The sequence below is a fragment of the Streptomyces sp. NPDC001889 genome (assembly GCF_053594535.1).
On sequence record NZ_JBSFER010000020.1, the window covers coordinates 1 to 111,886 of the forward strand.

The following is a 111,886-nucleotide window of genomic DNA, read 5'->3' on the forward strand; positions in this document are numbered from 1 at the left end:
CGGTGCCGACCACGGGCCCTTCCGCGGACACCGCGGCGAAGTAGTGGAACTCCCGCTCCGGGATGCGGTTCACGGCCGGTCACCGCCGTCCGCCAAGTCGCGGAGCAGAGCCTCAAGCGCCCGTTCGAACCGGACCTGCCGCCAACCCTCGGCGAGTTCAGCACGCCACTGGTCCGCGTAGTCGGGATCAGTCTCCAGCCGGCGCAGCTCGGCGCGGAGCCGACGGTGCTCACGACCCCGCGGAGTCAGTGCCCACACCAGCCGGGGGAAGCAGACCCGTAACCAGACTTCTACGGCCCCGACCGCCAGGGCGAGCCGCTCACACACATAGTTCACGGCAACCGCCGGTGCGAGTGTTTCTCGTTGACCTCACGCACCCGTTCTCGCAGGGCTCGGAGTACGGAAGAGTCCCCCTCCTTCGCACACTGCGGCGGCTCTTCATTCGGCTTTCGCAAGGCTGGAGTATCGGACGGGTCGCGATCTTTTGGCACGTCGCCTCACTTGCCCATTGTTTGGCTAAGTGACGAAGAGCCTACGCAGAGGAACTCTGCCCGTCTGTGGCACTCCTGTCATCGTGTACGACGAAGTGCCCCACAGCGTCAACTACAGAGGTAGCCGGACCACGTCCGCCATCGTTCGCATCTCGTCAGTCAGGGTTCGGCGACCCTTGATGATCTTTCCGAGAATGTCGCGTGCGTACCGCTGGTTGGGCAGCCATTCCGGGCTGCCGCCCCTGATCTCTTCGAGTTTCTCGAACGCCTCGGGGAAGCGCCGAGTTCCCGCGTAGGCGTTTGCCACATCGAGCATGTGGCGATTGCGGTTGCTAGTCGTGACAGATCTGAGCAAGAGGGGAGGAACGCCCTCCGCGAGGCGCAGAACTGTATCCGGCCGGCCGGCCACGCTCGCGTTCTCGGCAGCCTTCAGTTTGACCGTGAGCGGGCCGAAGGACCGCAAATTCTCGTTCTCCGGGGTGTGCTCGCGCCCCAGCGCCACGGCTGCTGCACGGGCGAGCCTGAGCGCATCGGTGGCCTGCCCGGTTTGGCCGTTCCGTACGGCTGCCGCAGATACCCGGAGCAGCAGCAAACCCCAGGTGCTCAGTTCCGTGGGCGTCGCACGGGACACGCGGGGCTCGACCTCGTCCGCCCACTTCACGGCCAGGTCGTACGCCGTATCAAGCCGCCCCTGCCGAAGCCGAAGCCAGCACAGCGTATTGACCGTGGCTGCGCCTTCCAAGCGGTCCCCCGCATCGTTCAGAGCGCGGAGAAGTGCTGTCTCTGCCGCATCGAACTGCCGCGTGTGGACCATGGCACCGCCCGCAAGCTGCAACAGGCGAACACGGGTTGTGCGCCCGTCATCCCCCAATGCCTCGGCATCCCGAAGCATGGGGCCCAACACCTTTGAGAGCGCGCTGAATTCGTGAGCGGCATAGAGGGGAAGCGCCTCTACCGCCAGGCTCGTGCGCACGCCTTCAACGGTCGGCTGTTCATCGTCTGAACCTGGAGTGGCGGGGGGCTGTTCGAGTGCGGCGCGTACAGCCTCCCAGCGCTGCTCGGTGCCTTCCCCGGGGCCCTCTTCAGCCGCATCACCCGCCAAGCGCATGGTGGGCACCCGCAGCGCCGTTGCGAGCTTGCGCAGTGTCTCCATTCTGGCGGTCTCGCGCTCGCCCTGTTCGAGCTTCCGAATGATCGACAGTGACACTCCTGATGCGGCAGAAAGACCCCGCTGTGTGAGACCCCGACGCTTCCGAACTTCCTTAATGTGCTTGCCTGAGTCGCTCATATCACGAGAGTACGCCCGGAGTTGGCGTCCCGTCCGCCTCCATCCCCGTGGGTGAGACGTTCGGGGCTCACTGCTTCAGGCAGCGGGGTTGAGGGACAGCACGGCGCGGGCCCGTGCGTCCGGGGCCCCCTCGGCGGGTGTGCGGTCGATCAGGACCACGGCCCAACTCCGCGATGCTCGGGGCCGTTCCACGGCGGGCCCGTAACCGGTGCACGGCTCCGCGGCGGACCAGGACCCGGGCGGGCTGGTGCAGGTCGCGGTCGCGTCCCGCTCGGTCCGGTGGGCAGCGAGGATGGTGTGCTGGACGTCGGCTCGCCCGCTCATGCGGCTGCCCTCGGGGCGCCGGACCGGTCGCTCGTGGCGTACACCGAATCCGCCCAGCGGGGACAGCTGAACGCGACGGTGCCACGGTCCTCCCCCTGCTCAGCACCTGCCATCTGCCACAGGCTGAAGCTCTCTCCCAAGCCGCTTCCGTAGCGATGATCACTGAGGCACGAGAGGGCACCCCGTGACGATTGCCGAAGCCCCCGACCGGTACACCTCCTCGTACAGCGACAACGGCGGCGCCCGCGTCGAAGTCGCCCTCAACCTCGCCGGACCGTCCGGCACCGTCCCCGTCCGGGACAGCAAGCGGGCGAACAGCCCGATGCTCGCCCGGTCCGCCGCGCTGTAGAACCGCTCAGCACTCCGAAGCCCCGCCCGGCAGAGCCTGGGCGGGGCTCTGTGGCCATGTCACCGGGCCGCCACAGCGCCGTCCTGGAGCGGAGACTCCGGGAGCCCCTCGGCGCGCAGCCGCCTGGCACTTCTCCCCGGCGGACGCCGTCCTCTCCCGGTGAACCCCGGGCCGCCGGTGGGCCGCACGGGGCGGGGCTCAGGCGGGGCCCGGCGGGAGCAGGCGTTCCACCAGGGTGGTGATCAGCTCGGCCGCGGTCTCCTGCGGGAACACGTCGGGCAGCGTCAGCCGCTCCACCACCAGCCAGTTCACGGCCAGATGGATCAGACGGACCGTGTCCGCGTCCCCGGGGAGGCCGGCGGCGAGGTGGCCCTCGGCGTTCGCGTCGAGGTCCGCCCGGACCCGGTCGGTCAGCAGTGCCCGCAGCGCCGGGCGGCGCGTGGCCTCCAGGCGGAGTTCCAGGAGGGCCAGATAGCCGGTGCGGAAGGTGGTCACCCGCTCCAGCACCTCCCGTACCATCCGCGCGGTCCGCTCCCGTCCGGCCGGGCCGCGCGACATCGCGGCGATGGTGTCGTCGTCCGGGCGCAGCCGTGCGTAGATGCGGGCGCCTGCCTGGTTGAGGAGGTCGTCGCGGTTGGCGAAGTAGTTGGACGCGGTGCCGTTCGGTACGGCGGCCTCCGTGTCCACGGCCCGGAAGGTCAGCCCTCGCGCGCCGTCGCGGGCGAGTACTTCGATGGCCGCGTCGACGAGCGCGGCGCGGCGGGCGAGGTTCTGCCGCATCGGACGGTCACCATCTCTCCGGGGGCGGCCACCCGTTCGGGCGGCCCGGAAACCACTATAGGCGGAGCACTACAGGGTGAGTGGTGTTGACTGGGGGCATGGACAACGACGGCCGGGACCCCTTCCACGCCCAGGACGCCTTCCGCGTGCTGCTGCACGCCCAGCGCGTCTGGGACATCGACCTCCCCTCCTTCGACCCGGACACCGCGCCGGCCACCCCGCTGCCCCTCTTCCACCAGTGGTTCGCGGAGGCCGTCGCCGCGGGGCAGCCCGAGCCGCACACGATGACGCTGGCCACCGCGGACGACACCGGCCACCCGGACGTACGCACCCTGATGCTGCACGACGCCGACCCCTGGGGCTGGCACTTCGCCTCCCACTCCACCAGCGCCAAGGGACGCCAGCTCCGGGCCCGCCCCGAGGCGGCCCTCGGCTTCTACTGGGCGGCGCAGGGCCGGCAGGTGCGGGTGCGGGGCGGGGTCGTCCTGCCGGGGCCGGCGGAGAGCAGCGCGGATCTGCACGCCCGCTCCACGGGGGCGCTGGCAGCGGCGCTCACCGGGCGGCAGAGCGAGGTCCTGGCCTCGCGGGAGGAGCTGGCGCACGCCTCGGCCGCCGCCTGGGAGCGGGCCGGACGGGACCCGGAGGCGCCCGTGCCGTCCTGGACGCGGTACGTGGTGGTGCCCCGGGAGGTCGAGTTCTTCCAGGGCGACGCCTGGCGCCGGCACATCCGGCTGCGCTACCGGCGCGAGGGGCCGGCCGAGGGGCCCGACGGGGGCTGGGCGCGGGAGCTGCTCTGGCCCTGAGCCGGGCGGAAGTACGGGATCGCGGGGCCGGCCGGGTCCTCCCGCCGGAAGGTCACCTCCAGGGCCATCCCGATCGCGAGCCCGGCCCCGCGGCCCGTGGTCCCGGCCCCGCACTCCGTGATCCCGGTCGTCATCCGCGGCCCCTCCGCGAGATCGACGACCGCCGCGACATACGGCACCCGATCCCCGAACGGGGGCACGTCGTTGCGGTGCACCACGGACCAGGTGTAGAGCGTGGCCCGGCCGCTCGCCGTCTCCCAGCCCACGTCCTCGCTCCAGCAGTACGGGCAGAACTCGCGCGGGTGGTGGTGGGCCCGCCCGCACCCCCGGCAGCGGCGCAGCAGCAGCCGCCCCTCCCCGGCCGCGTCCCAGAACGGGCGGGTGAAGTCGTCGATCTCGGGGCGGGAGGGGTCCGGGCGGGAGGGGTCCGGGCGGGCGGGGTCCGGGCGGGCGGGGTCCGGGGCCATCAGAAGAGCCCGAGCGCGCTGTCGAGCGACCAGGTCTGCCAGGACAGGGCGAAGAGCGCGACCAGGGAGATCAGCGCCATCATCGCGTTCTGCCCCTGCTCGGCCCAGTCGTGGATCATGAGGATGAAGTAGAGGAGGTTGAGGACCAGTCCGCAGACGAGGGCCACGGGGGTGAGAACGCCCAGGACCAGACCGAGGCCCAGGGCGAGTTCGGCGTGGACGACGAGGTACGCCATCGCCCTCGGGCGGGGCTCCACCACCTTCCGGAAGCCGCCGCGGACCGCTGCCCAACGGTGCTTGCCGGCCACATCCGCCGCCCAGGCGATGCCGGTGCCGCGCTCGAACCAGCCCTTCCTGTCCTTGTGCCGCCAGCTCTCCAGCCACCACAGCCCGAGCCCGATACGGAGAACGGCGAGCCACTCGGCGCCGGTGAGCCAGACACTGCCCATCCTGACCTCCCATGTTCACGCTGGGGCTATCTTTCTGACGGTACGTCAGTTCAGCGGATGCGCCACCACCGCGCAAGAGGTGGGGAGTTCCGGTCGGGAACTATCGGCAAGCGGTCAGGTGTGATCAATTCGGTACCGGTTTCCGCCTTGACCGAGCCTCATCAAGAGTTGGGGCCAGTACGCTCACGGCCCATGGACACAACAGACGACAGGCCCGTCCATGTCATCGGCGGCGGACCTGGCGGCCTGGCCGTGGCCGCCGCGCTCGGCAAGCTCGGGGTACGGGCCGTGGTGCTGGAGAAGTCCGACGCCGTGGGCGCCTCCTGGCGCGGCCACTACGACCGGCTCCGGCTGCACACCCCCCGGGGACTGTCGGGGCTGCCCGGTCTCGCGATGCCGCGATCCTTCGGGCGGTGGGTCGCGCGGGACGACGTGGTCCGCTATCTGGAGAAGTACGCCGAGTACCACGAGCTGGAGATCGTCACCGGCGTCGAGGTCACACGGATCGAACCGGCGGGCTCGGGGGACGACTGGCTGCTGCACGCCACGGGCGGGCGCCGGCTGACCGCGCGGGCGGTGGTGGTGGCGACCGGGTACAACCACACCCCGCGCGTACCGGAGTGGCCGGGGCGCGACACGTACCCGGGGGAGCTGCTGCACGCGCGCGACTACCGCGCCCCCGCGCCGTACCGGGACCGGGACGTCCTGGTGGTGGGCGCCGGGAACACGGGGGCGGAGATCGCGGTCGACCTGACGGAGGGCGGGGCGGCCCGGGTGCGGCTGGCGGTGCGCACACCGCCGCACATCCTCCGCCCGTCCACGGCCGGCTGGCCCTCCCAGCGCACCGGCATCCTGGTCCGCCGGCTGCCCGTGCCCCTGGTGGACCGGGCGAGCGGGCTGCTCACCAGGATGGTGATGCCGGATCTGACGGAGTACGGGCTGCCGCGCCCCGAGCGGGGTCTCTACACGGGCCACAAGGCCGGGGCCACGCCGGTGCAGGACGTGGGTCTGATCGCCGCCGTGCGGGCGGGGAGGGTGGAGCCGGTGGCGGCGCTGGAGGCGTTCGAGGCGGGGGAGGCGGTGCTGGCGGACGGGAGCCGGATCGCTCCGGACGCGGTGATCGCGGCGACGGGGTACCGGCAGGGGTTGGAGGGGCTGGTGGGGGAGCTGGGGGTGCTGGATGGGAGGGGGAGGCCGGTGGTGCGGGGTGGGAGGGCTGTGGCGGGGGCGCCCGGGCTGTACTTCACCGGGTTCACCAATCCGATCAGCGGGATGCTGAGGGAGCTGGCCCTGGACGCCCCCCGGATCGCCCGCGCGATCGCCCGCACCACCCGCAGCCCCTCCCCCTGACTCCGCCGCTCCCTGCGCGATGCGTGGCTCGGCCGCCCCGGGGCGCGGGTCCGTCCTCAATCGCCGGACGGGCTGAGATCGCTCGGGCCACCTGTGCCCCGGGGTCCGTCCTCAATCGCCGGACGGGCTGACACGCACCGGCTCGGGCACCCCTGGCACAGGGTCCGCCCTCAAACGCCGGACCGGCTGAACCACCCGGCCCCGCTGCGGTTTGAGCCACACCCCTCCGGCCGGGCCGCACCACCCTCAGCCCCGCTGGGGGCACCTCCCAGAGGCAGCTCTGGGGGAGATTGAGGCGCGGGGGTTCGGGGGCCGGCCCCCGACCATGGCCCGCACGATGCGGGAACCCGTCGCACAGGGTCCGCCCTCAAACGCCGGACCGGCTGAACCACCCGGCCCCGCCGGGGTTTGAGCCGCGCCCCTCCGGCCGGGCCGCACCACCCTCAGCCCCGCTGGGGGCACCTCCCAGAGGCAGCTCTGGGGGAGATTGAGGAGCGGCCCCGGGGCACGGGCGGTCCGCGTCCCCGTCGGGGGGCGGGGGGTGCGGGGGCTCCGCGGGGAAATCGGGCGGGAGGCGTGGGGCATCTTCCTGACTGGGAGTCAGCTCGCTAATCTGACTATGCGTCAGCTACGTCGCAGCGAGCAGGAGCGGGGCTCAGCAATGCTTGGATCGACCCACGGCACCCTCACCTCCGACCTCCGCGCACGCATCGTCGCCTGCGGAGAACACCCCCGTGACGCCATCCACGACACCGCATCGGTCACCGCGACCGACGGCGACCTGGACGTCAGCGGACGGCCCCTGTACGCCCCCGTCCCCGATCTCGACCGGTTCTTCCGGCCCCGGTCCGTCGCCGTCGTCGGGGCTTCCGACACCGCCGGGCGGCCCGGCACCGGCATCACCCGGCAGCTCGTCGACTGGGCCGAGCGCGTCGGCGCGCGGCTGCACCCCGTGCACCCCACCCGGGGCGAGGTCTTCGGGCGCCCGTGCGCGCGCTCCCTGGCCGAGCTTCCCGAGCGGGTGGATCTCGCGGTGCTGCTGGTCGGCGACCCGCTCCCGCTGATCGGCGAACTCGCCGAGGCGAAGATCGCCTTCGCGGTCGCCTTCGCCTCCGGGTACGCCGAGACCGGCCCGGCCGGTGCCGAGGCGCAGGCCCGGCTGGCCGCCGCCGTCGCGGAGTCCGGGGTGCGGCTGCTGGGCCCCAACACCAACCTCAACGCCTTCGAGCGGTTCCGCGAGGACCTCGAAGGACCCGCCATCGCGCTGATCACCCAGTCCGGGCACCAGGGCCGCCCGGTCCTCGCCCTCCAGGAGCTGGGCATCCGCCTCTCCCACTGGGCGCCCACCGGCAACGAGGCGGATCTGGAGACCGCCGACTTCATCGCGTACTTCTCCGAACGGCCCGAGGTCGGGGCCATCGCCTGCTACGTCGAGGGGCTCAAGGACGGACGCGCCTTTCTGCTCGCCGCCGACCGCGCGGCCCGGCGCGGCGTGCCGGTGGTCGCGGTCAAGGTCGGCCGCACCGAGACCGGCGCGCGGACCGCCGCCTCCCACACCGGGAAGCTCACCGGCGCCGATCAGGTCGTGGACGCGGCGATGCGGCAGTACGGGGTGATCCGCGTGGACGGCCTCGACGAACTCCAGGACACCTCCGCCCTGCTGGCCCGCGCCCGCAGGCCGCGGGCGGACGGCGTCGTCGTCTACTCCATCTCCGGCGGCACCGGCGCCCACTTCGCCGATCTCGCCAGCGCCGCCGGGCTGACGCTGCCACCGCTCTCGCAGGCCCGGCAGGACGAGCTGCACCAGTGGATACCGGAGTATCTGAGCGTCGCCAACCCCGTCGACAACGGCGGCCACCCGGTGGGCGACTGGCGCGGCCGGAAGATCATCGACGCGATCCTGGCGGACCCCGGCGTGGGCGTGCTGATCTGCCCCATCACCGGCCCCTTCCCGCCGATGAGCGACCGGCTCGCCCAGGACCTCGTCGACGCGGCCGAGGCCACCGACAAGCTGGTGTGCGTGGTGTGGGGATCGCCCGTCGGCACCGAGGCGGCGTACCGCGAGACGCTGCTCGGCTCCTCCCGGGTCGCCACCTTCCGCACCTTCGCCAACTGCGTCACCGCCGTGCGCTCCTTCCTCGGACACCACCGCTTCACCCGGGCGTACCGGTCGCCCTTCGACGAGGCGCCGCGCACCCTCTCGCCCTCCTTCCGCAAGGCGGAGGCCCTGCTCCAGCCCGGGGTGCGGCTCAGCGAGCACGCCGCCAAGCAGCTGCTGCGCGCGTACGGCATCCGGGTGCCGCGCGAGCAGTTGGTGACCAGCGCGGCGGCGGCGGTGCGCGCCGCCGCGCTGATCGGCTACCCCGTGGTGATGAAGGCGTCCGGGGCCCAACTCGCCCACAAGTCCGAACTCGGCCTGGTGCGGATCGGTCTCACCTCCGCCAGCCAGGTCCGGGACGCCTACCGCGAGCTGACCGCGACCGCCCGCCACGAGGGCATCGAGCTGGACGGCATCCTGGTCTGCCAGCTCGTGGGGCGCGGGGTGGAGATGGTGGTGGGCGTCACCCAGGACCCGCTGTTCGGTCCGACGGTGACGGCCGGGTTCGGCGGGGTGCTCGTGGAGGTGCTCCGGGACTCGGCGGTACGCGTTCCCCCGTTCGGCGAGGGGCAGGCGCGGGCGATGCTGGACGAGCTGCGCGGCCGGGCCCTGCTGGACGGGGTGCGGGGCGGCCCGCCGATGGATGTGGACGCCCTGGTGGAGGTGGTGCTGCGGGTCCAGCGGATGGCGCTGGAACTGGGCGGCAGCCTCAGCGAGCTGGACATCAACCCGCTGGTGGTGCTGGAGCGCGGACAGGGCGCGGTGGCGCTGGACGCGCTGGCGGTGTGCCGGTGAGCGCGGACGGCTCCGGCTGCGGGGTGGTGGAGCGTACCGAGAACGCCGTTCTCTGGATCACCCTCGACCGGCCGGAGGTGATGAACGCCGTCACCGGTGAACAGCGGGAGCGGATCATCTCGCTGCTCGACGGCGCGTCGGGCGACCCGGATGTCCGGGCGGTGGTGCTCACCGCCACCGGCCGGGGCTTCTGCGCGGGCGCCGATCTGCGCGGGGCCTCCGCCGCGCCGCCCGGGGAGCGGATCGCGGGCGGGGTGGCACGAGTGATCCGGCGCGGGGCGCAGCGGCTGATCGCGGCCGTACTGGACTGTGAGAAGCCGGTGATCGCGGCGGTCAACGGGACGGCGGCGGGGATCGGGGCGCATCTCGCCCTGGCCTGCGATCTGGTGATCGCGGCGGAGGAGGCCCGGTTCATCGAGGTGTTCGTGCGGCGGGGGCTGGTGCCGGACGGCGGCGGGGCGTATCTGCTGCCCCGGCTGATCGGGCCGCAGCGGGCCAAGGAGCTGATGTTCTTCGGCGACTCCCTCCCGGCCGCCGACGCCGAGCGGCTGGGTCTGGTGAACCGGGTGGTGCCCGGGGACGCGCTGGAGCGGACGGCCCGGGAGTGGGCGGAGCGGCTCGCCCGGGGGCCGACGCGGACGCTGGCGCTGACCAAGCAGTTGGTCAACGCGTCGCTGGAGACGGACCGGGCGGGGGCGTTCGCCGCGGAGGCGGCGGCGCAGGAGATCACGATGACGACGGCGGACGCGGCGGAGGGCGTGACGAGCTTCCTGGAGCGCCGCCCCCCGGTCTACCGGGGCCGCTAGGGAGTTTCTTTCGGATCAGGCCGGATCGGTGAGCGGGGTCCGGTGCCGTGGATCGCGAGCCCGGCACGATCCGAAAGAGACGACCCAGCGGGCCCCGGGCCCCGGCGGGGGTCGTCCCGGCGCCGCAAGGCACCACAAGACGCCACAGACACCGCACCCCGAGCCACCCCGAGCCACCCCGAGGCACCGCACCGCACCCCGAGCCACCCCGAGGCACCGCGCCGCGCCGCCCGGCCGGGTCCGCGACCGCCGCGGCGGGACTCCCGCGGCCCCTGGGGCCGAGAGTGCGCCCCGGACGGTTTACGGACTGGCGGAGGGGTTCCCATCTGACGAACCGTCAGCTCCAATGGAGGGGTGATGGGACACGCGGCCATGGCCGCCACCGCCGTCCGCCATCTCCGGTCCGCCGGAGCCGCCACCACCGCCGCCGCGCCCCACGAGGCGCCGCCCCGGCCCGCCCTGCGCGCCGTCGGGGAGAGCGAGCGGCCACCGGTCGACCCGGCGGAGTTCCGCCGGGTCCTCGGGTCGTTCCCCACCGGGGTCACCGTCATCACCGCGCACGACGGCGCGGGCCCGGCCGGCTTCGCCTGCCAGTCCTTCTCGTCGCTCTCGCTCGACCCGCCCCTGGTGGTCTTCATGGTCGCCCGCACCTCGACCACCTGGCCGCGCATCGCCCGCGCCGGGAGCTTCTGCGCCCATGTGCTCGGCGAGGAGCAGGGCGCGCTGTGCCGGGCCTTCGCGGTGAGCGGCGGCGACAAGTTCGCCGGTGTCGCGCACACCCCGGGCCCGGTCACGGGCGCGCCCCGGCTCGGCTCCGTACCGGCGTGGGTGGAGTGCACGGTCCAGGCCGTGCACACCGGCGGCGACCATCTGATCGTCGTCGGGCGGATCGAGGCGCTGGGCGCGGACGACGACCGGCCCCCGCTGGTCTTCCACCGGGGCCGGTTCCGGCGGCTCGTCCCCTGATCAGCGGTGGCCGTCCACCCGGGCGAGCACCTCGTCGGCCAGCGCGGCCGTGGGGCGGGCGCCGTCGAGGACGACCGTCTCCGGGGGGAGGACCGCGAGCGCCGCCGTACTGCGCGGGATCTGCGCCTTGGTCCACTCCGTCACCCTGGCCTCGCGCTCCGGATCACCGGGGTGGTGGACACGGGCGTCGAGCCGGCGGACCAGCTCGTCGGGCTCGACCCGGAGGAAGAAGTGGTGCACCGCCACCCCCTCGGCCCGCAGACCGCCGTGGATCTCCGCCAGACAGCCGGGGTCGAGCAGCGTCATCGGCGCGATGACGGGCCGCTGGAAGTCCTGGACGAGGCCGAGCGCCAGCGAGACCACCTGGCGGCGCCAGAGCGGCAGGTCCTGGAAGTCGCCGGTGGGCGGCTTCACGATCTCCGACAGCAGATAGCCCACCTGCTCGGGATCGAAGAACAGGGACTCGGGCCGGCGCCGGTGGAGCTCCTCCGCCAGGGTGGTCTTGCCGCCCCCGAAGGCGCCGTTCAGCCAGACGATCACGGAACTCTCCTCATGTTCGGGTGACTTCACCCTCGCACAGCGGGCGCGCCTCCCCGGCCCGGCCCGGTGCGGCCGGCACCGGGCGGGTGATCACCAGGGCCATCAGCGCCGCCATCGCGCAGAGCGCCCCGGAGGCGTACCAGACCACGTCGTACGAGCCGAACACATCGCGCGCCACCCCGCCCGCGAAGGCCACCACGGCCGCGCCGACCTGGTGCGACGCGAGGACCCAGCCGAAGACGATGGCGCTGTCGTCGCCGTAGTGCTCACGGCAGAGGGCGATCGTCGGCGGGACGGTGGCGACCCAGTCCAGTCCGTAGAAGACGATGAAGAAGACCATCGGGAGCTGGACAGTGGGCGCGAGGAGCATCGGGAGGAAGAGCAGGCTCACCCCGCGCAGGGCGTAGTACACGGCGAGGAGTCTGCGGGCGTCGAACCGGTCGGTGAACCAGCCCGACGCGATGGTGCCGACGATGTCGAAGACACCGATCACCGCGAGCAGCGAGGCCGCCGCCGTGACCGGCATGCCGTGGTCGTGGGCGGCGGGCACGAAGTGGGTCTTCACCAGGCCGTTGGTGGAGGCGCCGCAGATCGCGAAGGTGCCCGCGAGCAGCCAGAACGGACCGGTGCGCGCGGCCCGGAAGAGGACCGTCACCGCGCGGCGGGCCGCGCCCGGGACCGGCGGGGGCCTGGGAGTGAACTCCTTCGCGCCATAGGCCGCGAGACCGGTGTCGGCGGGGTGGTCGCGCAGCAGCAGCCAGACGAAGGGGACCACCGCCAGCGCGGCGAGCGCGACCGTGATCGCGGCGGGGCGCCAGCCGTGCCGCTCCACCAGCCAGGAGAGCAGGGGCAGGAAGACGAGCTGGCCGGAGGCGCCGGCGGCGGTGAGGATGCCGGTGACCAGGCCGCGCCGCTTCACGAACCAGCGGTTGGTGACGGTCGCGGCGAAGGCCAGCGCCATGGAGCCGCTGCCGAGCCCGACGAGGACCCCCCAGTACAGAACCATCTGCCAGGGCGCGGTCATGACCGTGGTCAGCACCGAGCCGGCCGCGATGACCAGCAGGGCGGCGGCGACGACCCGGCGGATGCCGAAGCGGTCCATCAGGGCGGCGGCGAACGGCGCGGTCAGCCCGTACAGCGCGAGATTGACCGAGACGGCGAAGCCGATCGTGCCGCGCGACCAGTCGAACTTGTGGTGGATGTTTGGGGCACCGCGCACGCAGGAACAAGGGGGGCCACCACAGATGGATGTCACCGTCTACGTACGACTCAGCCTCGATCAGCACGGCGACGAGCTGGGCGTGAAGCGGCAGGAGGAAGAGTGTCGGGTGTTCGCCGCCGCCCGTGGCTGGACCGTACGGGAAGTGATCGCGGACAACGACGTCAGCGCCACCTCGGGCAAGGTACGCCCGGGGTTCGAGCGGCTCTTGGTGTCCAAGCCCGATGCGATCCTCTGCTGGCACACTGACAGGCTCGTACGCAAGACCGAAGACCTGTTGCGGGTGATCGCGCTCGGCGTGAACGTCCACGCCATCCACGCCGGACACCTGGACCTCGCGACTCCGGCCGGTCGGGCCACGGCCAAGACGGTCACGGCGTGGGCGGAGTACGAGGGCGAGCAGAAGGCGCTGCGGCAGAAGGCGTCGAACCTTCAGGCGGCCAAGAACGGCACTCCGCACAAAACAGGCTTGCGGCCGTTCGGATACGCCGACGACTACGTGACCGTGGTCGAGGCCGAGGCGGAAGCGATCCGCAAGGGTGCCGAGATGGTTCTTCAGGGCGAGACCCTGTCGGCTGTCGCTCGCTTCTGGACCGACCTCGGCCTACTCGCTCCCCGCTCGTCGTCCGGCACGGCGAAGGGCGAGGCGAAGGGGTGGGGTGTGGGCGGGGTGAAGAAGGTGCTCATCTCCCCTCGGTACATCGCTCAGGCCACTTACCACGGCGAAGTGGTGGGCGTGGGCCAGTGGCCCGCGATCCTGGACGAGGCGACTCACTACGGCCTCGTGTCGGCGCTGACGAACCCCAAGCGGTTCACGGGCGGTGCACGTACCGGCTCGGTCCCTCAGACCCTGCTCGCCGGACTGGCTACCTGTGGGCGATGCGGGGAGACGGTACGAGGCGGCATGTACCGGGGCACCCCGGTCTACCGCTGTGGACAGAAGCACGTACGCGTGCCGCGAGAGTTGGCCGACAAGCGAGCCGGTAGTGCCGTCCTGGCGCGGATCATCTTCCCCGACTTCCTGCCCTGGGTTCTCGCCGCTCGACAGGAGGAGGGAGACGACTCGGTCCACCTTCACCAGGAGGCGCAGGCCCTGCGTGAACGGCTCGACGGGTTGGCCGTGGCCTACGCCTCGGGGTCCATCTCCCTGTCGCAGATGACGGCCGGTACCGAGGCGATCCGGGCCAGGCTCAGCGAGATCGACGAGAAGCTGTCGGGTGTCACTGGCCTGCCCCCGATCGACCCTGTGTCGGGCATCGCCGGTCTGATTCAGGACTGGCCGGACACTCCGCTCCCCGTCCGTCGAGCGTGGGTCAAGTTCGTCACCACGATCACGATGCACCCCAACGGCTTCAGGAAGGCGGCGAAGATGACCGCGGACGACTACATGACCGTGGAGTGGAACCACACCGCCGACGAGCCCGACGAGTAGCCTGCCTCGTTCGACCAGCCCCGCTCTCACATGAGGGCGGGGCTTCGTCATGCCCCATCAGAAGGGCGGTGGCTCCTGCCATCCCGGATCGCGCTTGTCGGCCGAGCCGTCGTAGTCGAAGCCAACCGGCACGGGAGCTGCATACGCATCTCCGAACCAGCGTCGGCGCCGTTCCTCTTGCCTGACCTTGCCGAGGTCTACCAAGGACAGAGAAGGGGCCGAAGGCCCACCAAGGGAGCCTGTCCCTTCGTCTTGCTTCTGGGAGCCGCTTACGCGGCTCACCTGCGCCGGCTGCTTGTGTTCTTCGTCTTCGACCTGTCGGCCCCCTCCGGGGGGCCGCACATCGCCTACCGGCTTGCTCTTCGCCGCTGGCTCCTTGCTCTTACCGCCGTCGCTCTTGGAGGTATGTAGGTTGTATGGCTCCTCAGCCACACCCCCCTGCGTCGGCAAGGTGAGCCGGTAGATCACCGGACCATCCGGAACCTTGCCCGTCTTCGTGAGCCAGCCAGCCCTGCGCAGCTTGCCAACGATCTTGTTGACCGTCTGCTCCGGGGCCTTCCCTCCGTAGCCGAGTTCCCTGGCGATCGTCCCGTTCGAGGGGCAGACGTTCTCGCCCGTCTCGTAATCCGCGTACAACGCCATGGCGACGCCGACCAACTTCTCTGCGTGCTTCATGTCGGAGCGCACCAGCGCACGCCGCCATACGTGTTCCTGGATCTCGGTCGCCCCTTCTCCGACTCAAGGCGGAACTGACCGTGAAGACTCCGGCCGACCGCAACCCCGGTAAGGCATGGACACAGGGCGCTCCCGTCATGCAGGTGCCCGACGCGATACGGGGCGCAGCGATCCGACTGGGCTACGCACGGTGCAGCACCGTTGGACAGGAACTTCAGTCCCAGTTGGACATGCTTGCCCGTGCCGACTGCACCCGCGTGTTCTCGGAGAAGATCAGTACCCGCGTGAAGGAGCGGCCGGAGCTTGAGAAGGCGCTCACGCTGGCACGGGAGATCAAGGCGGCCGCACCGAATCAGCCCGTCATCCTGACCGTGGTCGAGATGAAGCGTCTTGCCCGCAGCGCGGCAGAGCTGATGACGTTGTCCTCCACCCTTCAGGCGGACGGCATCCAACTGGAACTCCTGTCCGGTCCCCTTCAGGGCGTGTACGACCCGAACGGGGCGGGTGCCATCGTGTTCGCCGTGCTCGCCGTCAGTGCAGAGGTGGAGCGGGAAGGCATACGGGAGAAGACGTTGGAAGGGCTGGAGGCTGCGGCCCGCAAGGGCAACATGGGTGGGCGGCCGTCGGTAGTGGATGACGACAAGCTCGCCGTAGCCCGTGCCCGGCACGCCAAGGGAGACAGCGTCACAGCCATCGCCAAGGCCATGGGAATCGGCCGCGCCACGTTGTACCGCCACCTTGGAGAGAGCGCCTGAGACAGGCGCACACGGACGCGACTGGCCCTCGGCATTCGCCGGGGGCCGCTGTCGTGTGCGGACCTACCTGGCGGGACAGGGCAGGTCGGGAGCAGCGCGGTTCGGCGTGCACGTCACAAGGGCGACAGAGTGGAAGACAGTGCCCTTGAGGTAGTGGCCGAGGGCCACGTCTCCTCCCCACGCCAGCCGCTCGACTGCACCCTTCACCAGGAGGGCCAGTCTGGTCACCCCCCGATCCTGCTCGGAGGAGAACCGGGGAGCGAACTCTGCGAGCTGAAGGCCCAGCCATTCGCCGGCTTCCTTGGGTTCCTCCCATGTCCCTCGGATCATCGAGGGCGGTTTCATGAGCCAGTGCGCCGTCTGGATCGGGGGCACGTCGGTGGTCGGGAACACGGCCACGGCTTCTCGGTACCGGTCATGTACCTCCATCTCGCTGCTCGCGGTCGGGGCCTGTCCGGCCGGTCTGCGGATGCTCTCCTTGTCGAACGTCTTCTTCTCCCCCACCCATGCGTAACCGTGGTGGTGCACCGCTGCTCCGTTCCGAGAGATGACGACGGCCCCGCCCGTCGGCGTGAGGGCGGGGCCGTCAGTTCAGGTGGTGCTGTGGATCAGGCGGAGAGGTCGAAGCGGGCGGGGTTGATGCCCGCCGCGTCCAGCTCGGCCGTGGTGAAGCGCAGCGGCTCGGCGTCTGGGCGCTTGCTGTCGCCCATGGCCCACGCGTCCGGCCCGATCTTCGCGAGGGTCACGCACGCCTCGCCGTCCGGGTGGGCATTGCCGCCGCACGCCTTCGAGAACTCGGCTCCCTCGATGGGGAGCCCGTACAGGTCGGTCATCGTCGTGCCCTTCCTGATCTGCCGACGGCCCAGAGAGAGCCGTCCTCCGCCGGTAGTGGACGGAAGTCCTGAATGGGGCTCAGGGAGCGGAGGGCGCCCGCAGCGCCTCTGAGATCTGCTCGACCGCATCAGCCCGGATCATCCCGAGGTGGACGTATGCCTGCCCGCTGTGCGTCACCACGGGTCGGACGCTGCTCCACGCGGACTCAGGAACTCCGAGTGCAGCCAGTGCCGCACGTATGGACTCCGTCGCGTCCGTCGCCTGAGCCCTGGCGTCCCTCCACGTCTGCATGTCCATCAGTGGCCGTCCCGTGCATCCGGAGCAGGATGTTGCAGTCGGCGACCGTGGTGCTGTCGTGCTGCATCCCGGCTGCCTTCCGGAGCTGGCCGAGCCGCGCGCACTCGGGGCATCCGGGTACCGGACGGGGCGCAGGGCGCTCCTCCCGGAGCGGCAGCTCAACCGGTACTTCCTGCCATCGCGTGGGTTCTGTCCTCGTCACCGTCGCGCCCTCCCTGTCGCTTCCGAGGTCGATGAACAGACCGTAGGGAGCGGGGTTGTGAGGGGTCCACGCTGTTGCACGCGGTTGCACGGATTCACCCGAGGGCGGCGAGAGCCTTCGTGATCAGGGCGCGGGCTTCGGCTCCGCGCACGGCGGATCGGGACAGCTCGGAGAAGGCGCGAAGGTACGTACGGATCTCGCCGGGCGTGGTCAGGTTGATTTCTGCGGTGAGGGTCTCCACTGCCACCTGCTGATCGTCGAAGGCGTAGAAGGCTTCGAGCGGCCAGACGGTACGGCGGGCCCTTGCCGGGATGATGCCGAGGGATACGTTCTGCTGTCCCATCACCGAGAGCACGTGCTCAAGCTGGGCCGCCATCGCGGCGTCGTCGCTCACCCGGTAGTAGAGAACCGTCTCTTCGAGCACCAGGGCGAACCGATGGTCCCCTTCCCGGATCACGCGGGACCGCTGGGTCCGAGCCCGCACGGCGTCGGCCACGTCGTCGGGGGTTCCCTGGAAGGCCGTGATGGACCGTAGAAGTCCTGTCGCGTAGCCGGGAGTCTGGAGCATCCCCGGCATGACGTTCGACGCGTACACACGAAACGAGCGGGTGCGCTGGTACAGCGGGACGGTCTGCTCATGGACGCGCCGCATCCCGTCACGGTGGATCTGTCGCCACTCGACGTACATCGACTCCGCGTTGCGGGACGCAGCGATCAGATCGGCCGCGTGATCGTCGGCCCCGCAGGCAGCGCACCAGGCGCGGATGTCAGCGTCCGAGGGTGGTGTTTTGCCCCGCGCGATCCGGGACGACTTCGACTTGTGCCAGCCGCACCGAGCGGCCAGCTCATGCCCTGTCAGGCCAGCGTCTTGCATGAGCCCCTGCAAGCGGGCAGCCACAGCGGCTCGCACCGCTTGGGCGCTGGAGAGCGGAGAGGAAGGCATGAGCTGACCGGTCAGGAATCAGACGGCGTACTTCTCGTGCGGGATGGCTCGCTCCCACACCGCTTCGAACGCCGACGCGCACAGCTCAACTGTGGCGGGCTCTTCCGTCTGGTCGGTGTGGACCCATCGGCCGACCCCATCGAAGACGTTGAACTGGACAAGGCGGCCGTCGAACAACCAGAAGTCGTTGCCAGGCAGGGTGAGGTCCGAGGCGCTGCGACGGGGAAGCCAACGGATCTGCTCTCCGGCCGCCACGTTCGTGAAGGTGCCCGAGTGCTCGAAGGCGATGTACTCGCTGATGGGCTCCGAGACGATACGGGCACGGCGGATGACAACGCCCTTGGCGGTGACCTCTTGAACGAGGTCGAGCCAGGGGCGCCACCACGAAGCCCGGTCCTCCGGGTCGAGCCGGCGCCCTTGCTTCCATGCGGCGAAGCCTTCGATCTCGTTCTCGACGCCGTACGTGTCACGCATCTCAAGGTGCACGGCTGACTCCTGCACTGACCTGATGAGGTCAGAGAAGTCAGTCAGACTCTGCGACACGGAGCGCCTCCCTGAGAAGCGGGATCATCCGCTTCGGAACCCTGATCACCGACTCGTGCCCGGGGATCGGCACATCCCGCGAGCTCTCGCCCGTGGTCCGCTCGTCTGCCGTCCACCCCTGAATCACAAGATCCTTCGAATCCTGGTCCACCCACACAGCGGGTGATCCGTGATCTCCGGACTCGGGATCTTTACCGACGAACCGTAAGGCCGTGGTGTCCCTCCCTGTCGAGCGCGTTGCGCCGGGTTGCACGTCCTCCACTCTGCCGGACCGCGCTGGTCAAGGGGGCCGGAACTGGAGTGTTCGGCAGGGGCGGAGCGTTACCGTCCAAACGGCGGTGCGGGAGTCGCCGAGATCTGATCAGCGGCTCTCGATGATCGTTCCCCCAAGCGTCACTACGCGAACTCGTCGTGCAGCGGGTCGATCAGCAGCCCGGGGAGGGAGGCGAAGCCGGCGGCGCCGATGATCGTCACAAAGGTGACGGCTGCGACGGACCAGGCCCGGTGCATCCGCAATCGGGGGGTACGCGGGCGGGGTGCGGGGCGTGTCTCGGTCACGGGATTCAGCATCCGCCGGGCCGGCCCGTCCAACGACTGGCCCGGTGGACACCTTTCGATAGGATCGGGCCATGGCCGTCCCTCCCCTCCACCGGGTCGTCGTGCTGGCGCTCCCCGGGGTGATCACCTTTGAGCTGTCGATGCCCCACCGGCTCTTCGGCCGGGCGCGCTCCCCGGCGGGCGATCCCCTCTACACGGTCACCACCTGCACACCCACCCCCGGACGGGTCCCCACGGAGGAGGACTTCGCGCTGTGTGTGGAGCGGGGGCCCGAGGCGCTGGCCGACGCGGACACGGTGATCGTCCCGGCCTCGTACCGGCCCTCGGTCCTCTTCGACGAGGGCCGGCTCCCCGACGGGCTCGCCGAGGTGTTCGGGAGGGTGCGGCCCGGCGCGCGGCTGGCGTCCATCTGCACCGGCGGTTTCTTCCTCGCGGCGGCCGGGTATCTGGACGGCCGCCGCGCCACCACCCACTGGGGCTGGGCCGAGCGCTTCCAGCGGCTCTTCCCGGCCGTGCGGGTCGATCCCGATGTGCTGTACGTCGACGACGGCGCGGTGCTGACCTCGGCGGGGGTCGCGGCCGGGATCGACCTCTGCCTCCATCTGATCCGCCGGGACCACGGCTCGGCCGTCGCCAACGACGTGGCCCGGCGCTGTCTCGTACCACCGCACCGGGAGGGCGGTCAGGCGCAGTTCATCCGCCGGCCCGTGCCCGAGGAGCAGTACCACACCACCTCCGCCGCCCGGGGCTGGGCGCTGGGGCGGCTGCACGAGCCGCTGCGGCTGCGGGATCTGGCGGAGCGGGAGTCGATGAGCGTACGGACCTTCACCCGCCGTTTCCGGGAGGAGGTGGGGGTGAGCCCGGGGCAGTGGCTCACCCAGCAGCGGGTGGAGCGGGCCCGGCAGCTCCTGGAGTCGACGGAGCTGTCGGTGGACCAGGTGGCGCGGGACGCCGGGTTCGGTACGGCGCAGTCGATGCGGCTCCACCTCCAGTCGGCGCTGGGGGTCCCGCCGACGGTCTACCGGCGCACCTTCCGGGCCGCCTCCCCCTGAGGCCCCGCTCCCCGGGGGCGGCTCCGCCGGAGGCCGGCGCCCCGCTAGAAGGTGAGCACCGCGCGCGCGACCCGGCCGCGGCGGGCGCCGTCGGCGGCCTTCGCGAAGTCCTCGACGGGGTGGACGGCGGTGACCAGTTCGTCCAGCAGCAGCTCGCCCCGCCGGTAGAGGTCCGCGTAGAGCGGGATGTCGTGCTGGGGGCGGGATGTGCCGTACCGGCAGCCGAGGATCGACTTGTCGAGGAACATCGCGGCGGGCGCGAAGGCCGCCTCCGCCGTGGGCGCGGTCATCCCCAGCAGGACCGCCTGGCCGCCCCGGTCGAGGAGGTCGACCGCCTGCCGGATGAGCGCGGTGCTCCCGACGCACTCGAAGACATGGTCCGCGCCGGCCGGCAGCGTCTCGCGCACCCCGCGCGCCGAGGTGAGGAACGCGGTCGCCCCGAAACGCCGGGCGGCCTCCTCCTTCGCCGGGTTGGAGTCGACGGCGACGATCACGGAGGCGCCCGCGATCCGGGCGCCCTGGAGCACATTGAGCCCGATGCCGCCGGCGCCGATGACGACGACGCTCTCGCCCCGGCCGACCCGCGCCCGGTTCAGCACCGCGCCCACGCCGGTGAGCACCCCGCACCCCATCACCGCCGCCGACGAGAGCGGGATGTCCGGCGGAATCCGTACCGCCTGGACCGCCCGGACGAGGGTGCGCTCCGCGAACGCGGAGCTGGCGGCGAACTGGAAGACCGGTTCACCGCCCCGGCTGAACGGGCGGCCGGGGCGGCCGATCGCCTCGCGGCACAGGGTCGGGCGGCCCCGGTCGCAGTCCGCGCAGGCACCGCAGTTGGCCAGGGTGGAGAGCACCACATGGTCGCCCGGCGCGACGTGCCCCACCCCCGGACCGACCGCCTCCACCACGCCCGCGCCCTCGTGCCCGAGCACCACCGGGACCGGGAACGGAATCGTGCCGTCGATCACCGAGAGATCGCTGTGACAGAGCCCTGCGGCGGCGATCGCGACCAGGACCTCGCCGGGGCCCGGGGCCCGTATCCCCAGATCGCCGACGACCCGGGCCCGTGTGCCGTCGAAGACAACACCTCTCATCGTGGCTCCCTCGGTAGGCCGAGTACCCGCTCGGCGATGATGGTGCGCTGGATCTCGTCCGAGCCGCCGTAGATGGTGTCGGCCCGGGTGAAGAGGAACAGCCGCTGGTCGGGGGAGAGTTCATAGGGCCGCTCACCGCTCCAGTCGTACGGCCCGGTGGCGGCGGCCGGTCCGCGCACGGCCACCGCCAGCTCCCCCAGCCGCTGGTGCCAGCCGCCCCAGAGGAGCTTGGCGACGCTGGGGGCGCCGGGGTCGCCCTCGGTGCCGAGGGTGCGCAGGGCGTTCCAGCGCATGGTGCGCAGCTCGGCCCACTGGCGCACCAGGCGCTCCCTGATCACCGGGTCGGCCGCGGCGCCGGTGGCGACGGCGGTGCGGACGACCTCGGCCAGCTCCTCCTCGAAACCGATCTGCTGGACGAGGGTGGAGACGCCGCGCTCCAGGGCGAGCAGGCCCATGGCGACGCGCCAGCCGTTGCCCTCGCCGCCCACGAGATGGGTCGCGAGGGCTCCGGCGCCGTCGAAGAAGACCTCGTTGAACTCGCTGGTGCCGGTGAGCTGGCGGATGGGGCGGACCTCGATCCTGCCGGGCTGGTCCATGGGGACGAGAAGGAAGGAGAGGCCGTGGTGGCGGGTGGAGCCGGGGTCGGTGCGGGCGAGGACGAAGCACCAGTCGGCGTCGTGGGCGAGGGAGGTCCAGGTCTTCTGGCCGCTGACGCGGTAGCCGGCGCGGTCGCGGACGGCGCGGGTGGTGAGGGCGGCGAGGTCGGAGCCGGCGCCGGGTTCGCTGTAGCCCTGGCACCAGAGTTCCTCGCCGCGGGCGACGGGAGGGAGGAAGCGGGACTTCTGGGCGGGGGTGCCGAAGCGGATGAGGGTGGGGGCGAGGAGGTGTTCGCCGATGTGGCCGAGGCGGGTGGGGGCGCGGCTGCGGGAGTACTCCTCGGCCCAGGTGATCTGTTGGGGGAGGGTGGCGGTGCGGTTGCCCCAGCCGGACTCGGGCCAGCCGAGGCCGATCCATCCGTCGCGCCCGAGCGCCCGCTCCCACGCGCGCCCGCCGGCCCGCGCCCCCTGCTGATGGCTTCGCAGCCACTGCCGCGCTTCCGCCCGGAAGGTGTCTTCCCCCATCTCCCCCATCTCCCCCTCCTCCACCATGCCCCACCACGTGAGACCGGCCCGCCGTCCGCCGCGTGAGACCGGCCCCCACACCACGGGCAGCCCGAGCAAACCCAGCCCGCCCGCCGCGTGAGGACGCACCCCGCACCACGGGACACCCGCACAAACCCAGCCCGCCCGCCGCTTGAGGACGGCCCCCGCGCCACAGGCAACCCGCACAAACCCAGCCCGTCCGGCGATTGAGGACGCACCCCGCGCCACAGGCAACCCGCACAAACCCAGCCCGCCCGGCGCTTGAGGACGCACCCCGCACCACAGGCAACCCGCACAAACCCAGCCCGTCCGGCGATTGAGGACGGACCCCGCGCCACGGGACACCCGCACCATGCGGCCCCCCGTCGGGGACCAACCCCCGAACCCCCGCGCCTCAAACGCCGGAGAAGGCTGGAGTTCCCCAGCCCGTCCGCCGCGTGAGGACGCACCCTGTGCCACGGGACACCCGCACAAACCCAGCCCGTCCGGCGCTTGAGGACGGACCCCGCACCACAGGCAACCCGCACAAACCCAGCCCGTCCGGCGCTTGAGGACGGACCCCGTGCCACAGGCAACCCGCACCATGCGGCCCCCCGTCGGGGACCAACCCCCGAACCCCCGCGCCTCAAACGCCGGCGAGGCTGGGGTTGCTCAGGTCGCCGGTGGGGGCGGGGGGCGCCGCGCCGGGGGCCGCGGGGCCGCGGGGCGGCGCGCCGGGGTCAGGGGGGCGGCGGGGCGAGGAGCGGCAGGGGATCGACCCCCACCGTCCCCGGAAGAAACTCCGCGATCCGCTCCGGCGTCCACCCCCCTTCCGCATACCCCGCCCTCACCTCCCTCGGCTGCGCCCACACCGCGATCTTCGGCCCCGCCACCGTGTACACCTGCCCCGTGATCTCCCGCGCCCGCTCGGAGAGCAGATACACCACCAGCGCCGCCACATCCTCCGGCTCCCCGATCTCCGCCGGCTCCACCGGCACCTTCGCCGACATCCGGGTCCGCGCCACCGGCGCCACCGCGTTCGCCGTCACGCCGTATCTGTGCAGACCGAGCGCCGCACTCCGCACCAGCGAGATCACCCCGCCCTTGGCGGCGGAGTAGTTCGCCTGCGCCACCGACCCCTGATGGCTCCCGCTGGTGAACCCGATCAGCGTCCCCGCCCGCTGTCTCCGCATCACCTCCGACGCCGCCCGGAAGAGCGTGAACGCCCCCTTCAGATGCGTCGCCACCACCGAGTCCCACTCCTCCTCGGTCATGTTGAAGAGCATCCGCTCCCGCAGAATCCCCGCCACCCCCACGACCCCGTCGAGCCGCCCGTACTCCGCGAGCGCGACCTCCACCACCCGCCGGCCGCCCGCCATCGTCGCGATGTCGTCCGCGACGGCGACCGCCGTCCCCCCGGCGGCGACGATCTCCCCGGCGACGGCCTCGGCGACCTCCGACGAGGGCTCGCCGCCCGCGATCGAGACCCCGTAGTCGTTGACGACGACCCTCGCCCCCTCGGCCGCCGCCGCGATCGCGACCGCGCGCCCGATCCCCCGCCCGGCTCCGGTCACGGCGACGACCCTGCCTGCCAAGAAGTTCCCCACGCCCGGCCCCTTCCCGCGGTTTCTGACGGTCCGTTAGATTCTTCGCCAGCCGGACGCCGGAGCACAACCCCCAGGAGGGTTCCCGATGCCAATGCCGCCGGAGTTCCACGAGATCGCCCAGCGCGTCAACAACTGGGGCCGCTGGGGCGAGGCCGACGAGACCGGCACCCTCAATCTGATCACCGGCGAGGCCGTCCGCGCCGCCGCCGCCGGCGTCCGCACCGGCAGACGGGTCGCCCTCGCGCTCCCGCTCCACCGGGACGGCATCCAGACCGGCGCCATCCCGGGCCGGGTCAACCCCCTGCACACCATGACGCAGATCAACGCCGAGATCTTCGGCCCCGGCACCGTCGCCGTCAGCGACGACGCGGTGACGATGGGCCTCCAGGCGGCCACCCACTGGGACGCGCTGACCCATGTCTCCCACTCGGGCGTGCTCTACAACGGCCGCCCCGCCGGCACCATCACCGCCCACGGCCGCTCCCGGTACAGCGGCATCGGCTCCGTCCCCTATGTGATCTCCCGGGGCGTACTGCTCGACGTGGCGCGCGCGAAGGGCGTGGAGCGGCTCCCCGGCGACCACCCCGTCTCCCCGGAGGACCTGGACGAGGCCGCCGAGTTCGGCCGGGTCACCGTCACCGCCGGGGACATCGTCCTGGTGCGGACCGGCCAGATGGCGCTGGCGCTGGCCGGGGACAGGCTGGGCTACGGCTCCCCGGCGCCCGGTCTCTCCCTCCGTACGCCCGAGTGGTTCCACGCCCGCGATGTCGCCGCCGTCGCGACCGACACCCTCCCCTTCGAGATCATCCCGCCGGAGATCGACAACCTCTGGCTGCCCGTGCACGCCCTGGACCTGGTGGAGATGGGCATGCTCCAGGGCCAGAACTGGAACCTGGAGGGGCTCTCCACCGCCTGCGCGGAGGAGCGCCGCCACACCTTTCTGCTCTCCGCCATGCCGGAGCCCTTCACCGGCGGAACCGGGACCCCCGTGGCCCCCGTCGCCGTGTTCTGAGCGACGGCCGGCCGGGTCCGGCTACAGCGGCAGGGCCGCCTGCCGGGGAGCGGACCTCCTGCGGGCCACCACCCTCTCGTACGCGACCTCGGGCACCCCGCGGTCCACCTCGCACCAGATGGACTTCCCGGAGCCCTCCTCCTGCCAGCCCCACCGGTCCGCGAGCCCGTCCACCAGCTCCAGACCGCGTCCGTTGGTGTCCTCGCCGTCGGCGTGGCGCTGACGGGGCGGGCGGGCCCCGCACGTGTCGGCGACCTCGACCCGGACCGTCCCGGCCTCCACCGCGCCCGCGCCGAAGAGCATCCGCAGCACCGCCGGACAGCCGGTGTGCACCACCGCGTTGGTGACCAGCTCGGAGATCAGCAGGACCAGGGTGTCGGCCAGCGGCTCATCGCCCCTTATCCCGGACCCCACCAGCCGGGACCTGGCCCATCTGCGCGCCCGCCCCACCTCCGCGGGATCGGGACCGACCTCCAACTGAACCTGGAGCACCTGCACCGCTCACACCATCCGAACCGGCGGACACATCGCCTCGCGCCTCGACTGGGCCATCGTCCTCGACCAGGTCACTGAACGTGACACCCTTACGGGACAGCATGGTTGACGTACAGTCACCGCAACAAGCGCTTCGGGCATATTCCAGCGCGAAGGATTAACCGTGGCGCCAGCTGTGCGACGCGCGTCGCGGGGAGTCGAACAGAGGCTCGTGGACCGCCTGGCCAGGGGACTCGATACAACTCGCATCCCACGGAGAGTACCGGAGCCGGGCCCCGGGAGCGGCCCGTGTCGCCCGGCCGAAGGACACAACCCGATATCGACGCTCAGTGACACTCCCGTCCCCTCCGTCCCGCGTCAGCCCGCCCCGACACCACCCAGAGTTTCCGCCTGAAGCTCCGCCGCCTCCTCCGCGGTGGGCCGCATCCGGCCCCGTACCCAGGCCCTCTTCAGATGCAGATGGACCTCGGACTCCCAGGTGAACCCCATTCCGCCGTGCACCTGGAGGCAGTCCCGGGCATTGCGCACGGCCGCCTCGTCGGCCAGCAGCTTGGCCCCGGCGATCTCCACCGGGTCCCCGGTGACCGCCGCCGCGTACACAGCGGCCCGCGCGATCTCCGCCCGTACGAGCATCCCCGCACACCGGTGCTTGACGGCCTGGAAGGCCCCCACGGGCCGCCCGAACTGCTCGCGCCCGCGGGCGTGGCGGACCGCCGTCTCGGTGGTGCGGGCGGCGCTCCCGAGCTGCTCGGCCGCGGTGAGCAGGGCCGCGAGCGGATCGTACGGAGCAGGGCGCCCCGGTACGCGGTGCAGCGGGGTCAACGGGTCAACAGACCGCAGCTCCACGGCCCCCCGGACCTCCCCCGTCACCTCGTCGGCCTCCGCCAGCCACGCAACCAGCCCCCCGTCCACCCGCGTCACCATCCGCTCACCGGTGGCCGCGCCCGCCGCCACTCCGGCGGCGAGATGGGTGGCGACCAGCGGGCCCGGCAGCAGCACCCGCCCGGCCTCCTCGAAGACGAGCACGGCCTCCGCCGCGCCCAGCCCCACTCCCCCCGCCGCCTCCGGCAGCCGCAGCGCGAACACCCCCGCGCCGCCGAGCGCCCGCCACAGCGCGCGCATCCGCGCGCCGTCCACCGGCTCCCGGAGCGCTCCGGGCGGCCAGATCCGGGCCAGCAGCTCCCGGGTGCCGTCCCGCAGCGCCCGCTGGTCGTCGGTCAGCCGGAAGTCCATCCCGGTCAGCCCCCCTTCGGCAGGCCGAGAATCCGCTCGGCGATGATGTTCCGCTGGATCTCGGAGGTGCCGGCGGCGATGGTGTACGAGAGGGAGGAGAGCCGGTCCGCCGTCCACTCCCGGTCCAGATCGAGCGCGCCGTCCCCCAGGACCCCGGCAGCCGTCTCGTACAGCTCCTGACGGGCGTGGGAGTAGCGCAGCTTGAAGACGGAGCCGCCGGTGCCGGGGACCCCGCCGGTGTGCCGGGCCTCGCTCACATTCCACTGGATCAGCCGCCACAGCGCCCGGAATTCGGCGTTCAGCCGGCCGAGGGCGCGCCGCACGGCGGGGTCGTCCCAGCGCCCGTTCTCCCGGGCGGCGGCGGCCAGCAGCCCGAGGGTGCGGCGGCAGGCGACGACCTCGCCGACGAAGGCGGTGCCCCGCTCGAAGGAGAGCGTCACCATCGTCACCCGCCAGCCGTCGTTCTCCGCGCCGATCCGGTTCGCCACCGGGACGCGCACCTCGTCGAGGAAGACCTCGGCGAACTCGGTGGAGCCGGCCAGCGTCCGCAGCGGCCGGACGGTGACACCGGGGGCGTCCATGGGCAGGGCGAGCCAGGAGATCCCCCGGTGCCCCGGCTCGGCCGGGCCGGTGCGGACGAGGAGTTCGCACCAGTCGGCGACCTCCGCGTGCGAGGTCCAGAGCTTGGAGCCGGTGACGGTGTACATGTCGCCGTCGCGCACCGCCCGGGTCCGCAGGGACGCGAGGTCCGAGCCCGCGTCCGGCTCGGAGAAGCCCTGGCACCAGAGGGACTCGCCGCGCAGGATGGGCCCGAGCCAGCGCTCGCGCTGCCCGGGGGTGCCCTCGGCGGCGATGGTCGGCCCGGCGTGCAGCAGCCCGACGAAGTTGGCCCCGACATAGGGGGCGCCCGCGCGCTCGGTCTCCTCCAGGAAGATCAGCCGCTGGGTGGGGGGCGCGTCCCAGTGCACACCTCCGTATCCGGCCTCGTACAGCCTGCGCTGCCAGCCGGTGTCGTACGCGCGGCGGCCCGGCCAGTCGCCGGGCGCGGGCGGGCCGGGGAGCGCGGGGAGGGTGCGGGCGAGCCAGGCGCGCAGCCGGGACCTGAACTCCTCTTCCTCCCGCGTGTACGTCAGGTCCACCGCGGGTCCGGCCCCCGGTCCAGATCGAGGCCGAGCATGCGGATGGCGTTCCCGCGCATGAGTTTGTAGACGGTCTCGTCGTCCAGCCCCCGCACATGGTCGAGCGCCACCTGCTTGGTGTCCGGGAAGGTGGAGTCCACATGCGGATAGTCGGTCTCGAAGGTGGCGTTGTCGCGGCCGACGGCGTCGAGGGCGGCGATGCCGTGCTTGTCGCGGAAGAAGCAGCAGAACATCTGCCGGTAGTAGTAGACCGACGGCGGCTCGGGGACGGTCTCCCGGACCCCGCCCCAGGCCCGGTGCTCGCGCCACACGTCGTCGGCGCGTTCCAGGGCGTACGGAATCCAGCCCATCTGGCCCTCGCTGTAGGCGAGCTTGAGCCGGGGGAACCTCACCAGGACGCCGCTGAAGAGGAAGTCCATCATCGAGGCCATGGCGTTGTTGAAGCTGAGCGCGGCCTGCACGGCGGGCGGGGCGTCCGGGGAGGCGGCGGGCATCTGGGAGGAGGAGCCGATGTGCATGTTGACCACGGTTCCGGTCTCCTGGCAGACGGCGAAGAAGGGGTCCCAGTGGCCGGAGTGGATCGAGGGCAGCCCGAGGTGGGTGGGGATCTCGGAGAAGGTCACCGCCCGCACCCCGCGCGCCGCGTTCCGTTCGACCTCGGCGACGGCGAGGCCGATGTCCCAGAGCGGGATGATGCAGAGCGGGATGAGCCGGCCGCCGCTGTCGCCGCACCACTCCTCGACCATCCAGTCGTTGTAGGCGCGGACGCAGGCGAGGGCGACCTCCTTGTCCTGGGCCTCGGCGAAGGTCTGGCCGCAGAACCGGGGGAAGGTGGGGAAGCAGAGGGAGGCTTCCACATGGTTGAGGTCCATGTCCTTCAGCCGGGCGGCCGGGTCCCAGCAGCCGGGGCGCATCTCGGCGCGGGTGATGCCCTCCAGGGTCATGTCGTCGCGGTCGAAGCCGACGGCGGCGATGTTCCGTTTGTAGGGGAAGCGGAGGTCCTCGTAGATCCACCAGTCGGCGGGCGGGCCCTCGGGGTCCATGGTGACGCGGTACTTGCCGCCGATGTAGGCGAGTTCGCCGATGCCCGCGGTGAGCGGCTGGGGTCCCCTCTCCCGGTACTTCGCCGGGAGCCAGGTCGCGAAGAGGTGCGCCGGTTCGATGACATGGTCGTCGACGCTGACGATCCGAGGTAGTTCGGCCATGGTGTTCCCCTCCGCCGTGCCCGCGACCCAACCGATCTGATGGCCCGTCAGATAGCAGGCTAGCCCCGCACCCCTGGACCGACAAGCGCCGGAGCCCTACGCTCTCGCCATCATCTGACGCATCGTCACATACGCTGGCGACCGGGGAGGCGGCCCGTGAACGCGACCGCGCACGCACTGGGAGAGGCGCCGACGCTCTGGGAGCTGCTGCGCCGCCGGGCCCGCCGCACGCCCGGCCGGCCCGCGCTCCTCCAGGACAACCGGGTCCTCACCTTCGGGGAGCTGCACGACCGGGCCGAGCGGGTGGCCGCCGGACTGTGCGCGCGGGGGGTGCGCCCCGGGACCGTCGTCGCCTGGCAGCTGCCGACCCGGATCGAGACGGTCCTGCTCTCCCTCGCGCTGGCCCGCATCGGCGCGGTGCAGTCCCCCGTCATCCCCCACTGCCGCGACCGGGACGTGGCCTTCGCCCTGCGCGCCTCGGCCGCCGGGCACTTCGCCGTGCCCGGCACCTGGCGCGGCCACGACCACACCGCGATGGCCGGGCGCGTCGGAGCGCCCGGTGTCTTCGAGGCGTACGGCACCCTGCCCGACGGCGATCCCGCGACGCTCCCCGGCCCCCCGGACTCGGGCACGGACGTCCGCTGGATCTACTGGACCTCCGGCACCACGGCCGATCCCAAGGGCGTGCGCCACACCGACCGCTCACTGATCGCCGGCGGCTCGTGCCTCGCCCACGCCCTGCGGCTCGCCGAGGACGACATCGGCTCCATCGCCTTCCCGTACGCCCATATCGGCGGCGCGGACTATCTGGTGATGCTGCTGCTGTACGGGATACCCGCGGTCCTCTTCGAGCACTTCGCGCTCCCGGGCGCGCTGGACGCCTACCGCGCGCACGGGGTGACCGTGGCGGGCGGCTCCACCGCGTTCTACTCGATGTTCCTCGCCGAGCAGCGCAGACAGCCGGGCCGCAGGCTGATCCCCTCGCTGCGGCTGCTCGCGGGCGGGGGCGCCCCGAAGCCGCCGGAGCTGTACCACGACGTCGTGCGCGAGATGGGGTGCGCGCTCACCCACGGGTACGGCATGACCGAGGTGCCCATGATCACCATGGGCTCCCCGGACGACACCCCCGAGAACCTCGCCGGGACGGAGGGGCGTCCGCCGGCCGGGATGGAGATCCGGATCGTGGACGGGGAGGTGCGGCTGCGGGGGGAGGCGGTCTGCCAGGGGTATCTGGACCCGGAGCAGACGGCGGCGGCCTTCGACGAGGAGGGGTTCCTGCGGACCGGGGACCTCGGACGGCTCACGCCCGAGGGGCATCTGGTGCTCACCGGGCGCCTCAAGGACATCATCATCCGCAAGGGCGAGAACATCTCGGCCCAGGAGATCGAGGCGCTGCTGCACACGCACCCGGGGATCGCCGAGGCGGCGGTGATCGGACTGCCGGACGCGGAGCGGGGGGAGCGGGTCTGCGCGGTGGTGGAGCGGGCGCCGGGGGCGGGGGTGCTGGTGCTGGCGGATGTGACGGCGCATTTGCTGGCGCGGGGGCTGTCGGTGCACAAGCTGCCGGAGCAGCTGGAGGTGGTGGAGGAGCTGCCGCGCGGGGAGACGCTCCGCAAGGTCCGGAAACACCACCTCCGCACCCTCTTCACCTGACCACCCCACCCCCCGGGACCCGCCCCGGCCCGCCCGGGTCCACCTCCGGGCAAGCTTGAGGACGGCCCCCGCGCCACAGGAGACCCGCACCAACCCAGCCCGTCCGGCGTTTGAGGACGGACCCCGCACCACAGGACACCCGCACCAACCCAGCCCGTCCGGCGTTTGAGGACGGACCCTGTGCCACAGGACCCCGCACCCCGCGGGCCACCGTCGGGGACCAGCCCCCGAACCCCCGCTCCTCAAACGCCGGAGAGGCTGGATTTCGCACCTCAGCTCGCCGGAGAGGCCGAGCAACCCCAGCCCCGCTGGGCGCACCTCCCAGAGGCAGCTGAGCCTGAGGACGGCCCCCGCGCCACAGGACCCCGCACCCCGCACCCCCCCTTGACCTCAAGCGCGGTTGACCTCCTAGCCTCACCACCACCACCATCCACCCCACCCCACCGCGAGGCCCCCATGCCCTCCTCCCCCGTCACCCCCGTCATCCCCGTCACCCCCTCCCCCGCCGATCCCTTCGCCCCCGACGACGCCCTCACCACCCAGCCCGTCGGCTACTGGACCGGGCGGGCGCACCGGGCCGTCACCACGCGGCTCCGGGCCGCGCTCGCCCGGGTCGATGTCACCCAGCCCCAGTGGCAGACGATGAACCGCGTGGACGCCCCCGGCGGCCTCCCGACCCGCGACCAGGTCATCGCCCAGCTCACCCCCACCGCCGACGGCCCGCACGAGATCTCCCGCGTCATCGACCAGCTCCTCCACCGGGGGTGGCTCACCGCCGGCCCCGGCCCCGGCGACCGCCTCGGCCTCACCGATGCGGGCCGGGCGGCCAAGGCCCGGATCAGGGAGCTGGTGACCGAGGTGCGGGCCGAAGTCCACGAGGGCGTCACGGACGAGGAGTACGTCGCCGCCCTCCGGGTCCTCCGCCGGATGATCACCAACGCGGAGGGCTCCGGGCCGCCCGTACAGAACTGATACACGACCTCAACGCGACGGATGGGTGTCTGCCCCACAGTGAGCCCGTCCGGCCCGGCAGGGCAGTATGAGTGAGCAGTATGAGTAATCGGTGACATGCGTCGAATGTGGGGAAGGCCCGAAGTGACCGCAGAACCGGATGGGTCCGAGCAGCCCCCCGCCATCCTCCTGGTCGAGGACGACGAGGTGATCCGCACCGCCGTCTCCATGGCCCTGGAGCGCTACGGCTACCGGATGCGGTCCGCCGCCGACGGCCTCACCGGGCTGGAGCTGTTCCGCGAGCACGCCCCCGACCTGCTGCTGCTGGATGTGATGCTCCCGGAGCTGGACGGCGTCGGCCTGTGCCGCAAGGTCCGGGAGACCAGCCAGACCCCCGTCCTGATGATGTCCGCCCGGGGCGACTCCCTGGACGTCGTGCTGGGCCTGGAGGCGGGCGCCGACGACTACGTGGTGAAGCCCGTCGACACCCCGGTGCTGGTGGCCCGTATCCGCGCCCTGCTCCGGCGCGCCACCTTCACCCCCGCCCCGGCCCCCTCCGGCCCCGGGCGGCCGGCCCCCGGCACCGGCCCGGACCGGCTCGTCTTCGGCGATCTGACCGTGGACACCCGCGGTCTGGAGGTGTTCCGGGGCGGGGAGCCCGTCGCCCTCGCCCCGACCGAGCTGCGGCTGCTGCTGGAGTTCGCCGCGCACCCCGGGGTCGTCCTGGAGCGGCAGACGCTGCTGCGCAATGTCTGGGACTACGGCTGGGACGGTGACAGCCGGGTCGTCGACCTGTGTGTGCAGCGGCTCCGCCGGAAGATCGGCGCGGACCGCGTCGAGACGGTCCGCGGCTTCGGCTACAAGCTGCGGCGCTGACCCGTGGACGCGAGAAGCACGGCGGCCGGCGCCCTGCGGAGCCTGTGGAACTGGAGATCGCTGCGGTGGAAGATCGCCGCCCTGGTGGTCACGGCGTCCTGCGGCGTGGCCCTGGCCGTGGGCGTCCTCGTCCACCGGGCCACCGCCGACCGCTTCCAGCGGGAGGGAATCGGCAGGGCCCTGGAGGAGCTGGAGACCGGGGTGAGGGAGTACGAGCGGGGCTCCGGAGCGGACTCGTCGGAGTATCTGACCGACCCGGCGGAGCTGCCGCCCGAGCTGCTCGCCCGGGTGGACTCCTCCGGCCGGCCCGCCACCTGGTACGACACGGAGAGCCGCACGGGCCCGTGGATGTGGGCCGCGCAGACCGTGGACGGCCAGGTGATCTCCGTCGCGATGAGCATGAGCACCGAGGAGCTGGAGCTGGCCGCCCTGGACCGCACCAGCGTGAAGGTCTCGGCGGCGACCCTCGCCGTGATCGTCCCGCTCTCCCTGGTCCTCACCGAGCTGCTCAACCGCCGGCTGCGGCGGGTGGCACGGACCGCCCGGCGCATCGCGGACGGCGAACTGGGCGCCCGTACCGGAGCGGGCGGACGGCGCGGCGACGAGGTCACCGAGATCGCGGAGGCGGTCGACTCCATGGCCCACTCCCTCCAGGAGCGCCTCCGCACCGAGCAGCGGTTCACCGCCGATGTCGCCCATGAGCTGCGCACCCCGCTGATGGGCCTGGTCACCTCCACCGAGCTGTTGCCCGACGGCAGGGCGACCGAGCTGGTACGGGACCGGGTGCGGGTGCTGCGGGGGCTGGTCGAGGACCTGCTGGAGATCTCCCGGCTGGACGCGGGGGCGGAGGCGCCGGACGCCCGTCCGGTGCCGGTGGGCCGTGTCGTCGAGGCGTCGGTGCTCCGGACCGGCCATGAGACCCGGACGGTGATCGTCAGCGATGAGCAGATCTCGACCGACCCGCGCCGGCTGGACCGCATCATCACCAATCTGGTCCTCAACGCGCACCGCCACGGCAGCGCGCCCGTCGAGGTCCGGGTGGACGGCCGGAACGTGGTGGTGCGCGACCACGGCCCGGGTTTCCCCGCGTCCCTGCTGGCGGACGGGCCCCAGCGGTTCCGCACCGGGGCCTCGGAACGCGGCCACGGCCACGGACTGGGGCTGACGATCGCGCTGGGCCAGGCCGGGGTCATCGGGGCGACGCTCCACTTCGCCAACGCGGAGGGCGGCGGCGCCGAGGCCGTACTCCGCCTCTGACGCACGGCGGCACACGGCGATACACGGCGATACACGGCGGCACACGGCGATACACGGCGGACACACGGCCGAGCAGTAACGGACGGACGGGCTCCGGAAGGCGGAGACACCCCGCGCGGAGAGTGGCGGACGTGCGCACTTCCGCGCGCCAGTCCTCCGGAGGCAGCCATGAACGACCGCACCGAGGCGGACCGTCCCGCGATCGACTGGCGCAGGGGGCGCCGCACGGCGGTCCTCTGCGTGCTGTACGCGGCGGCCCTGCTCGCCCACCCCCTGCTGCCCAACGGCGCCGGGAACTCCGGCAGTCTCGTGGAGACCTTTCTGCCCTGGTCCGCGCTGGCGGCCGGGCCGCTGCTCCTGCTGGCGCTCGTCCGCCGCGCCCCGCTCGCCGCCGGCGCGGCCCTGCTTCCGGCGCTGGCCTGGCTCGCCCTGTTCGGCGAGGAGCTGACCGACAAGCGGGAGCGGGGCGGGGAGCTGACCGTCGTCAGCCACAACGTCGGCGCCTCCAACCCGGACCCGGCCGCCACCGCCCGCGCCCTCGCGGCGACCGGCGCCCAGGTGATCGCGGTCCAGGAGCTGTCGGACGCCGCCCGGGAGCCGTTCCGCCGGGCCCTGCCGTCCCGCTACCGCCACCACACGGTCCAGGGCGGGGTGGGCCTGTGGAGCACCTACGGGATGACCTCGTCCGCCCCCGTCGACATCATGCCCTGGCCCCGCGCCCTGCGCGCCACCCTCACCACCCCGAAGGGCCCGGTCACCGTGTTCGTGGCGCATCTCGCCTCGGTCCGCGTCACCCCGGAGTCCGGCTTCACCACCGACCGCCGCGACACCGCCGCCGCCCTCCTCACCGAGGCCGTCGCCCGCGGCGCCACGGAACGGACCCTTCTGCTCGGCGACTTCAACGGCACCCCGCACGACCGCGCCCTGGCCCCGCTGCGGCGGGGCTGGACCTCCGCCCAGGAGAGCGCCGGCGACGGCTTCGGCTTCACCTGGCCCGCCCGCTTCCCGATGGCCCGCATCGATCACATCCTCGCCCGCGGAATCGCCCCGGTCTCCGCCCGGACCCTCCCGAAGACGGGGAGCGACCATCTGCCGGTGAGCGCGTCCTTCGCCCTCTGACGCCCTCTGAGGGGCCGGGCACGGCGCGGACGGGGGCCGCGCCGTGCCGTATTCCCCTCGCCCGCGCGGGCGGCTCTCCCGTACGTTCGGACGCATGACCGTGCTCCAGGGTGACGCCGTCGCCCTCCGCCCCACCGTCCCGGACGACATCCCCGCCCTCGCCGCGATCCGGGCGAAACCCGAGGTGCGGGCCGTGTGGCAGGGCGGGGAGGATCTGGCGGCGGAGATCGCCGAGGACCTCCGCGACCCGGACACCCACCATCTGACCGTCGAGCACGAGGGGCGGATCGCGGGGATGATCCAGTGGCACGCGGAGGAGGAGCCGGACTACCGGCACGCGGGGATGGATCTCTTCCTCGACCCGGCCGTGCACGGCCGGGGGCTCGGCACCGACACCGTGCGCACGCTCGCCGCGCATCTCGTCGACGACCACGGCCACCACCGCCTCACCATCGACCCGGCGGCCGACAACGCGGTGGCGATCCGCTGTTACGAGAAGGCGGGCTTCCGGGCCGTCGGCGTCATGCGGCGGTACGAGCGCCGCGCGGACGGCACCTGGCACGACGGGCTGCTGATGGATCTGCTCGCGGACGAACTGGTGCGCTGAGCGTGCCCGGGCGGGCGGAACGGCCCCCCGGGCACGGCAGCCGGTCCGGGTCCGTCAGGGGTGTTCGGGGGTCACGTAGTACGCGGCGAACGCCGACAGGACCTCCTCCTCGCTGATCCGGCCGTCCCCGTCCGTGTCCAGCGACCGCGCGATGGCCGACGCCGGGGACGCCTCCACGCCCAGCACCCGCAGCACCCGCTCCACCGCCGACGGGGTCGCCCCGGAGCCGTCCTCGTCCGCGATGGCGATCACCGCGTGCAGGAAGGGACGGGCGATCTCGGCGAATCTCTGGGGGTTGTCCCGGAGCCGCTTCACCGCGCCGGTGATGAACTCCTGGCGGGAGACCCGCTGATCGCCGTCCACATCGGCGATCCCCGCCATGCCCTGCCAGAACGCCTCGGCGCCGATGTACAGCGCCTGGCCCTTCTCGCAGCGCGCGGTGGTGGAGAACTCGTTGAGCAGTGCGGCGGCGGCGCCGCTGAAGTCCTGCCGGTCGATATAGCCATTGCCGTCCTGGTCAAAGGCGGCGAAGCGAGACGCGATCTTGCGCTCGTACTCTGCGCTGTCCATGCGGGGAGCGTACGGCCCCCGACCGCTGACGCGTGCAAGTACCCGCCAATTCACCGGAACGATCGGGTCCGGGGCGGCTCACGCCGGGAGCGCCTCCGATCCCTCGGCCGTCGCCGCGCCCGCGTCCGCGTACACCTCGAAGAGCCGGCGGACGCCGAGGGCGCCGAGGACCCGGTTCACATGGGAGCCCTCCACCGCGCCGCGCGCGGGCAGGATCAGCCGGAGTCTGCCGCCGCAGGACTGGAGCAGCCGGCGGGCGGCTATCAGCACACCCACTCCGCTGGAGTCGCAGAACCGCACCCCGGACAGGTCCAGCACCACGTCCCGGTGCCCCTCGGCCACCGCCGCGTGCACCTGGCGGCGGACCTCCGGTGAGGACACCAGGTCCAGCTCACCCCTGATGTGCAGCACGGTCCAGCCGCCCCGCCGGACCTCGTTCACGGTGAGCGTCACCACCAAACCTCCTCATTAGGCGCACTTTCCCCACTAGTCATGCATAAAACCCCATGGCTGTGGCAGATTCCTCCGGGGGTACCGCTCCCCTACCATGTCGGCCTTCCCCTGGGGGCGCACTTGAAGCAAAGGGGCGTGCACGGGTCCCCTCGCGCATTACATTCGGCGGGAGGGAACATCCACGCAGAGGCACAGGAGCACTACGCAGGGCACGGGTTCGGGGTTGGGGGCCGTATGGCAAAGGAAACACCGCCGCGCTGGGACCGCAGGATGCAGCAGCGCCTGGCGCGCGGAGAGGCAGCGGCCCTCGGGGAGCTGTACGACCGATTCGCCTCGCTCGTGCACATGCTGGCCCACCGGGTGCTCGACGACGACGAGGCGGCGGACCAGGTGACCCGCGAGGTCTTCGGCTACATCTGGGAGAACCCCGACGCCTACGACCCCAAGCAGGGCTCGATGCGCTCCTGGGTCGCCAAGCTCACCAACAGCCAGGCCGTGCACCGGCTGCGCCAGAGCGAGTCGGCCGGCGGCGACGGCGGGAGCGGCGGTTCGCCGGAGGAGCTGGAGCAGAAGGTGCGCCGGGCCGCCGTCGCGGCGCGGGCCGACTACATCGTCACCTCGATGCCCGCGCCCCTGCGGGCCGCGCTGGAACTGGCGTACCACGGCCGCCGGGACTACCGGCAGACCGCCGAGGACCTCGGGGTGAGCGAGGACGAGGCCCGGCGCCGGCTGCGGCTCGGCCTCCAGCTGCTCTCCACCGCGCACACCCGGCCGCTGGAGGGCTCCGCGCCACCCGGTTGCGGACGCTCGCTGTGAGCGGGGACGAGCCCCCGGGCGAGAGCCACGACGGCGGCCGGCACCGCCCCGAGGGCGGCGGCCGGCAGGGCGCGCCGCGCATACCGGGGCCGCGCGCGGCGGCCGACGACCTCGAACCGCGCGGCCGGACGGACCCGCCGCGGCAGTACCCCGCGACCACCCCGCACGAGGCCGATATGCCCGTACCACCCGGCGGTGACGCCGGGACCCCGTCCCCGGCCCCGTCCCACAGCGTCCTCAAGTCCCTGCTCGGGGCGTGGGCGCTGTCCGCCTGTTCCACCGAGGAGACGGCCCAGGTCGAGCTGCACCTCGGGGAGTGCGCGCCCTGCGCGGACGAGGCCCTGCGGCTGCGGGACGCGGTCGCGCTGCTGCACACCGAGCGCGATCTCGACCTCGATCCGCTGCTGCGCTTCCGGGTGCTGGAGAACTGCCTCGGCCGCCGGCCCGCCCGTATCCCGGTGCCGGAGTGGGCGGCTCCCTATGACGCGGAGACCGCCCGGCTCGATGCCCTGCTGCGGGACATCGGCGCGTCGGAGTGGCGGCGGCCGGTGCGGCTGAAGTGGTTCGACGGCCGCGACCCGGTCTCCCGCGAGACCTCCGTCGCCGGTGTCATCGGCCATCTGACCAGCGTGGACGGACTGGTCGCCGGCGCGCTCGGACTCGACGACCCACTCGGCCGGGACGCCCCGGCCACCCCGGAGGAGCGCACGGAGCGGTACTGGCGGACCGAGGTCCGCACGGCGGCGGGGCACGAGGTCCACGAACCGTGGCGGGACCAGAGCCACGCCCTGATCCGCACGGTGTCCTTCGCGGGCCGGGGCGTCGCCGAGCTGTCCGTCTCCTACGGGGACTTCTCGCTGCCGCTGCGCGACGCGCTGCTGGACCGGGCCTTCGAGTGCTGGATGCACGCGGACGACATCGCGGACGCGGTGGACTATCCGTACGATCCACCGCGCGGCTCCCATCTGCACCGGATGGTCGACCTGTCGGCCCGGCTGCTGCCCGCGGCCCTCGCCGGGCGCCGCCGCGCGGGGCTCGCGGGACCGGCGAAGCACCTGGTCACGGCCGGTTCCCCGGGCCGTTCGCTGCATCTGGAGATCGAGGGCGCGGGCGGCGGGGACTGGTACATCCCGCTCGACTCCCCGGCGGCGCTGGGCTCGCCCGATCTCACGGTGGCGCAAGTCGCGCTGGACCGGGTGGAGTTCTGCCAGCTGGTGGCGGGGCATGTTCCGCCGGAGGAGGCCGCGGCCGGACAGGACGGCGACCGGGAGGCGATCAGGGATGTGCTCTTCGCCGCCGCTTCCCTGAGCCGGGTGTAGCCCGGCGGCACACGAGGAGCGGGGACGGAAGCCGTGCGGCGGGGGCCCGCACGCCCCCGCCGCACGGCGGTCCCGGCCACGGCCGGCGCCCGCCGGCCGTGGCCCCGACCGTACCGCCGTTCGAGGTCCGCGTCAGTCGAAGACGACCGTACGGCGCCCATTGAGCAGAATCCGGTGCTCGGCGTGCCACTTCACCGCGCGCGCCAGCGCCTGGCACTCCACATCGCGGCCCACCGCCACCAGCTGCTCCGGCGTCACCCCGTGGCCCACCCGCTCGACCTCCTGCTCGATGATCGGGCCCTCGTCGAGGTCGGCCGTCACATAGTGCGCCGTCGCGCCGATCAGCTTCACCCCGCGCGCGTGCGCCTGGTGGTAGGGCTTGGCACCCTTGAAGCTCGGCAGGAAGGAGTGGTGGATATTGATGATCCGGCCGCTCAGCTCCCGGCAGAGACCGTCCGAGAGCACCTGCATGTAGCGGGCGAGCACCACCAGCTCCACCCGCTCCGCGCGCACCAGCTCCAGCAGCTCGGCCTCGGCCTGCGGCTTGTTCTCACGGGTGACCGGAATATGGCGGAAGGGGATGTTGTACGAGGAGACCAGCTCGGCGAAGTCGGTGTGGTTGGAGACGACGGCGGCGATCTCGACCGGCAGGGCGCCGATGGAGGAGCGGAAGAGCAGATCGTTGAGGCAGTGGCCGAATCTGCTGACCATCAGGACGATCCGCATCGGCTCCTCGGCGAGATGGATCTGCCAGTCCATCTGGAAGGAGTCGCCCACGGCGGCGAAGCTGGCCCGCAGCTTGTCGACGGTCACCGGGGCCTCGGCGGAGAAGTGGACACGCATGAAGAACAGACCCGTGTCCTGGTCCCCGAACTGCTGACTGTCCTCGATGTTGCAGCCGGTGATGAAGAGATAGCTCGACACGGCGTGGACGATGCCCTGTTTGTCCGGGCAGGCGAGGGTCAGGACGTACTGGTCGGTCATCCTCGTAGGGTGCCATATCCGGCGCGCCGGGCCGGGCGGCGTCCACGACGCGGTCGTGCCGTACGGACCCGGGGCCTCAGGCCGTACGGGTCATGATCCGCAGCACATCGAGCGAGCGCGGCGGCGCGTCCGGGTCGTCGCCGTCGCCGGCCGCCAGCCGTATATGGGCGTCGCGGCAGGCCCGGACCGCCTCCGGCCAGCCGTGGTGTGCCATATAGGCCGAGACATGGGCGTCCGCCCCGACCTGGTGCATGATCCGCAGCACCCGGAGCACGGCGACATCGACCAGCGCCGCCTCGCCCGAGTCGCGGAAGATCGTGCCGACGTACTTCTCGGCGGACCAGTTGTCCAGCCAGGTGTCCTCGACCAGCCGGTAGACGGCGTCGGTCACATCTCCGTACCCCTCCAGGCCGGTGAGCCAGGCCTCCTGCTGGAACGCGGGGTCGGAGAGCATGTGAAGCGCGGAGCGCACCTGCGCGCGCCAGCGCCACCACGGCATGTCGTTGAGTGGCATACCGCCCATGGTGGATGAGCGACGCCCACGACGGGAAGAGGGGACCGGTCCTTGCTGGTGCACGCCGTCGATCGTACGTTCCTCGGCGGCGCGGTCCGCGGGCCCCCCGCAATTCACCTGTCCGTCACCCGGTGTTGACGGCCGCACACTCCGCCGTTACCCGGTGGCGGAAGGGTGACGGGTCATGACCCGCAGCCGACGCACGACCTTCCCCCGCTCCCTCCGCCCCTCGGGGAACGGACCCCGGGCCCGGGCCCCGCGCGGTGTGCCGGGGGCCGTCCTCGCGGCCTCGGTGGCCGGGGCACTGGCGGTCTCGGGCTGCGGGGTGGTCCCCGGGGTGGGCGGGGGCGGCCCCGGGCCGCTGAAGGTGATGACCTTCGCGCCGGAGAAGACCCAGGCGACCAATATGCCGGGAATGCCCGCGATGGCGCATGCGTACGCCCGCTGGGTGAACTCCCGGGGCGGACTCGACGGGCGGCGGCTCCAGGTCATCACCTGCAATGAGCGGAACACCGCCAAGGGGGCGTCCGACTGCGCCCGGCAGGCGGTCAGGGAGGAGGCGGTGGCGGTCGTCGGCTCGTACAGCCAGCACGGCGACGCCTTCCTGCCGCCGCTGGAGGCCGCGGGAATCCCCTTCATCGGCGGGTTCGGGATCTCGGACGAGGAGTTCGACAGCTATCTCTCCTACCCGGTCAACGGCGGCCAGCCGGCCCTGCTCGCCGGGCACGGCATCCAGCTCGCGGACGTCTGCCGGCGGGTCGCGCTGGTACGGCCCGACTCCATCACCGGGGACCGGCTGCCCCGGCTGCTGAACGCGGGCCTCGCCGAGGGGGACACCCCGACCACCGATGTGCTCGCCCCCGAGGACGCGACCGACTACACCGAGGCCGCACGGCGGGCCCGCGCCGAGGCGGGCGCCCCGCCCGGGGGTCCCGCGGGGCCGGGCTCCGGGGCGGGGCCGGGCTCCGGGGAGGAGGAGCGGCCCGGCTGTGTCACCGCCGCGCTCGGCGACCGCACCGAGACCTTCTTCGACTCCTTCCGCCGGCTGCCCGACGACGAGGCGCGGGTCAGGGTCTCCTCCGTGCTCGGCAGCGTCGGCCAGCCGCTGATCAACCGCACGGGCGGCCGGAACGGCCCCTTCGAGGGCGCCTTCGTCACCGGCTGGTACCCCGACTCCGGGGACGAGCGCTGGGCCGGGATGAAGCGGGTGATCGACGAGCACGCCTTCGGGGACAACCGGGTCGACCCGGCCGATCCGGGGGTGCAGACCACCTGGATCGCGTACACCGTCCTCCGTACCGTCGTGGAGTCGCTGGACGGCGACGAGATCACCGCGCGCCGGGTCGCCGACGCCCTGGACGACGGGGTCCGGGTGACGACCGGCGGGCTCACCCCCGAACTGCGCTGGGAGTACCGGGACATGCTGGGCATCCCCGGCTTCCCCCGGATCGTCAATCCGCGCGTGACCTTCCAGGAGGTCCGCGACGGCCGGCTGGTGGCGCAGCGCGAGGGGTTCGTCGACGTCAGCGAGACACTGACCGATTCGGTGTCCCTGGTGAACTGAGGGAGCCGCCGGGGTCAGAGCTGGTGGCTGCGGCGCTGGGGGAGGCCGTGGGCGGTGGCGATCGGGTTCCAGAGCTCCGACGCCTCCTGCTTGGCCTCGGTGGCCTCGCCGCTGGCGGCGTTGCCCTGGGCCGCGCGCTTGGTGGTACGGGCCTTGCCGCCCTTGCAGCCCTTCTTGCCGCCCACCTGGTCGGCCCAGGCCGCGTAGTGGTCGTCCGCCGCCGCCGACGCCCGCCAGGCGTCGGTGAGCGACTCGGAGAGATCCTCGTGCTCGGGGAGCTTGCCGACGTCCAGCCCCGACAGCCGGGTGACCAGGGAGCGGCGCTGCTCGGCCGCGTCCCGCAGATCCGCCGCCGCCTGGCCGAGGTTCGCGCACCGGCGGATGTTCGCCACCGAGCGGATCACCGCGTCACGGCTGTTGTTGCTGTCGGCGAGGAGCTTGTCGAGGGCCTTCGCCTGGGTCTTCACCGGGTCGTCGGCGGGCGGCGCCGGGGCGGGGGCGCTGGCGCTGGGGCTGGGCGCGGCGGAGGTGGCCGCCGCGTTCGCCCCCGTACCGGGGTCCTTCTTCCCGCCGTCGCCGCCCCCGAACACCAGGGCGCCGACGCCGAGGCCGAGGACCGCGCAGCCGACCACCACGGCGGCGATCAGCGGCATCCCGGAGGACTTCCGGCGGCGGGGCGCGCCGGGGCTCTGCGGCTGCTGCTGCGGGGCACGGCGGTGGGAGCCCCCGCCCCCGCCGCCGCTGCCCGGCTGCGGGGCGGGCGGGAAGTGGGGCGGCTGCTGGTGCTGGGGCTGCTGGGGGTGCTGCTGATACGGCTGCTGTCCGCCGGGCGGGGGGCCCGCCGCCGGAGCGGCGGCGGAGCGGAAGAGGTTGTCGAACTCGGCGGGCGGCTGCCGGTCACCGGGTGCCCCGGGACGGATGCCGTACGGCGCTCCCGGAGGCGGCGGCGGGACCGGCGGGGTCTCCTGGCTCCGGTGGCCGGGCGGGCCGTCCTGGCGGCGGTGGGCGCCGCGGTGCGCCGGCGGCCCGGCCACGCTCTCGGGCGGCAGCGCCCCGGCGCCGACGGGAGGGATGACCTGCGTCGCGTCCGAGGGCTCCGGCGGGACGGGCGGGATCACCCGGGTCGCGTCCTGGACCGGCGGCAGGTACTGCGTGCTGTCGGCGGCTCCCCGCACCGGCGGCGGGTACGGGGCGCTCTCCGCCGCGCCCTGGACCGGCGGCGGGTACTGCGTGCTCTCCGCCGCGCCCTGGGCCGGCGGCGGGTAGTGCGTGCTGTCGGCGGCTCCCTGCACCGGCGGCAGCGGGCCCGGTCCGACCGGCGGTATCACCTGGGTCGCGTCCGGGAAGCCGTGGCCGGCCGGGTACCGCGCCGCGTCCGAGGGCTCCGGCGGGACGGGCGGGATCACCTGGGTCGCGTCCTGGACCGGCGGCAGGTACTGCGTGCTGTCGGCGGCTCCCTGCACCGGCGGCGGGTACTGCGTGCTCTCCGCCGCGCCCTGGACCGGCGGCAGGTACTGCGTACGGTCCGACGCGCCCCCGGCGGGCATCCCCGGCGGCGCCTGCGGGGGCAGCGGCTGGGACCGCACGCCGTACCAGTCGGGCGCTCCCTGGGGCGGCTGCGGCACGGAGGGCTGCGGCGGCTCCGGCACGGGGGCCTGCGGCGGCGCGGCGGCCCACGGCGCGCCGGGCGCCGGGGCCGGGCGCTCGCCCGGGGCCCGGGGCGGCCACGGCTCGGAGCCGTCGGACGGCAGTACGACACCCTCGTGCGCCGGCCGGGCGGCGGGGAGCCGGTCGTCACCCTGTCCGCTGTGCGTCACCAGGACTCCTCCATGTGGACCTACGGGAACGTCGGTTCACGCTACCGGGTACCTCGGGTCCCGCCGCACACCCGCCTCGGACCAGGGCGGACAAGCCCCCACAAGCCGCTGTTGGGAGCAGGTCTGTGACGGTCCTCACGCCCGACCGGCGACGCTCAGGCGGCCTGGAGCTCCACCCGGGCGGCGAACTCGCGGACCGCCGGCTCGTCCGCGTACGGCTCCAGGCGCTGCTGGAACTCCTCCAGATACTCCGCGCCCCGGCTGGAGCGCAGCCGGGCCAGCAGCTCCACGGCGCGCGTGCCCGTGTGGCAGGCCTGCTCCACCTCGCGCTGCTGCACCTGGGCCGTGGCCAGCAGCACGAGCCCGATCGCCCGCCGCCGGGCGCGGGACTCCGGATGCCCGTCGAGCGCCTGTGCCGCGTGGTGCGCCGAGGCCTCCGCCTGGCCCAGGTCGCGGTAGCAGTGCGCCAGTTCGTCCGCGAGGTAGGCGTGGTCGAAGTGGGTGATCCAGGCCGGGTCGTCGCCCGTCTCCGGCTCGGCCCGCTCCAGGGCGGCGATCGCCCGGCCCGCGACGGCGTGGCAGGTGCGGGAGTCCCCGAGGAGGGCGTGCCCGCGCGCCTCGGCGGCCAGGAACATCGACTCCGCGCGCGGGGTCACCTGCCCCCGGGCCCCTTCCTGGGCGGCGCGGGCCAGTTGGGCGATCTCCCGCGGATTGCCGAGCTGGGCCGCGAGATGGCTCATGGAGGCGGCCAGCACATATCCGCCGTAACCGCGGTCGCCGGCGGCCTGCGCCAGCCGCAGCGCCTGGATGTAGTAGCGCTGGGCGAGCCCCGGCTGTCCCGTGTCGACGGCCATGTACCCCGCCAGCTCGGTGAGCCGGGCGACGGCCGCGAACAGCTCCCGGCCGACGTGCTCCCGGTAGGAGCCCGAGAGCAGCCCGGAGACCACCGAGTTCAGATAGTGGACGACGACCGGGCGGACGTGTCCGCTGCCGAAGCGGTGGTCCAGATCGGTGAGCGCCGCGGTCATCGCCCGGACCGCCTCGACGTCGCAGACGCCGACCCGGGAGCCCGCCGTCCGCGCCACCTGGGAGTCCGCTCCGGTGATCAGCCAGTCGCGGCTGGGCTCCACGAGCGCGGAGGCCGCGACCGAGGTGCCCGACAGGAAGTCGCGGCGGCCCACATCGCTCCGCCACAACTCGCAGACCTGCTCGATCGCGCCGAGGACGGTCGGCGAGAACTGGAGCCCGACGCCCGACGCGAGGTTCTTGCCGTTGGCCATCCCGATCTCGTCGATCGTGACGGTACGGCCGAGTTTGCGGCCCAGCGCCTCGGCGATGATGCCGGGCGCCCGCCCGCGCGGCTGCTGTCCGCGCAGCCAGCGGGCCACCGATGTCTTGTCGTAGCGCAGGTCCAAACCGCGCTCCGCGCCGACCATGTTGACGCGACGGGCGAGGCCGGCGTTGGAACACCCGGCTTCCTGGATGAGCGCCTGCAACCGTTCGTTCGGCTGTCGGGCGACGAGAGGCCTGGCTGCCATGAATACCCCCTGAGGCCGCGGTGATCCACGCAGGGATCATTGCCCGGCTGTATGCGGAGAATGCAGAATTGACGGACTTGGTCTGTTTTTTCCAAAGCGCTGCCGGCGTCGGCCGCTCACGGAGGTTCTCGCCCAGCCCTCGTACCGTCTTCGCATGTGCTCCGGCGCAGGCGACATCCCGTCCCTCTTGTACACGTAGCTACCCGCCACGGGGGCCCGTCCCCGTGCGCGCCCCCATCCGTGCATCGATGCGCCCCATATGCGGGATCATGATCGCGGGGCGGGCCGTAGGGTGCCCGTAACTCAAGGTGACGGTGGGAGTTGAGTGGTCGTGGAAGAGACCATCGGAGTCAGAGAATCCGCGGAGATCCCCCAGCAGAGAGGTGAACAACTGCTGGACCATGCGGTGCGATACGCGGAGGAGCGGCACTGGGACGTGTTCCCCGGCACCTGGCTGGAGGCTGCCGACGGCAGGGAGCACTGCTCCTGCGGCGACACCGCCTGCGCGGCACCGGGCGCCCACGCGGCGAAGCCGGACTGGGCGAGCCAGGCGACGGGCAGCGCCACCGCCGCCCGCCGGCAGTGGGGCAGGAACCCCACGGCGTCGATCCTGCTGCCGACGGGCCGCACGTTCGACGTCCTCGATGTCGCCGAGTCGGCGGGCTTTCTGGCGCTGGCCCGGCTGGAGCGGATGGAGCTGCCGCTCGGCCCGGTGGCCTGCACCCCGGACCGGCGGATGCTGTTCTTCGTGCTGCCGGGCGCGGTGGCCAAGGCGCCGGATCTGATCCGCGGTCTGGGCTGGGCGCCCAGCGCGCTGGATCTGACCGCCCGGGGCGAGGGGCAGTACGTCGCGGCCCCGCCGACCCGGGTCGGCGGCCGGGGGGCGGTGCAGTGGGCGCGCAAGCCCACCAGCGCCAACCGGTGGCTGCCGGACGCGGAGGAGCTGATCAGCCCCTTGGCGTACGCCTGCGGACGGGACGCGGTGGCGGCCCGCACCCGGGGCGCTTAGCCGGTGCCTCCATAAGGTGGACCGTACACAGACGCGTACATACCAAGATGGCGCGGGATGAACGGGACACCGAAAGGCAGGCATCACCATGCCGGACAACCGGGCGACAGAGGCCGGGGGCACAGGTGCGGGCGGGGCAGAGACTGCGCCGCCCGCCGTTCGCGTGGAGGGCCTGTGGAAGCGGTTCGGCGACCAGATCGCCGTCTCCGGGGTCGATCTCACGCTGCCCGCGGGCAGATTCATCGGACTGGTCGGGCCGAACGGCGCGGGCAAGACGACGACCCTCTCGATGGTGACGGGTCTGCTCCGCCCGGACCAGGGCCGGGTGGAGGTCGCCGGGCACGACGTCTGGCGGGACCCGGTCGGGGTGAAGTCCAGGATCGGCGTGCTGCCGGAGGGACTGCGGCTCTTCGAGCGGCTCTCGGGGCGGGAACTGCTCGCCTACAGCGGGCGGCTGCGCGGGCTGCCGGGCGCCGAGGTCGACAAGCGGGCCGCTCAGCTTCTGGACGTACTGGATCTCGCGGGCTCGCAGCACAAGCTGGTCGTGGACTACTCGACCGGGATGCGGAAGAAGATCGGGCTGGCGTCGGCGCTGCTGCACAATCCGGAAGTGCTCTTCCTGGACGAGCCGTTCGAGGGAGTCGACCCGGTCTCGGCGCAGACGATCCGGGGTGTGCTGGAGCGGTACACCGCGTCGGGGGCGACCGTGGTCTTCTCCAGTCATGTGATGGAGCTGGTGGAGTCGCTGTGCGACTGGGTCGCCGTGATGGCGGCGGGCCGCATCCGGGCCCAGGGGCCGCTCGCCGAGGTGCGGGGCGGCGCGCCCTCGCTCCAGAGCGCGTTCCTGGAGCTGGTCGGCGCGAGCGGCCGGGCGGACCATGAGGCGCTGGACTGGCTCGGCGTGGGCTCCCCCTCCACGTCGGGTCCGGGCTCCGGCGCGGGTTCCGTCGCGGGTCCGGCCGGGGGTTCTGTTCCGGGTCCGGCCGCAGGCTCCGCTTCGGGTCCGGCCGCAGATTCCGTTTCGGGTCCGGCCGCAGATTCCGTTTCGGATTCCGCTTCCGGTCCGGCCCCGGGCTCTGCTTCGGGTCCGGCTCCCGGTTCCGCTTCCGGTGGTGTGCGGTGAGCGTGGCCGCCGGGGCGGACCGCGCCTCCTCGCCCCCGTACCCCGTGTCCGGTGCCGGCGCGGCGGGCGGTGGGCCCGGCGCCGTGAGCACGGGACGGCTGACCGTGATCTTCCTGCGGCTCAAGCTGTCGCTGCTCCGCAACGGACTGCGCCAGTCCGCCACCCGCACCACCGTCTTCGTGATCTCCCTGGTGCTCACCCTGCTGGTCGCCGCCCTCCAGCTCCTCGGGCTCGTCCTGCTGCGCGGCAGCGACCAGGCGGCGACCGTCGCCGTGCTGCTGGCCGGGGTGCTGGCGCTCGGCTGGGCCGTGATGCCGCTGTTCTTCCCGGGCGGGGACGAGACGCTGGACCCGACCCGGCTGGTGATGCTGCCGCTGCGCCCGCGCCCGCTGGTCTCGGCGCTGCTGACGGCGTCCCTGGCCGGCATCGGGCCGCTGTTCGCGCTCTGCCTGCTGACCGGCTCGGCCCTCGCCCTCGCGCACGGCACGGCCGCCGTGCTGGTGTCGCTGATCGCCGTGCCGCTGGCGCTGCTGGTGTGCGTGGCCCTGGCGCGGGCCGTCGCGGCGGGCAACATCCGGCTGCTCACCTCCCGCAAGGGCCGCGATCTGGCGCTGCTGAGCGGTCTGGTGGTCGCGATCGGGTTCCAGTTGGTGAACTTCGGCGCCCAGCGGCTCGGCCGGGCGGGCGGGGTGTCCGCGCTGGAGCCCGCGGCCGAGGTCGTGCGGTGGCTGCCGCCGGCCGCCGCGATCGGCGCGATCGACTCCGTGAGCGAGGGCGCGCACGCCATGGCCCTCGCCCAGCTCGCGCTCTCGGCCGGGGCCCTGTACGCCCTGCTGTGGTCCTGGCGGCGGAGCCTGACCACCCTGATGACCACCCCCGACGGCTCGACGCTCGGCGCCGCCGGGAAGCCGTCCGCCCGCGGGAGGTTCCCGGGCGGGCCGCACCGGCTGCTGCCCGAGGGGCGCACCGGCACCGTGGCTCGGCGCACCCTGCTCTATGTGTGGCGGGACCCGAAGACCAGGGCCGCCTGGGTCTCCGGTCTCGTGATCGGGCTGCTCGTACCGCTGTTCAACGCCTACCAGGGGATGGGCTCGGTCTACTTCGCGAGCTTCGCCGCCGGGATGATGGGCATCCAGATGTACAACCAGTTCGGGCAGGACACCTCCGCCTTCTGGATGGTCGCGCAGACCATCTCCTCGACCGGGGACGCCCTCGCGGAGCTGCGGGGGCGGGCGCTGGCGCTGCTGGCCATCACCCTCCCGTACACCGTCCTCGTCAATGTCGTCGTCGCGGCCGTGGTGGACGACTGGCGGGGGCTGGCGCCCGCGCTGGGGATCTCGCTGGCGCTGCTGGGCGCGATGCTGGGGACGGGGGCGGTGGCCTCGGCCCGGTTCGCGTACTCGATCCCGCAGGACAGCGCGTACAAGAACGTCGTGCCGGGGCAGGCGGGGCTCGCCTGGATGTCGATCCTCGGCGGGATGGTGATCGCGGCGGTGCTCTGCGCCCCGCTGATCGCCGCGGCGGTCTGGATGCATCTGACGGACGCGCACGCGGGCCTGTGGCTGCTGCTGCCGGCCGGCGCGGTGTACGGGCCGCTGATCGGCTGGGCCGGTCTGCGGATCGCCGCTCCGCAGACGGCGAACCGGCTGCCGGAGATCCTGGCGGCGGTCAGCAAGGGATGATCCGGGGCTCGCTGTGAGTGGTTTCCCGTCGATGCCGGGTGGCTGAAGAAACGTACCGCTGGATCGTCTTCCCAGCTCAACCGGTTGTTTCGAAGTGAACCACTCAAGATTGTCCATATGCCGGACGCCTCTCGGGGGCGTCCGGCACCCGGGCCGAACAGCCCAAACGACCATTCGGTCACCCCTGTTTCCGTGGACACGGCCGGAAAGCGGCGATCGACGTGCGCTCACCGTGCGCTTACGCAAGACTCCCCAGCGCAATCACCCTCAGAGCGAAGGAGTTCCACCGATGCGTTCCGTACGCAGCACGATCGCCGTCGCGGCGGCCCTGGCCCTCGGCGGGGCCGTGGCGGCCTCGGCGCGGGCCGCCGAGCCCACCGAGCGGCCCGCCTCCCACGCCGGGCTGTACGCGCCCTCCGCGCTGGTCCTCGGCATCGGCAAGGGCACATCGGCGGCCGAGTCGACCGTCCAGCGGGCGGTCACCCTCAGCTGCGCCCCGCGCGCCGAGGGCACCCACCCCTCGCCCGCCGACGCCTGCGGCGAACTCCGCGCCGTGAACGGCGACTTCGCCGCCCTGCCGTCGACACAGCCGCAGGCCCTCTGTACGCGCGAGTGGGACCCGGTCACCGTCACCGCCGACGGCGTGTGGCGCGGCGAGCGCGTCGTCTGGTCGGCCACGTACAACAACGGCTGCGAGAGGGAAGCGAGCCTGGGCGGGGCGCTCTTCTCCTTCTGAGGCGGCTCCCGCCGGTGCCGGTGCCGCCGGTGCGGCTTGGCGCCGGTGCCGCCTCGGCCGATGCGCTCACGGGCGCGGCTTCCGCCGGTGCGGCTTGGCGCCGGTGCGCCGGGCAGGGCTCACGGGGCCGGGCAGGGCCCCGGGGGTCCGGTGGGGGCGGGCGGCGGATGACGGCGTGCGGGCCACCGGTGGGTCAGGGGCCGGTGGCCCGCACGCCGTCGCTGTCGCGGGCCAGATCCCGGGGGAGGGCGGCGAGGAAGGGCTCGATCGCCGCGCACCACTCCTCCGGCCGGTCGCAGTGCGCCAGATGACCGCCCTCCGCCAGCTCCGCGTACTGGCCGAGGGGGAGGACTCTGACCATCTCCTGGGCCTCCGCGCGGCCCAGCTCGCCATCCGGCCCCCGGACCACCAGGGCGGGGCAGGGGACCTGGGCCAGCTGGTCCCAGTGGGCGTCGTGCACCCAGGGGGCGCGGGAGCTGAGCATCTGGCGGCGGGAGAAGACCGGGCGCCAGCCGTCCTCGCCCTCGGCCATCACCCGGGCGAAGAACTCCCCGCGCGCGGGGGTGGGCCGCTCGGCCCACGGGTCGTCCGCGCCGAACCAGCGGTGGACCTCGGCGACCGAGGCGAAGGGCAGCGGCCAGGAACGGAACCACGCCTCCCACTCCCGCTGCGACGCGGCCCCCAGCGCGGCGGCCCGCATATCGGAGATGATCAGCGCTCCGACCAGGTCGGGGCGGCGGGCGGCGAGCTGCCAGGCGGTGAGCGCGCCCATCGAGTGGCCGACCAGGGTCACCGGGGCGAGGTCCAGCTGTTCGATCGCGGCGACGGCGTCGGCGATGTACGCCTCCCGGGTGAAGGGACCCTCGGGCGGCTTCTCGCTGGCGCCGTGGCCGCGCTGGTCGAGGGCGACCACCCGGTGGCGGCCGGCCAGCCGGGCCGCCACGGGGGCCCAGTGCTCCGCGCATCCCATGAGGCCGTGGAGCAGCAGCATCCCCGGGGCGGGCCCGGGCCCGCCCCGCTCGCCGGAGGCCGCTCCGGGCCCGCCCTGCCCGCACCCCGCCGGCGCCGCCGGCGGCCCGCCCGGCGCTCCGTCCGCCGGGGGGCAGCCGGGATCGGCCCGGGGCTCACGGCTGCCCTTCAGCGGATCGGCGAATTCCCAGGCGGCCAGGTGCACGCCGTCGGCTCCGGTCACATCGATGCGCCGCGCCATGTGGCCGGCACCCCCTTCTCTCCCCCGGTCGACCCACTCAGCCTATCGAACTCTCATTCGAATACACGGTTCTGGCGTACAACACCCCTCGTTTGAGTGACCGCTCATCAGGAATGACTCCTGCCGGTGGGGGGAGATCTCCTGCGGGAGGCGGGCCGCTCGGGGAAGACGGTCCGTGGGGAATGACCCTGGGAGCTCGGGGCTCCGGGTCAGTGCAGGGGAGGGCAGGCCCCGGCGCCCTAGGGCGCCGGGGCATTCCTGTCGCGGGCGGAGGCGCGGAAGGACGCACCGGCCGGGCCGCCGCACGGGGAGGGCCGCACCGCGCGAGGGCGGTGCCGGCCGAGTCCGAGGGGGACGCGCCCCGGAGGAACGCGCCCCGGAGGCGGCTCCGGAGCGGACGGGGGACGGACCCCGCGTCCCTTCCGGGAACCCGCACGGCGCGGGGCCGGCCCCCGGGCCACGGAGTCTCCCGCGCCGGCGAGGCCGGGCGGGTGTGCCCCCATCACCGGCGGGGCCGAGTGACGGGCGGTCCAGGCGGACGGGTTCGCGTATCGGGGGCACCGCTGAGCACAGAGGGGCGCACGACGGGCGCATCACCCTGATCCCTCCCCGGCCGAGTGTCATATGCCTCGGCAACAGCGTCGCACGCGAGGCACCCCGGGCGCTTCCCTTCCGGTGCGAACCGGCCGGGAAGGCCGGTGATAGCCGGTGATGGGGCGGAATTTCGCGGCAGAGGGCCCCCGGGAGGGCAGGGGGCGCACAGTGGGGAGACAGAGGGCGCACAGTGACAACCGGGGCCGGGCCGGACGGCCGGGGCTCCCGGCCGGGCACCTCCGAGGGCCCGGCCCGGGCGCGGGCTGCGAACCCGCGCCCCTTCTTCTCCCGCTTCCGGTGTTTCCGGTTCTTCTTCCTGTGTTCCCTGTACTTCTTGTGCTGCTTGTACTTCTTGTACTGCTCGTACTGCTCGTACTGCTCGTACTGCTCGTACTGCTCGTGCTGCTCGTGCTGCTCGTGCTGCTCGTGCTGCTCGGGAAGGTGTCAGCGCTTGGCGACGAAGACATGCGAGGCGACATCCGCCTCCAGCTCGGCCGCCTCTCCGCTGCTGCCGACCAGCACCCCGCCGGCCGACTCGGTCACGCTCACCACCGAGCCGGGCTGCACCCCCGCGCGGCGCAGGGTGTACATCAGCTGGGCGTCGGTCTGGATCGGCTCGCCGATCCGGCGGACGACCACGGTCTTGCCGTCCACCCCCGGGTCCAGATCGGCCAGCGAGACCATGCCCTCGTCGAGGAAGGGATCGGCCTCGGCCTTCTCGCCCAGCTCCTCCAGGCCCGGGATCGGGTTCCCGTAGGGCGACTCGGTGGGGTGGCGCAGCAGCTCCAGCACCCGCCGCTCCACCGCCTCGCTCATGACGTGCTCCCAGCGACACGCCTCGGCGTGGACCTGCTCCCACTCCAGGCCGATCACATCGACGAGGAGACACTCGGCGAGCCGGTGCTTGCGCATCACGCGCGTCGCCAGCCGCCTGCCCTCGTCGGTCAGCTCCAGATGGCGGTCCCCGGCGACCGTCACCAAGCCGTCCCGCTCCATACGGGCCACGGTCTGGCTGACCGTGGGACCGCTCTGGTCCAGCCGCTCGGCGATGCGGGCTCGCATGGGAACCACACCTTCCTCTTCCAGTTCGAGGATGGTGCGGAGGTACATCTCCGTGGTGTCGATCAGTCCGGACATACGTGCCCCTCGATGAAATCGTGCGCTGCGGCCCCGGAGTCAATTCTTACGCATCCCAGTGACAACCGTGCTGACGCCGGGAGAAGCCGGCGGGCGGAGCCGGTGTCAGAGACTCTAGGGACAGTATTGACAGGGCAATGGTCCAGACCGCAACGTGATCGGCGGCACGGGTATTCCCGAAACTGCGTTCCGCATCCGGAAAGGGCTCAATGATGAGCGAGAGCAAGCTGGCCGGTCAATTCTTCGACGCCGCGATCGGTCTGCTGCAGCGTGTACGGGACGAGGAGGCGGGGAGCATCGCCGCCGCCGGGGAGGCCATCGCGGACACCATCGCCGCGGAGGGCAAACTCTTCGCCTTCGGCGCCGGGCACTCCTCTCTCGCGGCGCAGGACGTGGTCTACCGGGCGGGCGGTCTCGCCCTGATGAATCTGCTCGCCGTCCCCGGCACCCTCGGTGTCGATGTCATGCCGGCGACGCTCGGCTCCGCGCTGGAGCGGGTGGACGGGCTGGCGGCGGCCGTGCTGGACACCAGCCCGCTGACCCGCGGCGATCTGCTGGTGATCATCTCGCTCTCCGGGCGGAACGCGCTGCCCGTGGAGATGGCGATGAACGCCCGGGCGCTCGGTATCACGGTCATCGGCGTGACCTCGGTGGCGTACACGGAGCAGACCAGGTCCCGGCACAGCTCCGGCACCTTCCTCAAGGACCACTGCGATGTGGTCCTCGACTCCAAGATCGCGGTCGGGGACGCGGAGCTGACGCACGAGGGCATCGAGGCGCCGTTCGCACCCGCGTCGACCGTGGTCACCAGCGCGCTGATGCAGGCGACGCTGGCGGCGGCGGCCGAGCGGCTGGCGGAGCGGGGCGTCGAGCCGCCGATGCTGCGGTCCGGGAACGTGGACGGCGGCTACGAGTGGAACGACCGGGTGATGCGGGAGTACGGGGACCGCATCTTCTACCGCCGCTGAACCGTCCGCCCGCCGGGGCCGCCGGGGCGCGGTGAGCGGGGGCACGGAGCGGTCCCGGCCCGGCGGGCGGGGGCGGCCACGGGCGGGGGGGCACAGGTCGCGGCGGTGCGCCGGCGGGACGGTGGCCGCCACCGCGACAGGCCGTGTGCATCGGGTCGATCGCCGCCCGCCGCCACCATGGGGACGCGTAAAAGCTCAGCAGATCCACATCGGACCGGGCGGAGTTGGCGCGGATGCCGGTGATCACCAGCGCTCCGGCGATCAGCGAGCCCTGGACCGAGCGCAGGGAGCGCAGCTCGATCCATTCGGCGGCGGGAAGACCGGAGAACCGGGCGTCCCCGGGCCGGCGGCGGGTCGTCGTCATCGGCGCTCCCCCGAGAGACGGCCGGTGTGGCCGGCGGTCAGCTCCGGGGAGGCCCCTTCGAGGGAGGTCGTCCGGGGGGTCAGCTCGTGGAGCATCACACGGTGCTCGAAGGCCAGTTCGGCCGGTCGGGGCGCGTCGAGCCCGGTCACCGTGTACGAGCCGTCCGGTGCGCGCTCCAGCGAGCCCGTGGCGGTGGCGGTCACCAGCGCGGTGAGCGCGACGGGGTCCGGTGCCCGGACGGTCACCCCGCGCCGGCCGCCCCGGGCGGCGGACTCCGCCGGCGGTCCGGAGGCGATCAGCTCTCCGCGCCCGGTCACCGGGATGTCGTCGGCGGTGTGCTCCGTCTCGGACATCAGATGGCTGGAGACCGGGACCGTGCGGCCCTCGGCGGCCGGCCGGCGGGACCAGACCCCGCAGCCACAGCACCCCTTCCGGGTCCAGGCCGTTGAGCGGCCCGTCGAAGAGCAGCACCGGCGGGTCGCCGAGGAGCGCGGCGGCCATCCCGGGCCGCTGTCCCGTCCCCAGCGAGAACCCGCCGACCCGCCGGCGCACCGGGACCGTGCGGCCCTCGGCGGCCGGCCGGTGACGCCCGACGCCATCGCTCCGGGCCGGCACGGCCCGCCCGGGTGGTCGCGGAACGGACGGCCGCCGGCCTGTCCAACACGGAGGTCCCCGGGCGGCTCTTCATCAGTGTGGCGACCGTGAAGGCGTGCATGACCCGTCCGCCGGCCAGGCTCGGCGCCCGGGACCGGGCGCAGTTGGTGTTCATCGCGCAGGAGCGGGGGCTGGTGTCACCGGGCGGCTGAGCGGTGCCGCACCGGCGCACGGGGGCTCAGTCGGGGGGCGGCGGGGCGGCGAGGTCGAGGGAGGCGGCGACCATCGCCGACATGCTCTCCGCGTACACCGCGTCGGCCCGGTCGAAGGCGGGGCGCGGGCGGGCGCGGAGGAAGGTGGCCACGCCCAGGGTGCGGCCACGGCTGCGGAGGACCGTGCAGAGGGAGTGGTTCATATCGGCGGGCCAGAGGCGGTCCTCGGACCAGGTGGCCCACGCGGAGGCGGACACCGGCACGGGCGCGCTCGCACGGACCGAGCCCGTGCGGTCGACCGCCTGGAGCGCGGGGTGGCCGGGCGGATAGCGCACGGGAATACCGCCGCCCGCGACCGGGACACAGGGGCCCGGCGCCGCCCCGGGGGTGGACGCGGTCCGGATCAGCCGGCCGCGCTCCCCCGGCTCCCGCAGATCGACCAGCACATGGTCGGCGAAGCCCGCGAGCGCGAAGTCCAGATACGCCATGGCCGCCTCCACCGGGTCCTCGCACTCCGCCGCCGCGCGGGCAGCCCGGTGGAGCTGGCTGGCGCGGAACCGGAGCCGGTCCGACTCCTGCTCGGCGAGCTTGGCCTCCGTCACATCGTGGAAGATCCAGCCGACGCCCAGCGGCACCGGCTGCTCCGCCAGCGGGGACGACAGCCGCAGGAACCCGCTCCGCCAGCAGCGGCGCCGCTCCGGCTCCCCCTCGGCACCCGCCAGGGTCACCCACATCTCGTTGATCCCGCGCGGCGCCCCCTCCGAGAGGACATGGTGGAGCGCGCCCTCCAGCTCGTCCACGCCCTGGGCCACCAGCTCACCGAGCGGCCGGCCCAGCGGGGAGGCGCTGCCGGCCCCCAGGGCCCGCGCCGCGTAGGTGTTGACCACGGTCGGCCGCAGATCGACGTCGACGAGGACCACCCCCCAGGAGGCGGTGTCGAAGAGCGCCTCGCTGAGCGCGATCGACCGCTCCAGATCGATCTGCGCGTGCACCTCGCTGAACGCGCAGTACGCCCCGGCCGGTTCACCGTCCGCGCCCAGGACCCGGGCGCACTGGGCCCGGACGAGAATCCGCCCGCCGTCCTTGCGGAGCAGCGCGAACTCGTGGACGGTGCGCCCGGGGCCGTCCATCGCGGCCATCAGCCGCCGCCGCACCTCCGGGGCGTCGGCGGGTCTCACCGCCCACCCGGCGAAGCCGCGCCGCCCGACGGCCTCCTGGGGCGCCCAGCCGAGAATCCGCTCGGCCTCACGGTTCCAGTGGGTGATCGTGCCGTCCGCGCCGAAGGCGCAGAGCGCCGCGTCCATCCCGTCGAGCAGGGCGGTCAGCAGCTCCGCCCCCGCTGTCGCCGTCGCCGTCAGCGCCGGTTCACTTTTCGAAGCACTCATCCCGGGCTCCCTCCGGACCCATTCAACTCGAACGTGACACAGGACACACCAGGTTCCGGCTGTTCGTTGTCCGTCGGAGGGGTGCAGAAAGGCTCATTTAATTCGGTTGAGCCCACGGCGGAGAGGCTTCTAGGCTGTGGAGCACACGATGAAAGGAGGTGATCCGGAAGTGATTTCTTTTCGGATGCGTGAGGTGACTGCGGGCTAGAGGCCTGCCGTCGCACCTTTGCCGGCAGGCCTCCTGCCGCAATCCCAAGCAGTCACCCGACCCGTGGGCTGCCGGTGATCCGACCGGCTTCCGACCGTTGCGTACCGACGGAAGGAAACAGGCCCACGGGTCGTCCGCGTCTCCGGCCAGGACGGGAATCCGGTCCCGGCCCCGGCCCCTCAGGGGGCGAGGCGCTCGACCCGCCACCCCTCCCCCGCGCGGACGTACCGCAGCCGGTCGTGGAGCCGGTTCTCGTGCCCCTGCCAGAACTCCACGCTCTCCGGGACGACCCGGAATCCGCCCCACTCCGGTGGCGCGGGCACCCGCTCACCCTCCGGGTAGCGGGCCGCCAGCTCCTCGTACCGGCGCAGCAGCTCCTGCCGGGAGCCGATCACCGAGGACTGCTCGCTGGCCCACGCGCCGAGCTGGGAGCCGTGCGGGCGGCTGCGGAAGTACGCCGCCGTCTCGTCCCTGCCGACCCGGGACGCGGTGCCGGTGACCTGGATCTGGCGGGCCAGCGGATGCCAGGGGAAGAGCAGCGCGGTCCACGGGTTGGCGGCCAGCTCGGAGCCCTTGCGGGAGGCGTAGTTGGTGTAGAAGACGAACCCCCGGGAGTCGTACTGCTTCAGCAGCACGGTGCGCGAGGAGGGCCGGCCGTCGGGGGTGGCCGTGGAGACCACCATGGCGTTGGGCTCGTGCAGCCCCGCCGAGACGGCCTGGCGGAACCAGTGGGCGAACTGCTCCATCGGGTCCGGGGCCAGCTCGCTCTCCAGGAGCGGGGCGGAGTGGTAGCGCCTGCGCATGACGGCGGGGTCCGGCGGGGCGCTCCCGGCGGTGGCGGGGTCGGTCATGGGGTTCATCCTGCCGCAGCGGCCGGGCGGGCGCCGTACGGGGCGGCCCGCTTCCCCGCGCCGCCCGCAGGGACCAGAATCCTCTTCCCGTCGCCTTAGCCGTACGTCCGATGAGGAGCCGCCGTATGTCCGAGTTCGTACCGGGTCTTGAGGGAGTCGTCGCGTTCGAGACGGAGATCGCCGAACCCGACAAGGAAGGGGGTGCGCTCCGCTACCGGGGGGTGGACATCGAGGATCTCGTCGGGCACGTCTCCTTCGGGAAGGTGTGGGGGCTGCTGGTGGACGGGGCGTTCGAGCCGGGGCTGCCGGCGGCCGAGCCGTTCCCCATCCCGGTGCACTCCGGGGACATCCGGGTGGATGTGCAGTCGGCGCTGGCGATGCTCGCGCCGGTGTGGGGGCTGAAGCCGCTCCTCGACATCGACGCGGAGTGCGCCCGCGACGATCTGGCGCGGGCGGCCGTGATGGCGCTGTCGTACGTGGCGCAGAGCGCGCGGGGGCAGGGGCTGCCGATGGTGCCGCAGCGGGAGATCGACAAGGCGCGGTCGGTGGTGGAGCGGTTCATGGTGCGCTGGCGCGGGGAGCCCGATCCGCGCCATGTGCGGGCCGTCGACGCGTACTGGACCTCGGCGGCGGAGCACGGGATGAACGCCTCGACCTTCACCGCGCGGGTCATCGCCTCCACGGGGGCGGATGTGGCGGCGGCGCTCTCGGGGGCGGTGGGGGCGATGTCGGGGCCGCTGCACGGCGGGGCGCCGTCGCGGGTGCTCGGGATGATCGAGGAGATCGAGCGGAGCGGGGACGCGGAGGGGTATGTGCGCGGGGCGCTGGACCGGGGGGAGCGGCTGATGGGGTTCGGGCACCGGGTGTACCGGGCGGAGGACCCCCGGGCGAGGGTGCTGCGGCGCACCGCGAAGGAGTTGGGCGCGCCGCGGTTCGAGGTGGCGGAGGCGCTGGAGCGGGCGGCGCTGGGGGAGTTGAGGGAGCGGCGGCCGGAGAGGGTGCTGGCGACCAATGTGGAGTTCTGGGCGGCGATCGTGCTGGATTTCGCGGAGGTGCCGGCGCACATGTTCACGTCGATGTTCACGTGTGCGCGGACGGCGGGGTGGTCGGCGCACATTCTGGAGCAGAAGCGGACGGGGAGGCTGGTGCGGCCGTCGGCCCGTTACGTGGGGCCGGCTGCGCGGGGGGCGGGGCAGTTGCCGGGGTACGGTGCGGCCGGCTGAGCCGTCGATGCCGGGGCCTGTGGCCCGGGGGCCGGCCCCCGACCCGGGCCCGCAGGGTGCGGGGTCCCGGGGTGCGGGGTCCGTCCTCAAACGCCGGACAGGCTGGGGTGGGTCGGCTTCGCTGGAAGGCCGAGGCCCGAGTTCCCTTCCTGTTGGCGCTTGAGCCGCGCCCACTCAGCCCCTCCGGCGATTGAGGAGCGGGGGTTCGGGGGCAGGCCCCCGACCCGGGCCCGCAGAATGCGGGGCCCCGGGGTGCGGGGTCCGTCCTCAAGCGCCGGACGGGCTGAGGGTAGCCGGGTCGGCTGGGGTGTCCGGGCGGGCTGGGGGTGCCGGACCGGCTGGGGGTGTCGGGGTCGCTGGGGCTGCCGGGGTCGCTGGGGCTGCCGGGCGGGTGGAGTCGGGTGGGCCGCACGGGGGAGAGGGGGGTCGGGGGTGTCTCAGGGGGGTGGGGGGAGAGTCGGGGTCAGGAGGGTGGTCCAGTGGTGGACCACCCTCGCGCGGCGCGGCGCGTCATCCGTGAGGAGGTTGGCCAGGCCCAGGCCCCTGGCCATGTCCAGAAGCCCCTGGACGGTCTCCCGCACCCCCGGCACCGACTCGTCCACCGCCAGCAACCGCACCGCCATCCGGTGCGTCTCCCTCCCCACCTTCCCCTCCAGCTCCGCCACCCTCGCGTGCAGCTGCGGCTCATTCGCCGCCGCCACCCACAACTGGAGCGCCGCCCGGAACAGCGGCCCGGTGTACAGATCCACCAGAGCCCCCACCACGGCCGCGCGGTCCTCGCAGGACAGCCCGCGCAGCGCCGTCGACCGCTGTTCGGCGACATACTCCACCGCCGCCGTGAACAGGTCCTCCCGGGTCGGGAAGTGGTGCTGTGCCGCCCCCCGCGACACCCCCGCCCGCTCGGCGACCACCGCCACCGTCGACCCCGCCCACCCGACCTCGGCCAGGCAGGCGACGGCGGCCTCCAGCAGCCGCTGTCTGGTGGCGCGGCTGCGGTCCTGCTTGGGGGTGGTGGCTACAGCTCCCATGCGGGTTCCCGTCGTTCGAGGAAGGCCGTCATCCCCTCGCGCGCCTCGGCCGACGCGAACAGCGTCGCCGACCGCTGCACCAGGTCCTCGGCGTCCCGGTCGAAGGTCTCCCGCACCCTAGCCGTGGCCAGCCGCTTGGCGGCGGCCAGCCCGTGCGGGGATGCCTTGCGCAGCCCGGCCAGGATCGGTTCGAGCGCCCGGTCCACCCCGCCGGCCCCGTCCGCCCCGTCCCCCTCCTCCGCCGCGAGGGTCAGCAGCCCCATCCGTACCGCCTCCGCCGCGCCGAAGGTCTCCCCGGTGAGGTAGTACCGCCCGGCCGCCCGGGGGTCGAGCCGGGGCAGCAGCGGCAGCGAGATCACCGCCGGGGCGACCCCTATCCGTACCTCCGTGAAGGCGAAGTCCGTGCCCGCGCCGGCCACCGCGATGTCGCAGGCCCCCAGCAGGCCGAGCCCGCCCGCGCGCGCCCGGCCCGTCACCCGGGCGACCACCGGCTTGGGGAGTTCGACGATCGCGCGGAGCAGTTCGACGAAGGTGTACGGGCCGGGCGGTGCCTTGAGGTCGGCCCCGGCGCTGAACACCGGGCCGGTGTGGGTCAGCAGCACCGCCCGTACGCCGGGGTCGGCCCCGCACTCCTCCAGGGCCCGCGCCAGCTCCCCCACCAGCCGCGCGGAGAGCGCGTTGCGGCTTCCGGGCGAGTCCAGGGTGAGGGTGGCGATGCCCCGCTCACGGGCGGTGGTGACCAGTGTGCTCACAGGGGGTCCTCCCGGTCTCTCAGCTGTCGCCTGAGCACCTTCCCCGTGGACGCGCGCGGCACCCCGCTGATGAAGGAGACCCTGCGGATCTTCTTGTACGGGGCGACCCGCGCGGCGACGAACTCCATCACCTCCTCGGCGGTGAGCGGGAAGGCGCCCGGCTGCCGCACCACCCAGGCCTTGGGGAGTTCGGTGCCGTCCTCGTCGAGCACCCCGGTCACCGCGGCGTCCGCGATGGACTCGTGGGTGAGCAGCAGCGCCTCCAGCTCGGCGGGCGCGACCTGGTACCCCTTGTACTTGATCAGCTCCTTCACCCGGTCGACGACGAACATCCAGTCGTCCTCGTCGACCCGGCCCACGTCCCCCGTGCGCAGCCAGCCGTCCTCGTCGATCATCTCGGCGGTGGCGTCGGGCCGGCCGAGGTATCCCTTCATCACCTGGGGCCCCCGGACCACGATCTCGCCGTCCTCGCCGGGCCCGACGCTCCTCCCGGAGCCGTCGAGGGCCAGCAGCCGCATCTCGGTCGACGGGACGAGCCGCCCGACGGTGCCGGGCGGCGCGTCCCGTGCCTCCAGCGGTACGAGGTGGCAGGCGGGCGAGAGTTCCGTCATGCCGTACCCCTGGAGGATCGGCGGCAGCCCGAGCCGCTCCGTGCAGGCCGTGGCGAGCGCGGCGTCCAGGGGCGCGGCCGAGCAGATCAGATACTCCAGCGAGGAGAGGTCGTACCGGGACACCAGCGGGTGCTTGGCGAGCGCGACCACGACCGGCGGGGCCACGAACAGCCCGGTCACACGGTGCTTCTCGATCGCCCGCAGAAAGGTGTCGAGTTCGAAGCGGGGCAGGACGACGACGGTGGCGCCCTGCCGGAGCGGGGCGTTCATCAGCGCGGTGAGTCCATAGATGTGGAAGAACGGCAGAATGGCGAGAATCCGCTCCCCCGCCCGCATCGGCAGCGGCCGGCCGAGCTGTTCCAGATTGGTGGCGATGGAGCGGTGGGTGAGCATGACGCCCTTGGGGACACCGGTGGTGCCCGAGGAGTACGGCAGGGCCGCGATGTCCTCGTCCGGATCGAAGTCGATCAGCGGCTCGGGCGCGGTGGAGCCGAGCATGTCGAGGACGCTGACATGGCCGTCGGCGCGGTCGCAGACGAATATCTCGCCGATCCCCGGGGAGAGTTCGGCGGCCCGGCGGGCGGTCTCCAGCAGCGGTGAGGCGGTGACGATCCAGCGCGCGGAGGCGTCCCTGAGCTGCACGGCCAGCTCCTCCGCCGTGGACAGCGGATGGACGGTGGTCACGGTGGCGCCGGCCCGGGTCGCGCCGTGGAAGACGCTGGGGTAGACCACGGTGTTGGGGCTGTGCAGCGCGAGCACATCCCCCTTGCGCACCCCGGCGGCGGCGAGCGCGGCGGCGATCCGGCGGTGGAATCGGTCCAGCTCCGCGTAGGTGACGGTGGTCCCGCTCGCGCCGTCGATCAGGGCGACCGTGTCGCCGTACCGGGCGGCGTCGCCGAGGACCGCGTCGTGGATGGGTCTGCTCACGGGCGGGACATCGGCGTACCGGCTGCGGAAGATGTGCTCGTGATCGGCCATCGGAGCCTCCTCGCGGTTGGGACGGCCAGAATCGCGGCTGTCAGTACGACTTGGGGAGACCCAGGGACCGATGGGATACGTAGTTCAGGATCATCTCCCGGCTGATCGGCGCGATCCGGGCCACCCGGGAGGCGGCCAGCAGCGGGGCGAGTCCGTACTCCCGGGTGAGGCCGTTTCCGCCGAGGGTGTGCACGGCCCGGTCGACGGCGTCCGCGCAGGCCTCGGCGGCGGCGTACTTCGCCATGTTCGCCGCCTCGCCCGCCGCCGTGTCGTCGCCCGCGTCGTGGAGCAGGGCCGCCCTGCGCGTCATCAGCCGGGCGAGTTCCAGTTCGATGTGGGACCGGGCCAGCGGGTGGGCGATCGCCTGGTGGGCGCCGATCGGGGTCCGCCAGACCTGGCGCTCCTTCGCGTACGCGACGGCCCGGCCGAGCGCGTACCGGCCCATGCCGACGGCGAAGGCGGCGGTCATGACGCGCTCGGGGTTGAGTCCGGCGAAGAGCTGGAGCAGCCCGGCGTCCTCGTCGCCGACGAGCGCGGCGGACGGGAGCCGCACCTCGTCCAGGGTCAGTTCGAACTGCTGCTCCTGGGCCCGGAGTTCCATGTCGATCCGGGTACGGGTGAAGCCGTCGGCGTCCCGGGGGACGATGAAGAGGCAGGGCTTGAGCCGGCCGGCGCGGGCGTCCTCGGCGCGGCCGGCGATCAGCGTCGCGTCGGCGATGTCGACGCCGGAGACAAAGACCTTCCGGCCGGTGAGAATCCAGCCGTCGCCGTCCCGGCGGGCGGTGGTGGTGATGCGGTGGACGTTGGAGCCCGCGTCGGGTTCGGTGATCCCGAACGCCATGGTGCGGGAGCCGTCGGCCAGTCCGGGCAGCCAGGCGGCCCGCTGCTCGGCGGTGCCGAAGCGGGCGATGACGGTGCCGCAGATCGCGGGGGAGACGATCATCATCAGCAGCGGGCAGCCGGCCGCGCCCAGCTCCTCCAGGACGAGGGAGAGCTGGACGAGCCCGCCGCCCCCGCCGCCGTACTCCTCGGGGAGGCTCACCCCGAGCCAGCCCAGCGCCGCGGCCTCCGTCCACAGGGCCGCCCGGTCGTACTCCCGGCCGTGGCGCCGGCCGAGGGCGGCGACGGCCGCGCGCAGGGCCCGGTCCTCGGGGCTCTCCAGCTCGGACGGGGTCATGGGGTGCCCTCCTCGGCGTGGGTGTGCTCGTGGGGGTGGCCGGGCGGGCGGTGCCGCCGCCGTACGTCCTCCTGCTCCTGTGCCGGGTCCGCAGGGGCTGCCCGGTCCGCCCCGGCCTCCCGGTCCGCTCTGGCCTCCCGGTCCGCTCTGGCCTCCGCTGCCGGCCTGTCCTCCGGGTCCGCAGGGGCCGCCCGGTCCGCTCTGTCCTCCGGTGCCGCCCGGGCCGCCGGGGTGTCCTCCCGGATCACGGCCAGCAGGGCTCCCGCCTCCACCCGGCGGCCCGGGACGGCGCGCAGGGCGGTGAGGACGCCGTCCACGGGGGCGTCCACGCGGTGCTCCATCTTCATGGCCTCCAGCCACACCAGCGGCCGGCCCCGGACCACCCGCGCCCCTTCGGTGAGCCCCTCCCCGATCCGTACGACCGTCCCCGGCACGGGCGCGAGCAGCGAGCCGGGCGCGGGCCCGGCGGCGGCCGGATCCGGGAAGCGGGGCAGGGCCGTCAGAGCGGTGTTCCCCGCGTACACCCGCACCCCCCGCCCCTCGCCCGGAGCGCGGTCCCCGTAGACCGCGATGTCGTACGTCCGCAGCACCCCCTCCACCTCCAGCGCCACCCGGTCCGGGCCGACCGCCACCACCCGTACGCCCTCGGCGGTGAGCCCGGTGCGGGTGTGGCGGTACGCGACCTCGTGCTCGGCGCCGTCCGCCTCCGTGCGGTAGCGCTTGAGCCGGGGACCCGAGGGCAGGTTGCGCCAGCCGCCGAAACGGGAGCGGCCGTGGGCGTCGGCGAGGGCCGCCGCCAGGGGGGCGTACGGGTCGGGGGCGGGCGTGAGCGAGGCGGGCGGGTGGCGGGTCCAGAAGCCGGTGTCCACACGGGCGGCGGTGAACTCGGGGTGCCGCAGGGACGCCACCAGCAGCGGGAGGTTGGTGGCGGGGCCGTGCACCCGGGACCGCTCCAGGGCTCCGGCGAGTCCGCGCACCGCCTGCGCCCGGGTGGGCGCCCAGGCGATGACCTTCGCCAGCAGCGCGTCGTAGTGCACCCCGATCCGGTCGCCGTCCGCGTACCCGGTGTCCAGCCGCACCCCGGGCCCGTGCGGGACGGCCAGCCGGTGCACCACCCCGGCGCGCGGGGCCCAGTCGCGGGCCGGGTCCTCCGCGTAGAGCCGGGCCTGCACCGCGTGGCCCCGGGCGGGCGGCGGCCCGGCGGGCAGCGGCTCGCCCTCGGCGACACGGAACTGCCAGGCCACCAGGTCGAGACCGAACACGGCCTCCGTCACCGGGTGCTCGACCTGGAGCCGGGTGTTCATCTCCAGGAAGCGGGCCCGGCCGGAGGCATCGAGCAGAAACTCCACCGTGCCCGCGCCCGTGTAGCCCACCGCCCGGGCCGCCGCCACCGACGAGCGGCGCAGCTCCGCCGCGGTCCCGGGGTCCAGGCCCGGCGCCGGGCACTCCTCGATCACCTTCTGGTGGCGGCGCTGGAGCGAGCAGTCGCGGGTGCCGAGCGCCCACACCGTGCCGTGGGTGTCGGCGAGGATCTGCACCTCCACATGGCGGGCGTTCCCGATGTACGGCTCGATGAACACCTCGCCGTCGCCGAAGGCCGCCAGCGCCTCCGCGCGGGCCGCCGCGAGCTGCTCCGGCAGCTCCCGGAGGGTGCGGACGATCCGCATGCCCCGCCCGCCGCCGCCCGCCGCCGCCTTCACCAGCACGGGCAGGGCGTCCGCCGTGAGCCGCTCCGGGTCGGGCGGCGCGGGCAGTCCCAGCACCTGCCGGGCCCGGGTCTTCGAGGCCATCGCCGCCACGGCGGCCGGGGGCGGTCCCACCCACACCAGGCCCGCGCCGATGACCTCGCGGGCGAACTCCGCGCTCTCCGAGAGGAATCCGTACCCCGGGTGCACCGCGTCGGCGCCCGCCGCCAGCGCGGCCCGCACGATCGTCCCGCCGCGCAGATAGGTGTCGGCGGGGGCGGTCCCCGGCAGCCGTACGGCCCGGTCGGCCGTGCGGACATGGAGCGCCGACGCGTCCGCGTCCGAGTACACCGCGACCGTGGCGATGCCCAGTTCGCGGCAGGTGCGGAAGATCCGGCAGGCGATCTCCCCCCGGTTCGCCACCAGAACGGATGTGATCATCGTTCCCTCCCCACCGGAGATCCCCGGCCCACCCGGGGACCCCTGCCCGCCCGGAGATCCCCGCCTGCCCGGAGATCCCCGCCCGCCCGTTCACATGCGGAAGACACCGAAGCCACCGCGCGCTCCCTCCACCGGGGCGGTGTGGATCGCGGAGAGACAGAGCCCGAGGACCGTGCGGGTGTCCCTCGGGTCGATCACCCCGTCGTCGTACAGCCGCCCGGAGAGGAACGCGGGCAGCGACTCCGCCTCGATCTGCCGCTCCACCACGGCCCGCAGGGCGGCGTCCGCGTCCTCGTCGTACGGACGTCCCCCGGCCCGTGCCGAGGCGCGGGCCACGATCGACAGCACGCCCGCGAGCTGCTGCGGGCCCATGACGGCGGCTCTGGCGCTGGGCCAGGAGAAGAGGAAGCGGGGGTCGTAGGCGCGCCCGCACATGCCGTAGTGGCCCGCTCCGTAGGAGGCGCCCATCAGCACGGAGAGGTGCGGGACACGGGAGTTGGCGACCGCGTTGATCATCATCGCGCCGTGCTTGATGATGCCGCCCTGCTCGTAGCGGCTGCCGACCATGTAGCCGGTGGTGTTGTGGAGGAAGACCAGCGGGATGTCGCGCTGGTTGGCGAGCTGGACGAAGTGCGCGGCCTTCTGCGACTCGGCGCTGAACAGCACCCCCCGGGCGTTGGCGAGGACGCCGACCGGATAGCCGTGCAGCCCGGCCCAGCAGGTGACCAGGCTCGTCCCGTACAGCGGCTTGAACTCGTCGAACTCCGAGCCGTCCACGACTCTGGCGATGACCTCGCGCGGGTCGAAGGGGGTGCGGAGGTCCTCGGGCACGATCCCGAGCAGCTCCTCGGGGTCGTACAGCGGCGGCTCGGCCGGGGGCGGGTCCGGGTGCGCCTTGCGCCAGTTGAGCCGGGCGATCACCCGGCGGGCCCGCCGCAGCGCGTCCGGCTCGTCGTGCGCGAGATGGTCGGCGAGGCCGGAGGTCCGGGCGTGCATCCCGGCGCCGCCGAGGGACTCCTCGTCGCTCTCCTCGCCGGTGGCCATCCGCACCAGGGGCGGGCCGCCGAGGAAGACCTTCGAACGCTTCTCGATCATGATCGTGTGGTCGGACATGCCGGGGACGTAGGCGCCCCCGGCGGTGGAGTTGCCGAACACCACCGCGACCGTGGGGATTCCGGCGGCGGAGAGCCGGGTGAGGTCGCGGAAGAGCGCCCCGCCGGGGATGAAGGTCTCCTTCTGGGAGGGGAGGTCGGCGCCGCCCGACTCCACCAGGGAGATGGAGGGGAGCCGGTTGGTGTACGCGATCTCCTGGAGGCGCAGGGCCTTCTTCAGGGTCCAGGGGTTGAAGGCGCCGCCGCGCACGGTCGGGTCGTTGGCGGTGATCGCGCACTCGACGCCCGACACCACTCCGATGCCGGTGACCAGCGACGCGCCGACCGGGTGGTCGCTGCCCCAGGCGGCGAGCGGGGACAGCTCCAGGAAGGGGGTGTCCGGGTCGAGCAGCAGCTCGACCCGCTCCCGGGCGAGGAGCCCGCCGCGCGCGCGGTGGCGCGCGGTGTACTTCTCGCCGCCGCCGGCGAGGGCCTTGGCGTGCTCGGTGTCCAGCTCGGCGAGCCGGCGGAGCATGGCGGCCCGGCGGGCGGCCGGGGAGCCGCCGGGGGGTTCGGGAGGGTCGGGGGGCGCGGGGGGTGCGGGAGGGTCGGGGGGCGCGGGGGCTCCGGGAGGGTCGGGGGGCGCGGGGGCTCCGGGAGGGTCGGACGGGGTCACAGCAGTACCTCCGGGATGTCCGCGTACCGGGCCCGCAGCCACTCCCCCAGGGCCTTCCCCTGCGGGTCGAACCGCGCCTGCGCGGCCACCCCCTCGCCGAGGATGCCCCGCACGGTGAAGTTCAGCGCCCGCAGGTTCGGCAGCACATGGCGTACGACGGTCAGCTCCGCCGCCTCCGGGAGCAGGCAGCGGAAGCGCTCCACAGTCAGCTCGTGGGCGAGCCAGCGCCAGGCGTCGGCGGAGCGGGCCCAGACGCCGACATTGGCGTCGCCGCCCTTGTCCCCGCTGCGGGCGCCCGCGATCAGCCCGAGGGGTACGCGCCGGGTGGGTCCGGGCGGGAGGCGCTCGGGGAGCGGGGGCGGACCCGGCGCGGAGGGCTCCTGGAGCGGGCGCGGCGCGGAAGGCTCCGGGGCCGGGGCCGAGGGCGCCGGACGCGGACCCCGCGCGGACGGCTCCGGGGGCGGGCCGTCACCGGCGGCCGGGGCGGGGAGACGTATCCGGCGGCCGTCCGGGAGCACGGCCGTGTGGGGCACGGCCGACGCCTCGACGCAGCGGGCCTCGAAGACCCCGTACGGCGCCCCCCGCCCCGGCGGCGCGGTGAGATGGAAGCCCGGATAGCTGCCGAGGGCCAGCTCGACGGCGGCGCCGCTGATCACCCGGCCCACCTTGGCGGGATCGCTGTCGCGGACCACGAGCCGCAGATAGGCGCTGGCCCGCTCCTCGGTGTCGCCGTCGCGGTGGTCGGTGCGGGCCAGCTCCCACCGCACCTCCGCCGGGCGCCCCCGCCCCTCCCGGGCGAGTGCGGCCTCCAGCTGGTGCCGTAACAGGGCCGCCTTGGCATCGATGTCGAGGCCCGTGAGGACGAAGACGACCTCGTTGCGCCAGCCGCCGACGCGGTTGAGTCCGACCTTGAGCGTGGCGGGCGGCGCCTCGCCGCGCACGCCGGAGATACGGACCCGGTCGGGGCCGTCCTGGTCCAGTCGTACGGTGTCGAGCCGGGCGGTGACGTCCGGTCCGGCGTACCGGGCGCCCCCGGTCTCGTACAGCAGTTGCGCGGTAACGGTGCCGACGTCCACCAGCCCGCCCGTGCCCGGGTGCTTGGTGATCACGGAGGTGCCGTCGGGGTGGATCTCGGCCAGCGGGAAGCCGGGCCGGCAGAGGATCTGGGTGTCGATCCCGGCGAAGAAGGCGTAGTTGCCGCCGGTGGCCTGGGTGCCGCACTCCAGGACATGGCCGGCGACGACCGCGCCCGCGAGCGCGTCCAGATCGTCCCGGCCCCAGCCGAAACGGGCGGCGGCGGGGCCGGTGACGAGCGCGGCGTCGGTGACCCGCCCGGTGACGACGACATCCGCGCCCGCGCGCAGACAGGCGGCGATGCCCGCGCCGCCGAGATAGGCGTTGGCGGTGAGGACCTCCGGCCCCCAGGAGCGGTCCAGCAGGTCGTCGCCCTCGACATGGGCGACCTCGCAGGGGACTCCCAGGCGCGCGGCGAGCGCGCGGACGGCGTCGGCGAGGGCGGCAGGGTTGAGGCCACCGGCATTGGCGACGATCTTCACGCCCCGGTCGCGGGCGAGGCCGAGGCACTCCTCCAGCTGGCGCAGAAAGGTCCTGGCGTAGCCGAGGCCGGGGTCCTTGAGTCGGTCGCGGCCGAGGATGAGCATGGTGAGTTCGGCGAGATAGTCGCCGGTGAGGATGTCCAGCGGGCCGTCGGTGAGCATGTCGCGCATGGCGTCGAAGCGGTCGCCGTAGAAGCCGGACGCGTTGCCGATCCGGAGCACATCGGCTCCGCCGCCGCTCACCGGGGGCCCCTCGGCCGGGCGGCCCGGGCGCCGGGGGCGGTCCTGGTCCCCCACCGCTCGGCGGGCAGAGGGGCGGCCGGCCGGCCGGGTTCCGCGCTCTCCTCGCGCGGATCGCCGGGGACGGCGGCGGTGACGGTGAGGTCGGACACGGTGCGCTCCCTCGGGGACACGGCGTTGTGTGCCCCGGAGCATGACAGCGCCGCCAGAAACAAGCAAGCATGCTTGCTTTACTCCGCGTTGACCCGTGGCTCCACGGGCCCGTGGGCCTTCCTCGCCTGGGTCCGCACCGCGCCCATGCTCGCCGCGATGACCAGGGCGATGGCCAGGGCGTCGGTGGTGGACAGGGCCTGGTGCAGCACCAGGAAACCGGCCGCCGCCGCTATCGCGGGCTCCAGGCTCATCAGCACCGCGAAGGTCTGCGCCGGCAGCCGGCGCAGGGCGAGCAGCTCCAGGGTGTACGGCAGCACCGACGACAGCACCGCGACCCCGAGCCCGAGCAGCAGGATCTCGGGGTCGATCAGCCGGGACCCGGACTCGGCGATGCCCAGCGGAAGGCTGATCAGCGCGCCCACCACCATCGCCAGCGCGAGGCCGTCGGCCTGCGGGAAACGGCGGCCGGTGCGGGCGCTGAAGACGATGTACGCGGCCCACATCGCCCCCGCCGCGAGCGCGAACGCCGCGCCCACCGGATCGAGCCGGTCGAAGCCGCCACCGCTGAGGAGGACCACACCGGCGAGGGCGAGACCGGCCCAGACCAGGTTCACCAGGCGCCGGGAGACGATCACGGAGAGCGCCAGCGGGCCGAGGACCTCCAGGGTGACGGCGGCGCCGAGGGGGATGCGGTCGGCGGCCTGGTAGAAGAGGATGTTCATCGCCGCCATGACCGAGCCGAAGGCGACGACCGTGCCCCAGTCGGCGCGGGAGTGCCCGCGCAGCCGGGGGCGGCAGATGATGAGCAGGACGAGGGCGGCGAGCACCAGGCGCAGGGTGACCACGCCCAGGGCGCCGGCGCGCGGCATCAGCATGATGGCGACGGCCGCGCCGAACTGGACGGACAGGCCGCCGGCGACGACCAGCCCGACCGGGCCGAGACTGCGGCGGCCCCGGGGGGCCGCACCGGGGGCGGCGGCTTCGAGCGCGACCGCCGCTCCGGGTTCGGCGGCGCCCACGACCGGGCTGCGGACCTCGTCCACCAGGCACTCCCTCTCGTCATCACACGGACCCTCCACGCTACGGGTCGCCGCGCGTCGCGTGAAATGCCGACTGCGCTGCGGTTATGCTCCGGGCGCATGAGCATCGAGCTGCGCCATCTCCGCTGCTTCCTCGCGATCGCCGAGGAGTCCAGCGTGACGCGGGCCGCGCGGCGGCTGCATCTGACCCAGCCGGCGGTCTCCAGGTCGCTGGCGGCGCTGGAGAAGTACGTGGGTACGCGGCTGGTGGACCGCTCCACGCACCATCTCGCGCTCACCGCCGAGGGGAGGGTGTTCCGCGACAAGGCGGCAGCGGCGGTCGCGGCCTTCGACGACGCGCTCGACCCGTCCGGGCTGCGCCGCCGGCCGCTGCGGCTGGGGCACGCCTGGTCGGCGCTCGGCCCCTACACCACCCCGCTGCTGCGGCGCTGGGAGCGGGAGCACCCGGAGACACCGCTGGAACTGCTGCGGATCGACGACCGCACGGCGGGGCTGGCGCGGGGAGAGGTGGACGCGGCGGTGCTGCGGGGGCCGGTGGAGGTGGCGGGGCTGGTGACGGAGCCGCTCTTCACGGAGGCGCGGGTGGCGGCGGTCACCTCCGACGGACCGCTGGCCGCGCTCCCCCGGGTGACCCTGGCGGATCTGGCGTCCGGGCCGGTGCTGGTGAACGAGGTGTCCGGGGTGACCACCCTGGACCTGTGGCCGGAGGGGGCCCGGCCGGTGGGGACGGTGACCGTGACCAACACGGACGACTGGCTGGCGGCGATCGCGGCGGGGCGGGGGGCGGGGGTGTCGGTCGCCTCCACGGCGGAGCTCCACCCGCACCCGGGCGTCACCTTCCGCCCCCTCCCGGACGCACCCCCCGTCCCGGTCCTCCTGGCCCACCGCCCGGCCCTCGCCCACCCGGCGCTCCCTCACTTGATCGCCCTGGCAAGGGAGTTGACGCGGGGGGTGTGAGTGTGCGGGGGGGTCTGGTGCGGGTGCCCTGTGGCCCGGGGGGCCGTCCGGTGCGGCGCCCCGGGGCGCCGGGTCCGTCCCCCATCTCCCCAGAGCTGCCTCGGGGAGGTCCCCCCGGACGGGCTGAAGGCGGGCCCCGCCCCGGACGGGCTGACGCACCCGGCCCCGCCGAGCCGGCCAGGGCACGAAACCCACCCCCTCCAAGCCGGCGGAAGCACGAAATCCAGCCCCGCCGGCGATTGAGGCGCGGGGGTTCGGGGGCAGGCCCCCGACCATGGCCCGCAAGGCGCGGGAACCTGTCGCACAAGGTCCGTCCTCAAACGCCCCCAGAGCTGCCTCCGGGAGGTGCCCCCGGACGGGCTGGGAGTGGCCGCCCCTGTTGTGGGGCGGGAGGGCGCGGCCTCCCGGCTCCCGCGCGCTCGCCCCGGGCCGTACCGTGGCCCCGCAGTGCGCGGTTCAGGGGAGGAGCACGGTGAGAAAGACGTTCAGCACCACGGTCAACGGGCGGAAGGTCGAACTGCCCGGCACCATTCACTCGATCCGGGAGGTGCTGCCGCCCGGCATGGTCGAGCAGTTCATCGGGGAGATCGAGCACGCGGGCGCGGATGAGATCCCGGGGGTGCTCGCGCGGTGGGCGCTGCGGACGCCGCAGGCGCAGGACCTCGCGGAGGAGGAGCAGATCGCCCGGATTCGGGCCGGGGATCTCTCCGGGCTGCACTTCGACGACTCCGGCGACGACTCGTACCGGAGCCGGGGATGAGTCTGCGGCTCGCCTACACCGATGACGCCCGCGCGGAGCGGCGCAGTCTGAGTCCGGAGCGGCGCAAGCGGTTCGAGGAGGGGATGGCGGTGGTCGCGCGGGACCCGTACGGGTGCGGGTCGAGCCCGGTGCGGGACGACCGGGACCGGCGGGACGCGACCGTGGCGCGGGTCGCGTTCATCACGTATCTGGTCAGCGAGTCGGTGGTGACCGTGACCGTGGTGCGGCTCGTGCCGCTGCCGTGAACCGGGAACCGGGAACCGTTCCGTTGAAACGTAAAATCACCGTCATGACGAGGACGTACTCCCCACGCCGGCCCCAGGGCGGGGCGCGTGGGGAAGGAAGAGATGGCTCATTCACCGCACCGCCGCCGCAAGGGCTGCGGGGTGTGCCGGCCGCACAAGCTCAGGGGGTACGGACGGTCCGTGCGCGACCCCTGGCCGGTGCTGCGGAAGCTGGGGCGCAGGCGCCGCTTCGGGCGGGGTGACCTCGGCGACCAGAGCTGAGACCGATGGCGCCACGGCCGCCCTCACGGGGCGGCCGTGGCATATCTGGAGCAGTCGGGCTCCATGGCGCACCGGGGGTGGAAACCCGTCCACTGGCCGGGCGTTCCGTAGGTGCCCCGGGCGAACCACGCCACCGCGTCCCCGCGCCGGAACATCAGCCCGCCCTGGCTCTGCACGGGACGGGTCTCCAGCACCCGGGCGAGGTCGGTGCCCCGGAAGCCGAACTCCTCCCGCCACATCGCGACGATCTCGGACGAGGTGCAGCCCGAGCACACCGTGGTGCCGAAGTACTCCGGTGACCCCTTGAACTCCAGCAGCCGGGCGAGGCGCCCGTAGTCCTCGGCGCAGGCGGCCCGGTACGCCGGGCCGATGACGCCCCGCCAGAACTTCAGCACGCCCGCTCGGTCCGCGCCGGCGACCGTCGGCCCGACACCGTCCAGGTTGACCCCCGTACAGGGCGCGGGGGACGGCGGGCTGGAGGAGGGCGGCGGGCGGGTCGCGGTCCCGCCGTCCCCGCCGCCGTCCTCGCGGAACAGCAGCAGGGCGCCGGCGGCGACCGCCAGCAGCACGGGGACCAGCCACCGGAGCCGGCGGGCGGTCGTGGCCCCGCTCATGCGCAGGGCGAGTTGGTGGCCGGGACAGCCTGGCAGAGCGAGAAGTCGCCCTGGAGCATGAAGACACGGCGGTACTTCAGATCCTCCAGCCGGTCCGAGCCGCCGCTGACCGCGGTGACCTGGAAGGGCTTGCCGCGGTCGTCGACGGTGACGCTCTTCGTCCTGCTGCCCAGCATGTAGGTGACCTTGAGCCGGAAGGACACATGGTGGCGGGCGGTGACCGCCCGCACCAGGACCACCTGCTGCTTCGTGTCCTTGAGGGTGATCGTCCGCTCACCGAAGAAGGGCCTGCCCGGCTCGATCCGGCCCTTCTCGCCGTCGAACCTCGCCTCCCGGGCGACCGGGCGCGGGCGGTCCAGGTCGAACATCATGTTCATGGTGGGGCTGCCCGCCTGGGACGGGGCGCCGAAGAGCGTTCCCGACCACGGCGCACCGCGTCGCACGATCTCCGGTTCGATATTGACGATATTGACCGTCTGGTTCCGGTGGCCGGTGAAGACGACCCGGAGCGTGAGCTTCTCCAGGTTCACCGCCCCTACCGCGCGGAGGCGCTCGTCGTACTCCGGTGAGCCCACCGCGCCCGGCGCGGAGAGGAAGTTCCGCAACGACGCGTTCGGACGGTGGTCCTCCCGGGTCACCCGGCTCAACCCCTCGTCGTCGAGCTGTGCCTTCGCCACCACCGCCGAGACATCGGGGCCCGAGCGGATGTCGTCCTTGACCGAGGGGACGTTGACCAGCTGGCCCGGGAGCGCCATGATCCCGCCCGTGATCATCAGCGCCAGCGCCGCCCCGATGAGCGCCGCCAGCCAGCTCCGCATCTGCAGCAGGCGCCCCACGAAACCCACCGGGGCGGGGTCGGTCTCGTTCCGTATCACCCGGAGCCGCGCGGCCCGGGTGGTCGGCCGGCCCCGCCTCCGCCGCGACAAGGGGTCGCGCCGGCCGGTTCCGGTTCTCCGAGGCATCGCGCCTCCCTCCCCGCCACAGAGCCGCCGGCGTCCCCGTTGATCGCCAACTCGCCCTGGAACATGAGGCATTGTAGGGTCGGCGGCCCCGGAGCACGCGGGGTCGGGCCGGGATCAGCGCAGCAGTCCCAGGGTGAAGAGGAGCAGGAAGCCCGCCACCAGGATCTGGGAGACTCCGGAGACCGGCATCCGGGCCCGGAGGAAGCCCAGGGCGGCCAGGACGGCCGACGCCGTGGCGACGGAGAAGGCGATCACGAGCAGCGTCCCCGTGGCGGCCGGGCCCGAGGACGCGGCCGGGGAGGAAGTGGCCGAGGTCAGAGCCCAGGCCCAGAGAGCCAGCAGGCAGACGCACTCCAGCGCCAGCACGGAGACCGCCGCCAGCAGATCCGGGAACCAGTGGATCTTCCGGGCGGGGGCAGGGGTTGTGTCGTCCATGGGAGCAGCCTCGCCGCCCGGGAGCGCCGGGGCATGAGTACCCGTACTCAGCGGTCACCGGGTTCCGGGAGGGCATCCGCCAGGACCTCCGCCAGGTGGCGGGCCCGGACGCCGGCCGTCTGCTCCAGCTGGGTGCGGCAGGAGAAGCCGTCCGCCAGGATCTCCGCGCCCGGGGGCGCCGACCGGACCGCCGGGAGGAGCTGTTCCTCCGCGCAGGCCACCGAGATGCCGTAGTGGCCCCGCTCGAAGCCGAAGTTGCCGGCGAGGCCGCAGCAGCCCCCGCTCAGCGGGCCGGTGAGACCCGCGCGCCCGCGCAGCCGGCGCTCCGGGGCGTCACCGAGGACGGCGTGCTGGTGGCAGTGGGTCTGACCGGCCACCGGGCGGTCCAGCCGGGGCGGGGTCCAGTGCGGCGCGTACTCCTCCAGGGTGGCGGCGAAGGTGCGCACCCGGGCGGCGAGCCGGGCCGCGCGCGGGTCGTCGCCCAGCAGGGCCGGGAGGTCGGTGCGCAGGGTCGCCGCGCAGCTCGGCTCCAGGACGGTCACCGGGACGTCCCGGTCCAGCAGGGGTTCCACGGTGTCCAGGGTCCGGCGCAGCACGGCCTTGGCGCGGGTGAGCTGGCCCGTGGAGACATGGGTGAGGCCGCAGCAGACACGGTTCCGCGGGAGTACGACGCCCAGACCGGCCGCGCGCAGGACCCTCGCCGCCGCCAGGCCCACCTCCGGGGTGAGGTGCTCGGTGAAGGTGTCCGGCCAGAGGACCGCCGTGGCGCCGGCGGGGAGGGCCTCCGCGCGGTCGCCCGGCAGCTCCCTCAGCAGCCGGCGGAACCCCACCGGCGCGAGGACCGGCAGCGTGCGCTCCGGGGCGATCCCGGCCGCCCGTTTGGCCAGGGCCGCGAGCGGGGGGACCCGGGCGGCGGCGTTCACCAGCGGCGCGAGCGGCGCGGCGGCCCGCAGCCACGACGGGAGCCGGCCCATGGCGTAGTGGGAGAGCGGGCGGAGCCGCCCCGCGTAGTGGTGGTGCAGGAACTCGGCCTTGTAGGTGGCCATGTCGACGCCCACCGGGCAGTCGCCGAGGCACCCCTTGCAGCCGAGGCAGAGGTCGAGCGCGTCGCGCACCTCCGGGGAGCGCCAGCCGCCGCGCACGACCTCACCGGCGAGCATCTCGTGGAGCAGCCGGGCCCGGCCCCGGGTGGAGTGGGTCTCCTCGCCGGTCACCCGGTACGAGGGGCACATCACCGAGGCGCCGGACGGCTCCGTCGTACGGCACTTGGCGACGCCGACGCACCGCCGCACCGCCCCGGTGAAGTCCCCGCCGTCCTCGGGGTAGCCGAAGACGACGTCCACGGGCTCGCGCGGCAGCGCCGCGAACCGCAGATGCGCGTCGAGGGGGTCGGGGCGCACCAGGACGCCGGGGTTGAGGCCGCCGTCCGGGTCCCACAGGTCCTTGAAGCGGGCGAAGAGGCCGACCAGTTCGTCCCCGTACATCCTCGGCAGCAGCTCGGCGCGGGCCCGGCCGTCGCCGTGCTCGCCGGAGAGGGAGCCGCCGTGGGCGACGACGAGATCGGCCGCCTCCTCGGAGAAGCGCCGGAAGGCGCGCACGCCCACCTCGCTGATCAGGTCGAAGTCGATCCGGACATGGACGCAGCCGTCGCCGAAGTGGCCGTAGGGCGTGCCGCGCAGGCCGTGGGCGGTGAGCAGGGCGCGGAAGTCGCGCAGATACGCGCCGAGCCGGGCGGGCGGTACGGCGGTGTCCTCCCAGCCGGGCCAGGCCTCGGCGCCGTCGGGGGTACGGGTGGCGGTGCCGGCGGCGTCCTCGCGCAGCCGCCACAGGGTGCGCATCGCGGCGGGTTCGGTGACGACGGCGGCGTCGAGGGCGTCCGAGGCCCGCACGAGCGCCCCGGCGGCGGCCCGGGCGGCGGCCGGGGTCTCGCCGCCGGTCTCGGCGAAGATCCAGGCGCCGCCCCGGGGCAGCCCGTGACCGGCCGGGACCAGGTCGTGGGCCATGCCCTCGACGGTCAGCGGGCCGTACGGGAGGAGTCCGGGCGCGGCGTCGGCCGCCGCGCTCTCGTCGGGGTAGCCGAGGACGGCGAGCGCCCGGGCGGGCGGGGCGAGGACGAGCCGCACGGTGGCCTCGGTCAGCACGGCGAGGGTGCCCTCGCTGCCGCAGTGGGCGCGGGCCAGGTCGGCGCCGTTCTCGGGGAGCAGGGCGTCCAGGGCGTAGCCGGAGATGCGGCGGGGCAGCCCGGCGGGGTAGCCGGTCCGCAGCGGGGCGAGATGGGCGCCGACGAGCGCGGCGAGGCCGGGCGGGCCGGTGAGGGGTCCGCCCCGGCCGAGGCGGTGGGCGGTGCCGTCGTAGGTGAGGACGGAGAGGGTCCGGACGTTGTCGGCGGTGGTGCCCCAGGCCACCGAGTGGGCGCCGCAGGCGTTGTTGCCGATCATTCCGCCGAGGGTGCAGCGGGAGTGGGTGGAGGGGTCGGGTCCGAAGGTGAGCCCGAGGGGGCGTACCGCATCGCGCAGTGTGTCCAGGACGAGTCCGGGCTGTACGACGGCCGTAGCCGAATCGGCGTCCACGTCAACAAGGGCGTTCATATGGCGGGTGAAGTCGAGCACGACTCCGGTACCGGTCGCCTGACCGGCGATCGACGTACCGCCTCCGCGCGGGACCACCGGGACGCCGGCGCTGCGGCAGACCTCCAGGGCCGCCGCCACGTCGTCGGCGTCGCGCGGAGCCACCACTCCGGCGGGGACGCGGCGGTAGTTGGAGGCGTCCATGGTCATCAGCGCGCGGGCGCCGGCGGAGAAGTCGACCTCTCCGCGCACCGCGCGCCGTAGCTCGGATGCCAGTTCCCGGGTCGGTCGCTCGTCGGCCATGTGTGTCAGGATGCCCGGCCCATGACCTCCTTACGGGCAGGAAACATGCCGGTTGCGACCATTGCGTCCGTACGGCCCTTGGCAAAGCCCGGGGGCAGAGCCCAAAGTGATCGCCAACCCTCCTATAGTGACGACAACTTGATCAGGAACAAGCGGCTCCAGTTATGCCCCCGCCACCCCTCGGAAGGCAACACTCGATGACCGGCACCGTCCAGAAGCGATGACCCGCGGCACCCGAACGGTCCACCCCCACCCGGCAGAGCTGGACGCGATGCTCCCCGGGCCGGCCGACAACGCCCTGAAGATCGCCGTGGTCGGCGGTTTCGGGGTCGGCAAGACGACAATGGTCCGCTCCGTGAGCGAGATCCGCCCGCTCCACACCGAAGAGGTGATGAGCCGCGCGGGCCGCACCATCGACGACACCAGCCGGGTGTCGGCGAAGAACGCCACGACGGTGGCCTTCGACTTCGGGCGGATCACGATCGACGACCGGAGCGTGCTGTATCTCTTCGGCGCCCCGGGGCAGGAACGGTTCTGGTTCCTGTGGGAGCGGCTGCTGTCGGGGACGATGGGCGCGGTGGTCCTGGTGGACACCCGCCGGCCGACCGATGCCTGGTATGCCCTGGACCGTCTGGAACACCACGGTATGCCGTACATCGTCGCCGTCAACGACTTCGGCGGTCCGCTCCACAGCGATGAGCACATCCGGCAGGCGCTGGCCCTGGAGAAGGACGTCCCGCTGGTGGAGTTCGACGCCCGGGACCACTCCTCCAGCAAGTTCGTGCTGATCGCGCTGGTCGAGCATCTGCACGCGCTCTCGGTGCACCAGAAGGGCTGAGGCACCCGGCGCGCCCGGCGGCGGGGCCGGGCGCCCCGGGTGTCTCAGCCGACGGACCGCGCGTCCCGCGCCACCGGCGAACCGATACCCTCCCCTGTTGTGGCTGATATCCAGATTCCCGCTGACATCAAGCCCGCCGATGGCCGTTTCGGCGCGGGCCCCTCCAAGGTGCGTACGGAGGCGCTCGACGCGCTCGCCGCCACCGGCTCCTCTCTTCTCGGCACGTCCCACCGCCAGGCCCCGGTCAAGAATCTGGTCGGTGAGGTGCGTACCGGCGTACGCGACCTCTTCCGGCTCCCCGAGGGTTACGAGGTCGTCCTCGGCAATGGCGGTTCCACCGCGTTCTGGGACATCGCGACGCACGGTCTGATCGAGAACAAGTCCCAGCACCTCTCCTTCGGCGAGTTCTCCTCGAAGTTCGCGAAGGCGGCGAAGCTGGCCCCGTGGCTGGCCGAGCCGACCGTCATCTCCTCCGACCCGGGCACCCACCCGGACCCGGTGGCGGAGGCGGGCACCGATGTGTACGCCCTCACCCACAACGAGACCTCAACCGGTGTGGCCGCGCCCGTCCGGCGGGTCGCGGGCGCGGACGACGGCGCGCTGGTGCTGGTCGACGCGACCTCCGGGGCGGGCGGGCTGCCCGTCGACATCACCGAGACCGATGTCTACTACTTCGCCCCGCAGAAGTCCTTCGCCGCCGACGGCGGACTGTGGATCGCGGCGTTCTCCCCCGCCGCCCTGGAGCGCGCGGCGCGCGTCCACGGCTCGGGGCGCCATGTCCCGGAGTTCTTCAGCCTGCCGACCGCGATCGACAACTCGCTGAAGAACCAGACGTACAACACCCCCGCCCTCGCGACCCTCTTCCTGCTCAACGAGCAGCTGAAGTGGATCAACGGCCAGGGCGGTCTGGACTGGGCGGTGGCGCGCACGGCGGCCTCCTCGCAGGCGCTGTACGGCTGGGCCGAGAGCTCCAAGCACGCGACCCCCTTCGTCACCGACCCGTCGAAGCGCTCGCAGGTGATCGGCACGATCAACTTCGAGGACGACATCGACGCGGCGGCGATCGCCAAGGTCCTGCGGGCGAACGGGATCGTGGACACGGAGCCGTACCGCAAGCTCGGGAAGAACCAGTTGCGGGTGGCGATGTTCCCGGCGGTCGAGCCCTCGGACGTGGCCGCGCTGACCGCGTGCATCGACTATGTGATCGAGAATCTCTGATCCGAACCGCATGGCCCGGACCGGCCCGAGCACCCCTGTGGCGTGCGCGGATGGGGCCCCGGCGGGATCACTCCCGCCGGGGCCTCACCCGTCCGGGTGAGGGATCGGTACGGGACACGGACGCCGCGCTCTGCCCACCATGATGTTCTCGACATCAGTCATCAGGAGGCCGATGTGTCTGCCGCAGCAGTCGGGCACCCCGGGGAAGGCGACCCGCGGACCCTGCGCCATGAGGCCGAGGCCCTCATGGCGCGGAACCCCGGGCAGCGCGTCGAGATCATCGGTGGCGCGATCACCGCGTCCACGCCCCCGGCGAGCTGGTGACCCTCCCCGGGGCGATCGGGGCCGAGGCCAAGCTCGATGTGGAGGCCCTGCTCCAGGCCGCGGGCCGGCACGGCTGACCGGACCGCGGCCGGCGGCGGCTCATCGCACAGCGGCTGACGACACAGCGGCTCACGACGGCGGCTCGGCTCAGCGGCTCAGGCGCCGGAAGCGGCGGACCGCCAGGGGGAGGAAGACCGCGGTCACGATCAGCGGCCAGACCACCGCCATCAGCAGGGCGTTCTCCTGAATCCAGGTGCCGTCGGCCGCCACCGGGTTGCCGAAGAGCTCGCGGGTGGCCGCCGCCGTGGAGGAGATCGGGTTCCAGGCCGCCACGACACCGAGCCAGTCGGGCATGGTGGAGGGCGGGGCGAAGATGCTGGAGATCATCGTGATCGGGAGCACCGCCGCGTAGAGCCCGCCCGCCGCCTCCGGGTTGGGGACCAGCAGGCCCAGCCAGATGCCGACCCAGATCAGCGAGAAGCGCAGCAGCACCAGCAGCGCGAAGGCGGCGAGCGTGCCGCCGAAGCCGGCGTGGGAGCGCCAGCCGGTCGCGAGGGCGGTGGCCGCGAGGATCGTCAGCTCGGCGACCGCGACCAGCAGATCGTTGAGCCCCCGGCCCGTGACCACCGCCGATGAGGCCATCGGCATGGAGCGGAAGCGGTCGATGACCCCCTGGGTGGCATCGTTGACCACCATGATCGCGGTGCTCATGAAACCCATGGCCATCGTCATCACGAACATGCCGGGCATCAGGTAGTCGCGGTAGTCGCCACCGTCGGGGGCCTTCATCGCGCCGCCGAGCACATAGGCGTAGAGCAGGACCGACAGCACCGGGAAGCCGAGCTGCCAGACGATGTTGACCGGCTGGTGGCGGTAGTGGAGCAGTCCGCGCCGTGTGACGCTCCAGCAGTCGGCGACCGCCCAGTACATCCGGCGCTCACCCGCCGCCGGGACGGTCAGGGGAACCGTCTCCCCGGTGCGAGGGGTGCTCCGGTTCAGTACGTCGCTCATGCCGCCGCCTCCGCAGGGCTCTCGGTGGACCCGGTGGACCCGGTGGATTCCGCGGACTCGGCGGGGCGGCCGGTCAGCCGCAGAAAGACATCGTCCAGGCTGGGTCTGCGCAGCCCGATGTCCTCCACCCCGATCCGCTGGTCCTGGAGGGTGCGCGCCACCTCGGTGAGGGCGGCGACCCGGTCGGAGACCGGGGCGTGGACCCGGCGCCCGGTCTCGTCGCACTCCGGGACGGTGTCCGCGACCCGGGCGACCGCGGCGAGGGCGGCCGGGAGATCGGCCGGGTCCCCCACGACGACCTCGACACGGTCCCGGCCGACCCGGTTCTTCAGCCCGTCGGGGGTGTCGTCGGCGATGGCCCGGCCCCGGTCGATGACGGTGATCCGGGAGGCGAGCCGGTCGGCCTCCTCCAGGTACTGGGTGGTCAGCAGGACGGTGGTGCCGCCCGCCACCAGCGCCCTGACCGCCTCCCACACCTCGCCGCGCCCGCGCGGGTCGAGCCCGGTGGTCGGCTCGTCGAGGAAGAGCACATCGGGGGCGAGGATCATGGACGAGGCCAGATCGAGCCGGCGCCGCATCCCGCCGCTGTAGCCGCCGACGCCCCGGTCGGCCGCCTCCACCAGGTCGAACCGCTCCAGGAGTTCGGCGGCCCGCCGCCGGGCCCGCCGGCGGTCGAGGTGGAAGAGCCGGGCGAACATCTCCAGGTTCTGGCGGCCGGTCAGCACCTGGTCCACGGCCGCGTACTGGCCCGCGAGCCCGATCCGGCCGCGCACCCGGGCGGGCTCGCGGGCCACGTCGACGCCCGCCACCCGGGCCCGGCCCCCGTCGAACCGCAGCAGGGTGGAGAGCACCCGGACCGCGGTGGTCTTGCCCGCGCCGTTCGGCCCGAGCAGGCCGTGCACGGTTCCCCGGCGGGCGGCGAGGTCGAAACCGGCGAGCGCGCGCTTCTCCCCGTACCGCTTCTCCAGCCCCTCGGCCCGCACGGCGAACTCGTCCTCGATCTCTTCCACAGGTCCCTCCCACAAGTACTGAGTACGGTGTACCCAGCAGAGAGTACACCGTACTCAATTTCTGTCCAGCGGGTTCGGCGGAGGGACATAAGGTGTGGCCATGACGACCGAAACCAGTGGCAGCGGCGATATCAACCGCAGCCTGGAGCTCCTGTGGGGCACGGCCGAGCGGCCGAGCCGAGGGCCCAAGCCGGGGCTGACCCTCGACCGGGTCGTGAACACCGCCGTCGGGATCGCCGACGCGGAGGGCCTGGGCGCGGTCTCGATGCGCCGGATCGCCACGGAGCTGGGCACCGGCACGATGAGCCTGTACCGGTACGTCCCCGGGAAGGCCGAGCTGCTCGATCTGATGCTGGACCGGGTCGGCGACACCTGCCCCTGGAAGCCGCCCGCCGACGCGGAGCACGACTGGCGCGGCGCCATCGAGGTCATGGCCCACGGCTATCTCGCCCTCTACCGGGCCCACCCCTGGCTGCACAAGGTCAACCAGGCCAGGACCGTACTGGGGCCCAGCGCGCTGGACAGCATGGAGGCCGCTCTCGCGGTGCTGCGGGGGACGCGTCTGCGCGACCCCGAGCTGATCTCGGTGATCATCACGGTGCAGAGCATCGCCTCGGGGGTCGCCCGGATGGAGGCCGAGGCGGCGGAGGCGGCGGAGGCCACCGGGCTCAGCCACGAGGAGTTCTGGGAGCGCCAGCGGCCCTTCCTCGACCGGGCGATGGAGAGCGGGAGATATCCGCTGATGGGGCAGCTCGGGGAGGACACCTTCAGCGAGGGCTTCGACCACTTCGCCTTCGGGCTGCGGCGGTTCGTCGACGGGCTGGAGGTGCTGGTGCGACAGCGCACCGAGGAGGCCCGCGCCGAGGAGGAGCGCGCCGGGCGGGAGCGCGCCGGGGAGGGCCGCGCCGGGTGCGCGGGCCCCGGCTAGAGAGACGACCCGGCCGCGCCGCCCCTCGGCCCGGCGCGGGCGCGGTCGGGGGCGCGGCGCCCGGCGGGTGTCAGGAGCGGCGGGAGCGGCGCTTGAAGGCGAAGGCCAGGACCAGGGCCGCCGCGAGGGCCAGGGCGCCGTAGGTCGTCCTCCGGTCGCCGTCGCCCTCCTCGTCGGCGGCGGCCGAACCCGCCTCCTTCGACGAGGGCTTGCCGGTGCCGCCCTTGCCGAGGGCGACCCGTTCCACCCCGCTCCGCTCGCCCTCCGAGCCGAACATCAGCGCGTCGCCGTCGAGCGTGTAGCTCACCGACTCGGACTGGCCCTGGATCGGGGCGCGCACGCGGTGGTCGGCGCCGAGGCGGCCGTCCTTCCAGGCGTAGCCGCGGGCGCTGAAGTAGGAGCGCAGCACCAGTTCCGTACCGTCCGGGGAGAACGCGCCGTCCGTCACCCACGGCACATCGCCGATCCGGCGGAAGGTGTTCGTCCCCGAGGGGGCGAGCGAGGCCGGGCCCTCGTAGAGCCGGCCGCCGTCCTCGTTCTTGGAGGCGATGTAGACCCGGCCGGTCCGGGGGTGCACCATCATCGCCTCGGCGTTGCGCGGGCCGTCCGCGTACTTCACGGTGTACTGGGTCGCGCGGACCGTGGTGTCCCGGAGCCGCTCCGGCTCGGGGAACGCGTAGATCCAGACGTGCGGCCAGGAGCCGTCGAGGTTGTCCCCGATGTCGCCGACATGGACCCGGCCGTCCGGGCCCACCGAGATCGCCTCCATGTCACGGGGCTTGCCGACACCGGTCAGGGTGACCGTCGCGACCGTCTTCCCGGTCCTTGAGTCGACCGCGAAGACCCGGGGCTCGTCCTGGTCGTTGTGGGTCCAGTAGACGCCCGGATGCGCCCGGCTGGCGGCGAGGCCGCTGGACTCCTTGATCCTGGGGTCCTCGATGGTGAAGCCGGGGTCGCCGGCGGCGGACGCGGGCACGGACGCGGCGGAGAGCACGAGCAGGGCGGCGGCGGCCGTGACGGCGGTGGCGCCGGTGGCGCGCGGGAGCGAACGCATGCCCCCAGCCTGCCATCCCGGCCCCGGCCCCGGCGCCGCCCGCGCGTCCGTTGCCGGCACGCGACAGGACCGGTACGGGAACAGAAGCGGGGGCGGCGCCGGGATCGGTCATCATGGCGTCCATGCGTTTTCTCTTCGTCGGCGACAGCATGACCATCGGACGCGCCGGCGACTACACCTGGCGCTACCGGATGTGGCAGCACCTCGGCTCGGTCCCGGGCGGCCCGTACGAGATCACCGGCCCGCGCACCGGTCTGTACGGCACCGAGGACCCCTCGGCCCACGCCGCGCCCTTTCCGGCGGCGGCCCGGGGCCATCTCGCGGGCTGGGGCGAGGGCTGGTTCCATCTGGCGCCGCTGATCGGCGAGACGGTGGCGGAGCACCGGCCGGACGTGCTGCTGGTCTCCCTGGGACTGATCGATCTCGGCTTCTACACGGACAGCGACCAGACCCTGGTGAATGTGCGCGCCTTCATCGCGGCGGCGCGGGCCGCCGCGCCCCGGGTGCGGATGGTGCTGCTGCCGGTCATCCCCAATGTGCGGGCGCTGACGGACGCGCCGTTCGCCGCCGAGTGCGCGCGCTTCAATGTGCTGCTCGCGAAGGCGGTCGCCGATCTGGACACGCCGTCGGCACCGCTGCTGCTGGCCTCCGTCCCCGAGTCGTACGACATCGGCACGGACACCTACGACGGCACCCACCCGGGGCCCTCGGGCGAGCACAAACTCGCGGAGGCGTTCGCGACGGCGATGCATCAGGCGTGGGGGCTCGGCGGGCCCTACCGGCCCCGGGAGGACGGGGGCCGCTGACACCGGGCCCCCGCCCTCCCCGGGTGGCTCAGCGCTCCGGCGGCGCGTACGTCACCCGCTCCAGGCCGTAGAAGTCGGCCACGCACCCGGCGGGCCAGTACCCCTTCCCGTCGCGGGAGAACGGCTCCAGCATCTTCCCCACCCGCGTCGGGGTGTACGGCATCACCGTCTCCCCCGCCGCGGCCCCCGCGCGCAGCCGGCTGTCCTGGCGGTCCCACTGCTGGGCGCGGACCGACATGCGGTCGCCGAGGGCCTCCAGCGGGACGGCGAGCCCGGCGACGGCCAGGGCGCACAGCGCCCCGGCGCCCAGAGCGGCGGCGCCCGCCGGAGCCGGGCCCCGGTCGCGCAGCCGGCGGCCGATGAGGACACCGGCGGCGGCCAGCAGGAGCACGTACAGCAGCAGATAGTCGTTCCAGGTGCGCTCGGTGGTCACCACGCGCGCGCCGAAGACCGGATAGGTGATGACGGTGCAGAGATAGCCGGAGACCAGGAACGCCGCCGCCCCCAGGGCCAGCGGCAGAGAGGGGCGGACCGGCCGGAAGACGGCGCGCGCCCGGCCGGCCGCCGCCCCCGGCGCCCGGCGCGCGAGCAGGCCGAGCACGGCGCCCGCGGCGACGGCACCCACGTACTGCCAGGTCGTCAGGACCGTCCCGAGGATCTCCGCGAACCCCCGCAGGGACCCCCACAGCGACTCGGGCGCCAGCATCGAGACGCTCTCCGCGTCGAAGCGGCTGCGGCGGTTGCGCGAGCCGGGCGAGCTGATCAGCAGCAGGGTGCCGGCGCCGACGCCCGCGATGCCGGTGAGCGACCAGACGCGCACGGCGCGGGCCGCGTCCGGGACGAGGAGCCGACCGGCGGCGAGGACCGCGCCGCCGAGCACCACCAGCGAGACGACCGACGCCTCCTCGGAGAGCGTGCCCATGAACACCCCGGCCACGGCGACCACGGCGAGCGCCGCGATCCGGCCCGCCCGTCCGCGCGCCCGCAGCAGCGGGATCGCCGCGGCGGCGCAGAGCACCGGGGCCAGCGTGTGGGAGACGGATGCGGCGGGCCAGTAGAACGTCTTGTACGTGTTGGGGGTGGCGAACAGGAACACCGCGGTGATCATCGCGGCGGCCAGCAGCGGCACCCCGCGCGGGGCCCGGGTCCCGGTGCGGCGCAGCAGCGCCGCCGTCAGGGCCCAGAGCAGCCCCAGCATCAGGGCCCCGCTGACCGGGCCGTACCACTGGTGGCCGGCGACCGGGAACTCGGCGTAGAGGCCGACCAGCAGCCCGTTGCCCACGCGTCCGTTGTCCGTGGACCAGAACTTGTCCGCCAGGCCCCAGATCCCGTCGTCCCGGACGACCGGCAGAAAGCACCATTCGTCGGCGCTGGGCCGCACATGGCGCCCGTACCAGAAGGAGACGGTGAGCAGACCCAGCGGCAGCAGCGCCAGGGCGGGCGGCCAGATCTCCTTCCACCGCGCGGCCCAGGGGCCCGCGGGGGCGGCCGGGGCGGACCGGGAGGACCGGGAGGACCGGGCCGGGGTGTCGACGGCCACGGTCACCACCGTCCTTCGCCGAGCCGGGGGCCGGCGGCGCGGGCCGCACCGGCGGCGTGTGCGGCCGGGGCGGCGCGGGCGGCGGTGCGTGCGGCCGGGGCGGCGAGCGCGGCACCGGGGGCCGGCAGCCGCTCGCCGGAGCCGTCGGTCTCCCGGACCACATAGTGGGGTCTGCGCTTGGACTCGTGGTAGATCCGCCCCACGTACTCCCCGATGACGCCCATGGTCGCGATCTGGACCCCGCTCATCCCCACGATGACGGTGATCAGCGTCGCGTAACCGGGCGTGTCGACGCCGTCGACGACGACATTGGCCACGATCCACAGCGCGTACGCCAGAGCCGAGAGAAAGAGCCACAGCCCGCCGTGGACCGCCATCCGCAGCGGGCGGCTGTTGAAGGAGAGCAGCCCGTCGATGCCGTAGTTGAGCAGCCGGCGCCCGCCCCACTTGGACTGGCCGGCGGCCCGCTCCACGTTCTGATAGGTGAAGCTGACGGTGTCGAACCCGATCCAGGAGAAGAGCCCCTTGGAGAAGCGGTTGCTCTCCGGGAGCGCGAGGAGCGCGTCGACCGCGCGCCGCGACAGCAGCCGGAAGTCCCCGGCGCCGTCGATGACCTCGACCTCCATGAAGCGGCGCACCAGCCGGTAGTACGCCTGGCTGAGCCGGGTCCGCACCATCCCCTCGCCGGCGCGGTCGCGCTGGGCCACGACCTGGTCGTAGCCGTGCTCGCGGAGTTCCAGCATCCGGGGGATCAGTCCCGGCGGGTGCTGGAGGTCGGCGTCCATCAGGACGACCTGCTCGCCCCGGGCCATGCGCAGGCCGGCCAGCATGGCCGATTCCTTGCCGAAATTACGGCTGAATGACGTATAGCGGGTGCGGTGGTCGGCGGAGGCGAGTTCCTGGAGATGGGCACGTGTGTGGTCGCCGCTCCCGTCGTCCACGTAACAGATTTCGAAGCTCCTGCCCGTCGGTTCCAGAACACCGACGAGCGTGGTGTGAAAGGCCTCGATCACCTCACTCTCGTTGAAGCACGGTACGACAATCGAAATCTCTGGCATCGCTGCTTTCCTAGCTCAGGGCCAACCGCGTCCGGACAGGTCCGGATGGAATCGCTCGATGTGACATGAGCTACATAGTGCGCAGGCAACCCGGCATGAACCGGGAATTCTGTGCCCCCGTGGCGCGGCTTCCCCCGTGGTTATGGCGTCTGGCCCTCTGCGTCCACGACCGCTGCGTCTGTGCGGGCCTCGCTGTAGAGGACGTCACCTTTGGCATATCGGTGGCTCGGCTGGTTCATATGCGTGGGCGGATCGGTCCGGTGATCGCGCGAGGCCACGGTCCGGCTGCCCAGATAGTGATAGTCGTTCGGGTCGATCAGCACTTCGGTACGGGTGCCGGGAGCGAGGCCGTCGCCGGTGAGGCCGACCGCGATGGCCGGCCGCCTCGCGGCGTCCTCGACCAGCCGGTCGCCGACCGTGATCCCGGGGACGGCGGCCAGGGCCCGGAAGAGCTTGGACCGGGCCCTGGAGGAGAGCGGATAGGACTCGATCAGCCGCCACAGCGCGCGGAAGCTGTGCTCGGAGACGGTCTCGGCGCGGCCCTCGCGGTCATCGGCCGCCGGGTAGAGACGGCGGGCCTCGGCGGCGGCCCGCGCCGGGTCGTCGGGCAGCGCCTCCGCGATCCGGTAGATCTCCCGGGCCGAGCGGTCCCCGTCCGACGCGTCCTTCTCGGCGGCGGGTTCGGCGTAGCGGACCCAGCCCTCCGGGTCCCCCTCGACGCTGTCCGGCCGGCCGGCCGAGGACAGCACCGGCTGGTCCACCAGCACCTGCTTGGTGTAGATCCACTGGTCGGGGGCGGGCTCGGGGGCCGCGGGCTGGTCCCGGACCACCGCGGCGGCCCGGTTGAGCAGGGCGACCGGGTCCCGCAGATCGGGGCCGGCGGCCTGCTGGGAACCGTCCCGTTCCGCCGGATCGGTGCCGATGTGGCTGGCGAGCAGCGCCGCGGCGGTGATGGCGGCGGCGGCGCCGAGCGAGGCGAGCCGCCAGTCGGAGCCGAGACCGCGCAGCCGGCCGCCGAACCGGCCCCGGACGGGCGCGGTCCGGCGGCCGTCGTCCGCGATGGCCTCGGTGAGTCTGCGGCGGCCCGCGGTGAGCACGGCACGGCCGGGAGCCGGGGTGTGGGCGCGCAGCTCGCGCACGCGGGTCATCTCATCCATGACGGGGTCAGCTCCGTGTCATCGGGGGTGAACGCGGGATCGGCGATCAGGGCCTCGCGCACTTTGCGACGGGCGCGGTTGAGACGGGACCGCACGGTGCCGAGGGGAATCCCGAGGGCCTCGGCGACCTCCTGGTATCCGAGGTCGGCCCAGGCGATGAGCAGCAGGACGTGCCGGTCGCCCGGCGACAGCGCGGCGAGCGCGCCGGCGAGCGGGGCCTGTGCGGCGAGACGGTCGTCGGAACGGTCGCTCCAGGCGTCGGCGAGCGGGTCCTCCCCGCTTCTCGCCATCGCCCGCAACGCCCGTTCCTCACTGCGCCGGTGGCCCCCGATGAGCTTCGCGGCGATCCCGTAGAGCCAGGGGCGGGCGCTGCCGCGGGCGGTGTCGTACCGGCGGCGGCTGCGGAAGGCGATGAGGAAGGTCTCCGCCATGATGTCCTCCGCGGCGCCCTCCCCGAGGCGGCGGGCGGCGTAGCGGTGGATGTCGGACGCGTGCCGGTCGTAGAGCAGGGCGAAGACGTCGGGGTGCGCCAGCGATTGGGCGACGACCTCGGCGTCATCGGGGGCGGCCGGCGGTCCGGTCACATCAGCTCCACGGGTCAAGCGGTCAGCCTGTCATCCCGTTGTTGTCCGCAGCGGCCCGAAAGGTTCACGGAAGCAGGGGCCAGTTTCGGTCAGGCTGTAGCGGGGTGTTCACCGTGCGGGACGGCATTCCGGTGACGCTCCGTGGCCGCCGGCGCGGTCCCGTCCGCGCCGCTCCCCCGCCGCCCGGCGCGCCGGCCCGGCCGCCGGCCGCGACGAGGCTCCGGTCCGCTCTTGCTTCGAGCGCGCTCCAAGGCGTTGGCTTGGTGTTCATGAAGTACACACAGCTCGGACGCACCGGACTCAAAGTCAGCCGTCTCGTCCTCGGCACGATGAACTTCGGTCCGCACACCACCGAGGCGGACAGCCATTCGATCATGGACGCCGCTCTCGGCGCCGGGGTGAATTTCTTCGACACGGCCAACGCCTACGGCTGGGGCGAGAACAAGGGCAACACCGAGAGGATCATCGGAAGCTGGTTCGCCAAGGGCGGCGACCGCCGGGACAAGGTCGTGCTCGCCACCAAGGTGTACGCCGATATGAGCCCCGACGGAAATCCCTGGCCCAATCACCACAAGCTCTCCGCGTTCAATATCCGCCGGTCCGTGGAGGCGAGTCTCCAGCGGCTCGGCACCGACCACATCGATCTCTACCAGTTCCACCACATCGACCGGGACACCCCGGTGGAGGAGATCTGGCAGGCCGTCGACACACTGATCCAGCAGGGCAAGATCCTTTATGCGGGATCGTCCAACTTCCCCGGCTGGAAGATCGCCCAGACCAATGAGAACGCCGCGCGGAAGGGGTCGTACGGGCTGGTCAGCGAGCAGTGCCTGTACAACCTCTACGAGCGCCGCGCGGAGATGGAGATCATCCCCGCCGCGCGGGAGTACGGCCTCGGGGTCATCCCCTGGTCGCCGCTGCACGGCGGGCTGCTCGGCGGAGTGCTCAAGAAGGAGTCGCAAGGACCCCGGCGGACCGCGGGTCTGGCGGCGGACTCGCTGAGCCGGCCCGGGGTGCGGGAGCAGGTCCAGGCGTACGAGGACCTGCTCGACAAGCACGGTCTGGCGCCGGGTGAGACCGCGCTGGCCTGGCTGCTGACCCGGCCGGGGGTGACCGGGCCCATCGTCGGGCCGCGCACCGCCGAACAGCTGGAGAGCGCGCTGCGCGCGGTGGAGCTGGAGCTGGGCGAGGAGCTGCTGACGGCGCTGGAGGAGATCTTCCCGGGGACGGGACCGTCGCCGGAGGCCTTCGCCTGGTAGACGGGTGCGGCGCAGGTGCGGCGCCTGGCCGGGTGCCGGTGCCGTGCCGGTGGGTACGGAGTGGTGGGGGCCGGGTGGCGGCGGTGCGGCCGCCCGGCCGGGGTGGGGTGGGTGTCAGACGCCGGCCACGGCCGCCACCGCGATGATCGCGAACATCAGCACGAGGACGCCCGCCATGATCTTGTTTCTGGTCTTGGAGTTCACCCCACGAGGTTAACCCGCGTCCCCCTCGTCCCTCGCGCCCAGGGGCCGGCCGCCGACCGTCTCGTGCCGGGGACCAGCCCCCGAACCCCCGCGCCTCAATCGCCGGCGGGGCTGGAATTCGTGCCGGAGGCCCGGGCTGCGGGGGATCGTGCGGGGTGGGTCAGGCCGGGGTGGATACGCGGGGGTTGGGGCGGGGGCGCGGGACCACCGTCAGGTGCTTGTGGCCCCGGCGGAAGTCCACCTTGAGCCGCAACCCGCCCGCACGCGCCAGCATCACCCCCACCCCCAGCGCCGCCGCCAGCGAGATCGCCCCGCCCGCCGCCAGCCCCACCCGGGGCCCATACGCGTCGGTGATCCAGCCGAAGAGCGGCCCGCCCAGCGGCGTACCCCCCACGAAGACCATCATGAACAGACTCATCACCCGGCCGCGCACCGCCGGGTCCGTCGCCATCTGGATGCTGGAGTTGGCGGTGACATTGACCGTGAGGCCGAACATCCCCACCAGCACCATCACCAGGGCGAAGATCCAGAAAGTGGGGGCGACGGCGGCCACGATCTCCAGCGCCCCGAAGAGCACCGCCGCGCCCACCAGTATGCGGAGCCGCGAGGTGGCCCGCCGGGCCGCGAGCAGGGCGCCGGCCAGGGAGCCGACCGCCATCAGGGTGTTCAGCAGGCCGTAGGTGCTCGCGCCCGAGTCGTAGACGTCGTGGACGAAGGCGGTGAGCCAGATCGGGAAGTTGAAGCCGAAGGTGCCGATGAAACCGACGAGGACGATGGGCCAGATCAGCTCGGGGTGCGAGGAGACATACCTCAGCCCCTCCCGCAGCTGGCCCTTCCCGCGCGGGGCGCGGTCGACCCGGTGCAGATCGGCGGTGCGCATCAGCAGCAGCGCGGCGATGGGCGCGATGAAGGAGAGCCCGTTGAAGAGGAAGGCGTAACCGCTGCCGACAGCGGTGATCAGCACACCGGCGACGGCGGGTCCGACCAGCCGGGCGGACTGGAAGTTCGCGGAGTTCAGGCTGACCGCGTTGGCCAGTTGGTCCGGGCCGACGAGTTCGGCGACGAAGGTCTGCCGCGCCGGGTTGTCCACCACGGTGACCAGCCCGAGCAGGAAGGCCGTCAGATAGACGTGCCAGACCTGGACCTCTCCGGTGAGGGTGAGGACGGCGAGCGCGATTCCGGTGAGCCCCATCGCGGACTGGGTGCCCAGCAGCAGGGGGCGCTTGGGGAGGCGGTCGGCGAGCACCCCGCCGTACAGCCCGAAGAGCAGCATCGGCAGAAACTGCAGAGCGATCGTGATACCGACGGCGGACGCCGATCCGGTCAGGGTCAGAACCAGCCAGTCCTGGGCGATGCGCTGCATCCAGGTACCGGTGTTGGAGACCACCTGGCCGATGGCGAAGAGCCGGTAGTTCCGGATTCTCAGTGAGCTGAACATGGTCGCAGGGGAAGGTGCGGGTGCGGAGTCTGCTCCGGGTCCCGTACGCAAAAGTGTCGCCTCCTCGTTGTGTTTCCTACAGGTGCGCGAGCTTCTCCAGAACAGGGGCGGCGGCACGCAGCCTGGCCCATTCGTCCTCGTCCAGTCCCTCGGCGAGCTCCGCCAGCCAGGCGTTCCGCTTGCGGCGGCTCTCGTCGAGCATGGCCTCGGCCTGCTCGGTCTGGCTGACGACCTTCTGCCGGCGGTCGTCGGGGTGCGGCTCCAGCCGGACCAGTCCCTTGGCCTCCAGCAGCGCCACGATGCGGGTCATGGACGGCGGCTGGACATGCTCCTTGCGGGCCAGCTCGCCGGGGGTGGCGCTGCCGCAGCGGGCGAGGGTGCCGAGCACCGACATCTCGGTGGGGCTCAGCGACTCGTCGACGCGCTGGTGCTTCAGCCGCCGGCCCAGCCGCATCACGGCGGAGCGCAGAGCGCTGATGGCGGCGGCGTCGTCGGGGGGTACCGCGCCGGCGGCCACCTCGGCCACCTCGCGAGCGGGGTCGCGGGCGGCGCCGCCAGGGGACAGGTCAGACATGTTTGTTAGCATAACTCATTACCCTTCCTAAAGACCACCGGGTTCACGCGGATGCCCGCGAACACCGGCCGGCACGCCGGCACCCGCCGGACGCGCGCGGGCGGCCCGGAACGGCTCCGGACGCGCGTGGGCGGCCCGGAACGGCTCCGGACGCGCGTGAGCGCCCGGACCGGCCGGTCCGGGCGCTCACCTCCGGGTGCCGCCGTGCGTCAGGTCAGCCCCAGCGCGGGCATCGCGTAGTAGAAGACGAAGACCGCCGAGACCGCGTACATCGCGACCGGCACCTCCCGGCCTCGGCCCGAGGCCAGGCGCAGCACGCTGAAGGCGATGAAGCCGATACCGATGCCGTTGGTGATCGAGTAGGTGAAGGGCATCATCACCATGGCCAGGAAGGCGGGCACCGCGAGGGTGAAGTCGCTCCAGTCGATGTCCCGGATCGAGCCGGCCAGGATCAGGAAGCCGACCGCCAGCAGGGCGGGGGTCGCCGCCTGGGAGGGGACCATGGTGGCGAGCGGGGTGAGGAAGAGCGCCACCGAGAAGAGGGCGCCGGTGACCACGGACGCCAGACCGGTGCGGGCGCCCTCGCCGACACCGGCCGTGGACTCGACGAAGCAGGTGGTGGCCGAGGACGAGGTCGCGCCGCCGGAGGCGACCGCGATGCCGTCCACGATGAGCACCTTGTTGATGCCGGGGAAGTTGCCGTCCTTGTCCATCAGCTTCGCCTCGTCGCCGACGCCCAGGATGGTGCCCATCGCGTCGAAGAAGCAGGACAGCAGCACGGTGAAGACGAAGAGCGCGCCGGTGAGGATGCCGACCTTCTCGAAGCCGCCGAACAGGCTCACCTCGCCGACCAGGCCGAAGTCCGGGGTGCTGAGCGGATTGCCCGGCCACTTCGGGGTGGTCAGACCCCAGCTCGGGACCTCGGCGAGCGCCTCGATGACCATCGCCACCACCGTCATGGCCACAATGGAGATCAGAATCGCGCCCGGCACCTTGCGGATGATCAGCACCAGGGTGAGCAGCGCGCCGAGGACGAAGACCAGGACCGGCCAGCCCAGCAGATGACCGCCGCTGCCCAGGGTGAGCGGCACGGTCGTCTGGGCCACGTCCGGAATGCGGGAGACGAAGCCCGCGTCCACCAGCCCGATGAGCATGATGAAGAGGCCGATACCGATCGCGATGCCCTTGCGCAGACTGCGCGGGACGGCGTTCATCACCCGTTCCCGCAGGCCCGAGGCGACCAGCAGCATCACCACGAAGCCCGCGAGCACCACCATGCCCATGGCGTCCGCCCAGGACATCCTGGGCGCGAGCTGGAGGGCGACGACGGTGTTCACGCCGAGACCGGCCGCCAGCGCGATCGGGACATTGCCGATGACACCCATGAGGAGGGTGGAGAAGGCGGCGGTCAGCACGGTGGCGGTGACGAGCTGGCCGTTGTCGAGCTGGTGCCCGTACATGTCCTTGGCGCTGCCGAGGATGATCGGGTTCAGCACGATGATGTACGCCATCGCGAAGAAGGTGGCGAAGCCTCCGCGCACCTCGCGGGCGACGGTGGAGCCGCGCTCGGAGATCTTGAAGTAGCGGTCCAGGCCGCTGGGGGTGCCCTTCGGCGAGTGCTCGGGGGCGGCGGCGTCGGCCGACGGGGTCATTCCGTCCTCATCACTGGCTTGGCTTGGATATTCCTACGAATGAATCAGGTCAGGGGCAAACCGTTTCAGTATGAACATATGAACGGATGATCGCCATCTTCGCGCGTAGACCCGTGCGGCGCCCGGCCCGACCGGCCCCCGACCGGCCCCCGGAAGGCCCCTGGAAGGCCACCCCTGCCGGCCGACCGGGTGGGCCTACACTCCAGACATGGCGAAGTGGACTCCCCGGCACGAGGCACCCGAACCCCTGGAGGGGCCCGTGGTCGCCACCATCACCGGTGGCACGATCATCTGGTTCGTCCTCTTCCTGGTGCAGATCCCCTTCTACGGCTGGTTCGCCGACCGCGATCTGATGTGGTGGGTGTGGACCTGTCTGGCCGGCGCCGGGCTGGGCCTGATCGGCATCTGGTACGTCCGCGGGCGCGACGCCGCCATCAAGCGCGCGGAGGCCGCGCGGCGCTCGGCGGAGAACTCCGCGGCGGAGTAGACCGGGCGGCCCGTACGGCCGGGACACGGCCCGTTTCCCGACGGGTGGAGCCGCCGCTCCTTCCGTACCGTACGGACCATGACGCAGCGTGCGGGGATCGACACGGAAGACCCTGAGCCGGACGGCGGGGCCCGCGCCCGGCGGGACCACCGGACCGGGCCGCTCATCGACGCGGGCTCCGAACTCGACCCCGTCCACCCCGTCCGGCTGCCCGAGGCGCGCGCCCGGGCCACCGGGCTGACCTCCGCCGAGGTCGCGGAACGGATCGCGCGGGGCGAGGTCAACGACGTACCCGTGCGCTCCTCCCGCTCCATCGGGGAGATCGTCCGGGCCAATGTCCTCACCCGCTTCAACGCCCTCATCGGTGTGCTCTGGGCGGTCATGCTGGTGGTCGCGCCGATCCAGGACAGCCTCTTCGGCTTTGTGATCGTCGCCAACACCGGGATCGGCATCGTCCAGGAGCTGCGGGCCAAACGGACCCTCGACGGGCTCGCGGTCATCGGCGAGGCGAAGCCGACCGTACGGCGCGACGGACGGGCCGCCGAGGTCTCCACCTCCGCGATCGTCCTCGGGGACCTGGTGGAGCTGGGCCCCGGCGACAAGGTCGTCGTGGACGGCGAGGTGGTGGAGTCGGAGAGCCTGGAGATCGACGAGTCGCTGCTCACCGGCGAGGCCGACCCCGTGCTCAAGCGGCCCGGGGACCGGGTGATGTCGGGGAGCTTCGTCGTCGCGGGCGGCGGCTCCTTCACCGCCACCCGGGTGGGCCGCGAGGCCTACGCCGCGCAGCTCGCCGAGGAGGCGTCCCGCTTCACCCTCGTCCACTCCGAGCTGCGCAGCGGCATCAGCACCATCCTCAAGTACGTGACCTGGATGATGATCCCGACCGCGACCGGGCTCGTCATCAGCCAGCTGATCGTCAAACAGAGCAACCTCAAGGACTCCATCGCCCGGACCGTGGGCGGGATCGTGCCGATGATCCCCGAGGGGCTGGTGCTGCTCACCTCCGTCGCCTTCGCCATCGGGGTGATCCGGCTCGGCCGCCGGCAGTGCCTGGTGCAGGAGCTGCCCGCGATCGAGGGGCTCGCCCGGGTGGATGTGGTCTGTCTCGACAAGACCGGCACCCTCACCGAGGGCGGGATGGACGTGACGGAGGTGCGGACCCTCGGCGGGGCGGACGAGGACCGCGTACGGAAGGTGCTCGGCGCCCTCGGCACCGCCGACCCGCATCCCAACGCCTCCCTCCGGGCGATCGCCGACGCCCACCCCGACCACGGCGGACTGCTCGCCACCGACACCCTTCCCTTCTCGTCGGCCCGCAAATACAGCGGTGCGAGCCTCACCGGGGGCGAGGGCGGGGGCTCCTCCGTCTGGCTCCTGGGCGCGCCCGATGTGCTGCTGCCCGGCGGCGCGCCGGAGCTGTCCGGGATCGACGCGCTCAACGAGCAGGGGCTGCGGGTGCTGCTGCTGGCCGAGTCGGACGTCCCGCTGGACTCCCCGGCGGTCGCCGACGGCGTCCGGCCCGCCGCGCTCGTGGTGCTGGAGCAGCGGCTGCGGCCCGACGCGGCGGACACCCTGCGGTACTTCGCCGAGCAGGACGTCAGCGCCAAGGTGATCTCCGGGGACAACGCGGTCTCCGTGGGCGCGGTGGCGGCGAAGCTCGGGCTCCCGGGCGCCGAGCACACCGTCGACGCGCGCGCCCTGCCCGCCGAACGCGACGCCATGGCGGCGGAGCTGGAGGCGCGCACCGTCTTCGGCCGGGTCACCCCGCAGCAGAAGCGGGACATGGTGGGGGCGCTCCAGTCCCGGGGGCACACGGTCGCCATGACCGGGGACGGGGTCAACGACGTCCTCGCCCTCAAGGACGCGGACATCGGGGTCGCGATGGGCTCGGGGTCCGAGGCGACCCGGGCGGTGGCCCAGATCGTGCTGCTGAACAACAGCTTCGCCACGCTGCCGTCGGTGGTGGCGGAGGGGCGGCGGGTGATCGGGAACATCACCCGGGTGGCCACGCTCTTCCTGACGAAGACGGTGTACTCGGTGCTGCTGGCGGTGCTGGTGGTGTGCAGCCAGGTGGAGTACCCGTTCCTGCCCCGGCATCTGACGCTGATCTCGACGCTGACGATCGGGGTGCCGGCCTTCTTCCTGGCGCTGGCCCCCAACAGGGAGCGGGCGCAGCCGCACTTCGTGCGCCGGGTGATGCGGTACGCGATCCCGGCGGGGGTGGTGGTGGCGGCGGCCACCTTCACCACGTATCTGCTGGCCCGCGCGCACTACAGCGGCCCGGGCGCGCTCCAGGCGGAGACCAGCGCGGCGACGCTGACGCTGTTCCTGGTGTCGATGTGGGTGCTGGGGATCGTGGCGCGGCCGTACACATGGTGGCGGGTGTGTTTGGTGGGGGCGATGGGGGCGGGGTTTGTGGTGGTGTTGGCGGTGCCGTGGTTGCAGGAGTTTTTCGCGTTGCGGTTGGTGGGGGTGGAGGTGCCTTGGGGGGCGGTGGGGGTGGGGGTGGTGGGGGCGGGGTTGCTGGAGGTGGGGTGGCGCTGGGCTGCCCGGGGGGTGTCCGCCTCGCGGTGACCCGATGGCCGGGTCCGGGGGCGCCGCCCCTGCCGCTGCCCGCCATCCGCGGCGCACCCGCGCAGCCCCTCCGGGGGCGAGCCGCGCCGGCCTCGCGGGGGCGGGCCGAGGCACAAGATCCGCCTCGCCGGGCGGGCCGAGGCACGCGTTCCAGCCTCGCTGGGAGGTGCCCCCAGACCGGCTGGGTGTGCCGGACCGGCTGGGATTGCCCGGGGCGCCCGGGGCGCGGGGGCCGTCGTCGAATGGTGGGCGGGCTCACATGGTTCAGGCGGGTGGCCCGGTGCTCAGCGGGTCATCGGCTCACCCATCCGGAGTCGAACCAGCGGTCCCGCGCCAGCTCCTCCGTACGGGACGGGTCCTCCAGCAGCGCCGCGACCTCGAACCGCCGGGACCACTGGCCCGCCGCCCAGGCGAGTCCGGCGGCGACGCCCTCCAGGGTCGCGGCATGGAGCACACCGTCGGGGGTGCGGTGCCAGTCCAGCGCGGCACCGCCCGCGATCAGCTCGTCGTGCTCGATGTACGCGGCGGGGGTCGCGGGACCGAGCAGGACCCGGACCGGGTCCGGGACCCGGTGCTCCTCCCCCTCGGTCGTCACCTCGGCGGTGACCGTCTCGCTCAGCCTGCGGACCTGGAGCAGCTCACCCAGCTCCCCGGCCCGCTCCGGGGCGACGGGCAGCAGCGGCAGACCATCGGCGAGGGGCAGCAGATCGGGGGCGTCGGCGATCACCGCGTCCCGCGCGTCCACCACCCGCACCTCGCCGTCGACGACCGCCCGCAGCTCGTCGGGGAGGGTCACCTGCTCCGGGTCCAGCTCGGCGAGGGCGCTGTAGAGGCCGTGGAGCTGCGCGGGTCGCACCGGGAGATCCGGGTCGGCGAGCCGGCCCAGCAGTTCGGCGGCGCCGCCCGGCTCGTCGAGGAGGTCGGCGGCAGAGGTCCGTACCCCCAGCGCGCGCAGCACCTGGGCGTCGTCGAACCCGGTGGCGTCCACCGCCTCGTACAACCCCTCCAGCAGGGGATCGCCCCCGGCGGCACGGAGCCCGGCGGGGCGGCGGCCGTCGAGGACGGGGTGGTCGCGCAGCCACCACGCGGTGTAGGGGCGGACGGTCTCGGTGGTGCCGTCCGGGAGCAGGACGCGCACGGGCTGGGTGAGCGCGTCCCGCAGCGGCGGCCGGGCGAGCAGTGCGAGGGCCTGCGGCCAGCAGTCGTCGTCCACGAGGTCCAGATCGCGCACGGCGACGATCTCGGTGGCGACGGGCGGGACGGGGGTGTCGGGCAGCCGGTCGAGGACGTCCTCGCACCAGACGTCGACGGCGTCGAGGAGGCCGGCGTCGTCCGGTTCGGCCCAGTCGCCGTCGCGGGGCTCCAGCTCGTCGGGGTCCAGGACGACGTCCGTGGCGCGTACGAGGGTGAAGTCGGCCAGCACTCCGCAGGCGGCCAGCGGCCGCTGTCCCCAGCGGGCGGCGAGGCCGGCGTCGCAGAGCGCGAGTTCGTCCTCGCGCATGACCAGGGCGAAGGGGCTGCCGGGCAGCACCAGCTCGCCGGCGGGGGCCGGTTCGCCCTCGTCGTCGGGGAGGGCGAGAGCGCCGAGCCAGGGCTCGTCGCCGGGTTCGAGGTCGGCGTCCCGGACGAGGCCGAGGACCGTGTCGGCGAGTTCCTCGGCGTCGGGGGCGTCCTCGTCCCAGATCTCGCCCGCGTCGAGGGAGGCGGCGACGGCGGCACGGACCTGAGGAGTGGTCAGAACGGCGCGGGGGGTGGCGGGGAGGGCGCCCAGCTTCTCCAGGAGGGGGTGGGCGGCGTCCGGGTGGACGACCTTGAGGCCGAGCCGGGCGAGGCTCGCGGGGGTGTCCGGCAGCGGGAGGAGGGTCTGGCGGGGCCCGATGGTGGTGCGGCCGTCCGCGAGCGGGACGGGGAGGCCGGTCAGGCGCTCCGGGTCGACACCCGCGAGGCTGTCGTAGAGCCGCCGCCACCAGGAGGGTTCGCGCTCCAGACCGGCCAGGCGGTCGACGGCCTCGGTCAGCGGGACCCGGGCGACGCCGAGGGTGCGCAGCTCCGCCCGGCGCTCCAGACCGGCGGGGAGCAGGGACGGCAGCACCTCGGCGAGGACCCGCACCGTGTCGGCGCCGGCGCCCTCCAGGACCTCGGCCTCGATGGGGCGCAGGGCTGCGGGGGCGGCGCGGTCCGGCAGCCCGGTGTCCTCGCCGGAGGTGTCCCGGGGGGCGGCGGCGGGCTCCAGGAACGCCGTGCGCGGCAGCAGTCCGAGGACGGCCGCGCGCAGCGCCCCGTCCAGCTCGCCCTTGCCGAGCGGGCCCGGGACCAGGTCGATGGTGCCGGTGGTGACGGGCCGCCAGTCGCCGAGGAGTCCGGTGTACGCCCGGGCCGCGCGCTCCACGAGGAAGTCGGTGAGGGGGCCGGGGGCGGGGTGGCGCCGGGTGGTGTCCAGCGGGAAGGAGGCGATCAGCAGGGCCGGGATGCCGAGGGGCTCGTCGGTGGGGGTGGGGGCGTGGACGACGGGGGCCGTGCGCGGGTGGGCGGGGGTGCCGTCCCCGTCCACGGGGACGGCCCAGGTGACGGACCAGTGGGGGCGCAGCCGCTCCTCGATCGGGCGGTCGCGGAGGAGTTCCGGGGCGATGGGGCCGCCGTCGGTGACGGCCCGCCAGCGGCGGTCGCCGTGGGCGCTGTCGCGGATGTGGACGTAGGGGCCGTCGGTGGAGCGGTGGAGTTCGCGGGTGGAGCCGGGGGTCTCGACGACGATCTCGGAGAGGCCGGGGAGGGTGAGGAGGAGGGCGTCGTCGATGGAGGCGAGGAGGCGTTCGACGAGGTCGACGGCGGCGCCGTCGCGCAGGGGCAGCACGACGACCGTGTCGTAGCCGTCCGGGGCGGGGCCCTCGGCGGGGAGCGGGAGCCGCAGCAGGGGGACCTGGCCGTCACGGCGGCGGAGTTCGTCGCCGAGGCCGGGGCTGGTGGCGGCGGCGTCCTCGGTGAGGGCGCGGGCCTCGGCGAGGGACCAGCGGACGCCGCCGTGGTGGCTGAGGACGGCGGGGTCGTCGCTGACCGCGAGGACGGAGGCGAAGCCGACGCCGAAGCGGCCGACGGTGTCGCCGTCGTCGCGCTTGGCGGAGGCGCGGAGGGTGCTGAGGGATTCGACGCCGGCGGCGTCGAGGGGGGCGCCGGTGTTGGCCGCGGCGAGGACGGCGGGGGTGTCGCCCGCGGCGGGCCGGAGGGTGAGGCGGAGGCGGCCGGGGGTGCCGGCGCGGGCGGCGGCGTCGGCGGCGTTCTGGGCGAGCTCGACGACGAGGCGGTCGCGGTAGCCGCCGAGGACGAGGTCCTCTTCGGCGTTGGCGTCCTCGCGGAAGCGGGCGGGGGTGGTGCGCCATGCGTCGAGCACCCCGCGCCGCAGGTCGGCGGTCCCGAAGGGGTCTGCCCACTCGGTGGTCGTGAGGGTCACGGGGGTGCTCCGCTCTGTGGGGATGGGCTTCGGCTGAAGGTACAGCTTCCCCTCGTCCCCCCGGGCCACGGTCCGCCCACCGACCCGCTTTGCCCCCAATCCGTCCACCCCGCACCACCAGTCTCGCTTGCGAGCCGAGGCACGAAATCCCGTGGCCCGCAGCGTGCGGGGCCCTGTGGCGCGGGGGCCGCCCTCAATCTCCCCCAGAGCTGCCTCCGGGAGGTGCCCCCAGCCAGGCTGAGATTCCCAGCCCCGCCGGCGACCTGAGCCGCACCACCCCAGCCCCGCCGACAACCTGAGCAACTCAAGCCCCTCCGGCAACCTGAGCAACTCAAGCCCCCTCAGGTGACCTGAGCATCCCAAGCCCCCTCAGGTGACCTGAGCATCCCAAGCCCCTCCGGCGACCTGAGCAACCCAAGCCCCCTCGGGTGACCTGAGCAACTCCAGCCCCGCTGGCGACCTGAGAAACCCAAGCCCCGCTGGCGACCTGAGCAACTCCAGCCCCCTCGGGTGACCTGAGCAACCCCAGCCCCGCTGGCGACCTGAGAAACCCCAGCCCCCCTCGGATGACCTGAGCAACTCCAGCCCCTCCGGCGATTGAGGAGCGGGGGTTCGGGGGCTGGCCCCCGACCGTGGCCCGCGGGATGCGAGGTCCTGTGGCACAGGGTCCGTCCTCAAACTCCCCCAGAGCTGCCTCTGGGAGGTGCCCCCAGACGGGCTGGGTTTGCTCGGGCCACCCGTAGCGCGGGGTCCGTCCTCAAACTCCCCCGGAGCTGCCTCCGGGAGGCGCCCCAGACCGGCCGGGGGCGCCGGACAGGCTGGGATTGCTCGGGCTCCCCGTGGCGCGGGAGCGGGGCTAGGTCGTCTCTTTCGGATCTTGCCGGGCTCGCGAGCCCCGGCACCGATCCGGCCCGATCCGAAAGAAACTCCCTAGGAGTGGCCCAGGTCGTCATCGGGGGTGGGGGTCAAGGGGAAGGCATCGGTCGCCACCGAGTCGAAGACGGGGGCGGGGGGCTGGGGGGTCTTCGGCATGACCGCCGCCTCGGAGTGCCCACCACACCCGTACGCCAGCGACACCACCCTCCCGTCCGCCGGCGAGTACTCATTCGCGCACACCCCGAACGCCTGCCCCAACGACCCCGCGATCGGCATCAGAAACCCGCACGTCACACACGCCGCAGGCGCCGCCTGCGCCATCGGCGTCTTCGCCCCGAACGACTCCTCCCAGCGGTCAGCCGCGATGTGCAGGCCGTAGCGCGACAGCACCCGCGCCCGCCGCATCCCCAGCTCCTCCGCCACCGCGGCGATCTGCCCGCGCGCGTTGGTGACCGTGTCCGCGGGGGCGCGGTCGGTCAGCTCGGCGTCCTCCGCCTCGACGCGTTCGGCCAGGTCGTGGGAGGTCTGGGCGATCACCGAGTTCGGCGGCGGCGCGTCCTCCCCGGTGAAGCCGGGCTCCAGCCGGAGATCCTCCGCCTCGGTGGGCAGCAGGTCCCCGGGGCCCAGGTCACCCGGGCGCAGCCGCTCGCTCCAGGGCACCCACTCGGGGGCGAGGAGCGCGTCGGGCCCCGGCAGCAGGACGGTCTCGTCCAGCGTGACGTTCTTCGCGCGGGAGGCCCGCGCCACAGTCACCGCCCAGCGCCAGCCCCGGTACCCGGGCTCCTTGCACTCGAAGAAGTGTGTGACGACACGATCCCCCTCCGAGACAAGGGACACATGCTCCCCGACCACCCCGGGGGCGGCGGCCTCCTCGGCAGCCGACCGGGCGAGGTCTACCGCCTCGGCGCACAGGCGGTCAGGGGTTCGGCTTCGCGTCGTCGCAGCACTCACAGGTCTCGCTTCTCTCCTACGCCGTCTCACGGGTGCGCCTGCCGAGTCGTGAGGAACGGGCCGCAGGCGGAGCGGACCAGGGGGCCGCATCGACGTCCGCGCCCGGACCAACCCGTCCCGGGCACACCTACCGCCATCCATTCTGCGGGATGCCGAAGAGGCGCGCGGCCGGGAACAATCGCCGGTGGCGCGCTACGCACGCTACCCCTTCCGCAGCCCCGCGCCCACCTGCGCGCTCCAACAAGGGGTCAACCAGTGACCCCGCTCCGGCGCATCGCGCGTGTTCTCAGCGGTCCTTGGGGCACTATGACGAGGTGGCAGCCGCCAGGTCGTCCCAGGGGCCCGGAGCGCTCGGCAGAGCGTGCCGGGCGGTCGGGCGTGCCCTGCGGATGCCGTTCACGGGCACCGGCCGCCGGATCAGACGGGCCACCCACGCGCACGGCGCGGGCGAGTCGGGCCTCGGCCGGCTGATCGAGCTGCACGCCGTGAACGGCGCGGGCGATGTCATGATCACCGTCGCCCTGGCGTCCACGGTCTTCTTCTCCGTCCCCACCGACGAGGCACGCGGCCGGGTCACCCTCTACCTGGCGATCACCCTCGCCCCCTTCGCCCTGCTGGCGCCCGTGATCGGCCCGCTGCTCGACCGGATTCCGCACGGCCGCCGCGCGGCGATGGCGGGCGCGATGGGCACCCGGGCGCTGCTGGCGCTGGGGCTCTCGGGCGCGGTCGCCACCGGGGGCCTTGAGCTGTATCCGGCGGCGCTGGGGGTGCTGGTCGCGTCGAAGGCGTACGGGGTGGTCCGCAGCGCGGTCGTGCCCCGGCTGCTGCCGGCGGGGTTCTCGCTGGTCAAGGCGAACTCCCGGGTCACCCTCGCGGGCCTGCTGGCGACGGGCGCCGCCGCGCCGATCGGGGCGGGGCTGCACCGGATCGGCCCGGAGTGGACGCTGTACGGAGCGTGTGCGCTCTTCGTCCTCGGGACGTACTGGGCGCTGAAGCTGCCGCCGAAGGTGGATTCGGCGAAGGGCGAGCGGAAGGCGCGGATTCTGCCGCTGGGGCAGCGGAAGCCGGGGCTGCGGACGGTCGGCCCGTCGGTGCTGCACGGGCTCCAGGCCAATGCCTCCTTCCGGATGCTCTCCGGGTTCCTCATCTTCTTCCTGGCGTTTCTGCTGCGGGAGCATCCGCTGGCCGGGCAGAGCGCGGCGGTGTCGCTGGGGCTCGTGGGGGTCGCCGCCGGTCTCGGCAACGCGCTGGGGACGGCGGTGGGGGCCTGGCTGAAGGCCCGGGGCCCGGAGCTGATCATCGCCACGGTGCTGGCGGTGCTGCCGGCGGCGGCGGTGCTGGCGGCGGTCTTCTTCGGCGCGGGGATGGTCGCGGTGCTCGCGGCGACGGCGGGGCTCTGCCAGGCGCTGGCGAAGCTGTCCCTGGACGCGCTGATCCAGCGGGATGTGCCGGAGGAGGTGCGGACCTCGGCGTTCGCCCGCTCCGAGACGGTGCTCCAGATGTCGTGGGTGGTGGGCGGGGGCATCGGGATGCTGCTGCCGCTCAACGGGGTCCTGGGGATGGGTGTGGCGGCGGGGATCGTCTGCACGGGGGCGGCGCTGGCGGGGCGCGGGCTGCTGGTCGCGGGTCGCCCAGGCCACCGCCCGCGCCCGAGGGTCGCCTGAGCCCCACCGGGGTACGTGAGCCCTGCCGGGGTACGTGAGCCCCACCGGGGTACGTGAGCCCTGCCGGGGTACGTGAGCCCCACCGGGGTACGTGAGCCCCACCGGGAGCCACCCGCACCCCACCGGAAGCCGTGCGCACCCCGAAGCCACCCGCACCCCGCCCGGGGGCGCCCGGAACCCGCCGGGGGGCGCCCGCGCCCCGCCCGGGGCGCCGGAAACCCCCTGGCCCCCAGCCTCCCCCGGCACGCCCCGGCCGGCCTCCCCGGGCCGGGCCCGTCCCCCGCGCCCGCCCTCTCCCCCGGTCCGGATTCCGCTGGTTCGGGTTCCCCGAGCGCGGCGCGCCGGACCCCCGCGCGGGAAGGCACGGCGGGACCGATAGCCTTTTGGCCATGACCGTTGCGATCTTCTCCGGCAGGCGCCGCCGGGCCGCTGCCACCATCGGCGCCGTCTCCGCCGGGCTCCTCGTACTCTCGGCCTGCGAAAAGCCGACCCCCCTCGCGACCGTCACGGTCGGCCCGGAGTCCGTCCACTCCGAGGCGGCCTGCTACAACGACGGCAAGGCGATCAAGGAGTCCCTGGTCGAGGAGTGCCTGAACAAGACCGGTAAGACCATCAAGGTCGCCATGGAGGACCGCATCCACTTCGGGGTCGACCCGTCGGTCGCGGAGAACGGCTGGACCCTGTTCATCGGCGGCCAGCAGGCCGAGCAGGAGCCGTTCAAGAAGACGTACCGGACCATCTCCGCCAGCTCGTTCTTCACCTCGCAGACCGGCGAGGCCCCCAGCAAGACGAACATCAGCATCGTCGAGACCAAGACCGACAGCAAGAAGCTCCTCGGCATCTGGCAGTTCACGCTCGAGAAGAAGTAGCGCGGGGGCCGGGGCGTGCGCGTACTGGTCGTGACCGCGGTGGCGGCGGAGGCGGACTCCGTCTCCGCCGGGCTCACCACGGCCGCGGCGCGGGTGCTCGCCGCCGGGGTCGGACCGGCCGCCGCCGCCGCCGCCACCGCGACGGAGCTGTCCCTGGCCGCGCACCGGGGCTCCCCCTATGACGTGGTGATCTCCGCCGGTATCGGGGGCGGCTTCCGGCCGCACGCGCCCGTCGGCTCCCTGGTGGTCGCCGACGCGATCGTGGCCGCCGATCTCGGCGCCGCCGGGCCGGACGGCTTTCTCTCCGTCGCGGAGCTGGGCTTCGGCCGCGCCACCCATCTGCCGCCCGCCGGTCTCGCCGCCCGCGCGGCCGAGGCGGCCGGCGCCCTGTACGCGCCGGTCCTGACCGTCTCCACGGTCACCGGAACGGCCGAGCGCGCCGCCGAGCTGAGCCGGTGTCACCCCCGGGCCGCCGCCGAGGCGATGGAGGGCTTCGGGGTCGCCGAGGCCGCCGCCGCCCACGGGCTGCCGGTGCTGGAGGTCCGGGCGATCTCCAACGCCGTGGGGCCGCGCGACCGGGACGCCTGGCGCATCGGGGACGCGCTGGCCGCGCTGCGGACCGGCTTCCAGCGGATCGGCCCCCTCCTGGAGGAGTCGTCATGACCCTGCGGATCTCCTACTCCCCCTGCCCGAACGACACCTTCGTCTTCGACGCGTGGGCCCACGGCCGGGTCCCCGGCGCACCCCCCGTGGAGGTGACGTTCGCGGACATCGACATCACCAACCAGCTGGCCGAGCGCGGCGAGGGCGACATCCTGAAGGTGTCGTACGCCGTGCTGCCGTGGGTCCTCGACGAGTACACCCTGCTGCCGTGCGGCGGGGCGCTGGGCCGGGGCTGCGGCCCGCTGGTCCTCACCCGGGAGCCGGGGACGGATCTGCGCGGCAGAACCGTCGCGGTCCCGAGCGAGCGTTCGACGGCGTATCTGCTCTTCCGGCTGTGGGCCGCCGACCAGGTCCCGGGCGGGGTCGGCGAGGTGGTCGTCCTGCCGTTCCACGAGATCATGCCGGCGGTCCGGGACGGCCGGGTGGACGCCGGGCTCGTCATCCACGAGGCCCGCTTCACCTACCGCTCGTACGGGCTCCACCGGCTGGCCGACATGGGCGAGCACTGGGAGTCCGCCACCGGGCTCCCCATCCCGCTCGGCGCGATCATCGCCAGACGCTCGCTGGGGACGGAGACGCTGGAGCTGCTGGCGGAGTCGATCCGCGCCTCGGTACGGATGGCCTGGGACGACCCGGAGGCGTCCCGGCCGTATGTGCGCGAGCACGCGCAGGAGATGGACCCGAAGGTGGCGGTCCAGCACATCGGTCTGTACGTCAACGAGTTCACCGCCGACCTGGGGGAGGACGGCTACGCGGCGGTGCGCGGGCTGCTCACCCGGGCGGCGGCCGAGGGGCTCGTACCGCCGCTGAGACCGGGCGCGCTCACCTTCGGCTGACCCTCCCCTTGGAGGAAGCCGAGGAGCCGAGGAACCGCGGGGCCGAGGAACCGCGGGGCCGAGGGGCCGGCCCCGGGCGCGCCGGGGCCGCCGACGGCGGGAGGCGGTCAGACGTCGAGCTGGTCGGCCACGGCCCGCAGCAGACCGGCGATCTTCGCGCCGTGGACCTTGTCGGGGTAGCGGCCCCGCTCCAGCATCGGGGTGATGTTCTCCAGGAGCGTCGTCAGGTCCTGCACGATGGACGCCAGCTCATCGGGCTTGCGCCGCTGCGCCGCCGCGACGGAGGGGGTGGGGTCGAGGATCGTCACGGAGAGCGCCTGGTCACCGCGCTGGCCCGCGACCACGCCGAATTCGACGCGCTGGCCCGGCTTGAGCGCGTCGACCCCGTCGGGCAGCACGGACGAGTGAACGAAGACGTCTCCGCCGTCGTCGCGGGAGAGAAAGCCGAAGCCCTTCTCGCTGTTGAACCATTTGACCTTGCCGGTAGGCACGTCTGTCCTCGTCTTCGTACTCATTGGGGCGCTGGGGCCACCGGAAGCTTGTCGCCGGGATTCGGCTCGGGAAGCACTGCTCTGGAAGCACTACAGCGGGTCGACCGACCCGCCGAACCCAAGGCTAATGGTCCAGGGGCTGCTGACAAGACGTCGCCGATCGGTTCCTACTCGCTGGGAACTACCCTGGCCGGATGACTGCTACTCCTGCCGCACCGGGTGACGGACTGGTCCGTACCGGTGGCATTGTCTTCGTCGTCGGCGCCGTGGCCACCCTGGTCACGATGGCACCGCTCTTTCTGGGGACGGACCCGTTTCCGCCGATCGCCTATGCGGTCTGCATGCTGATGGGCGTCGGATTCATGATCGCCGGGGCGGGGGTGCTGCGTTCGATCGCGGCTCAGCGGCGCGCCGCGAAGTCCGCCGCCTAGGCCCGTGCCCCCAGGTGCCCGCGCAGCCACGCCGGGAAGGCCGTGAGGTCGTCGAGTACCACATCCGCACCCTCTTTCCGCAGCTCAGCGGCGGTGCAGGGGCCGGTGGGCACGGCGACGGAGAGGGCTCCGGCGGTGCGGGCGCCGCGGACGTCGCCGATATGGTCGCCGACGTAGACACCCGCGCCGTGCTCATGGAGCGCCTCCGCCTTGGCCTCCGCCCAGAGCCAGCCGATGACGGCGTCGGGCGCCATCCCCAGATGGGTGAGATGGAGCCTGGCGTTCGGCTCGTGCTTGGCCGTGACGACGATGGCCCGGCCGCCGGACTCCTGAACCGCGGCGATGGCCTCGCGCGCGCCGGGGAGGGCCTTCGTGGGCGCGATCGCGTACTCCGGATACAGCGCACGGTAACGATCGCCCATGGCCTGAATCTGATCATCGGGAAACCAGTGCGCCAGCTCCTGCTCCAGCGGCGGGCCCAGCCGGGTGACGGCGAGATCGGCGTCTATCCACACACCCGTCTCCTCGGTGAGCGCCCGGTAGGCGGCGCGGATGCCGGGGCGGGAGTCGATGAGGGTCATGTCGAGGTCGAACCCGACGGTGAGCGGGGCGGGCCCGGAGGCCGGCTCGCGGGGGTGCGGCGGGGTGGGAATCAGGGGACTCATAGGGCCAATTGTGCCCATACCCGGCCCATCCATGGCCTTTACACGTGACCTTTACACTTAGCCAAGCCTAACCATGCCCCGCCGGTCGCCGGACCGGCGCCCGCACCCCTGATTGGTACTCATGTCCGCCAGACGTGCGCTCGCGGTCCGCCGCATCGGCTGGACGGCAGCGGCCCTCGCGGCCCTGCTGATCGCGGTCCTGCTGAGCCTTGCGGTGGGGGCGCGCGCCGTCGCGCCGTCCGCCGTGTTCGACGCCCTGCTCAACGGGGGCGCCGGCGACGACGCCCGGGTCGTGCGCGAGTTGCGCGTCCCGCGCACGGTGATCGCCGTCCTGGTCGGCGCGGCCCTCGCGGTGGCGGGCGCCGTGATGCAGGGCATCACCCGCAACCCCATCGCCGACCCGGGGATTCTCGGGATCAGCCAGGGCGCTTCCGTGGGGGTGGTGATCGCCATCGCGTTCCTGGGGGTGCACACCCTGTCGGGGTACGTCTGGTTCGGCTTCCTGGGTGCCGCGCTCACCTCGGTGGCGGTGTACGCCATCGCCTCGGCCGGGCGCGGCGGCGCCACCCCGGTGAAGCTGGCGCTCGGCGGGGCGGCGATCAACGCGCTCCTGGTGGCCGTCGTGACGGCGATCCTCACCACCAAGGGCTCCACCCTGGACGAGTTCCGCTTCTGGCAGGTGGGGTCGGTCGCCGGGCGGGACGCCGAGGTGATCTCGCAGGTCTGGCCGTTCCTGCTGCTGGGCCTGGTGCTGGTGGCCTCGGTGGCCCGGGGGCTCGACGCGCTGGCACTCGGCGAGGACATGGCGAAGGGGCTGGGCCAGAACGTCGCCGCCGTGCGGATCGTGGGCGGCCTCGGCGCCACGGTCCTCACCGGGGCCGGGGTGGCGGCGGCGGGCCCGATCGCCTTCATCGGCCTCGCGGTCCCGCACATCGTCCGGGCGATCGTCGGCACCGACCACCGCTGGGTGCTGCCGCTGGCGGCGCTGGCCGGCCCGGTGGTGCTGCTGGTGGCGGACACGGCGGGCCGGGTGGTGATCCCGCCGGGAGAGGTGCCGGCCGGGGTGATGACCGCCCTGATCGGGGTGCCCTTCCTGGTCGCCCTGGTCCGCCGGAAGACGGTCCCGGCATGAGCGGGGCTAGACGCCGGGCCGGCGCAGCCGGACGATCCACCACCACCACGGGGGGCCACAGATGAGCACCACCACCGTCCGCCCCGCCGGATACACCGTCGTACGGGCCCGGGGGGCGGCCTTCCTCGTGCACCGGCGGGCCGCGCTGACCGCGGCCGGGCTCGGGGTGCTGCTGGCCGCGGTCTGTGTCGCGTACCTCTCCGTCGGCGAGAGCTTCGTCGCCCCCGGCGAGGTGGTGCGGGTGGTCCTCGGGCAGCCCTCCGGCCACGAGCTGGTCGTGGGGACGCTGCGGCTGCCCCGGATGACCGTCGCCCTGCTCGTCGGACTCGCCTTCGGGGTCGCGGGCGCCCTCATCCAGACCGTCGCCCGCAATCCGCTGGCCAGCCCGGACATCATCGGCATCAGCCAGGGCGCGACAGCGGTGACCGTCGCCGGGATGGCCTTCGGGTTCTCCTCGGCGGCCCTGCTGCCGTATCTCTCGGTCGCCGGCGGGCTGGCCGCCGCCCTGCTGGTCTATCTCTTCGCCTGGCGCGGCGGGCTGCACGCCACCCGCTTCGTCCTCATCGGCATCGGCTTCGGGGTCGCCCTGCGCTCGGTGACGCTGCTCTTCATGACCAAGACCGACCATGTGGTCGCCCAGCAGGCGCACATCTGGATGTCCGGCTCGGTCAACGGACGGGGCTGGGAGGAGGCGGCGCCGCTCGGCTGGACGCTGCTGGTGCTCCTTCCCGCCGTGGTGTGGGCGGCCCGCGCCCAGCGGAACGTCTCCCTGGACGACGACACCGCCACCGCCCTGGGCATCCGGCTGGGGCGGGTGCGGCTGGGGCTCGTGCTCACCGGGGTGGTGCTCGCCTCGGTGGCGACGGGCGCGGCGGGGCCGGTGGACTTCGTGGCGCTGCTCGCGCCGCAGATCGCCCGGCGGCTGACCCGGACCGCGCAGATCCCCCTGCTGAGCTCGGCGCTGGCCGGGGCGGTGATCGTCGTCCTGGCGGATCTGCTGGCGCGCAAGGTCCTCGCCCCCACCGAACTGCCCGTGGGGGTGCTGACGGCCGCCGTCGGCGCCCCGTATCTGATCTGGCTGCTGATGCGCGGCCGCACCACCGGAGGGACATCGTGAGCAGGCTCACCGCGCGCGAGCTGACGCTCGCCTACGAGGACCGCACCGTCGTCCACGAGCTGGATCTCGCGGTGCCGGACGGGCGGGTGACCGTGATCGTCGGCCCGAACGCCTGCGGCAAGTCCACGACCCTGCGGGCGCTGGGGCGGCTGCTGAAGCCCAGGGGCGGGGCGGTGCTGCTGGACGGGACGGAGCTGGACCGCATCCCGACGAAGCGGATCGCCCAGTCGATCGGGCTGCTGCCGCAGTCGCCGGTGGCGCCGGAGGCGATCACCGTCTCCGATCTGGTGTCGCGGGGGCGGCAGCCGCACCAGGCGTGGTGGAGGCAGTGGTCGGAGGAGGACGAGCGGGCGGTCACGGACGCGATGACCCGCACGGATGTGCTGGCGCTGGCGGACCGTTCCGTGGATGAGCTGTCCGGGGGACAGCGGCAGCGGGTGTGGATCGCGATGGCGCTCGCCCAGGAGACGGAGGTCCTGCTGCTGGACGAGCCGACGACCTTCCTGGACATCTCCCACCAGGTGGAGGTGCTGGATCTGGTGCGCCGGCTCAACCACGAGCGGGGGCGGACGGTGGTGGCGGTGCTGCACGACCTGAACCAGGCGGCGCGGTACGCGGATCACCTGGTGGCGATGAAGGCGGGGCGGGTGGTGGCGGAGGGGGCGCCGTCGGAGGTGGTGACGGAGGAGCTGGTGCGGGAGGTGTTCGGCCTGGAGGCGGTGGTGATCCCGGACCCGGTGACCGCCTCCCCCCTGGTAATCCCGGGCGCCCCCTACACCCCGGGAACCCCCCTGCGAAAGCCCCCGCCCCCGCGCGAGGCCCTCCGGTAGCCCGGGGGGGGCTTTGGGGGCTGCCGGGCTGAAGATGGCTCGGGCCACCTCGTGGTGCGGGGTCCCCCCAGAGCTGCCTCCGGGAGCAACCCCGAGCCTCGCCGGGGAGCCAAGGCACGAAATCCAGCCCCGCCGGCGACCAAGGCAGCACACCCAAGCCCCTCCGGCGATTGAGCCGCACCACCCCAGCCCCTCCGGCGACCGAGGCAGCACACCCAAGCCCCTCCGGCGATTGAGCCGCACCACCCCAGCCCCTCCGGCGATTGAGGAGCGGGGGTTCGGGGGCTGGCCCCCGACCGTGGCCCGCACCGTGCGGGGACCTGTCGCACAGGGTCCGTCCTCGAACTCCCCCAGAGCTGCCTCCGGGAGGTGCCCCCAGACGGCCCGGACGGGCCGAAGTGCGCCGGCCCGCCGGGAGGTAACGCCTCAGCGGCGGGCGCGCCATGTCACGTACAGGGCCGACGCCAGGGCCGCTCCCTTCAGGGACCACGGCCACGTCCCCGCCACCGCCTCCCCCAACCCCCCCTCCGGCACGGAATCCCCCCACTCCCCCGCCGCACGCCCCCACACCCACAGCGCCCCCGCCCCCACCGCCGCCCCCGGCAGGGCGAAAACCGCCGTCTTCGTCTCGGCGGCGGACAGCCGGCGCGAGCCGTACACCAGCAACCACCCCAGCCCCAGCGCGATCCACGAACCGAAGAGCGCCCCTCCGACCAGCAGTGCCGCGGCGAGCAGCAGCAGCGGGCTCCCCCAGCCCCTCCTGGGCGCGGGCGCCTCTTCGGGAGCCGGAGCAGGCTCGGCAGCCGGCTCCGGGGCGCGGCGCCGCAGCCGCGACAGCAGCCCGCGCGGGCCCGCCGCCCCGGCCTGCCCGGCCTCCTCCGGAGCCGGCTCCTCCTCCACCGGAGGCTGCGGCGGAGGAGCCAGTATCTCGGGGATCTCCACCCCACCCGTGAACCCGGCCACCCGCTCCCCCGGCCCGAACGGCCGCGGCTCCACGCTCCACCAGTCGGTGTCCGTGTCCGACGACCCCAGCTCGTCCAGCCCCGCCACATGCGGCGACAGCCCCCCGGCGGGCCGAGGCGGCACCGCCACGTCCTTCCGGAGCCGGGGCAGCGGCCGGGACGGCCGGGGCCGCGGAATCCCGCGCCTCCCCCGCGACGCGCCCGGGGCGCCCCCCGGCTCCGGAGCCGGCGCGTCCGCCCCCGCCGGAGCCCCTCCGCGCGCCGACGCCACCACCTCGTCCGGGCTCCCGATCCGCCCCAGAATGCGCCGTACGGCGGCCGGGCTGTCCAGCACCCCTCTCCCCCGCTGCCGGTCGATCTCCCCCCGCAGCGCCGCCACCAGCTCCATCCGGGCGGCCGACGGCAGCTGTTGCCGCTGGGCCAGATCGCCGACCCGGCTCAGATAGTCGT

General features: G+C 73.4%; 104 protein-coding genes and 3 pseudogenes (1 of these 107 cut by a window edge). 47 read left to right on the plus strand and 60 right to left on the minus strand.

Going from position 1 to position 111,886, the window contains the following annotated elements:
* Positions 1-69: 69 nt before the first annotated feature.
* The 3 genes from ACWCRA_RS23125 to ACWCRA_RS23135 form a co-directional block, all read right to left on the minus strand.
* Positions 70-336, minus strand: coding sequence for a hypothetical protein (locus ACWCRA_RS23125; protein ID WP_451068480.1), 267 nt, complete (start codon positions 334-336; stop codon positions 70-72).
* Positions 337-603: 267 nt separating this feature from the next.
* The gene (locus tag ACWCRA_RS23130) at positions 604-1,779 is read right to left on the minus strand and encodes a helix-turn-helix domain-containing protein (RefSeq protein WP_451068481.1); all 1,176 of its coding nucleotides are present in this window, start codon (positions 1,777-1,779) and stop codon (positions 604-606) included.
* 75 nt (positions 1,780-1,854) lie between these two features.
* The gene (locus tag ACWCRA_RS23135; RefSeq protein ID WP_451068563.1) at positions 1,855-2,103 is read right to left on the minus strand and encodes a hypothetical protein; all 249 of its coding nucleotides are present in this window, start codon (positions 2,101-2,103) and stop codon (positions 1,855-1,857) included.
* Positions 2,104-2,124: 21 nt separating this feature from the next.
* Here ACWCRA_RS23135 and ACWCRA_RS23140 point away from each other — a divergent pair.
* Both ACWCRA_RS23140 and ACWCRA_RS23145 read left to right on the plus strand, forming a co-directional pair.
* A pseudogene (locus ACWCRA_RS23140) lies at positions 2,125-2,291 on the plus strand (transcriptional regulator); the annotation flags it as partial.
* Entirely contained in the window at positions 2,288-2,452 is a 165-nt protein-coding gene (locus ACWCRA_RS23145; protein ID WP_451068482.1) for a DUF397 domain-containing protein, read from the plus strand. The pseudogene ACWCRA_RS23140 and the gene ACWCRA_RS23145, both read left to right, overlap by 4 nt.
* Positions 2,453-2,650: 198 nt before the next feature.
* On the opposite strand, the gene ACWCRA_RS23150 is transcribed toward ACWCRA_RS23145, so the two are convergent.
* The gene (locus tag ACWCRA_RS23150; protein ID WP_451068483.1) at positions 2,651-3,232 is read right to left on the minus strand and encodes a TetR/AcrR family transcriptional regulator; all 582 of its coding nucleotides are present in this window, start codon (positions 3,230-3,232) and stop codon (positions 2,651-2,653) included.
* A gap of 98 nt (positions 3,233-3,330) precedes the next feature.
* Between ACWCRA_RS23150 and ACWCRA_RS23155 the strand changes: the two genes are divergently transcribed.
* Positions 3,331-4,035: a pyridoxine/pyridoxamine 5'-phosphate oxidase gene (locus ACWCRA_RS23155; RefSeq protein ID WP_351557493.1), complete on the plus strand. Its 705-nt coding sequence runs from the start codon at positions 3,331-3,333 to the stop codon at positions 4,033-4,035.
* Here the strand turns inward: ACWCRA_RS23155 and ACWCRA_RS23160 are convergent.
* Positions 3,969-4,502: an OB-fold domain-containing protein gene (locus tag ACWCRA_RS23160; protein ID WP_451068484.1), complete on the minus strand. Its 534-nt coding sequence runs from the start codon at positions 4,500-4,502 to the stop codon at positions 3,969-3,971. The genes ACWCRA_RS23155 and ACWCRA_RS23160 overlap by 67 nt on opposite strands.
* Positions 4,502-4,951 (minus strand): DoxX family protein, encoded by a 450-nt coding sequence (locus ACWCRA_RS23165; RefSeq protein WP_451068485.1) that lies wholly within the window; start codon positions 4,949-4,951, stop codon positions 4,502-4,504. The genes ACWCRA_RS23160 and ACWCRA_RS23165 overlap by 1 nt, the downstream gene beginning before the upstream one ends.
* Before the next feature lie 192 nt (positions 4,952-5,143).
* Here ACWCRA_RS23165 and ACWCRA_RS23170 point away from each other — a divergent pair, with 192 nt between their 5' ends.
* The 4 genes from ACWCRA_RS23170 (at position 5,144) to ACWCRA_RS23185 (ending at position 10,966) form a co-directional block, all read left to right on the plus strand.
* Positions 5,144-6,301 carry a flavin-containing monooxygenase gene (locus tag ACWCRA_RS23170; protein WP_451068486.1) on the plus strand — a complete coding sequence of 386 codons (1,158 nt, stop codon included), beginning with the start codon at positions 5,144-5,146 and terminating at the stop codon, positions 6,299-6,301.
* 661 nt (positions 6,302-6,962) lie between these two features.
* On the plus strand, positions 6,963-9,194 hold the full coding sequence (locus ACWCRA_RS23175; RefSeq protein ID WP_351557484.1) for an acetate--CoA ligase family protein: 2,232 nt from the start codon (positions 6,963-6,965) through the stop codon (positions 9,192-9,194).
* A complete protein-coding gene (locus ACWCRA_RS23180; protein ID WP_451068487.1) occupies positions 9,185-10,000 on the plus strand; it encodes an enoyl-CoA hydratase/isomerase family protein in 816 nt (271 codons plus the stop codon). The genes ACWCRA_RS23175 and ACWCRA_RS23180 overlap by 10 nt, the downstream gene beginning before the upstream one ends.
* A 357-nt stretch (positions 10,001-10,357) precedes the next feature.
* A complete protein-coding gene (locus ACWCRA_RS23185) occupies positions 10,358-10,966 on the plus strand; it encodes a flavin reductase family protein (RefSeq protein ID WP_451068488.1) in 609 nt (202 codons plus the stop codon).
* Here ACWCRA_RS23185 and ACWCRA_RS23190 read toward each other — a convergent pair whose 3' ends face one another.
* Both ACWCRA_RS23190 and ACWCRA_RS23195 read right to left on the minus strand, forming a co-directional pair.
* Entirely contained in the window at positions 10,967-11,506 is a 540-nt protein-coding gene (locus tag ACWCRA_RS23190) for an AAA family ATPase (RefSeq protein ID WP_351557475.1), read from the minus strand.
* A gap of 10 nt (positions 11,507-11,516) precedes the next feature.
* Positions 11,517-12,725 carry an MFS transporter gene (locus ACWCRA_RS23195; protein ID WP_451068489.1) on the minus strand — a complete coding sequence of 403 codons (1,209 nt, stop codon included), beginning with the start codon at positions 12,723-12,725 and terminating at the stop codon, positions 11,517-11,519.
* A gap of 25 nt (positions 12,726-12,750) precedes the next feature.
* On the opposite strand from ACWCRA_RS23195, the gene ACWCRA_RS23200 reads away from it, so the two are divergent.
* Positions 12,751-14,157, plus strand: a complete 1,407-nt coding sequence (locus ACWCRA_RS23200) for a recombinase family protein (protein ID WP_451068490.1) — start codon at positions 12,751-12,753, stop codon at positions 14,155-14,157.
* A 57-nt stretch (positions 14,158-14,214) separates the two neighbouring features.
* Here the strand turns inward: ACWCRA_RS23200 and ACWCRA_RS23205 are convergent, their stop codons facing one another.
* Complete coding sequence (locus ACWCRA_RS23205) at positions 14,215-14,832, minus strand: helix-turn-helix domain-containing protein (RefSeq protein ID WP_451068491.1); 618 nt, start codon at positions 14,830-14,832, stop codon at positions 14,215-14,217.
* A 137-nt stretch (positions 14,833-14,969) separates the two neighbouring features.
* Between ACWCRA_RS23205 and ACWCRA_RS23210 the strand changes: the two genes are divergently transcribed.
* Positions 14,970-15,587, plus strand: a complete 618-nt coding sequence (locus ACWCRA_RS23210; RefSeq protein ID WP_451068492.1) for a recombinase family protein — start codon at positions 14,970-14,972, stop codon at positions 15,585-15,587.
* 63 nt (positions 15,588-15,650) lie between these two features.
* Here ACWCRA_RS23210 and ACWCRA_RS23215 read toward each other — a convergent pair whose 3' ends face one another.
* From ACWCRA_RS23215 to ACWCRA_RS23235, 5 genes and pseudogenes are all read right to left on the minus strand, one after another.
* Positions 15,651-16,115: a hypothetical protein gene (locus tag ACWCRA_RS23215; RefSeq protein WP_451068493.1), complete on the minus strand. Its 465-nt coding sequence runs from the start codon at positions 16,113-16,115 to the stop codon at positions 15,651-15,653.
* An 80-nt stretch (positions 16,116-16,195) separates the two neighbouring features.
* On the minus strand, positions 16,196-16,420 hold the full coding sequence (locus ACWCRA_RS23220; protein WP_451068494.1) for a DUF397 domain-containing protein: 225 nt from the start codon (positions 16,418-16,420) through the stop codon (positions 16,196-16,198).
* A gap of 594 nt (positions 16,421-17,014) precedes the next feature.
* Complete coding sequence (locus ACWCRA_RS23225) at positions 17,015-17,863, minus strand: helix-turn-helix domain-containing protein (RefSeq protein ID WP_451068495.1); 849 nt, start codon at positions 17,861-17,863, stop codon at positions 17,015-17,017.
* A gap of 18 nt (positions 17,864-17,881) precedes the next feature.
* Positions 17,882-18,406, minus strand: a complete 525-nt coding sequence (locus tag ACWCRA_RS23230; protein WP_351557453.1) for a DUF6879 family protein — start codon at positions 18,404-18,406, stop codon at positions 17,882-17,884.
* Between the two features lie 402 nt (positions 18,407-18,808).
* Positions 18,809-18,976: pseudogene (locus ACWCRA_RS23235) on the minus strand (MFS transporter); the annotation flags it as partial.
* 59 nt (positions 18,977-19,035) lie between these two features.
* Between ACWCRA_RS23235 and ACWCRA_RS23240 the strand changes: the two are divergent.
* Positions 19,036-20,016 (plus strand): GlxA family transcriptional regulator, encoded by a 981-nt coding sequence (locus ACWCRA_RS23240; protein ID WP_351557450.1) that lies wholly within the window; start codon positions 19,036-19,038, stop codon positions 20,014-20,016.
* Positions 20,017-20,060: 44 nt separating this feature from the next.
* On the opposite strand, the gene ACWCRA_RS23245 is transcribed toward ACWCRA_RS23240, so the two are convergent.
* From ACWCRA_RS23245 to ACWCRA_RS23255, 3 genes are all read right to left on the minus strand, one after another.
* On the minus strand, positions 20,061-21,110 hold the full coding sequence (locus ACWCRA_RS23245; protein WP_451068496.1) for a Zn-dependent alcohol dehydrogenase: 1,050 nt from the start codon (positions 21,108-21,110) through the stop codon (positions 20,061-20,063).
* Complete coding sequence (locus tag ACWCRA_RS23250; protein ID WP_451068497.1) at positions 21,107-22,231, minus strand: acyl-CoA dehydrogenase family protein; 1,125 nt, start codon at positions 22,229-22,231, stop codon at positions 21,107-21,109. Before ACWCRA_RS23250 ends, ACWCRA_RS23245 begins: the two co-directional genes overlap by 4 nt.
* A 740-nt stretch (positions 22,232-22,971) precedes the next feature.
* The gene (locus ACWCRA_RS23255) at positions 22,972-23,838 is read right to left on the minus strand and encodes an SDR family oxidoreductase (RefSeq protein ID WP_351557442.1); all 867 of its coding nucleotides are present in this window, start codon (positions 23,836-23,838) and stop codon (positions 22,972-22,974) included.
* Between the two features lie 85 nt (positions 23,839-23,923).
* Between ACWCRA_RS23255 and ACWCRA_RS23260 the strand changes: the two genes are divergently transcribed.
* Positions 23,924-24,850, plus strand: a complete 927-nt coding sequence (locus ACWCRA_RS23260) for a cyclase family protein (RefSeq protein WP_351557439.1) — start codon at positions 23,924-23,926, stop codon at positions 24,848-24,850.
* Positions 24,851-24,871: 21 nt separating this feature from the next.
* Here the strand turns inward: ACWCRA_RS23260 and ACWCRA_RS23265 are convergent, their stop codons facing one another.
* The 4 genes from ACWCRA_RS23265 to ACWCRA_RS23280 all read right to left on the minus strand — a co-directional run bounded on the left by ACWCRA_RS23265 (position 24,872) and on the right by ACWCRA_RS23280 (position 28,922).
* Positions 24,872-25,348: an ATP-binding protein gene (locus ACWCRA_RS23265; protein WP_351557436.1), complete on the minus strand. Its 477-nt coding sequence runs from the start codon at positions 25,346-25,348 to the stop codon at positions 24,872-24,874.
* A 354-nt stretch (positions 25,349-25,702) separates the two neighbouring features.
* Positions 25,703-26,578 (minus strand): acyl-CoA dehydrogenase family protein, encoded by an 876-nt coding sequence (locus tag ACWCRA_RS23270; RefSeq protein WP_451068498.1) that lies wholly within the window; start codon positions 26,576-26,578, stop codon positions 25,703-25,705.
* A gap of 5 nt (positions 26,579-26,583) precedes the next feature.
* Entirely contained in the window at positions 26,584-27,717 is a 1,134-nt protein-coding gene (locus ACWCRA_RS23275) for an acyl-CoA dehydrogenase family protein (protein WP_351557430.1), read from the minus strand.
* Positions 27,708-28,922, minus strand: coding sequence for an amidohydrolase family protein (locus ACWCRA_RS23280; RefSeq protein WP_351557427.1), 1,215 nt, complete (start codon positions 28,920-28,922; stop codon positions 27,708-27,710). The genes ACWCRA_RS23275 and ACWCRA_RS23280 overlap by 10 nt, the downstream gene beginning before the upstream one ends.
* Before the next feature lie 156 nt (positions 28,923-29,078).
* On the opposite strand from ACWCRA_RS23280, the gene ACWCRA_RS23285 reads away from it, so the two are divergent.
* From ACWCRA_RS23285 to ACWCRA_RS23310, 6 genes are all read left to right on the plus strand, one after another.
* Positions 29,079-30,575: a class I adenylate-forming enzyme family protein gene (locus ACWCRA_RS23285; RefSeq protein ID WP_451068499.1), complete on the plus strand. Its 1,497-nt coding sequence runs from the start codon at positions 29,079-29,081 to the stop codon at positions 30,573-30,575.
* Positions 30,576-31,031: 456 nt separating this feature from the next.
* Positions 31,032-31,547 (plus strand): MarR family winged helix-turn-helix transcriptional regulator, encoded by a 516-nt coding sequence (locus tag ACWCRA_RS23290; RefSeq protein WP_451068500.1) that lies wholly within the window; start codon positions 31,032-31,034, stop codon positions 31,545-31,547.
* Positions 31,548-31,652: 105 nt separating this feature from the next.
* Positions 31,653-32,402, plus strand: a complete 750-nt coding sequence (gene cseB, locus ACWCRA_RS23295) for a two-component system response regulator CseB (protein ID WP_351557506.1) — start codon at positions 31,653-31,655, stop codon at positions 32,400-32,402.
* Between the two features lie 3 nt (positions 32,403-32,405).
* Positions 32,406-33,659 carry a HAMP domain-containing sensor histidine kinase gene (locus ACWCRA_RS23300; protein WP_351557419.1) on the plus strand — a complete coding sequence of 418 codons (1,254 nt, stop codon included), beginning with the start codon at positions 32,406-32,408 and terminating at the stop codon, positions 33,657-33,659.
* 168 nt (positions 33,660-33,827) lie between these two features.
* Positions 33,828-34,778, plus strand: coding sequence for an endonuclease/exonuclease/phosphatase family protein (locus ACWCRA_RS23305; RefSeq protein ID WP_451068501.1), 951 nt, complete (start codon positions 33,828-33,830; stop codon positions 34,776-34,778).
* A 94-nt stretch (positions 34,779-34,872) separates the two neighbouring features.
* Positions 34,873-35,385: a GNAT family N-acetyltransferase gene (locus tag ACWCRA_RS23310; protein ID WP_451068502.1), complete on the plus strand. Its 513-nt coding sequence runs from the start codon at positions 34,873-34,875 to the stop codon at positions 35,383-35,385.
* Between the two features lie 54 nt (positions 35,386-35,439).
* Here ACWCRA_RS23310 and ACWCRA_RS23315 read toward each other — a convergent pair whose 3' ends face one another.
* Both ACWCRA_RS23315 and ACWCRA_RS23320 read right to left on the minus strand, forming a co-directional pair.
* Positions 35,440-35,955: an EF-hand domain-containing protein gene (locus ACWCRA_RS23315; protein ID WP_351557411.1), complete on the minus strand. Its 516-nt coding sequence runs from the start codon at positions 35,953-35,955 to the stop codon at positions 35,440-35,442.
* Positions 35,956-36,033: 78 nt separating this feature from the next.
* The gene (locus ACWCRA_RS23320) at positions 36,034-36,408 is read right to left on the minus strand and encodes an STAS domain-containing protein (RefSeq protein WP_351557409.1); all 375 of its coding nucleotides are present in this window, start codon (positions 36,406-36,408) and stop codon (positions 36,034-36,036) included.
* Positions 36,409-36,642: 234 nt separating this feature from the next.
* Here ACWCRA_RS23320 and ACWCRA_RS23325 point away from each other — a divergent pair, with 234 nt between their 5' ends.
* On the plus strand, positions 36,643-37,224 hold the full coding sequence (locus tag ACWCRA_RS23325) for a sigma-70 family RNA polymerase sigma factor (protein ID WP_351557407.1): 582 nt from the start codon (positions 36,643-36,645) through the stop codon (positions 37,222-37,224).
* Positions 37,221-38,543: a maleylpyruvate isomerase N-terminal domain-containing protein gene (locus tag ACWCRA_RS23330; RefSeq protein ID WP_451068503.1), complete on the plus strand. Its 1,323-nt coding sequence runs from the start codon at positions 37,221-37,223 to the stop codon at positions 38,541-38,543. The genes ACWCRA_RS23325 and ACWCRA_RS23330 overlap by 4 nt, the downstream gene beginning before the upstream one ends.
* Before the next feature lie 132 nt (positions 38,544-38,675).
* Here the strand turns inward: ACWCRA_RS23330 and purU are convergent, their stop codons facing one another.
* Both purU and ACWCRA_RS23340 read right to left on the minus strand, forming a co-directional pair.
* On the minus strand, positions 38,676-39,527 hold the full coding sequence (gene purU, locus ACWCRA_RS23335; protein ID WP_351559448.1) for a formyltetrahydrofolate deformylase: 852 nt from the start codon (positions 39,525-39,527) through the stop codon (positions 38,676-38,678).
* A gap of 76 nt (positions 39,528-39,603) precedes the next feature.
* The gene (locus ACWCRA_RS23340; protein ID WP_451068504.1) at positions 39,604-40,050 is read right to left on the minus strand and encodes an SCO4402 family protein; all 447 of its coding nucleotides are present in this window, start codon (positions 40,048-40,050) and stop codon (positions 39,604-39,606) included.
* A gap of 175 nt (positions 40,051-40,225) precedes the next feature.
* Between ACWCRA_RS23340 and ACWCRA_RS23345 the strand changes: the two genes are divergently transcribed.
* Complete coding sequence (locus ACWCRA_RS23345; protein ID WP_451068505.1) at positions 40,226-41,605, plus strand: ABC transporter substrate-binding protein; 1,380 nt, start codon at positions 40,226-40,228, stop codon at positions 41,603-41,605.
* Between the two features lie 14 nt (positions 41,606-41,619).
* Here ACWCRA_RS23345 and ACWCRA_RS23350 read toward each other — a convergent pair whose 3' ends face one another.
* Positions 41,620-43,422, minus strand: a complete 1,803-nt coding sequence (locus ACWCRA_RS23350; protein WP_451068506.1) for a hypothetical protein — start codon at positions 43,420-43,422, stop codon at positions 41,620-41,622.
* 155 nt (positions 43,423-43,577) lie between these two features.
* The gene (locus ACWCRA_RS23355) at positions 43,578-44,960 is read right to left on the minus strand and encodes a transcriptional regulator (protein ID WP_351559440.1); all 1,383 of its coding nucleotides are present in this window, start codon (positions 44,958-44,960) and stop codon (positions 43,578-43,580) included.
* Positions 44,961-45,291: 331 nt separating this feature from the next.
* Here ACWCRA_RS23355 and ACWCRA_RS23360 point away from each other — a divergent pair, with 331 nt between their 5' ends.
* The 4 genes and pseudogenes from ACWCRA_RS23360 (at position 45,292) to ACWCRA_RS23375 (ending at position 49,510) form a co-directional block, all read left to right on the plus strand.
* On the plus strand, positions 45,292-45,969 hold the full coding sequence (locus tag ACWCRA_RS23360) for a bifunctional DNA primase/polymerase (RefSeq protein ID WP_351559438.1): 678 nt from the start codon (positions 45,292-45,294) through the stop codon (positions 45,967-45,969).
* A gap of 88 nt (positions 45,970-46,057) precedes the next feature.
* Positions 46,058-46,870, plus strand: a pseudogene (locus tag ACWCRA_RS23365) (ABC transporter ATP-binding protein); the annotation flags it as partial.
* 266 nt (positions 46,871-47,136) lie between these two features.
* The gene (locus ACWCRA_RS23370) at positions 47,137-48,774 is read left to right on the plus strand and encodes a transporter (RefSeq protein ID WP_451068558.1); all 1,638 of its coding nucleotides are present in this window, start codon (positions 47,137-47,139) and stop codon (positions 48,772-48,774) included.
* 289 nt (positions 48,775-49,063) lie between these two features.
* A complete protein-coding gene (locus ACWCRA_RS23375; RefSeq protein ID WP_351559434.1) occupies positions 49,064-49,510 on the plus strand; it encodes a subtilase-type protease inhibitor in 447 nt (148 codons plus the stop codon).
* A 193-nt stretch (positions 49,511-49,703) separates the two neighbouring features.
* On the opposite strand, the gene ACWCRA_RS23380 is transcribed toward ACWCRA_RS23375, so the two are convergent.
* On the minus strand, positions 49,704-50,720 hold the full coding sequence (locus ACWCRA_RS23380; protein ID WP_451068507.1) for an alpha/beta fold hydrolase: 1,017 nt from the start codon (positions 50,718-50,720) through the stop codon (positions 49,704-49,706).
* A gap of 1,038 nt (positions 50,721-51,758) precedes the next feature.
* On the minus strand, positions 51,759-52,451 hold the full coding sequence (locus tag ACWCRA_RS23385; RefSeq protein ID WP_351559662.1) for a metal-dependent transcriptional regulator: 693 nt from the start codon (positions 52,449-52,451) through the stop codon (positions 51,759-51,761).
* Between the two features lie 212 nt (positions 52,452-52,663).
* Here ACWCRA_RS23385 and ACWCRA_RS23390 point away from each other — a divergent pair, with 212 nt between their 5' ends.
* A complete protein-coding gene (locus ACWCRA_RS23390) occupies positions 52,664-53,419 on the plus strand; it encodes an SIS domain-containing protein (protein WP_351559664.1) in 756 nt (251 codons plus the stop codon).
* A 360-nt stretch (positions 53,420-53,779) separates the two neighbouring features.
* Here ACWCRA_RS23390 and ACWCRA_RS23395 read toward each other — a convergent pair whose 3' ends face one another.
* Complete coding sequence (locus ACWCRA_RS23395) at positions 53,780-54,136, minus strand: hypothetical protein (RefSeq protein WP_451068508.1); 357 nt, start codon at positions 54,134-54,136, stop codon at positions 53,780-53,782.
* 273 nt (positions 54,137-54,409) lie between these two features.
* On the opposite strand from ACWCRA_RS23395, the gene ACWCRA_RS23400 reads away from it, so the two are divergent.
* Complete coding sequence (locus ACWCRA_RS23400) at positions 54,410-54,589, plus strand: LuxR C-terminal-related transcriptional regulator (RefSeq protein ID WP_451068509.1); 180 nt, start codon at positions 54,410-54,412, stop codon at positions 54,587-54,589.
* A gap of 26 nt (positions 54,590-54,615) precedes the next feature.
* Here the strand turns inward: ACWCRA_RS23400 and ACWCRA_RS23405 are convergent, their stop codons facing one another.
* The gene (locus tag ACWCRA_RS23405) at positions 54,616-55,974 is read right to left on the minus strand and encodes a PAS domain-containing protein (RefSeq protein WP_451068510.1); all 1,359 of its coding nucleotides are present in this window, start codon (positions 55,972-55,974) and stop codon (positions 54,616-54,618) included.
* 387 nt (positions 55,975-56,361) lie between these two features.
* Positions 56,362-57,033, minus strand: coding sequence for a pyridoxamine 5'-phosphate oxidase (gene pdxH / locus ACWCRA_RS23410; protein ID WP_351559671.1), 672 nt, complete (start codon positions 57,031-57,033; stop codon positions 56,362-56,364).
* A gap of 125 nt (positions 57,034-57,158) precedes the next feature.
* Here pdxH and ACWCRA_RS23415 point away from each other — a divergent pair, with 125 nt between their 5' ends.
* Positions 57,159-58,256, plus strand: a complete 1,098-nt coding sequence (locus ACWCRA_RS23415; protein WP_351559672.1) for a citrate synthase 2 — start codon at positions 57,159-57,161, stop codon at positions 58,254-58,256.
* Positions 58,257-58,693: 437 nt separating this feature from the next.
* On the opposite strand, the gene ACWCRA_RS23420 is transcribed toward ACWCRA_RS23415, so the two are convergent.
* The 9 genes from ACWCRA_RS23420 to ACWCRA_RS23460 all read right to left on the minus strand — a co-directional run bounded on the left by ACWCRA_RS23420 (position 58,694) and on the right by ACWCRA_RS23460 (position 69,687).
* Positions 58,694-59,284, minus strand: coding sequence for a TetR/AcrR family transcriptional regulator (locus ACWCRA_RS23420; RefSeq protein ID WP_351553200.1), 591 nt, complete (start codon positions 59,282-59,284; stop codon positions 58,694-58,696).
* Positions 59,272-60,036, minus strand: coding sequence for an enoyl-CoA hydratase family protein (locus tag ACWCRA_RS23425; RefSeq protein ID WP_451068511.1), 765 nt, complete (start codon positions 60,034-60,036; stop codon positions 59,272-59,274). Before ACWCRA_RS23425 ends, ACWCRA_RS23420 begins: the two co-directional genes overlap by 13 nt.
* A complete protein-coding gene (locus tag ACWCRA_RS23430) occupies positions 60,033-61,625 on the minus strand; it encodes a 4-coumarate--CoA ligase family protein (RefSeq protein WP_351553177.1) in 1,593 nt (530 codons plus the stop codon). Before ACWCRA_RS23430 ends, ACWCRA_RS23425 begins: the two co-directional genes overlap by 4 nt.
* Before the next feature lie 40 nt (positions 61,626-61,665).
* Positions 61,666-62,802 (minus strand): acyl-CoA dehydrogenase family protein, encoded by a 1,137-nt coding sequence (locus tag ACWCRA_RS23435; RefSeq protein ID WP_451068512.1) that lies wholly within the window; start codon positions 62,800-62,802, stop codon positions 61,666-61,668.
* A complete protein-coding gene (locus ACWCRA_RS23440; protein WP_451068513.1) occupies positions 62,799-64,928 on the minus strand; it encodes an ATP-binding protein in 2,130 nt (709 codons plus the stop codon). The genes ACWCRA_RS23435 and ACWCRA_RS23440 overlap by 4 nt, the downstream gene beginning before the upstream one ends.
* A 90-nt stretch (positions 64,929-65,018) precedes the next feature.
* Positions 65,019-66,554 carry an acyl-CoA carboxylase subunit beta gene (locus tag ACWCRA_RS23445; RefSeq protein WP_451068559.1) on the minus strand — a complete coding sequence of 512 codons (1,536 nt, stop codon included), beginning with the start codon at positions 66,552-66,554 and terminating at the stop codon, positions 65,019-65,021.
* Between the two features lie 137 nt (positions 66,555-66,691).
* Complete coding sequence (locus ACWCRA_RS23450) at positions 66,692-68,422, minus strand: acyclic terpene utilization AtuA family protein (protein WP_451068560.1); 1,731 nt, start codon at positions 68,420-68,422, stop codon at positions 66,692-66,694.
* A 68-nt stretch (positions 68,423-68,490) separates the two neighbouring features.
* Positions 68,491-68,643, minus strand: coding sequence for a hypothetical protein (locus tag ACWCRA_RS23455; protein WP_351553165.1), 153 nt, complete (start codon positions 68,641-68,643; stop codon positions 68,491-68,493).
* A 78-nt stretch (positions 68,644-68,721) separates the two neighbouring features.
* A complete protein-coding gene (locus ACWCRA_RS23460; protein WP_451068514.1) occupies positions 68,722-69,687 on the minus strand; it encodes an EamA family transporter in 966 nt (321 codons plus the stop codon).
* Positions 69,688-69,783: 96 nt separating this feature from the next.
* Here ACWCRA_RS23460 and ACWCRA_RS23465 point away from each other — a divergent pair, with 96 nt between their 5' ends.
* The 4 genes from ACWCRA_RS23465 to ACWCRA_RS23480 all read left to right on the plus strand — a co-directional run bounded on the left by ACWCRA_RS23465 (position 69,784) and on the right by ACWCRA_RS23480 (position 71,907).
* Positions 69,784-70,641: a LysR family transcriptional regulator gene (locus ACWCRA_RS23465; protein WP_451068515.1), complete on the plus strand. Its 858-nt coding sequence runs from the start codon at positions 69,784-69,786 to the stop codon at positions 70,639-70,641.
* Positions 70,642-71,113: 472 nt separating this feature from the next.
* Complete coding sequence (locus ACWCRA_RS23470) at positions 71,114-71,401, plus strand: hypothetical protein (protein ID WP_351553156.1); 288 nt, start codon at positions 71,114-71,116, stop codon at positions 71,399-71,401.
* Positions 71,398-71,646 carry a hypothetical protein gene (locus tag ACWCRA_RS23475; RefSeq protein WP_451068516.1) on the plus strand — a complete coding sequence of 83 codons (249 nt, stop codon included), beginning with the start codon at positions 71,398-71,400 and terminating at the stop codon, positions 71,644-71,646. Before ACWCRA_RS23470 ends, ACWCRA_RS23475 begins: the two co-directional genes overlap by 4 nt.
* Positions 71,647-71,748: 102 nt before the next feature.
* The gene (locus tag ACWCRA_RS23480; RefSeq protein WP_351553150.1) at positions 71,749-71,907 is read left to right on the plus strand and encodes a hypothetical protein; all 159 of its coding nucleotides are present in this window, start codon (positions 71,749-71,751) and stop codon (positions 71,905-71,907) included.
* A 23-nt stretch (positions 71,908-71,930) separates the two neighbouring features.
* Here the strand turns inward: ACWCRA_RS23480 and ACWCRA_RS23485 are convergent, their stop codons facing one another.
* The 4 genes from ACWCRA_RS23485 to ACWCRA_RS23500 form a co-directional block, all read right to left on the minus strand.
* Entirely contained in the window at positions 71,931-72,521 is a 591-nt protein-coding gene (locus tag ACWCRA_RS23485; RefSeq protein WP_451068517.1) for a hypothetical protein, read from the minus strand.
* On the minus strand, positions 72,518-73,357 hold the full coding sequence (locus ACWCRA_RS23490; protein ID WP_351553145.1) for a hypothetical protein: 840 nt from the start codon (positions 73,355-73,357) through the stop codon (positions 72,518-72,520). The genes ACWCRA_RS23485 and ACWCRA_RS23490 overlap by 4 nt, the downstream gene beginning before the upstream one ends.
* A 240-nt stretch (positions 73,358-73,597) precedes the next feature.
* Positions 73,598-73,918, minus strand: coding sequence for a hypothetical protein (locus ACWCRA_RS23495; RefSeq protein WP_351553142.1), 321 nt, complete (start codon positions 73,916-73,918; stop codon positions 73,598-73,600).
* A 47-nt stretch (positions 73,919-73,965) separates the two neighbouring features.
* On the minus strand, positions 73,966-76,788 hold the full coding sequence (locus ACWCRA_RS23500; RefSeq protein WP_451068518.1) for an FAD-binding and (Fe-S)-binding domain-containing protein: 2,823 nt from the start codon (positions 76,786-76,788) through the stop codon (positions 73,966-73,968).
* Between the two features lie 220 nt (positions 76,789-77,008).
* Between ACWCRA_RS23500 and ACWCRA_RS23505 the strand changes: the two genes are divergently transcribed.
* The 3 genes from ACWCRA_RS23505 to ACWCRA_RS23515 all read left to right on the plus strand — a co-directional run bounded on the left by ACWCRA_RS23505 (position 77,009) and on the right by ACWCRA_RS23515 (position 79,168).
* Entirely contained in the window at positions 77,009-77,626 is a 618-nt protein-coding gene (locus ACWCRA_RS23505; protein ID WP_451068519.1) for a GTP-binding protein, read from the plus strand.
* Between the two features lie 99 nt (positions 77,627-77,725).
* Entirely contained in the window at positions 77,726-78,844 is a 1,119-nt protein-coding gene (serC, locus tag ACWCRA_RS23510) for a phosphoserine transaminase (protein ID WP_451068520.1), read from the plus strand.
* A 174-nt stretch (positions 78,845-79,018) separates the two neighbouring features.
* Positions 79,019-79,168, plus strand: a complete 150-nt coding sequence (locus ACWCRA_RS23515; protein WP_451068521.1) for a hypothetical protein — start codon at positions 79,019-79,021, stop codon at positions 79,166-79,168.
* Between the two features lie 147 nt (positions 79,169-79,315).
* Here the strand turns inward: ACWCRA_RS23515 and ACWCRA_RS23520 are convergent, their stop codons facing one another.
* Both ACWCRA_RS23520 and ACWCRA_RS23525 read right to left on the minus strand, forming a co-directional pair.
* The gene (locus tag ACWCRA_RS23520; RefSeq protein ID WP_351553209.1) at positions 79,316-80,098 is read right to left on the minus strand and encodes an ABC transporter permease; all 783 of its coding nucleotides are present in this window, start codon (positions 80,096-80,098) and stop codon (positions 79,316-79,318) included.
* Positions 80,099-80,175: 77 nt separating this feature from the next.
* Complete coding sequence (locus ACWCRA_RS23525; RefSeq protein WP_451068561.1) at positions 80,176-81,180, minus strand: ATP-binding cassette domain-containing protein; 1,005 nt, start codon at positions 81,178-81,180, stop codon at positions 80,176-80,178.
* Between the two features lie 109 nt (positions 81,181-81,289).
* On the opposite strand from ACWCRA_RS23525, the gene ACWCRA_RS23530 reads away from it, so the two are divergent.
* Positions 81,290-82,117: a TetR/AcrR family transcriptional regulator gene (locus tag ACWCRA_RS23530; protein ID WP_451068522.1), complete on the plus strand. Its 828-nt coding sequence runs from the start codon at positions 81,290-81,292 to the stop codon at positions 82,115-82,117.
* A 70-nt stretch (positions 82,118-82,187) separates the two neighbouring features.
* On the opposite strand, the gene ACWCRA_RS23535 is transcribed toward ACWCRA_RS23530, so the two are convergent.
* Positions 82,188-83,171: a WD40 repeat domain-containing protein gene (locus ACWCRA_RS23535; protein WP_351553127.1), complete on the minus strand. Its 984-nt coding sequence runs from the start codon at positions 83,169-83,171 to the stop codon at positions 82,188-82,190.
* A 122-nt stretch (positions 83,172-83,293) separates the two neighbouring features.
* Here ACWCRA_RS23535 and ACWCRA_RS23540 point away from each other — a divergent pair, with 122 nt between their 5' ends.
* Entirely contained in the window at positions 83,294-83,977 is a 684-nt protein-coding gene (locus ACWCRA_RS23540) for a GDSL-type esterase/lipase family protein (RefSeq protein ID WP_351553124.1), read from the plus strand.
* 28 nt (positions 83,978-84,005) lie between these two features.
* On the opposite strand, the gene ACWCRA_RS23545 is transcribed toward ACWCRA_RS23540, so the two are convergent.
* From ACWCRA_RS23545 to ACWCRA_RS23560, 4 genes are all read right to left on the minus strand, one after another.
* Positions 84,006-85,517 (minus strand): DUF6056 family protein, encoded by a 1,512-nt coding sequence (locus tag ACWCRA_RS23545; protein WP_451068523.1) that lies wholly within the window; start codon positions 85,515-85,517, stop codon positions 84,006-84,008.
* Between the two features lie 2 nt (positions 85,518-85,519).
* Positions 85,520-86,575, minus strand: a complete 1,056-nt coding sequence (locus tag ACWCRA_RS23550) for a glycosyltransferase family 2 protein (protein WP_351553118.1) — start codon at positions 86,573-86,575, stop codon at positions 85,520-85,522.
* A gap of 140 nt (positions 86,576-86,715) precedes the next feature.
* Entirely contained in the window at positions 86,716-87,732 is a 1,017-nt protein-coding gene (locus ACWCRA_RS23555; protein WP_351553115.1) for a CU044_5270 family protein, read from the minus strand.
* Positions 87,720-88,316 (minus strand): RNA polymerase sigma factor, encoded by a 597-nt coding sequence (locus ACWCRA_RS23560; RefSeq protein WP_351553112.1) that lies wholly within the window; start codon positions 88,314-88,316, stop codon positions 87,720-87,722. The genes ACWCRA_RS23555 and ACWCRA_RS23560 overlap by 13 nt, the downstream gene beginning before the upstream one ends.
* Before the next feature lie 269 nt (positions 88,317-88,585).
* Here ACWCRA_RS23560 and ACWCRA_RS23565 point away from each other — a divergent pair, with 269 nt between their 5' ends.
* Positions 88,586-89,575, plus strand: a complete 990-nt coding sequence (locus ACWCRA_RS23565; protein ID WP_351553109.1) for an aldo/keto reductase — start codon at positions 88,586-88,588, stop codon at positions 89,573-89,575.
* Positions 89,576-89,939: 364 nt separating this feature from the next.
* Here ACWCRA_RS23565 and ACWCRA_RS23570 read toward each other — a convergent pair whose 3' ends face one another.
* From ACWCRA_RS23570 to ACWCRA_RS23580, 3 genes are all read right to left on the minus strand, one after another.
* Positions 89,940-91,268 (minus strand): MFS transporter, encoded by a 1,329-nt coding sequence (locus ACWCRA_RS23570; RefSeq protein WP_351553106.1) that lies wholly within the window; start codon positions 91,266-91,268, stop codon positions 89,940-89,942.
* Positions 91,269-91,293: 25 nt separating this feature from the next.
* Positions 91,294-91,671, minus strand: a complete 378-nt coding sequence (locus tag ACWCRA_RS23575; RefSeq protein WP_351553206.1) for a MarR family winged helix-turn-helix transcriptional regulator — start codon at positions 91,669-91,671, stop codon at positions 91,294-91,296.
* A gap of 329 nt (positions 91,672-92,000) precedes the next feature.
* A complete protein-coding gene (locus tag ACWCRA_RS23580) occupies positions 92,001-93,443 on the minus strand; it encodes an NCS2 family permease (protein ID WP_351553103.1) in 1,443 nt (480 codons plus the stop codon).
* A 208-nt stretch (positions 93,444-93,651) separates the two neighbouring features.
* Between ACWCRA_RS23580 and ACWCRA_RS23585 the strand changes: the two genes are divergently transcribed.
* Both ACWCRA_RS23585 and ACWCRA_RS23590 read left to right on the plus strand, forming a co-directional pair.
* On the plus strand, positions 93,652-93,930 hold the full coding sequence (locus ACWCRA_RS23585) for a DUF2530 domain-containing protein (protein ID WP_351553100.1): 279 nt from the start codon (positions 93,652-93,654) through the stop codon (positions 93,928-93,930).
* Positions 93,931-94,008: 78 nt separating this feature from the next.
* Positions 94,009-96,504: an HAD-IC family P-type ATPase gene (locus ACWCRA_RS23590; RefSeq protein ID WP_451068524.1), complete on the plus strand. Its 2,496-nt coding sequence runs from the start codon at positions 94,009-94,011 to the stop codon at positions 96,502-96,504.
* 292 nt (positions 96,505-96,796) lie between these two features.
* On the opposite strand, the gene ACWCRA_RS23595 is transcribed toward ACWCRA_RS23590, so the two are convergent.
* A complete protein-coding gene (locus tag ACWCRA_RS23595; RefSeq protein WP_351553094.1) occupies positions 96,797-99,949 on the minus strand; it encodes a sacsin N-terminal ATP-binding-like domain-containing protein in 3,153 nt (1,050 codons plus the stop codon).
* 930 nt (positions 99,950-100,879) lie between these two features.
* The gene (locus ACWCRA_RS23600; RefSeq protein ID WP_351553091.1) at positions 100,880-101,776 is read right to left on the minus strand and encodes a DUF3027 domain-containing protein; all 897 of its coding nucleotides are present in this window, start codon (positions 101,774-101,776) and stop codon (positions 100,880-100,882) included.
* A gap of 314 nt (positions 101,777-102,090) precedes the next feature.
* Between ACWCRA_RS23600 and ACWCRA_RS23605 the strand changes: the two genes are divergently transcribed.
* From ACWCRA_RS23605 to ACWCRA_RS23620, 4 genes are all read left to right on the plus strand, one after another.
* Positions 102,091-103,440, plus strand: a complete 1,350-nt coding sequence (locus ACWCRA_RS23605) for an MFS transporter (protein WP_351553088.1) — start codon at positions 102,091-102,093, stop codon at positions 103,438-103,440.
* Positions 103,441-103,829: 389 nt separating this feature from the next.
* Positions 103,830-104,309 carry a DUF2771 domain-containing protein gene (locus ACWCRA_RS23610; RefSeq protein WP_351553085.1) on the plus strand — a complete coding sequence of 160 codons (480 nt, stop codon included), beginning with the start codon at positions 103,830-103,832 and terminating at the stop codon, positions 104,307-104,309.
* A 15-nt stretch (positions 104,310-104,324) separates the two neighbouring features.
* Positions 104,325-104,972: a futalosine hydrolase gene (locus tag ACWCRA_RS23615; protein ID WP_451068525.1), complete on the plus strand. Its 648-nt coding sequence runs from the start codon at positions 104,325-104,327 to the stop codon at positions 104,970-104,972.
* Complete coding sequence (locus ACWCRA_RS23620; protein ID WP_451068526.1) at positions 104,969-105,808, plus strand: 1,4-dihydroxy-6-naphthoate synthase; 840 nt, start codon at positions 104,969-104,971, stop codon at positions 105,806-105,808. Before ACWCRA_RS23615 ends, ACWCRA_RS23620 begins: the two co-directional genes overlap by 4 nt.
* A 107-nt stretch (positions 105,809-105,915) precedes the next feature.
* On the opposite strand, the gene ACWCRA_RS23625 is transcribed toward ACWCRA_RS23620, so the two are convergent.
* A complete protein-coding gene (locus ACWCRA_RS23625; protein WP_351553077.1) occupies positions 105,916-106,299 on the minus strand; it encodes a cold-shock protein in 384 nt (127 codons plus the stop codon).
* 194 nt (positions 106,300-106,493) lie between these two features.
* On the opposite strand from ACWCRA_RS23625, the gene ACWCRA_RS23630 reads away from it, so the two are divergent.
* Complete coding sequence (locus tag ACWCRA_RS23630) at positions 106,494-106,730, plus strand: hypothetical protein (RefSeq protein WP_351553074.1); 237 nt, start codon at positions 106,494-106,496, stop codon at positions 106,728-106,730.
* On the opposite strand, the gene ACWCRA_RS23635 is transcribed toward ACWCRA_RS23630, so the two are convergent.
* Positions 106,727-107,395 (minus strand): HAD family hydrolase, encoded by a 669-nt coding sequence (locus ACWCRA_RS23635; RefSeq protein ID WP_351553071.1) that lies wholly within the window; start codon positions 107,393-107,395, stop codon positions 106,727-106,729. The genes ACWCRA_RS23630 and ACWCRA_RS23635 overlap by 4 nt on opposite strands.
* 121 nt (positions 107,396-107,516) lie before the next feature.
* Between ACWCRA_RS23635 and ACWCRA_RS23640 the strand changes: the two genes are divergently transcribed.
* From ACWCRA_RS23640 to ACWCRA_RS23650, 3 genes are all read left to right on the plus strand, one after another.
* Positions 107,517-108,527 carry a FecCD family ABC transporter permease gene (locus ACWCRA_RS23640; RefSeq protein ID WP_351553068.1) on the plus strand — a complete coding sequence of 337 codons (1,011 nt, stop codon included), beginning with the start codon at positions 107,517-107,519 and terminating at the stop codon, positions 108,525-108,527.
* A 61-nt stretch (positions 108,528-108,588) separates the two neighbouring features.
* Positions 108,589-109,644: a FecCD family ABC transporter permease gene (locus ACWCRA_RS23645; protein ID WP_351553065.1), complete on the plus strand. Its 1,056-nt coding sequence runs from the start codon at positions 108,589-108,591 to the stop codon at positions 109,642-109,644.
* On the plus strand, positions 109,641-110,474 hold the full coding sequence (locus tag ACWCRA_RS23650; RefSeq protein WP_351553062.1) for an ABC transporter ATP-binding protein: 834 nt from the start codon (positions 109,641-109,643) through the stop codon (positions 110,472-110,474). The genes ACWCRA_RS23645 and ACWCRA_RS23650 overlap by 4 nt, the downstream gene beginning before the upstream one ends.
* 426 nt (positions 110,475-110,900) lie before the next feature.
* Here ACWCRA_RS23650 and ACWCRA_RS23655 read toward each other — a convergent pair whose 3' ends face one another.
* Positions 110,901-111,886: the 3' portion of a hypothetical protein gene (locus ACWCRA_RS23655; protein WP_451068527.1), read on the minus strand. The gene runs 28 nt beyond the window's last position; only the last 986 of its 1,014 coding nucleotides appear in the window; its start codon lies off the right edge, out of view; the stop codon is at positions 110,901-110,903.

Coding starts and splice junctions, on each gene's coding strand:
- ACWCRA_RS23130 (WP_451068481.1), bottom strand. CDS start 1,779: ATGAGCGACTCAGGCAAGCACATTAAGGAAGTTCGGAAGCGTCGGGGT.
- ACWCRA_RS23135 (WP_451068563.1), bottom strand. CDS start 2,103: ATGAGCGGGCGAGCCGACGTCCAGCACACCATCCTCGCTGCCCACCGG.
- ACWCRA_RS23150 (WP_451068483.1), bottom strand. CDS start 3,232: ATGCGGCAGAACCTCGCCCGCCGCGCCGCGCTCGTCGACGCGGCCATC.
- ACWCRA_RS23155 (WP_351557493.1), top strand. CDS start 3,331: ATGGACAACGACGGCCGGGACCCCTTCCACGCCCAGGACGCCTTCCGC.
- ACWCRA_RS23160 (WP_451068484.1), bottom strand. CDS start 4,502: ATGGCCCCGGACCCCGCCCGCCCGGACCCCGCCCGCCCGGACCCCTCC.
- ACWCRA_RS23165 (WP_451068485.1), bottom strand. CDS start 4,951: ATGGGCAGTGTCTGGCTCACCGGCGCCGAGTGGCTCGCCGTTCTCCGT.
- ACWCRA_RS23170 (WP_451068486.1), top strand. CDS start 5,144: ATGGACACAACAGACGACAGGCCCGTCCATGTCATCGGCGGCGGACCT.
- ACWCRA_RS23175 (WP_351557484.1), top strand. CDS start 6,963: ATGCTTGGATCGACCCACGGCACCCTCACCTCCGACCTCCGCGCACGC.
- ACWCRA_RS23185 (WP_451068488.1), top strand. CDS start 10,358: ATGGGACACGCGGCCATGGCCGCCACCGCCGTCCGCCATCTCCGGTCC.
- ACWCRA_RS23200 (WP_451068490.1), top strand. CDS start 12,751: ATGGATGTCACCGTCTACGTACGACTCAGCCTCGATCAGCACGGCGAC.
- ACWCRA_RS23205 (WP_451068491.1), bottom strand. CDS start 14,832: ATGAAGCACGCAGAGAAGTTGGTCGGCGTCGCCATGGCGTTGTACGCG.
- ACWCRA_RS23210 (WP_451068492.1), top strand. CDS start 14,970: ATGCAGGTGCCCGACGCGATACGGGGCGCAGCGATCCGACTGGGCTAC.
- ACWCRA_RS23220 (WP_451068494.1), bottom strand. CDS start 16,420: ATGACCGACCTGTACGGGCTCCCCATCGAGGGAGCCGAGTTCTCGAAG.
- ACWCRA_RS23225 (WP_451068495.1), bottom strand. CDS start 17,863: ATGCCTTCCTCTCCGCTCTCCAGCGCCCAAGCGGTGCGAGCCGCTGTG.
- ACWCRA_RS23240 (WP_351557450.1), top strand. CDS start 19,036: ATGGCCGTCCCTCCCCTCCACCGGGTCGTCGTGCTGGCGCTCCCCGGG.
- ACWCRA_RS23245 (WP_451068496.1), bottom strand. CDS start 21,110: ATGAGAGGTGTTGTCTTCGACGGCACACGGGCCCGGGTCGTCGGCGAT.
- ACWCRA_RS23250 (WP_451068497.1), bottom strand. CDS start 22,231: ATGGGGGAAGACACCTTCCGGGCGGAAGCGCGGCAGTGGCTGCGAAGC.
- ACWCRA_RS23260 (WP_351557439.1), top strand. CDS start 23,924: ATGCCAATGCCGCCGGAGTTCCACGAGATCGCCCAGCGCGTCAACAAC.
- ACWCRA_RS23270 (WP_451068498.1), bottom strand. CDS start 26,578: ATGGACTTCCGGCTGACCGACGACCAGCGGGCGCTGCGGGACGGCACC.
- ACWCRA_RS23280 (WP_351557427.1), bottom strand. CDS start 28,922: ATGGCCGAACTACCTCGGATCGTCAGCGTCGACGACCATGTCATCGAA.
- ACWCRA_RS23290 (WP_451068500.1), top strand. CDS start 31,032: ATGCCCTCCTCCCCCGTCACCCCCGTCATCCCCGTCACCCCCTCCCCC.
- cseB (WP_351557506.1), top strand. CDS start 31,653: ATGTGGGGAAGGCCCGAAGTGACCGCAGAACCGGATGGGTCCGAGCAG.
- ACWCRA_RS23305 (WP_451068501.1), top strand. CDS start 33,828: ATGAACGACCGCACCGAGGCGGACCGTCCCGCGATCGACTGGCGCAGG.
- ACWCRA_RS23310 (WP_451068502.1), top strand. CDS start 34,873: ATGACCGTGCTCCAGGGTGACGCCGTCGCCCTCCGCCCCACCGTCCCG.
- ACWCRA_RS23315 (WP_351557411.1), bottom strand. CDS start 35,955: ATGGACAGCGCAGAGTACGAGCGCAAGATCGCGTCTCGCTTCGCCGCC.
- ACWCRA_RS23325 (WP_351557407.1), top strand. CDS start 36,643: ATGGCAAAGGAAACACCGCCGCGCTGGGACCGCAGGATGCAGCAGCGC.
- purU (WP_351559448.1), bottom strand. CDS start 39,527: ATGACCGACCAGTACGTCCTGACCCTCGCCTGCCCGGACAAACAGGGC.
- ACWCRA_RS23340 (WP_451068504.1), bottom strand. CDS start 40,050: ATGGGCGGTATGCCACTCAACGACATGCCGTGGTGGCGCTGGCGCGCG.
- ACWCRA_RS23345 (WP_451068505.1), top strand. CDS start 40,226: ATGACCCGCAGCCGACGCACGACCTTCCCCCGCTCCCTCCGCCCCTCG.
- ACWCRA_RS23355 (WP_351559440.1), bottom strand. CDS start 44,960: ATGGCAGCCAGGCCTCTCGTCGCCCGACAGCCGAACGAACGGTTGCAG.
- ACWCRA_RS23375 (WP_351559434.1), top strand. CDS start 49,064: ATGCGTTCCGTACGCAGCACGATCGCCGTCGCGGCGGCCCTGGCCCTC.
- ACWCRA_RS23380 (WP_451068507.1), bottom strand. CDS start 50,720: ATGGCGCGGCGCATCGATGTGACCGGAGCCGACGGCGTGCACCTGGCC.
- ACWCRA_RS23385 (WP_351559662.1), bottom strand. CDS start 52,451: ATGTCCGGACTGATCGACACCACGGAGATGTACCTCCGCACCATCCTC.
- ACWCRA_RS23390 (WP_351559664.1), top strand. CDS start 52,664: ATGAGCGAGAGCAAGCTGGCCGGTCAATTCTTCGACGCCGCGATCGGT.
- ACWCRA_RS23395 (WP_451068508.1), bottom strand. CDS start 54,136: ATGTCCGAGACGGAGCACACCGCCGACGACATCCCGGTGACCGGGCGC.
- ACWCRA_RS23405 (WP_451068510.1), bottom strand. CDS start 55,974: ATGAGTGCTTCGAAAAGTGAACCGGCGCTGACGGCGACGGCGACAGCG.
- pdxH (WP_351559671.1), bottom strand. CDS start 57,033: ATGACCGACCCCGCCACCGCCGGGAGCGCCCCGCCGGACCCCGCCGTC.
- ACWCRA_RS23415 (WP_351559672.1), top strand. CDS start 57,159: ATGTCCGAGTTCGTACCGGGTCTTGAGGGAGTCGTCGCGTTCGAGACG.
- ACWCRA_RS23420 (WP_351553200.1), bottom strand. CDS start 59,284: ATGGGAGCTGTAGCCACCACCCCCAAGCAGGACCGCAGCCGCGCCACC.
- ACWCRA_RS23430 (WP_351553177.1), bottom strand. CDS start 61,625: ATGGCCGATCACGAGCACATCTTCCGCAGCCGGTACGCCGATGTCCCG.
- ACWCRA_RS23435 (WP_451068512.1), bottom strand. CDS start 62,802: ATGACCCCGTCCGAGCTGGAGAGCCCCGAGGACCGGGCCCTGCGCGCG.
- ACWCRA_RS23440 (WP_451068513.1), bottom strand. CDS start 64,928: ATGATCACATCCGTTCTGGTGGCGAACCGGGGGGAGATCGCCTGCCGG.
- ACWCRA_RS23445 (WP_451068559.1), bottom strand. CDS start 66,554: ATGCTCCGCCGGCTCGCCGAGCTGGACACCGAGCACGCCAAGGCCCTC.
- ACWCRA_RS23450 (WP_451068560.1), bottom strand. CDS start 68,422: ATGCGCGACATGCTCACCGACGGCCCGCTGGACATCCTCACCGGCGAC.
- ACWCRA_RS23465 (WP_451068515.1), top strand. CDS start 69,784: ATGAGCATCGAGCTGCGCCATCTCCGCTGCTTCCTCGCGATCGCCGAG.
- ACWCRA_RS23475 (WP_451068516.1), top strand. CDS start 71,398: ATGAGTCTGCGGCTCGCCTACACCGATGACGCCCGCGCGGAGCGGCGC.
- ACWCRA_RS23480 (WP_351553150.1), top strand. CDS start 71,749: ATGGCTCATTCACCGCACCGCCGCCGCAAGGGCTGCGGGGTGTGCCGG.
- ACWCRA_RS23485 (WP_451068517.1), bottom strand. CDS start 72,521: ATGAGCGGGGCCACGACCGCCCGCCGGCTCCGGTGGCTGGTCCCCGTG.
- ACWCRA_RS23495 (WP_351553142.1), bottom strand. CDS start 73,918: ATGGACGACACAACCCCTGCCCCCGCCCGGAAGATCCACTGGTTCCCG.
- ACWCRA_RS23500 (WP_451068518.1), bottom strand. CDS start 76,788: ATGGCCGACGAGCGACCGACCCGGGAACTGGCATCCGAGCTACGGCGC.
- ACWCRA_RS23505 (WP_451068519.1), top strand. CDS start 77,009: ATGACCCGCGGCACCCGAACGGTCCACCCCCACCCGGCAGAGCTGGAC.
- ACWCRA_RS23520 (WP_351553209.1), bottom strand. CDS start 80,098: ATGTACTGGGCGGTCGCCGACTGCTGGAGCGTCACACGGCGCGGACTG.
- ACWCRA_RS23530 (WP_451068522.1), top strand. CDS start 81,290: ATGACGACCGAAACCAGTGGCAGCGGCGATATCAACCGCAGCCTGGAG.
- ACWCRA_RS23535 (WP_351553127.1), bottom strand. CDS start 83,171: ATGCGTTCGCTCCCGCGCGCCACCGGCGCCACCGCCGTCACGGCCGCC.
- ACWCRA_RS23540 (WP_351553124.1), top strand. CDS start 83,294: ATGCGTTTTCTCTTCGTCGGCGACAGCATGACCATCGGACGCGCCGGC.
- ACWCRA_RS23550 (WP_351553118.1), bottom strand. CDS start 86,575: ATGCCAGAGATTTCGATTGTCGTACCGTGCTTCAACGAGAGTGAGGTG.
- ACWCRA_RS23555 (WP_351553115.1), bottom strand. CDS start 87,732: ATGGATGAGATGACCCGCGTGCGCGAGCTGCGCGCCCACACCCCGGCT.
- ACWCRA_RS23565 (WP_351553109.1), top strand. CDS start 88,586: ATGAAGTACACACAGCTCGGACGCACCGGACTCAAAGTCAGCCGTCTC.
- ACWCRA_RS23575 (WP_351553206.1), bottom strand. CDS start 91,671: ATGCGGCTGGGCCGGCGGCTGAAGCACCAGCGCGTCGACGAGTCGCTG.
- ACWCRA_RS23580 (WP_351553103.1), bottom strand. CDS start 93,443: ATGACCCCGTCGGCCGACGCCGCCGCCCCCGAGCACTCGCCGAAGGGC.
- ACWCRA_RS23585 (WP_351553100.1), top strand. CDS start 93,652: ATGGCGAAGTGGACTCCCCGGCACGAGGCACCCGAACCCCTGGAGGGG.
- ACWCRA_RS23590 (WP_451068524.1), top strand. CDS start 94,009: ATGACGCAGCGTGCGGGGATCGACACGGAAGACCCTGAGCCGGACGGC.
- ACWCRA_RS23610 (WP_351553085.1), top strand. CDS start 103,830: ATGACCGTTGCGATCTTCTCCGGCAGGCGCCGCCGGGCCGCTGCCACC.
- ACWCRA_RS23620 (WP_451068526.1), top strand. CDS start 104,969: ATGACCCTGCGGATCTCCTACTCCCCCTGCCCGAACGACACCTTCGTC.
- ACWCRA_RS23630 (WP_351553074.1), top strand. CDS start 106,494: ATGACTGCTACTCCTGCCGCACCGGGTGACGGACTGGTCCGTACCGGT.
- ACWCRA_RS23635 (WP_351553071.1), bottom strand. CDS start 107,395: ATGAGTCCCCTGATTCCCACCCCGCCGCACCCCCGCGAGCCGGCCTCC.
- ACWCRA_RS23640 (WP_351553068.1), top strand. CDS start 107,517: ATGTCCGCCAGACGTGCGCTCGCGGTCCGCCGCATCGGCTGGACGGCA.
- ACWCRA_RS23645 (WP_351553065.1), top strand. CDS start 108,589: ATGAGCACCACCACCGTCCGCCCCGCCGGATACACCGTCGTACGGGCC.